This window comes from Coprococcus aceti (genome assembly GCF_025567285.1).
GTDB lineage: Bacteria > Bacillota > Clostridia > Lachnospirales > Lachnospiraceae > Coprococcus > Coprococcus aceti.
On record NZ_JAOQJT010000002.1, the window covers coordinates 288,357 to 403,699 of the forward strand.

97 protein-coding genes, 2 tRNA genes and 1 other RNA gene (2 of these 100 cut by a window edge) are annotated in these 115,343 nt (G+C 42.4%); 14 read left to right on the forward strand and 86 right to left on the reverse strand.

Translation table 11 applies throughout. The features are described from left to right. From lepB to OCV54_RS03815, 15 genes are all read right to left on the reverse strand, one after another. Positions 1–58 carry the start of a signal peptidase I gene (lepB, locus tag OCV54_RS03740; RefSeq protein WP_015534987.1) on the reverse strand. 515 nt of this gene lie to the left of the window's left edge, so the window shows 58 of its 573 coding nt (coding positions 1–58); the start codon lies at positions 56–58; its stop codon lies beyond the left edge, outside the window. A gap of 110 nt (positions 59–168) precedes the next feature. Beyond that, positions 169–516: a 50S ribosomal protein L19 gene (gene rplS, locus OCV54_RS03745; RefSeq protein ID WP_022216416.1), complete on the reverse strand. Its 348-nt coding sequence runs from the start codon at positions 514–516 to the stop codon at positions 169–171. 319 nt (positions 517–835) lie between these two features. Continuing rightward, positions 836–1,177, reverse strand: a transfer-messenger RNA (tmRNA) gene (ssrA, locus tag OCV54_RS03750). Between the two features lie 94 nt (positions 1,178–1,271). After that, positions 1,272–1,619 carry a hypothetical protein gene (locus tag OCV54_RS03755; RefSeq protein ID WP_015534988.1) on the reverse strand — a complete coding sequence of 116 codons (348 nt, stop codon included), beginning with the start codon at positions 1,617–1,619 and terminating at the stop codon, positions 1,272–1,274. A 154-nt stretch (positions 1,620–1,773) separates the two neighbouring features. Beyond that, entirely contained in the window at positions 1,774–2,247 is a 474-nt protein-coding gene (smpB, locus tag OCV54_RS03760) for an SsrA-binding protein SmpB (RefSeq protein ID WP_022216414.1), read from the reverse strand. Beyond that, the gene (rnr, locus tag OCV54_RS03765) at positions 2,210–4,393 is read right to left on the reverse strand and encodes a ribonuclease R (protein WP_055222698.1); all 2,184 of its coding nucleotides are present in this window, start codon (positions 4,391–4,393) and stop codon (positions 2,210–2,212) included. Before rnr ends, smpB begins: the two co-directional genes overlap by 38 nt. Positions 4,394–4,509: 116 nt before the next feature. Next, the gene (gene secG / locus OCV54_RS03770) at positions 4,510–4,761 is read right to left on the reverse strand and encodes a preprotein translocase subunit SecG (protein ID WP_015534991.1); all 252 of its coding nucleotides are present in this window, start codon (positions 4,759–4,761) and stop codon (positions 4,510–4,512) included. A gap of 91 nt (positions 4,762–4,852) precedes the next feature. Beyond that, positions 4,853–7,516 (reverse strand): YfhO family protein, encoded by a 2,664-nt coding sequence (locus OCV54_RS03775; RefSeq protein ID WP_082431247.1) that lies wholly within the window; start codon positions 7,514–7,516, stop codon positions 4,853–4,855. 107 nt (positions 7,517–7,623) lie between these two features. Continuing rightward, a complete protein-coding gene (gene thiD / locus OCV54_RS14685; RefSeq protein WP_082431249.1) occupies positions 7,624–9,105 on the reverse strand; it encodes a bifunctional hydroxymethylpyrimidine kinase/phosphomethylpyrimidine kinase in 1,482 nt (493 codons plus the stop codon). A 25-nt stretch (positions 9,106–9,130) separates the two neighbouring features. Continuing rightward, positions 9,131–9,775, reverse strand: a complete 645-nt coding sequence (thiE, locus tag OCV54_RS03790; protein WP_201858981.1) for a thiamine phosphate synthase — start codon at positions 9,773–9,775, stop codon at positions 9,131–9,133. Between the two features lie 71 nt (positions 9,776–9,846). Next, positions 9,847–10,668, reverse strand: a complete 822-nt coding sequence (thiM, locus tag OCV54_RS03795) for a hydroxyethylthiazole kinase (protein ID WP_055144359.1) — start codon at positions 10,666–10,668, stop codon at positions 9,847–9,849. Between the two features lie 140 nt (positions 10,669–10,808). Then, positions 10,809–11,228 carry a large conductance mechanosensitive channel protein MscL gene (mscL, locus tag OCV54_RS03800; RefSeq protein WP_015534993.1) on the reverse strand — a complete coding sequence of 140 codons (420 nt, stop codon included), beginning with the start codon at positions 11,226–11,228 and terminating at the stop codon, positions 10,809–10,811. 145 nt (positions 11,229–11,373) lie between these two features. After that, positions 11,374–12,918 carry a 2,3-bisphosphoglycerate-independent phosphoglycerate mutase gene (gene gpmI, locus OCV54_RS03805; RefSeq protein ID WP_015534994.1) on the reverse strand — a complete coding sequence of 515 codons (1,545 nt, stop codon included), beginning with the start codon at positions 12,916–12,918 and terminating at the stop codon, positions 11,374–11,376. Positions 12,919–13,027: 109 nt separating this feature from the next. After that, on the reverse strand, positions 13,028–13,786 hold the full coding sequence (locus tag OCV54_RS03810) for an exodeoxyribonuclease III (RefSeq protein WP_055144946.1): 759 nt from the start codon (positions 13,784–13,786) through the stop codon (positions 13,028–13,030). Between the two features lie 267 nt (positions 13,787–14,053). Then, complete coding sequence (locus OCV54_RS03815) at positions 14,054–17,689, reverse strand: carbohydrate binding domain-containing protein (RefSeq protein ID WP_055222702.1); 3,636 nt, start codon at positions 17,687–17,689, stop codon at positions 14,054–14,056. A gap of 224 nt (positions 17,690–17,913) precedes the next feature. Between OCV54_RS03815 and OCV54_RS03820 the strand changes: the two genes are divergently transcribed. Continuing rightward, positions 17,914–18,672, forward strand: a complete 759-nt coding sequence (locus OCV54_RS03820; RefSeq protein WP_022216405.1) for a helix-turn-helix domain-containing protein — start codon at positions 17,914–17,916, stop codon at positions 18,670–18,672. 133 nt (positions 18,673–18,805) lie between these two features. On the opposite strand, the gene tpiA is transcribed toward OCV54_RS03820, so the two are convergent. From tpiA to gap, 3 genes are all read right to left on the reverse strand, one after another. After that, positions 18,806–19,558 carry a triose-phosphate isomerase gene (gene tpiA, locus OCV54_RS03825; RefSeq protein ID WP_004852916.1) on the reverse strand — a complete coding sequence of 251 codons (753 nt, stop codon included), beginning with the start codon at positions 19,556–19,558 and terminating at the stop codon, positions 18,806–18,808. A 92-nt stretch (positions 19,559–19,650) separates the two neighbouring features. Further along, positions 19,651–20,865 (reverse strand): phosphoglycerate kinase, encoded by a 1,215-nt coding sequence (locus tag OCV54_RS03830; protein WP_022216404.1) that lies wholly within the window; start codon positions 20,863–20,865, stop codon positions 19,651–19,653. A gap of 214 nt (positions 20,866–21,079) precedes the next feature. Then, a complete protein-coding gene (gap, locus tag OCV54_RS03835) occupies positions 21,080–22,117 on the reverse strand; it encodes a type I glyceraldehyde-3-phosphate dehydrogenase (RefSeq protein ID WP_004852921.1) in 1,038 nt (345 codons plus the stop codon). A gap of 334 nt (positions 22,118–22,451) precedes the next feature. On the opposite strand from gap, the gene OCV54_RS03840 reads away from it, so the two are divergent. After that, positions 22,452–23,273, forward strand: a complete 822-nt coding sequence (locus OCV54_RS03840) for a histidinol-phosphatase HisJ family protein (protein ID WP_022216403.1) — start codon at positions 22,452–22,454, stop codon at positions 23,271–23,273. Between the two features lie 149 nt (positions 23,274–23,422). Here OCV54_RS03840 and OCV54_RS03845 read toward each other — a convergent pair whose 3' ends face one another. The 18 genes from OCV54_RS03845 to thyA form a co-directional block, all read right to left on the reverse strand. Then, on the reverse strand, positions 23,423–23,878 hold the full coding sequence (locus OCV54_RS03845; protein ID WP_147341840.1) for a hypothetical protein: 456 nt from the start codon (positions 23,876–23,878) through the stop codon (positions 23,423–23,425). Positions 23,879–24,129: 251 nt separating this feature from the next. Next, positions 24,130–25,215, reverse strand: a complete 1,086-nt coding sequence (gene mnmA / locus OCV54_RS03850; RefSeq protein ID WP_262563259.1) for a tRNA 2-thiouridine(34) synthase MnmA — start codon at positions 25,213–25,215, stop codon at positions 24,130–24,132. Positions 25,216–25,254: 39 nt separating this feature from the next. Then, positions 25,255–26,436, reverse strand: a complete 1,182-nt coding sequence (gene nifS / locus OCV54_RS03855; RefSeq protein WP_055222707.1) for a cysteine desulfurase NifS — start codon at positions 26,434–26,436, stop codon at positions 25,255–25,257. A gap of 164 nt (positions 26,437–26,600) precedes the next feature. After that, complete coding sequence (locus OCV54_RS03860) at positions 26,601–28,088, reverse strand: MATE family efflux transporter (RefSeq protein WP_055144343.1); 1,488 nt, start codon at positions 28,086–28,088, stop codon at positions 26,601–26,603. Between the two features lie 600 nt (positions 28,089–28,688). Then, positions 28,689–29,750, reverse strand: coding sequence for an electron transfer flavoprotein subunit alpha/FixB family protein (locus OCV54_RS03865; protein ID WP_015535002.1), 1,062 nt, complete (start codon positions 29,748–29,750; stop codon positions 28,689–28,691). Between the two features lie 27 nt (positions 29,751–29,777). Next, positions 29,778–30,563 carry an electron transfer flavoprotein subunit beta/FixA family protein gene (locus OCV54_RS03870; RefSeq protein WP_022058361.1) on the reverse strand — a complete coding sequence of 262 codons (786 nt, stop codon included), beginning with the start codon at positions 30,561–30,563 and terminating at the stop codon, positions 29,778–29,780. A 17-nt stretch (positions 30,564–30,580) separates the two neighbouring features. Beyond that, complete coding sequence (locus OCV54_RS03875) at positions 30,581–31,747, reverse strand: acyl-CoA dehydrogenase (RefSeq protein WP_004852934.1); 1,167 nt, start codon at positions 31,745–31,747, stop codon at positions 30,581–30,583. A 42-nt stretch (positions 31,748–31,789) separates the two neighbouring features. Beyond that, the gene (locus OCV54_RS03880; RefSeq protein WP_022216397.1) at positions 31,790–32,662 is read right to left on the reverse strand and encodes a 3-hydroxyacyl-CoA dehydrogenase family protein; all 873 of its coding nucleotides are present in this window, start codon (positions 32,660–32,662) and stop codon (positions 31,790–31,792) included. A 154-nt stretch (positions 32,663–32,816) separates the two neighbouring features. After that, a complete protein-coding gene (locus OCV54_RS03885) occupies positions 32,817–33,608 on the reverse strand; it encodes an enoyl-CoA hydratase-related protein (protein ID WP_004852940.1) in 792 nt (263 codons plus the stop codon). A gap of 25 nt (positions 33,609–33,633) precedes the next feature. After that, positions 33,634–34,818 carry an acetyl-CoA C-acetyltransferase gene (locus tag OCV54_RS03890; RefSeq protein WP_044998303.1) on the reverse strand — a complete coding sequence of 395 codons (1,185 nt, stop codon included), beginning with the start codon at positions 34,816–34,818 and terminating at the stop codon, positions 33,634–33,636. Positions 34,819–34,958: 140 nt separating this feature from the next. After that, positions 34,959–36,938 (reverse strand): YgiQ family radical SAM protein, encoded by a 1,980-nt coding sequence (locus tag OCV54_RS03895; protein WP_055144341.1) that lies wholly within the window; start codon positions 36,936–36,938, stop codon positions 34,959–34,961. Positions 36,939–36,942: 4 nt separating this feature from the next. Then, the gene (mreB, locus tag OCV54_RS03900) at positions 36,943–37,935 is read right to left on the reverse strand and encodes a rod shape-determining protein (protein WP_015535004.1); all 993 of its coding nucleotides are present in this window, start codon (positions 37,933–37,935) and stop codon (positions 36,943–36,945) included. Positions 37,936–38,047: 112 nt separating this feature from the next. Then, positions 38,048–41,557, reverse strand: coding sequence for a hypothetical protein (locus OCV54_RS03905; protein WP_242849645.1), 3,510 nt, complete (start codon positions 41,555–41,557; stop codon positions 38,048–38,050). Between the two features lie 79 nt (positions 41,558–41,636). Continuing rightward, a complete protein-coding gene (locus OCV54_RS03910; RefSeq protein ID WP_055222710.1) occupies positions 41,637–43,973 on the reverse strand; it encodes a tetratricopeptide repeat protein in 2,337 nt (778 codons plus the stop codon). Positions 43,974–44,011: 38 nt separating this feature from the next. Beyond that, positions 44,012–45,001, reverse strand: a complete 990-nt coding sequence (locus OCV54_RS03915; RefSeq protein WP_238050297.1) for a rhomboid family intramembrane serine protease — start codon at positions 44,999–45,001, stop codon at positions 44,012–44,014. 27 nt (positions 45,002–45,028) lie between these two features. Further along, on the reverse strand, positions 45,029–46,138 hold the full coding sequence (locus OCV54_RS03920; RefSeq protein WP_022216390.1) for a heavy metal-binding domain-containing protein: 1,110 nt from the start codon (positions 46,136–46,138) through the stop codon (positions 45,029–45,031). A 121-nt stretch (positions 46,139–46,259) separates the two neighbouring features. After that, positions 46,260–46,760 carry a dihydrofolate reductase gene (locus OCV54_RS03925; RefSeq protein ID WP_015535005.1) on the reverse strand — a complete coding sequence of 167 codons (501 nt, stop codon included), beginning with the start codon at positions 46,758–46,760 and terminating at the stop codon, positions 46,260–46,262. 42 nt (positions 46,761–46,802) lie between these two features. Then, positions 46,803–47,633, reverse strand: coding sequence for a thymidylate synthase (gene thyA / locus OCV54_RS03930; RefSeq protein ID WP_022216389.1), 831 nt, complete (start codon positions 47,631–47,633; stop codon positions 46,803–46,805). Between the two features lie 155 nt (positions 47,634–47,788). On the opposite strand from thyA, the gene OCV54_RS03935 reads away from it, so the two are divergent. Together OCV54_RS03935 and OCV54_RS03940 are read left to right on the forward strand one after the other, a co-directional pair. After that, the gene (locus OCV54_RS03935; protein WP_015535007.1) at positions 47,789–48,190 is read left to right on the forward strand and encodes a helix-turn-helix domain-containing protein; all 402 of its coding nucleotides are present in this window, start codon (positions 47,789–47,791) and stop codon (positions 48,188–48,190) included. A 60-nt stretch (positions 48,191–48,250) separates the two neighbouring features. After that, positions 48,251–48,694, forward strand: coding sequence for a helix-turn-helix domain-containing protein (locus OCV54_RS03940; protein WP_015535008.1), 444 nt, complete (start codon positions 48,251–48,253; stop codon positions 48,692–48,694). Positions 48,695–48,699: 5 nt separating this feature from the next. Here OCV54_RS03940 and mnmL read toward each other — a convergent pair whose 3' ends face one another. The 5 genes from mnmL to OCV54_RS03965 all read right to left on the reverse strand — a co-directional run bounded on the left by mnmL (position 48,700) and on the right by OCV54_RS03965 (position 56,554). After that, on the reverse strand, positions 48,700–49,578 hold the full coding sequence (gene mnmL / locus OCV54_RS03945) for a tRNA modification radical SAM protein MnmL/YtqA (RefSeq protein ID WP_055222712.1): 879 nt from the start codon (positions 49,576–49,578) through the stop codon (positions 48,700–48,702). 27 nt (positions 49,579–49,605) lie between these two features. After that, complete coding sequence (locus OCV54_RS03950; protein WP_055222714.1) at positions 49,606–51,252, reverse strand: putative manganese-dependent inorganic diphosphatase; 1,647 nt, start codon at positions 51,250–51,252, stop codon at positions 49,606–49,608. A gap of 170 nt (positions 51,253–51,422) precedes the next feature. Then, positions 51,423–54,629 (reverse strand): carbamoyl-phosphate synthase large subunit, encoded by a 3,207-nt coding sequence (carB, locus tag OCV54_RS03955; RefSeq protein ID WP_055144327.1) that lies wholly within the window; start codon positions 54,627–54,629, stop codon positions 51,423–51,425. Then, positions 54,629–55,702, reverse strand: coding sequence for a carbamoyl phosphate synthase small subunit (locus tag OCV54_RS03960; RefSeq protein WP_022216387.1), 1,074 nt, complete (start codon positions 55,700–55,702; stop codon positions 54,629–54,631). Before OCV54_RS03960 ends, carB (OCV54_RS03955) begins: the two co-directional genes overlap by 1 nt. A 192-nt stretch (positions 55,703–55,894) precedes the next feature. After that, a complete protein-coding gene (locus OCV54_RS03965; protein WP_082418038.1) occupies positions 55,895–56,554 on the reverse strand; it encodes an epoxyqueuosine reductase QueH in 660 nt (219 codons plus the stop codon). Positions 56,555–56,718: 164 nt separating this feature from the next. Between OCV54_RS03965 and OCV54_RS03970 the strand changes: the two genes are divergently transcribed. Continuing rightward, a complete protein-coding gene (locus OCV54_RS03970; protein WP_022216385.1) occupies positions 56,719–56,949 on the forward strand; it encodes a hypothetical protein in 231 nt (76 codons plus the stop codon). A gap of 98 nt (positions 56,950–57,047) precedes the next feature. Here OCV54_RS03970 and OCV54_RS03975 read toward each other — a convergent pair whose 3' ends face one another. From OCV54_RS03975 to OCV54_RS04005, 7 genes are all read right to left on the reverse strand, one after another. After that, positions 57,048–57,464 carry a putative ABC transporter permease gene (locus OCV54_RS03975; protein ID WP_022216384.1) on the reverse strand — a complete coding sequence of 139 codons (417 nt, stop codon included), beginning with the start codon at positions 57,462–57,464 and terminating at the stop codon, positions 57,048–57,050. Between the two features lie 55 nt (positions 57,465–57,519). Then, positions 57,520–58,041, reverse strand: a complete 522-nt coding sequence (locus OCV54_RS03980) for a DUF6106 family protein (RefSeq protein WP_022216383.1) — start codon at positions 58,039–58,041, stop codon at positions 57,520–57,522. 67 nt (positions 58,042–58,108) lie between these two features. Continuing rightward, complete coding sequence (ispF, locus tag OCV54_RS03985; protein ID WP_022216382.1) at positions 58,109–58,663, reverse strand: 2-C-methyl-D-erythritol 2,4-cyclodiphosphate synthase; 555 nt, start codon at positions 58,661–58,663, stop codon at positions 58,109–58,111. Positions 58,664–58,722: 59 nt separating this feature from the next. Then, positions 58,723–58,796: transfer RNA gene (locus OCV54_RS03990), tRNA-Met, on the reverse strand. Positions 58,797–58,808: 12 nt separating this feature from the next. Further along, a tRNA-Val gene (locus tag OCV54_RS03995) sits at positions 58,809–58,881 on the reverse strand. A 92-nt stretch (positions 58,882–58,973) separates the two neighbouring features. Next, positions 58,974–59,507: a DUF1700 domain-containing protein gene (locus OCV54_RS04000; protein ID WP_022216381.1), complete on the reverse strand. Its 534-nt coding sequence runs from the start codon at positions 59,505–59,507 to the stop codon at positions 58,974–58,976. Between the two features lie 37 nt (positions 59,508–59,544). After that, a complete protein-coding gene (locus OCV54_RS04005) occupies positions 59,545–60,612 on the reverse strand; it encodes a transglutaminase domain-containing protein (RefSeq protein WP_242859624.1) in 1,068 nt (355 codons plus the stop codon). 233 nt (positions 60,613–60,845) lie between these two features. On the opposite strand from OCV54_RS04005, the gene argH reads away from it, so the two are divergent. Next, positions 60,846–62,255: an argininosuccinate lyase gene (argH, locus tag OCV54_RS04010; protein WP_055222718.1), complete on the forward strand. Its 1,410-nt coding sequence runs from the start codon at positions 60,846–60,848 to the stop codon at positions 62,253–62,255. Positions 62,256–62,260: 5 nt separating this feature from the next. Further along, positions 62,261–62,458: a hypothetical protein gene (locus tag OCV54_RS04015; protein WP_015535016.1), complete on the forward strand. Its 198-nt coding sequence runs from the start codon at positions 62,261–62,263 to the stop codon at positions 62,456–62,458. Positions 62,459–62,544: 86 nt separating this feature from the next. Here the strand turns inward: OCV54_RS04015 and sigG are convergent, their stop codons facing one another. The 11 genes from sigG to OCV54_RS04070 form a co-directional block, all read right to left on the reverse strand. Continuing rightward, positions 62,545–63,327 carry an RNA polymerase sporulation sigma factor SigG gene (gene sigG, locus OCV54_RS04020; protein ID WP_022216377.1) on the reverse strand — a complete coding sequence of 261 codons (783 nt, stop codon included), beginning with the start codon at positions 63,325–63,327 and terminating at the stop codon, positions 62,545–62,547. Between the two features lie 168 nt (positions 63,328–63,495). After that, a complete protein-coding gene (locus OCV54_RS04025) occupies positions 63,496–65,091 on the reverse strand; it encodes a peptide chain release factor 3 (RefSeq protein ID WP_055222719.1) in 1,596 nt (531 codons plus the stop codon). A 21-nt stretch (positions 65,092–65,112) separates the two neighbouring features. After that, on the reverse strand, positions 65,113–65,613 hold the full coding sequence (locus OCV54_RS04030) for a helix-turn-helix domain-containing protein (protein WP_015535018.1): 501 nt from the start codon (positions 65,611–65,613) through the stop codon (positions 65,113–65,115). Positions 65,614–65,650: 37 nt separating this feature from the next. Next, positions 65,651–66,397, reverse strand: coding sequence for a 4'-phosphopantetheinyl transferase family protein (locus OCV54_RS04035; RefSeq protein WP_172674879.1), 747 nt, complete (start codon positions 66,395–66,397; stop codon positions 65,651–65,653). A gap of 93 nt (positions 66,398–66,490) precedes the next feature. Continuing rightward, entirely contained in the window at positions 66,491–69,061 is a 2,571-nt protein-coding gene (locus tag OCV54_RS04040) for a tubulin-like doman-containing protein (RefSeq protein WP_055222723.1), read from the reverse strand. A 171-nt stretch (positions 69,062–69,232) separates the two neighbouring features. Then, entirely contained in the window at positions 69,233–70,195 is a 963-nt protein-coding gene (locus OCV54_RS04045; protein WP_022216373.1) for an NYN domain-containing protein, read from the reverse strand. A gap of 20 nt (positions 70,196–70,215) precedes the next feature. After that, entirely contained in the window at positions 70,216–71,646 is a 1,431-nt protein-coding gene (locus OCV54_RS04050; protein WP_022216372.1) for an alanine/glycine:cation symporter family protein, read from the reverse strand. 167 nt (positions 71,647–71,813) lie between these two features. Further along, the gene (locus tag OCV54_RS04055) at positions 71,814–72,680 is read right to left on the reverse strand and encodes a hypothetical protein (protein ID WP_055144316.1); all 867 of its coding nucleotides are present in this window, start codon (positions 72,678–72,680) and stop codon (positions 71,814–71,816) included. A gap of 98 nt (positions 72,681–72,778) precedes the next feature. Then, complete coding sequence (locus tag OCV54_RS04060) at positions 72,779–73,705, reverse strand: hypothetical protein (protein ID WP_022216370.1); 927 nt, start codon at positions 73,703–73,705, stop codon at positions 72,779–72,781. Positions 73,706–73,793: 88 nt separating this feature from the next. Next, positions 73,794–75,068, reverse strand: coding sequence for an NPCBM/NEW2 domain-containing protein (locus OCV54_RS04065; protein WP_022216369.1), 1,275 nt, complete (start codon positions 75,066–75,068; stop codon positions 73,794–73,796). A gap of 10 nt (positions 75,069–75,078) precedes the next feature. Further along, positions 75,079–75,915: a hypothetical protein gene (locus OCV54_RS04070; protein ID WP_055144314.1), complete on the reverse strand. Its 837-nt coding sequence runs from the start codon at positions 75,913–75,915 to the stop codon at positions 75,079–75,081. Positions 75,916–76,058: 143 nt separating this feature from the next. Here OCV54_RS04070 and OCV54_RS04075 point away from each other — a divergent pair, with 143 nt between their 5' ends. After that, positions 76,059–76,415: a helix-turn-helix domain-containing protein gene (locus OCV54_RS04075; RefSeq protein WP_055144312.1), complete on the forward strand. Its 357-nt coding sequence runs from the start codon at positions 76,059–76,061 to the stop codon at positions 76,413–76,415. A 94-nt stretch (positions 76,416–76,509) separates the two neighbouring features. Here OCV54_RS04075 and OCV54_RS04080 read toward each other — a convergent pair whose 3' ends face one another. From OCV54_RS04080 to OCV54_RS04145, 14 genes are all read right to left on the reverse strand, one after another. Next, a complete protein-coding gene (locus OCV54_RS04080; RefSeq protein WP_055222724.1) occupies positions 76,510–79,233 on the reverse strand; it encodes an FtsX-like permease family protein in 2,724 nt (907 codons plus the stop codon). A 1-nt stretch (position 79,234) separates the two neighbouring features. Then, positions 79,235–79,936 carry an ABC transporter ATP-binding protein gene (locus tag OCV54_RS04085; protein WP_055222726.1) on the reverse strand — a complete coding sequence of 234 codons (702 nt, stop codon included), beginning with the start codon at positions 79,934–79,936 and terminating at the stop codon, positions 79,235–79,237. A gap of 245 nt (positions 79,937–80,181) precedes the next feature. Continuing rightward, positions 80,182–80,823, reverse strand: a complete 642-nt coding sequence (locus tag OCV54_RS04090; RefSeq protein WP_055144308.1) for a TetR/AcrR family transcriptional regulator — start codon at positions 80,821–80,823, stop codon at positions 80,182–80,184. Positions 80,824–80,920: 97 nt separating this feature from the next. Beyond that, on the reverse strand, positions 80,921–82,093 hold the full coding sequence (locus tag OCV54_RS04095) for an ABC transporter substrate-binding protein (protein WP_055222728.1): 1,173 nt from the start codon (positions 82,091–82,093) through the stop codon (positions 80,921–80,923). Positions 82,094–82,207: 114 nt separating this feature from the next. Further along, the gene (locus OCV54_RS04100) at positions 82,208–83,701 is read right to left on the reverse strand and encodes a GGDEF domain-containing protein (protein ID WP_055222730.1); all 1,494 of its coding nucleotides are present in this window, start codon (positions 83,699–83,701) and stop codon (positions 82,208–82,210) included. A gap of 60 nt (positions 83,702–83,761) precedes the next feature. Then, positions 83,762–86,233, reverse strand: a complete 2,472-nt coding sequence (locus OCV54_RS04105) for a 6-pyruvoyl-tetrahydropterin synthase-related protein (RefSeq protein ID WP_022216362.1) — start codon at positions 86,231–86,233, stop codon at positions 83,762–83,764. Next, positions 86,230–86,679, reverse strand: coding sequence for a 6-carboxytetrahydropterin synthase (locus tag OCV54_RS04110; RefSeq protein ID WP_022216361.1), 450 nt, complete (start codon positions 86,677–86,679; stop codon positions 86,230–86,232). Before OCV54_RS04110 ends, OCV54_RS04105 begins: the two co-directional genes overlap by 4 nt. A gap of 64 nt (positions 86,680–86,743) precedes the next feature. Next, on the reverse strand, positions 86,744–87,850 hold the full coding sequence (locus OCV54_RS04115; RefSeq protein WP_055222731.1) for a hypothetical protein: 1,107 nt from the start codon (positions 87,848–87,850) through the stop codon (positions 86,744–86,746). Next, entirely contained in the window at positions 87,850–89,256 is a 1,407-nt protein-coding gene (locus OCV54_RS04120; protein ID WP_022216359.1) for a TIGR03111 family XrtG-associated glycosyltransferase, read from the reverse strand. The genes OCV54_RS04115 and OCV54_RS04120 overlap by 1 nt, the downstream gene beginning before the upstream one ends. Beyond that, a complete protein-coding gene (gene xrtG, locus OCV54_RS04125; RefSeq protein WP_015535028.1) occupies positions 89,228–89,833 on the reverse strand; it encodes an exosortase family protein XrtG in 606 nt (201 codons plus the stop codon). Before xrtG ends, OCV54_RS04120 begins: the two co-directional genes overlap by 29 nt. 47 nt (positions 89,834–89,880) lie before the next feature. Next, positions 89,881–90,654 carry a Firmicu-CTERM sorting domain-containing protein gene (locus OCV54_RS04130; RefSeq protein WP_015535029.1) on the reverse strand — a complete coding sequence of 258 codons (774 nt, stop codon included), beginning with the start codon at positions 90,652–90,654 and terminating at the stop codon, positions 89,881–89,883. A 69-nt stretch (positions 90,655–90,723) separates the two neighbouring features. Beyond that, entirely contained in the window at positions 90,724–91,176 is a 453-nt protein-coding gene (locus OCV54_RS04135) for a 6-carboxytetrahydropterin synthase (RefSeq protein ID WP_022216358.1), read from the reverse strand. Positions 91,177–91,502: 326 nt separating this feature from the next. Further along, entirely contained in the window at positions 91,503–92,786 is a 1,284-nt protein-coding gene (locus OCV54_RS04140) for an aspartate aminotransferase type Ic (protein ID WP_055222733.1), read from the reverse strand. A gap of 311 nt (positions 92,787–93,097) precedes the next feature. Further along, positions 93,098–93,775 carry a TIGR00266 family protein gene (locus OCV54_RS04145; protein WP_022216357.1) on the reverse strand — a complete coding sequence of 226 codons (678 nt, stop codon included), beginning with the start codon at positions 93,773–93,775 and terminating at the stop codon, positions 93,098–93,100. 246 nt (positions 93,776–94,021) lie between these two features. Between OCV54_RS04145 and OCV54_RS04150 the strand changes: the two genes are divergently transcribed. The 4 genes from OCV54_RS04150 to carB (OCV54_RS04165) all read left to right on the forward strand — a co-directional run bounded on the left by OCV54_RS04150 (position 94,022) and on the right by carB (OCV54_RS04165) (position 100,094). Next, a complete protein-coding gene (locus tag OCV54_RS04150) occupies positions 94,022–94,912 on the forward strand; it encodes a transporter substrate-binding domain-containing protein (protein ID WP_004853029.1) in 891 nt (296 codons plus the stop codon). A gap of 60 nt (positions 94,913–94,972) precedes the next feature. Then, positions 94,973–95,683, forward strand: a complete 711-nt coding sequence (locus tag OCV54_RS04155; RefSeq protein WP_004853031.1) for an amino acid ABC transporter permease — start codon at positions 94,973–94,975, stop codon at positions 95,681–95,683. After that, the gene (locus OCV54_RS04160) at positions 95,667–96,491 is read left to right on the forward strand and encodes an amino acid ABC transporter ATP-binding protein (protein WP_055222736.1); all 825 of its coding nucleotides are present in this window, start codon (positions 95,667–95,669) and stop codon (positions 96,489–96,491) included. Before OCV54_RS04155 ends, OCV54_RS04160 begins: the two co-directional genes overlap by 17 nt. Positions 96,492–96,866: 375 nt before the next feature. Further along, on the forward strand, positions 96,867–100,094 hold the full coding sequence (gene carB / locus OCV54_RS04165) for a carbamoyl-phosphate synthase large subunit (RefSeq protein ID WP_055222738.1): 3,228 nt from the start codon (positions 96,867–96,869) through the stop codon (positions 100,092–100,094). 584 nt (positions 100,095–100,678) lie between these two features. On the opposite strand, the gene OCV54_RS04170 is transcribed toward carB (OCV54_RS04165), so the two are convergent. From OCV54_RS04170 to OCV54_RS04210, 9 genes are all read right to left on the reverse strand, one after another. Next, on the reverse strand, positions 100,679–101,431 hold the full coding sequence (locus OCV54_RS04170) for an alpha/beta fold hydrolase (protein WP_004853039.1): 753 nt from the start codon (positions 101,429–101,431) through the stop codon (positions 100,679–100,681). Positions 101,432–101,602: 171 nt separating this feature from the next. After that, positions 101,603–101,872: a hypothetical protein gene (locus OCV54_RS04175; RefSeq protein ID WP_055222740.1), complete on the reverse strand. Its 270-nt coding sequence runs from the start codon at positions 101,870–101,872 to the stop codon at positions 101,603–101,605. Positions 101,873–102,051: 179 nt separating this feature from the next. Beyond that, complete coding sequence (locus tag OCV54_RS04180) at positions 102,052–102,669, reverse strand: L-2-amino-thiazoline-4-carboxylic acid hydrolase (protein WP_022216354.1); 618 nt, start codon at positions 102,667–102,669, stop codon at positions 102,052–102,054. Positions 102,670–102,687: 18 nt separating this feature from the next. After that, on the reverse strand, positions 102,688–103,617 hold the full coding sequence (locus OCV54_RS04185; RefSeq protein ID WP_022216353.1) for an acyl-CoA thioester hydrolase/BAAT C-terminal domain-containing protein: 930 nt from the start codon (positions 103,615–103,617) through the stop codon (positions 102,688–102,690). After that, positions 103,614–103,763: a hypothetical protein gene (locus OCV54_RS04190; RefSeq protein WP_015535036.1), complete on the reverse strand. Its 150-nt coding sequence runs from the start codon at positions 103,761–103,763 to the stop codon at positions 103,614–103,616. The genes OCV54_RS04185 and OCV54_RS04190 overlap by 4 nt, the downstream gene beginning before the upstream one ends. Before the next feature lie 187 nt (positions 103,764–103,950). Beyond that, positions 103,951–105,366, reverse strand: coding sequence for an alanine/glycine:cation symporter family protein (locus OCV54_RS04195; RefSeq protein WP_055144286.1), 1,416 nt, complete (start codon positions 105,364–105,366; stop codon positions 103,951–103,953). Between the two features lie 165 nt (positions 105,367–105,531). After that, positions 105,532–106,860, reverse strand: coding sequence for a Na+/H+ antiporter NhaC family protein (locus tag OCV54_RS04200; protein ID WP_055222742.1), 1,329 nt, complete (start codon positions 106,858–106,860; stop codon positions 105,532–105,534). 24 nt (positions 106,861–106,884) lie between these two features. Continuing rightward, a complete protein-coding gene (locus OCV54_RS04205; RefSeq protein WP_055222744.1) occupies positions 106,885–108,474 on the reverse strand; it encodes a family 43 glycosylhydrolase in 1,590 nt (529 codons plus the stop codon). A 138-nt stretch (positions 108,475–108,612) separates the two neighbouring features. After that, positions 108,613–109,047, reverse strand: coding sequence for a hypothetical protein (locus OCV54_RS04210; RefSeq protein WP_015535037.1), 435 nt, complete (start codon positions 109,045–109,047; stop codon positions 108,613–108,615). Between the two features lie 173 nt (positions 109,048–109,220). Between OCV54_RS04210 and OCV54_RS04215 the strand changes: the two genes are divergently transcribed. Further along, positions 109,221–109,604 (forward strand): BlaI/MecI/CopY family transcriptional regulator, encoded by a 384-nt coding sequence (locus OCV54_RS04215; protein WP_022216347.1) that lies wholly within the window; start codon positions 109,221–109,223, stop codon positions 109,602–109,604. A gap of 3 nt (positions 109,605–109,607) precedes the next feature. After that, positions 109,608–111,446, forward strand: a complete 1,839-nt coding sequence (locus OCV54_RS04220) for a BlaR1 family beta-lactam sensor/signal transducer (RefSeq protein WP_055222746.1) — start codon at positions 109,608–109,610, stop codon at positions 111,444–111,446. Here OCV54_RS04220 and OCV54_RS04225 read toward each other — a convergent pair. From OCV54_RS04225 to OCV54_RS04240, 4 genes are all read right to left on the reverse strand, one after another. Further along, positions 111,434–113,623 carry a DUF6070 family protein gene (locus OCV54_RS04225; protein ID WP_156327899.1) on the reverse strand — a complete coding sequence of 730 codons (2,190 nt, stop codon included), beginning with the start codon at positions 113,621–113,623 and terminating at the stop codon, positions 111,434–111,436. The genes OCV54_RS04220 and OCV54_RS04225 overlap by 13 nt on opposite strands. A 273-nt stretch (positions 113,624–113,896) precedes the next feature. Further along, a complete protein-coding gene (locus OCV54_RS04230; protein WP_331490011.1) occupies positions 113,897–114,136 on the reverse strand; it encodes a GNAT family N-acetyltransferase in 240 nt (79 codons plus the stop codon). Next, positions 114,129–114,524: a C-GCAxxG-C-C family protein gene (locus OCV54_RS04235; RefSeq protein ID WP_004854122.1), complete on the reverse strand. Its 396-nt coding sequence runs from the start codon at positions 114,522–114,524 to the stop codon at positions 114,129–114,131. The genes OCV54_RS04230 and OCV54_RS04235 overlap by 8 nt, the downstream gene beginning before the upstream one ends. A gap of 260 nt (positions 114,525–114,784) precedes the next feature. Then, positions 114,785–115,343, reverse strand: the 3' end of a protein-coding gene (locus OCV54_RS04240) for an ABC transporter permease (protein ID WP_055222750.1). The gene runs 1,532 nt beyond the window's last position; only the last 559 of its 2,091 coding nucleotides appear in the window; the start codon falls outside the window, past its right edge; it ends in the stop codon at positions 114,785–114,787.

Sequence of the window (115,343 nt, forward strand, 5' to 3'; positions counted from 1 at the left end):
TTCTCTGACGCCTTTTTTCTCTCCTTATCCTTCGGAGTCTGTCATATCTCTCACTCATGAATTCTATCCTTCAATCATCAATATATTTGTTCAGTTCATTTCATCCATTCTAAAAATGGCTGGAGTAGAAATACTCCAGCCACTTTTACTTTCATGTTACAAGCTTTATTATTTAACAAGCTCCTTAACCTTTGCTGCCTTACCAACTCTTGAACGTAAGTAGTAAATCTTAGCTCTTCTAACTTTACCTTTTCTTACAACTTCAATCTTCTCAACGAAAGGTGAGTGTACAGGCCATGTCTTCTCAACACCGCATCCGCTAGAGATCTTTCTAACTGTGAATGTCTCTCTGTTGCTTCCGCCCTGTCTCTTTACTACAGTACCCTCGAAGATCTGGATTCTCTCCTTGTTACCCTCTTTGATTCTGTTGTGTACCTTAACAGTGTCTCCTACGTTGAACTCATCAACGCTCTCCTTCATCTGTGAAGCTTCAAGATTCTTAATGTAATCGTTCATTGTGTTCCTCCTTAATATTCTGATGTTCTTACTACCATATCCACCGGATATATGGGCACAGAGGACCATCACTCTTTTCACAACTCATTTAATATAACATACTGAAATTGTAGATGCAAGAAGAATTTTCGGATTTTATCCGTTTTTTAGCAAACAGGGCATATAGATTGATTTCTATATGCCCTGTTGCATTAAATATCTTGTTCGACTTAATTCAGTCAAGTGGAGCAGACGCATTAGAAGGCGAACTTCGTTCGCAGGCGTCTGCGTGCTTCACAAGGATTCCTCCCACCTACGGCGGGCCCCTCCTTATGAAAATTAGTGGAGCTGGCGGGAGTCGAACCCGCGTCCAAAAGCTCATTCACTACAGTTTCTTCCATCACAGTCAGTGCTTTAACATTCCCTCAGCCTATCGCCCACTAACATGCTATAGACCTTAGTAGCTTCATGGATTTTCCTACATCGCAAAGCTTAGATGCAGGAGTTTGCCGAAAATCGACGCCATTCCTAAAGGCTCGGCGTTCCTAAAGGATGACGACTGCCCTTAGGCAGCGTATGCTAAATTATCGTTAGCGTTTATTTTTTTTCCAGCTTTTAGCGTGGCTCTGGTCCACGGATGGCTTCCATAGCTTCAAAACCCCTGTCGAAACCAGTCAACCCCTGATCATAGATCAGTGATAACCAATCATTTATAATATATGCAGCAAATATCAAAATAATACCTGCGCCTATATATCTTAATTTATCAGATGCTCTTACTCAGCGTCAGCAGTTGTATCTTCCTCTGCATCTGTCGCCTCTGCTGTATCTTCTGCATTTTCAGTTGTGTCTGCTGTGTCTTCAGCATCGGAAGCTGTAGCAGAAAACAGAGTGTCATAACCGCTGTCCTTCCAAGTCTTGTCTACATATTCTGACAAGCCTGAAGCATCAACATACTTAGGTATCGCCTTATATATCTTCACACCCGCAACGCTTCCAACTATAGCAGCGATAACAACGATCGTAACTGTTATAGCAATAATCTTCTTGATCTTCTGCTTCCTAAGTATCTCCTTGCGGTGCTTTTTCTCATATTTCTTCTTATCTACTTTACTCTGACTCATAACGCCCTTCTCCAGACTATCGTTTATTTGATTCCGATACACACATTATATCTGAACCAGCTTATCTTATTCAACACCTTGCTAGTATAACACAAGCTGCATTATAATTCCAATAATAAGTTTGATTTCACAGAAATTCCACAAACGCTCACGATCAGAAGTCCTTGCTCCTGCTCTTGAGATCTCTCTCCATCTCGCGCTTCATATCCTTCTTGGCGATATCCTCACGTTTGTCGTAGAGCTTCTTACCTCTTGCCAGACCTATCTCCATCTTGACAAGTCCATCTCTGATATATACCTTGAGCGGCATAATGGTATAACCCTTCACCTTCTGCTGTCCGATAAGCTTGTTGATCTCGTACCTGTGGAGCAGCAACTTTCTCGTCCTGAGCGGATCTTTATTGAATATATTCCCCCTCTCATATGGGTTGATATTCATTCTGTACACATACACCTCGCCGTGGTCTATTCCGACAAATGCTTCCTTGATACTGCAGTGTCCCTGTCTTATGGACTTTACCTCGGTTCCCACAAGCTCTATTCCGGCCTCAAACTTCTCTTCTATAAAATACTCGTGATATGCCTTTTTGTTATTTGCGATGAGAGTGTTTCCTCTTTCCTTTGACAAATGTATCCTCTCCTTTATATACAATACTGAAATCTATCGACTTCGTCATCTTGTCTGTATTCTTCACCTTTATCTGTATAGGATCACCGATGGCATATTGTTTGCCCGTGTCCTCACCTATCATAGCATAATCTTCCTGAGAAAAATAGTAATAATCGTCGCGCATATCTGCCACGTTCACAAAGCCTTCCACCGTATTCGGCAGTTCCACGAACATTCCCCGGTTTGTAACTCCTGAGACAAATCCGTCATAGACCTCGCCAATGTGAGCTGACATATATTCCACCTTCTTGAGCTTCTCCACATCACGCTCAGCTTCCTCAGCTCTTCTCTCCTTGCGCGAATTGTCATCAGCCACCCTGTCAAGTATCATGCTGTAATGTTCTATTCTCCTCGAGTCAAGTCTGCCATGTATATTTTCCTTTATTATACGATGTATCTGCAGATCTGGATATCTCCTTATAGGAGAAGTAAAATGACAGTAATACTTACACGAAAGTCCAAAATGTCCTGTGCACTCCGTTGAATACTTCGCCTGTTTCATGGTCCTCAGCGCCATCCTGCTCACAAGATTCTCATAAGGCTCACCCTTTATCCTGTTAAGCAGCTTCTGGAATTCTTTCGGATGTATATTCTCCTTTGATGCCTTAAAGTACATTCCAAAATTACTTATAAGGAGCGCCAGCTGCTCAACCCTGTCTGCATCAGGTGTCTCATGGACTCTGTACTCAAATGGTATATCCTGCCAGAAATAATCCTCAGCAATCGTCTCATTTGCAGCAAGCATAAAATCTTCAATGATCTCATTGGATCTGCGTCTCTCATATACACCTATTGATACAACTTTGCCGTCGGAGTCTATCTTGATCTTCGATTCGTCAAAATCAAAATCTATTGAGCCTCGCTTTCTTCTGTTAGCTCTGAGAAGATCCGACACATGAAGCATCATCTCGAACATAGGCACAAGCTCCTCATATTTTCTGGTCTCCCCTGGATCGTGATCCTCGACAATTGCAGACACACTTGTATATGACATTCTACGGTCCACATTGATCACAGTCTCACATATCTTATGTCCTACTATGTGGCCCTTCTGATCTATGTCCATAAGGCAGCTCAGCGCCAATCTGTCCTGCCCTTCATTCAGCGAACAGATACCATTTGACAGCTTGTGCGGAAGCATAGGTATTACCCTGTCCACGAGATAACAGCTTGTACCTCTGTTAAGTGCCTCTTTATCCAGAGGGGAATTCTCCTTTACATAGTGGGTCACGTCAGCTATGTGCACACCAAGCTTGTACATTCCGTCCGCCTCATAGAGTGTTATGGCATCGTCCAGGTCTTTTGCATCCTCGCCATCTATCGTCACTGTCTGAAGATGTCGGAGATCCGTTCTGCCTGCCATCTCCGATGCGCTGACAAAATCAGGGATCTGTGAAAGGCTGTCCATGACCTCGTCAGAAAAATCGACTGGAATGTCCAGAGCTCTGACCACAGACAGCACGTCACTCTCCGGATCATTTATATGTCCAAGTATCTCTATAATCTTTCCCTCCGGAGACTTCACTTTGTCTCCATAACTGATGATCTCCGCCACAACCTTATGTCCAGCCATGGCGCCCATGGAATTTGCCTTGGATATAAATATGTCTCCATCTATTTTCAGATTGTCAGGTATGACAAATCCAAAGTTCTTATTCTTCTGATAGACTCCGACAACCTTCTTTAGTCCACGCTCAAGTACCTTTATAACCGATGCTTCCTGCTTCATTCCCTTCGGTCTGTCCTCCGCACGTATGAGGACTGTATCACCGTGGAACGCTCCCATGGTATTCTTCTCAGGGACAAAGAAATCCTCCTTCATGCCCTCAACGCGGACAAATCCAAAACCTCTCTGATTGCCGATAAATGTTCCCTTGTATGTCCCTTCTCCGACCTTCTGATATCGTCCTTTTGCCGATCTGATGATCAGTCCCTCCTCTGTGAGGTCATTCAGTATATCGAGAAATGTCTGTCTCTCATCTCCCGGGACCTGAAGGAATGTACACATCTCCTTGAACTTCATAGGCGGATAATCATCATCGCATATAAATTCATATACCGTCTGTTTTCTTCTGTTGTATAACTCCAAATCCTTATTATCCATAACAAACCCTTTCTATATACATTATGCCCGCATCCCTACCGCACAAATACATTGCATAATGAGCAAAAAAATGCTTACATATATCAGTTAATATATGTAAGCATCAGAAATCATTATTAGTTGAAAAGCTTTGAGTCAAGCAGTAATGCAAGTACAAAGAAGAGAACTGTGAGAACTGCTGTTATCTTCTTAAGTATCTCCTGCTTTGAGCTTCCCTTATTCTTGCTCCAGTAGGAATTGTCAAATCCGCCGCCTGCTCCTGATATGGAACTTGTAAGGCTCGCATCCTTTCCTTCCTGTGAAAGAACCACTATTGCTAATACTATACATACTATAACATAAATTACCATTAATATTGTCTTCAGCATCTTAACACCTCCGTTTCCGAAAAAATGGTGTGTGTATAATTTTAACACCAACTTGAAACATAATAACACAACAAAATAATATATTCAATAACTATTTTCTTCGTTTTCTGTAAAACTCCGCAAATACCAGCATTGCGATACCTATTATCGAACAGGCAATACCTGCGCCTGCATATTTCACATGGAATTTCATCTCAACAACATTCTCACCCTCAACAAGACTTATAGAATACAGGCTGTCTACCACCTTATCCGGCTGTACCTTCTGGCCGTTAACTTTGACTGTCCAACCATCACAGTAAGGAATAGATGTGAATAAACTCTGTCCTTCCTTGGCATTTACAACAATTTCTGCGCTGCCATTTTCTATATCCATCACATCAGGGGTATATTTCTCAAGCTCCTCTGCTATGCTTTTCAGCAAATCCAGATCAAGAACATAAAACTGCTCTGCTCCATCATCCAGATCTAGCTTCTGCTTTGAGTGAAGCACAACCTTGTAGTAATCACGATCCTCATTTACAGGAATATTGAACACTGACGGCGAAAGCCATCTGGCATATCCGGTCCTGTATATTCCATTGACATTCAGCTTTGCATTAAACAGACTGTTCCATGGGATATTGCCATAAGCGATGTAATTGCCTTCCGGGATCTCCATCTTGTATACACGCTTCTTCGCTTTACTTACAACCGTCTCGTACTTTAAAGGCTTATAGATCTCAACCTTTCTGCCGAGCAGCTCGCTGTAGAGCTCATTTTGATATTCAAACGGATTGCCGTTATATTTTGCCGCTGTATATTTGCCTGAATCATATACAAATGCCATAGGCAGGCTGTATGGGTTCTCGTATACACCGGCTCCATTTGCATTGTCTGCAATATCCTCTACTTTATCCATGCCCTCCAAAGCATAATCAGATACGATGTATCTGACTCCCAGCAGTGAATCAGTTCCAAGCACCGGCATGTTGACAACACTTAGGTTATCGCCTTCGCTCCTGTATCCCGTGTCCACAAGGAAGTTCAGCACTGTGCTGTCAGCGGTTGACACATACGATCCTATCGCCCAATACCCATAACCAAACGACTCGTCATAATTTGCTCTGACATTGTTCTTATATTTAAAATTATCATCCGTATCTTTGCCATTATTGTTTTTCTTTTTTTCGAGTGATCTTGTCGCCCTTGATCTGGTCTGGCTGATCCTGTATGTATCGGAATCATATTCTTTCAGATCATTTATAAGGCCTTCCATAGCCGTCTCATACTCAACAAAACTCTCACCGTTGTCGATATGGATATTGTCCATTTGCAACATCACGCTGTATCCTGTCTCAACAGTCAGCACTGCACACAGAATGACCGTAAATATAATCCCGAACACTCTTCCGGCTCCTACGTTTTTCGAAAGCCTGCTTATGAGTGCTATCAAAACGGCTACCCCTACAATAAGCGCATCGGTCAGCCATACAAGTTTGTTATCCTGGACTCCATGCAGATAGTTTACACCAAGCATAGCCGCACTGAATATCGCACTTGCAATGATAACCCGCCATTTTACAGCATTCAGATCCTCCGAGAGGAAAAATTCAGCGGCAAAGAATAATATGCAGAATATTCCAACATGTGAATATCTGTACCAATATGATCCAACCTCTTTGAACAGAGAAAATGCCATGCACAATGGATTCCAGTAAAACATGAGCAGCATTACCACAAGCGTGACAAATGCTAATATCTTCTGCTTTACATTGTGTTTCTTACCGATGAAGATTCCAATAAATCCTATCAACGCCAGACATCCGCAGTACAGAGACACGCTTCCCTTCTGACTCTGTGCGCCAAGCGAATATCCGTCTATCACAGATGAAACATCACCGATAAATGACATGTCGAGCAGAGAGCCTAAATCAAGACTTCCTCTTACACTGTAACGCATCGCACCTATCGTCGGAAGGAACAACACCCCACTGATCAGAACTCCCGCCAGCATTGAATATATAAACCGTCCAAGTTTTCCGGCAAAATCCTTTATGACAGTCTTCTCAGCCTTAGTATCCCCACTGTACAATCTTGAATATGCAAATTCAAACAAAAACCAGAAACAGGCAAATACACAGTTGATTCCGCCCATATACCAGTTGAACAGAACTGCCAATGCAACTGATACGGAAAGCATAACAGGCCTGCCACCGTTAACCACTCTGTACACGCCCAGCATTATGAGCGGTAACATATAGAAGCCGTCAAGCCACATTATATTACATGCCTGGGCGATTCCATACTGACTCACTGCATAGCTCACCGCCAGAAAAATGATAAGTGCCTGTTTTTTCACAGAACCATCATTCCACTCTTCAAATCTCCTGTTGAGATAAAATGCAAATGTCGCCGCCGCACAGGCAAGCTTTAACGTTATGATCACATGTACGAACAATACAAGCTGGGATTTGTCGAATAACAACAGCAATAAATTGAACGGGCTGGAAAGATAGTAACTGAATACTCCTATGCAGGCCCCTCCTATAGATTTGCTGAAAGAATAATCTATATTATTTTTGCCGTCAAATACATCCTTCAGATATGCCAGAAAATCAAGATACTGAAAATCAGCATCCTTGGATGCGAGTGAATGTACTCCGAACGGCACATACTTTTTTATATAAAACAGAAGCCACAGCAGGCAGAATGTGATAATGCCCGCTGTAAGCATCTGAATAACGAGCTGTTTTCTCTGTTCTTTCTCCATCATATTCTTCTCCAGATTATTTAGTTTTAATATAATACTACACAATCTGTGAAAATACTATATAGATTAAAAATTTTTAATGAAAGAATTTCTAACTTTTACATACTGATTTATAACATATACCTACTTCGTATATCGAAACCATGATTCAGCGGTCCACTGCCCGATCCCAGATCCAGCATGGCCGCCAGGGCACCGGATATATATTGTTTGGCCATTCTAACTGAATCACTTACATCATATTCCTTTGCGAGATTTGAAGCGATCGCACTTGAAAGCGTACATCCTGTGCCATGTGTATTCGGATTATCAATACGCTTACCCGAAAACCAGGTGATATTCTCCCCGTCAAAAAGCATATCATTTGCATCATTTATGCTGTGTCCACCCTTTACAAGGACAGCGCAGCCATACTTTCCGTATATACATCTGGCAGCATTCTCCATATCAGCTACGCTCTTCACCGATATACCAGTGAGCGCCTCAGTCTCAGGTATGTTTGGCGTTATGAGCTTTGCAAGTGGGAACAGTTTACCGGTCATGACCTCCACCGCATCATCGCTTATAAGCTTAGCACCACTGGTCGCCACCATCACAGGGTCAAGCACGACATTCTCCGCATTGTATCTGGCAAGTCTGTCAGCTATCACATCAATAAGTTCAGGAACAGATACCATTCCTATCTTGACCGCTTTCGGCCGTATATCGGTAAACACCGCATCTATCTGGGCGCCAAGTACATCAGGGATAACGTTCATGATAGCAGTCACTCCTGTGGTATTCTGAGCCGTGAGGGCTGTGATCGCACTCATACCAAATACGCCATTTGCCTGCATGGTCTTGAGATCCGCCTGCACACCTGCGCCACCTGAGGAATCGCTTCCGGCTATGGTGAGGACAGGCACAAGACGGCTTCTGTCAGAATTTATACTGCACAGCATGTCATCCATACTCTTAAAATAATGATCACAATGTGCTATAAGATCTCCCTGTCTGTCCCTGCTGGATTCGTCAAAGAGACCGACCACAACAAATCCTCCGTTCTGTGCTGTCTCCGCCGCATGATATGCGTCCTCGAATACAAATGTATCCGAAGCCGGAGTTCCCATAAACTCAGCCGCCATCTCATATATCTTAGGTGAGGCTGCCTTGCCCACGCCCACCTCAGAACATGTAAATATCCTGTCAACATACTTCATAAGTCCTGTCCGCACAAGTGCTGCCTCAACATGGCATCTGTCTGTGGATGTTGCAACAGTGACCGGGATATCATATCTCTTTAAGAACCTCAGCAGTTCAGGCACACCTGACTTCGGCTCAACTTTATTTGCATAGAAATCGCGCACAGTCTCATTGATACCGTCTATAATCTCCTTCGCGCTGAGTTCAAGTCCATAGTGTTCCTGCATATATTCTGCGCCCTTCATCATGGTCATGGTGAAAAGCACCTTCTCAAGATCAGGTTCTGCCTGTATCCCCTGTCCCGCCAGATACATCTCTCCGGCATGATCCCACATAGGCATAGAGTCAAGCAGAACCCCATCCATATCAAATATCGCACCTTTTATATCACTGATAACTATTTTTTTCATGTACACCTCTATATCATATATTTAGTCAGGCATCAAGCATATTCTCTACAGAAAACTTGAGCTCCTCTGTGGCCTTCTGTATGTCCTTCTGTCCGAATATGGCACTTATAACTGCCACACCGCATATTCCGGAGCCCGCAAGCTCGGCCACATTATCCTTTGTTATGCCGCCTATGGCAATGACCGGTATGGACACCGCCTCACAAATGGCCTTGAGAGTTTCATGGCTCACATCGTCCGCGTCATCCTTTGAACCTGTTGTAAACACTGCTCCTACACCAAGATAATCTGCGCCGTGCTTTTCCGCTATAATCGCCTGCTCGACAGTCTGTGCAGACACTCCAAGTATCTTGTCAGGGCCGAGTATCTTTCTGACGTCCATGGCCTCCATATCACTCTGTCCCACGTGTACACCGTCAGCATCTATATCTTTTGCTATGCTGACCTCGTCATTGATGACAAATGGAACTCCATATTCCTTACAAAGCTTCTGTATCTCCTTCGCCTCAGCGAGGAAGTCTTCTCTGTCGAGCTTCTTCTCCCTGAGCTGTACAAATGTTGCACCGCCGTCAAGTGCCTTCTTTACCTGATCATACAGAGTCTCTTCACCAAGCCAGTGTCTGTCAGTTACTGCGTAGAGCAAGAGCTCTTTCTCACTGCAATTTATCATACTATCCGTCCTTCCTATATGTTTCGATCCCGATCTGATGCAGATCCAGGCAATTATTAGACTTCCGTCAATTATCTGATTTCAAACTTTGCACCCTGTTCAAGTGTATCCCCGTCCATATTGTATATGGCGTCGATTATCCTGTTCCTGTATGTTGAATTCCCCTCAAATGCCTGCAGATGGGAATAACCAATCTCCCCAGCAAGTCCCATGACCATGACAGCCACTGCAGCAGCCTCAAGCTTGTTGTCCTGATTTGCCACAACATATGCTGTCATCATTCCTGAGAGCTGGCAGCCTGTTCCAGTGATCTTACCCATCTCAGGACGGCCGTTTCTGATTACATAACATTTCTCGCTGTCCGCAACAAGGTCTATTGCGCCTGTTACAGCTATGATAGATCCCGTTTCAGCAGATAGCTTCTTGACAAATGCCACTGCATTATCAAGCGTATCCTCCGTAACCGCATCTGCCACATCGGCATCAACACCCTTTGTACTGCCGGAACCATATGCCAGAGTTTTGATCTCAGAGATATTTCCCCTTATAACATCAAATCTAATCTCCTTCATAAGTCCAACAGCCGTATCAGTTCTGAGCTTACTTGCTCCTGCTCCAACAGGATCGAGAAGTACAACATGTCCAAGTTCATTTGCCTTCTTCCCTGCCAGGTACATTGATGGAATAGTGTTCTTGTTAAGTGTTCCTATGTTGATATTCAGACCACCACATATACTTGTGATATCCTCCACGTCACCCTCATCATCCGACATGATAGGACTTCCACCGCACGCCAGAATGACATTTGCCACATCATTTACAGTTACATAGTTTGTTATATTGTGTACCAGAGGTACATTCTTTCTCACATTTTCAAGGCACTCTTTTATCATGTTTTTCTGTCTCCTTTATATATACTCTGTTGTTTATCTGCTAATCTTTTTTGACGAAAAGCGGCCATACCATAAGGCACAGCCGCTTTTCTTATGCTGTATGTATCCCTACGCCGGCGCTGATCCAGGTCAGACCTGATCTACTCCTGGGCAGGAGGTACATCAGATGTACAATGCATACACTTTGTTGCTTTGATATCTATCTCACCCATACAGTATGGGCACTTTCTTGTGAGAGGAGCTGCCTCCTCTTTCTTCTTACCAAGATCCATGATCGCATTGATCCCCTTCATGATGACAAATATAACAAATGCCATGATTATGAAGTTGATAACTGCTGAAATAAACGCTCCATACTCGATATACTGTCCTGTATGGAATATCTGAAAATGTCCACCAATCTCTGCTCCACCGATACTGTTGATTATTGGTGTGATGAAACAGTCTGTAAAAGATGTAACCAATGACTGGAACGCTCCACCAATGATAACACCGATTGCAAGACTCATCACATTTCCCTTAAGGGCAAACTCCTTAAACTCTTCCAAAAACTTCTTCATATGTATCCTTCCAACTGAATACAGCACCAATCATAACAAACTTATATTATAATTCGGTGCCGTATCTTTTATTTATTGTTTCTCGCGCAATTGATATGACATATATCTACATTTGCTGTCATCGCTAATCGCACATCATCTTTTTTTACTTTCTTACAATAAGTGACTTGCCTGTCATCTCCTTAGGCTGAGGAAGTCCCATAACCTCAAGAAGTGTAGGTGCGATATCTGCAAGACATCCGCCCTCACGAAGCTCTACATCTTCACCATAGTTGTAAAGGATAAATGGTACAGGGTTAGTTGTATGAGCTGTATGTGGAGCACCGGTCTCATAGTTGATCATCTGCTCTGCGTTACCATGATCAGCACAGATAAAGAGAACACCATCAACCTTATCAATTGCCTCTACAGCAGCGCCAACGCACTTGTCAACTGTCTCTACAGCCTGGATAGCTGCTGGGATAATACCTGTATGACCAACCATATCAGGGTTTGCAAAGTTGATGATGATCACATCATACTCGCCACCAAGGATAGCTGCATTGAGCTTCTCGCTTACCTCTGGAGCACTCATCTCTGGCTGAAGGTCATATGTTGCTACAGCAGGTGACTTTACAAGGATTCTGTCCTCGTTCTTGTTAGGCTCCTCAACACCGCCGTTGAAGAAGAACGTTACATGAGCATACTTCTCTGTCTCAGCAAGTCTGAGCTGCTTGAGGCCCTTAGCTGCAAGGTACTCACCGAATGTGTTGTCAATCTCTTCCTTCTTGAATGCTACAAGCTTGTTAGGTATTGACTCGTCGTAGTCCTTGAAACATACATATGTGAGTGGCATGCGGCCATTTGCTCTCTCAAATCCATCAAAATCATCACAGCAGAATGCTCTGGTGATCTCGCGGGCTCTGTCTGGTCTGAAGTTAAAGAATATAACTGAATCATTTGGCTTAACAAGTGATACAGGCTTACCATTCTCTGTGATTACTGTAGGAAGAACGAACTCATCATATACTTCCTTGTCATATGACTCCTGCATAGCTGCAACCGGGTCCTCAGCCTGAACGCCCTCACCTGTTACAAGTGACTTGTATGCAAGCTCTACTCTGTCCCATCTGTTATCTCTGTCCATTGCGTAGTAACGGCCTGACATAGATGCAACCTTACCTACACCAATCTCCTTCATCTTTGCGATAAGCTCCTCAAGGTATCCCTTACCTGATGCAGGCGGTGTATCTCTTCCATCGAAGAATGGATGAACGTATACGTTCTCAAAGTTCTGCTTCTTGCAGAGCTCAAGGATCGCATAAAGGTGTGTATTGTGGCTGTGAACACCACCATCTGAGAGAAGTCCCCAGAGATGAAGATCTGAATTGTTCTTCTTGCAGTTTTCTATTGCAGCAAGCATCTCCTCGTTCTCAAAAAAATCTCCATCAGCGATTGCCTTTGTGATTCTTGTAAGCTCCTGATATATGATACGGCCTGCGCCGATATTCATATGACCTACCTCTGAATTGCCCATCTGACCGTCTGGAAGTCCTACAGGAAGTCCTGAAGCTGCGCCCTGCACAAATGGTGCTGTAGCCATAAGTTTGTCCATAACAGGTGTCTTTGCAAGTGCTACTGCATTACCCTCTGTCTTGTCACTGAGACCATATCCGTCGAGGACCATTAAAACTACTGGTTTCTTACTCATAATTTTTCTCCTTTTTATTTATTCCGGCTAAATGCCTCTTAATCATAATTCACTCATTTGAGATTATACTTATATAATGCCTATTTTTCAAGTTCAAATCCAACTCAAATCACAGGTCAATATCCAGTTCAACCGGGCAGTGATCAGATCCCATGATATCAGTGTGTATCTTGGCATCGACAAGCTTGTCCTTCAAACTCTCAGATGTGAGAAAATAGTCGATACGCCAACCTGCATTCTTCTCCCTTGCCTTGAATCTGTACGACCACCATGAGTAGATATTTTCCTGATCCGGATAAAAATATCTGAATGTGTCGATGAAGCCATCATCTAGAAGCACCGTCATCTTCTCTCTTTCCTCATCAGTAAATCCCGCATTCTTCCTGTTTGTCTTTGGATTTTTCAGATCTATCTCATTGTGAGCCACGTTCATATCGCCGCACACTATAACAGGCTTATTCTCCTCAAGCTTTTTCAGATATGCTCTGAAATCATCCTCCCACTTCATCCGGTAATCAAGCCTTGCAAGCTCGTTCTGTGAATTTGGTGTATATACAGTCACCATGTAGAAGTTCTCATATTCAAGTGTTATGACACGACCCTCATGGTCGTGTTCATCTATGCCTATACCTTTTGTTTCACTCAAAGGTTTCTCTTTTGTGAAAATAGCCGTACCTGAATATCCCTTCTTATCCGCATAGTTCCAATACTGATAATATCCTGGCATATCAAGTGTGAGCTGTCCCTCCTGCATCTTGGACTCCTGTATACAGAATATGTCTGCATCTATGCTGTTAAAAAAGTCCATGAAGCCTTTACCGGCGCATGCCCTTATTCCATTTACGTTCCATGAGATAAGTTTTTTCATAAATTTATATACCATTTTATCCTTTCATTATTATTTGGGGAAAATCATGTTTTATTTTAACATGTCGCCTACCGGCTCCATGCAGGCATTCGCATTATGACGGCTTGCGCAAGCGCATCCGTCGCAATGCTCATTATATCATACAAACACCCATTCTGACTGTCAAATCATTTAAAAATTCACCAAAATCCTGCTATGGCCACAATGAAAAAGGCAGCGACGATTCGCCGCTGCCTAAGGGTATATATTATTTTTTAGGGGTCAAATTTAATTTTTTACAAATGATACATTTGATATAGAAACTGTATGTGCTCCAAGTGTGTATCCTTCAACATATCCCATTGAGAAGAATAATCCGGCACCTGTATCAACAGTGATACCATCTGTGAAAACTTCTTCCTTAGGTGTAATTGCGAGTGTTACATCCTTAGCCTCACCAGCTGTAAGAACTACATCTTCACCGCCATGCCATGCATATCCGGCTGAAGGAGTCATAACAGCAACCTTCACAACTCTATCAACATCAGAAACCAATGTACATTTAAGCGTATATGACTCGCCCTGCTCAAGAGATAATCCCATCTGCTTAAGCTGGATGTTCCAGTCTGCCTCACCCACGTTTTCAACACTGTATGTGATCTTTCCATCTCCAGCCTCAAATGTGGCATCTCCAGGAGCAGTTACTGCATTTTCCCAACCGGCAAGGCTACCATCCTCACTCATCTCAAATTCTGAATTTGTGATAAGATTCTTGCCTACAGGCACATCTATCTCTGGAGCTGAAGTCTTTTCAAGGACAATATTGTCAATACAGATTCTATGCTGATCAGTAATTGCCGAACCATTTTCTCCGCCTGCGCCAAGTGCAATATTGAAAATACTCTCTTCGTCTGTGTCACAGGCCATCTGGAATGTGTTTGAAACAGTCATATATTTCTGATCAGCCTGATCGTATGCATCAAGCTTTACTGTTTCCTGAACATATGGTGTCCAGTCCTCTGCACCTGTACTATCCTTATGCGTGCTTCCATCTCTCTGTATCGCGTACTGAACAGTTCTCGACACAGAGCTCTTTATATCAAATGAAAGCTTGTACCACTGTCCTTTCTCAAGCTTGATATTATTCTGCTTGAGCTGTATCTTCCAGTTTTGGTCACCTGAATTCTTTATTGTGAAGTCAGCAGCATTGTCCTCCTTCTGGCTGTCCACAACAGACTCTGCATCCGCACTGCTGTCTATATACACATCATATCCAGCAAAATCTGCTGAAAAGTTCCCATTGAGAAGAAGTGAATCCTGCATTATCTTCACATTGTCTAACAGAACTTCTCCGCTGTTACCAAAATCAATGCTGATTGAACTGTCAGTCACTTCTTCTCCGGTCTCAAACTTGTAAACATAATTCTTAATTCCTTTATCCAGAGTTACAGCAAACTTTGAATCTCCTGTAGTGATAATTATATTCTTTCCCTCAGTTGCAGTCTCAGCATCAAATTTAAGTACATACTTTGTATTTGGGGCATACGCAAGCTCATCCTGTGATAATACGAAGTTGCCATCTATACTCTCATCCAATGACTTGTATGAAAATCTTCTTCCGTCAGACAGACCTGTCACCTTATACTCAGCACCGCAATTGTTGCTGACTGTCCAATATCCAAGTCTTCCTGTTCCTTCCTGAAATTCTCCATTGTAAACTAGGTTTCCATCAGCGAGGATCGTCTTCTTGTCAACTATCTCAGTCTGATTTGTCTTTACCAGCTTTACATTTGCAATATGTACACCAGCCACGCTTCCCTGATTGCCGAAGTTGAATTCTATTCTTCCCTTGTCATCAGATGAATCAGTCATCGTATACTCATACTCAAATGTCTGTTTCTCTGTTGTCATATCAAATTTTGTATCCTTAAGATATCTTCCCCATGATCTGGTTGGCGCTGAGACATCAATTATGCCTGTTCTCGCCTCATCCGCCCACGCATCAAATGAAAGCTTGTATGTGGCACCTTTTTCTACAGGAATATCAGGCTGTACCAACTGTATGCTGTAATCAACCGTTCCTGCATCAATTGTATTTATGTTGATTGTATTGTTCTCGATGACCGCTGTTCCTTCGCCGCCATTCTGCGCCATAAAAATCCAGTTTTCTGCATCTCCCAGATCCTCGGTCTCACTAAAATCACCATTTATTACATAATTGCCATTTTCATCCGGATCACGAATTATAACTTCACGCTCTGGCTTTGTCACATTTTCGTCATAAGACTCCTTCTGGTATACTCTCACATAATCAACATATAAGCTCTCACTGTTAATATAATCTGCATCTGCATCCGGATTTCCTGGCCAATTGCCGCCAACTGCAAGATTGAGTATTACATAGAATGGCTGATCAAACGGTGCCGGATAAGTAACTGTACCTTTTCCGGCAGTTGTAGAATACCAGTCATTTTCCTCATGCATCTTAACTCCATCTACATACCACGTAATTTTTCCAGGCTCCCAGTCACATGTAAATACATGATAGCTGTCCGCAAATGACTTTCCATTTGAAAGTGTATATTTTCCCTGTGACTCTGAATGCGGATTGCCATAGTGAATCGTTCCATAGGTTGTATATGTATTGTCTCCAAGAACCTCCATCACATCTATCTCACCACATCTAGGCCACTGTCCATACAGGCTCTCATTTGTAGGCATCATCCATGCTGCAGGAAGATAGCCCTTACCTGTAGGTACCTTTGCTCTGAACTGTACTCTGCCATACTTGAAATCCTGCTTATTCTGTGTGTTTACTCTTCCCGATGTATATGATATAGAACCATCCTCATTCACTTTTTTCTTTGAGCTTATAATAAGTGTGCCATTCTTGACTTTTATATTATCTTCAGAATCAACATATGACTGAAGCTCATTATTGACCCAGCCAGGCTCATGGAGTTCAACATTCCAAATATCACGGTTGAGCTCTGTTCCGTCAAATTCATCATGCCATAAAAGTTTATACCCCTGCGACTCGTATTTATTTTCTACAGTCACCTTCTTATTTACAATCACTTTACATGTTGCTTTCTTTCCTGAACCGTCAGCAGCTTTTGCTGTGATTGTAGCTGTACCTGGTGCTATAGCCTTCACAACGCCTTTTGCTGAAACCGTTGCAATCTTTTTATTGCTCGATGTCCAACTTAACGTCTTGTTGGTTGCCGATGCAGGAGCGACAGTAGCTGTAAGAGTTTTACTGCTTCCCTCTGTGATAGTGAGTGTTGCCGCTGAAAGCTTGATAGAAGTAACTGGCTGTTTTACTGTAATCTTACATCTTGCATATTTGCCACTTCCATCCATAGCCTTCGCAGTTATATATACTCTTCCAACCTTAACTGCTTTTACAACACCTTTCGAGGAAACTGTTGCTATTCTTTTATCTGATGATGACCACTGAATTCTCTTATATGTGGCATTCTTTGGAGCAATTGAAGCTTTTAACGTCCTGCTGGTTCCTTTAAACATGTTCACAGCCTTTGCAGACAATTTAACAGTCTTCGTAGGAACCCCAACATAAACATTAAACCTATACATTACCTTTGGGTTTGCAGCACTCTTCACTGCTACAACCGCTTTTCCTGATTTTACCGCTTTGACAACACCCTTGTTATCTACTGTAACTATCTTCTTATTTGATGATACATATGTTACTTTTTTGCTGATCTTACCTGTAACTACAACTCTAGGTTTCACCCGAAACTTTGTACCCTTTTTTAGTACAAGTTTATTTGTGACAAGATTTGTCACAGTTACAGACTTTACCGCAGCTTTTGATGTTCTAGCGCTAACGTCTGATGGACACAGAGTGATCAACATACAAACTACAAGTATCATAGCCACAAGCTGTTTTAACCTTCTCATAAAATACTCCTCTCCAAAAATAAAATAATAATATTTACGACGTCGCATCTTTATAAAGTATTTTGATAATAACATCTTATACATTTGCCATATATCGTTTTATTGCTTTTTATATAGTTTACATGATATATTATAGAGGAGTTGTAAAGTAAGACTTTTATAAACTTTTGATAACATATAAATTTTTACCCTGACACAATTTACTGGAAAGGATTTATACACATATGAAATACTCAAAGGAAATATTCTACCAGGAATTTATAAGACGCGAAGATTCAACCAATAGAGCGCCCTATAACCCTGAACTTGAATTTTACTCAATAATACAAAATGGAGATATAGAACAGGTTAAAGAATTGTGTAAAGCCTCACCACTTAAGGATAAAAAAGGACTCGGCTTACTATCTGAAAAGCCGGTCAACAACATAAGATATCATTTTGTCATAACAACAGCCCTTGTTGCAAGATACTGTATTGAAGGTGGTCTCGATGTGGCAACTGCTTACAATCTCAGTGATTTTTATATAAAAAAGTCAGATACAATGAAGTCTGTGGAGGATATATCTGAATTACATGCGTTCATGTGCATCGACTATGCAAAAAAAATGCGAAACCTTAAGAAAAATTCCATATGCTCCAAACCGGTCGCAGAGTGCATAGACTACATATACGATCATCTGCATACTAGGATCACTGTTGAACTTCTGGCAAAACGTGTCAATCTCACCCCGTCATACCTGTCAAGGCTGTTCAAAAAAGAGACCGGAGATAATATCGGACATTATATAAAAATGCTAAAACTTGATACTGCAAGGAACATGCTCATATACTCTGATTATAGCCCTGCCCAGATAGCACAGACTCTCGCATTTCCAAGTCAGAGTTATTTTACCGAACAGTTCAGATTACATACTGGTCTAACACCTGCGAACTATAGAAATATAAATTTAAGGCAAACCCCATTTCATAAAAACAATACTTAGTTCCTGAAATATACCACCTTGTTTTTCTAAGCGTAAACAAAAGGGATTACCTTGTGATAAAGCACTTGATAATCCCTTTCAATATTCTATATCAGATTTAATCTAAAACTAATATATTTTGGCCTGTTTAAAATTACTTTCCGGCATTTACAACCTGACCGAAATCAGCCTTGAGTGAAGCACCGCCGATAAGACCACCGTCGATGTCTGGCTTTGCAAGGAGCTCAGCAGCATTGCCAGCGTTCATAGAACCGCCGTACTGAATTCTTACCGCCTCAGCTGTATCTGTATCGTAGATCTCAGCGATGAGATCACGGATTCCCTTACATACTTCCTGTGCCTGATCTGATGTAGCTGTCTTACCTGTTCCGATAGCCCAGATTGGCTCGTAAGCGATAACCATTGACTTAACCTGATCTGCTGTTACGCCAGCGAGATCTGACTTGATCTGAAGACGGATCCAGTCCATAGTAACACCGAGCTCTCTCTGCTCAAGTGACTCACCACAGCAAAGAATAGGTGTGATACCAGCCTCAAATGCCTTCTTAACCTTCTTGTTGAGAAGAACATCATCCTCCTTAAAGTAATCACGACGCTCTGAATGTCCGATGATAACGTACTTAACACCAGCATCAACAAGCATTGCTGCTGAGATCTCGCCTGTGTAAGCTCCGCTCTCCTCAAAGTACATGTTCTCTGCACCTACAGCTACGTTTGTTCCCTTTGTTGCCTCAACAACTGGTACGATATCGATAGCTGGTACACAGTATACTACATCTACGTCATCATTCTTTACTAAGTCCTTTAACAGGTTAACAAGCTCAACAGCCTCGCTAGGAGTCTTGTTCATCTTCCAGTTACCTGCAATAATCTTCTTTCTTGCCATTGTAATCTACCTCTTATATTTGTATTTTTTGATGAGTACCGGCCTGAACCGGCACCCACCAGTATAATCTTTATATCTCAGCGATATACAAATTACTTGTCGTTAGCTGCTGCTACGCCCGGAAGCTCCTTACCCTCAAGGAACTCAAGTGAAGCTCCACCACCTGTTGAGATGTGGCTCATCTTTGAACCGTAACCAAGCTGGTTAACTGCTGCTGCTGAATCTCCACCACCGATGATTGTTGTAGCATCTGTATCAGCAAGTGCTGCTGCAACTGCCTTTGTACCGGCTGCAAGTACAGGGTTCTCGAATACACCCATAGGTCCATTCCAAACAACTGTCTTAGCTGTCTTAACTGCGTCTGAGTAAAGCTCGATAGTCTTAGGTCCGATATCGCAGCCTTCCTTGTCTGCAGGCATCTTGTCAGCGTCAAATACCTCTGTCTTGATGCTTGGATCGTCGATAGGGTTAGGGAAATCCTCGATCATAACTGTATCAACTGGAAGAAGAAGCTTCTTGCCAAGGCTCTCTGCCTTTGCCATCATCTCCTTGCAGTAATCGATCTTAGAATCGTCTACAAGTGACTTACCGATCTCATATCCCTTAGCCTTAAGGAATGTGTAAGCCATACCACCACCGATGATAAGTGTATCGCACTTCTCAAGAAGGTTTGAAATAACGTTCAGCTTGTCAGCAACCTTAGCACCACCGAGGATAGCTACAAATGGTCTAACTGGGTTCTCTACTGCATTGCCAAGGAAGTCGATCTCCTTCTGCATTAAGTAACCAACTACTGCTGTGTCAACAAGTCCAGCAACACCAACGTTTGAGCAGTGAGCTCTGTGAGCTGTTCCGAATGCATCATTTACAAATACATCACAGATGCTTGCAAGATCCTTAGAGAAAGCCTCTCCGTTCTTTGTCTCTTCAGCTCTGAAACGTGTATTCTCAAGAAGGATTACATCTCCGTCCTTCATAGCGTCAACTGCAGCCTTAACTGTGTCGTCAACAACCTCAAGGCTTGGTACGAACTTAACCTCCTGTCCAAGGAGCTCTGTAAGTCTCTTAGCAACTGGTGCAAGGGTCTTAGTCTGCTTGTCTTCCTCAGTCTTAACCTTTCCAAGGTGTGAGCAAAGAATAACCTTTCCACCATCAGCAATAAGCTTCTTGATTGTTGGAAGAGCTGCAACAAGTCTGTTCTCGTCTGTAATCTCTCCGTTCTTTAATGGTACATTGAAGTCGCATCTGCAAAGCACGCGCTTGCCCTTAACATTGATATCATCTACTGATTTCTTGTTTAATGACATTTCTAATTCCTCCTAAATAATGTTATAGAACAGAAAACTATAAGTTGTCCTCTGCCCAGCTACCTACCCGCTCTTATGCGGGAACATAGAAACGCATAATTGCTTCCTACGAAGAAAAAAGGGCCCGGTCCTTGGAGACCGGACCCTCTATTAGGTCTAATAAATACTTTTAAATGAGCTTACATTATAAAAGCTAATTATAGCTTGAAATAACTTATGCTAACTCTGCGAAGTACTTGATTGTTCTAACCATCTGGCTTGTGTATGAGTTCTCATTGTCATACCATGAAACAACCTGAACCTCATATAAATCATCAGCGATCTTTGATACCATTGTCTGAGTTGAATCAAATAATGAACCATATCTCATACCGATAACATCTGATGAAACGATTGGATCTGTGTTGTAACCGAATGACTCTGAAGCAGCAGCCTTCATTGCAGCGTTGATTCCATCAACTGTTACATCAGCACCCTTAACAACTGCTGTAAGGATTGTTGTTGAACCTGTTGGAACTGGAACTCTCTGAGCTGATCCGATAAGCTTGCCATTTAACTCTGGGATAACAAGACCGATAGCCTTAGCAGCACCTGTTGAGTTAGGAACGATATTAGCAGCACCTGCTCTAGCTCTTCTTAAATCGCCCTTTCTGTGTGGTCCGTCAAGTATCATCTGATCGCCTGTGTAAGCGTGGATTGTTGACATGATACCAGACTGGATTGGAGCATAGTCATTAAGAGCCTTAGCCATTGGTGCAAGACAGTTAGTTGTACATGAAGCTGCTGAGATGATCTGATCATCAGCTGTTAATGTATCCTGGTTAACTGAGAATACGATAGTCTTAAGATCATTACCAGCTGGAGCTGAGATAACAACCTTCTTAGCACCTGCGTTGATATGAGCCATTGACTTCTCCTTTGAGCAGTAGAAACCAGTACACTCAAGAACTACATCAACACCGATCTTACCCCAAGGAAGGTTGTTTGCATCTGCCTCCTTGTAGATTGTAAGAGTCTTACCATCAACTGTGATTGTGTTAGCCTCATCATCAGCTGAAACTGTGTGAAGGTTCTCACCGATCTTGCCACAGTATCCACCCTGTGCTGTATCGTACTTGAGAAGATCTGCAAGCATTGAAGGCTTTGTTAAATCGTTGATTGCAACAACTTCATAACCCTCTGCACCGAACATCTGTCTGAATGCAAGACGACCAATACGTCCAAAACCGTTAATTGCTACTTTTACTGCCATTTTTTATTCCTCCTAGGTTTTTGAAATATAATAAAAGTATTTATCAATCTGCTACGCGGGAACGTAGCAAATAAATCGTGTTAAATACACAAGCTAATCATACATTCTTTAGGTAAAAATTTCAAGCCTTAATCTCATTTTTTTAGTTATCATCTATCCAAAATAGACAAATTTGTTTTAACAAATTATACTAATGGGCTGAGGCTATAGAAAAAATGTTTCTACTACAATTTGATAATAATAAGATTACTCAACAGCTTTACTTTATATATTTTTTTCAGTGTTTTATGTTATAATATGAAACGCAATGATTATAAACGGAGGTATACAGAAAATGATCATCTGTGATTCGCATATACATTCGGAGTTCTCAAGCGACTCTTCTGCTCCACTGGACAGTATAATCCAGAAGGCAATACAACTTGGAATTCCAAAGATCTGTCTGACAGATCACCACGATATAGACTTTCCTATCAATCCGGAGGACGGTTTTGACTTCCAACTTGATTTCGATTCGTACTTTGCTGCGATAGACGAAATACGACACAGATACGGAGATCGGATTGACGTGAGAAGCGGCGTGGAACTCGGTCTCATGAATACGGTTGCCGGCAAGGCAAGGGACATTGCTGATAAATACAAAAATGAACTGGACTTTATCATAGGATCATCACACCTTGTCAGGGGCCTCGACCCATACTATCCAGCTTACTATGAGGGACGTACAGAGATAGAAGGTATACGTGATTACTTTGAGTCCATTCTTGAGAATGTGACTCTGATAGATGACTTTGACGTATATGGTCATCTTGACTACGTAGTAAGATACTGCCCATCAGGCGAGAAGATCTTTAGGATGGCAGATTATAATGATGTGCTTGAACAGATTTTCAAAATAATCATCCCAAAGGGAAAAGGTATAGAGATCAATACCGGAAGCCTGTACAAGAATATGAGTTACGCACATCCTCACATGGATATCCTGAAACTCTACAAGGATATGGGTGGCGAGATCATCACAGTGGGATCTGATGCACACAAGCCCGAATATCTGTGCTATGATTTTGAGACATATGCAAGGGATGCCCTCACATCACTCGGCTACAGATACTACTGTACATTCAAGAACAGAAAGCCAGAATTCAATCCGCTGTAAAAAAAAATTGCAAAATATCAATTTATATACTTATAAATATAAAAAGATGGAACACATACGCCAGTTCAATGGCTTATATGTTCCATCTTTTTTATACCGTAAATTCAATTCCGGCAGTCACCTGACTGCTCTATTTGTTTCATATCTCATTATGTATTGTTTCCTGTATAGTACGGACTATGTGGTATATCATGAATGTCTGTTTTTCTCATTTTTTCAAGATAATCGCCTCCGGCGCCATCCAGATCACCATATATCGCATTTGGGCAATAACTGAGGAGCATGTCAAGGACTTTCTTTTTTCTCTTTCCGGTCACAAGTCCTCTTAAATTAATATATACATTATTTTCATGATTTCCAGTATACATACAGTAATATTCCAATTTGCCTCTTCGCATACTCGTATATACATATGTTATAAGATACACATCCCATCTGTACGCAAGGTTGTATCTCATTGTCTTTGATGCGATAACCTCATGTGAAGCCATAATGTATTTATTCTCATAGATAATATCACCATACAATTTGTCTGCCATTTCAAACACACTGCCACCATGATTTTTATTCTCTCGGTTGAGCAACTTCTCCGGAGTCCGTATCATCCTAATGCCATCCCATATGCATATAACCGAAATTACAGTCAGAAAAATCAATGGCCCTGTGAAACTATTCAATTCAAACTCTCCATTATGTATCATGGAGCATATAGTGATTATCATAAAAACAAAAATCACTGAAAAGATACCAAACAATATCCATCCACGCACTTTGACGTCTTTGCGCAAAACTTCTCTGCCTGTATCACCCATACGAAATCTCCTTATGTCAGACCATCACCCTTTGTAAAACCCTGTCAACAGATGCTTCCTCCGCCAAGCACATGATCATCTTCATAGAACACTACAGCCTGTCCCTTTGTCACAGCTCTTACCGGCTCGTCAAATACTGCTTCTACCAGATCTTCATCTATCTTTCTGATGGTACACATACTTCCCTTATGATTGTATCTGATCTTCGCCTTGACATGCATTGGCTCCGTGAGATCCTCTATGGACATAAAGTTCAGTCCGTTGCATATCAGCCTTTCTGAAAATACATCTCCGTTCTCTCCTATAACAACCTGATTTGTCTCAGGTATGATGTCCACCACAAATACCGGATGCCCCATCGCAAGCCCAAGTCCTTTTCTCTGTCCTATGGTGTAGTGTATGATTCCCTTATGTCTTCCGATCGCATTGCCATGTATGTCTACAAAATCTCCCGGAACCGCCTTAAGTCCTGCTTCATTCTCAAGATAACCGGCGTAATCTCCATCTGGCACAAAGCATATATCCTGGCTATCCGGCTTGTGAGCCACCATAAGTCCGTGATCCTCTGCAATTTTTCTGATCTCAGGCTTGCTGTACTCTCCAACCGGCATGAGTGTCCTGGCGAGCTGCTCCTGGGTGAGATTGTAGAGAGCATATGTCTGATCCTTCTCTATTCCCCTGGCCTCCTGGAGAGTATATCTTCCATTTGGAAGCTGTATGATCCTTGCATAGTGTCCCGTAGCAATATAATCGCCCCCGATGGCCATGCATCTCGTAAGCAGAGACTCCCATTTTACATATCTGTTGCATGCAATACATGGATTCGGAGTTCTTCCGCATTTGTATTCGTCCACAAAATAGTCTATTACGTACTTCTTGAATTCTTCCTTGAAATTCATAACGTAATACGGAATATCGAGCTGCGATGCCACACGCCTGGCATCATCCACAGCAGAAAGTCCGCAGCATCCGGCATGGGCACTCACCACGTCCCTGTCCTCATCCTGCCATATCTGCATGGTAACTCCTATTACATTGTAGCCCTGCTCCTTGAGCAAAAGTGCGGCAACCGACGAGTCGACTCCGCCTGACATTCCAACACACACTGTCTTCTTATCTGTATCGACCAAATTTTTTCCCTCTTTATACATAGTTATATCTTGTGTAATTTACATGTTTCTCCTGGCAAAATCCTGATACGCAGGTGACATTTTTCTGAGATTTTCCACGATTCTCTTGAGATTATCTACCACCGCATCCGCCTCATCCATGGTGTTCTCATATCCCAGAGTCAGTCTGACCGCACCATGGGATATCTCCTTCGGAAGCCCTATAGCTGTCAGCACATGGGAGGGATCAACAGAACCCGATGTACATGCGGAACCGGCAGAAGCACATATGCCCGCCATATCGAGCATGATGAGGATCGTCTCGCCCTCAACGAACTGGAAGCTGACATTTACATTGTTCGGAAGTCTGTCTTTGTCATGTCCGTTCAGTCTGGAATAAGGAATCTCCGATAAAATTCTGTGTATCATATGATCTCTGATATCTGTCTCCTGCTTCATCCGATCTTCCATTGAGAGCATCGCAAGTTCCGCAGCTTTGCCCACTCCTACAATCCCCGGTACATTCTCTGTTCCGGCACGTCTTCCTCTCTCCTGCTGGCCTCCGTGGATAAAGCTTCCAAGCTTTATTCCGCTCCGTATATACAGGAACCCGATTCCCTTCGGGCCATTAAGCTTATGTCCGCTGCTGCTGAGCATATCTATGTTCATGGCATTTACATCCAGTGGTATCTGTCCATACGCCTGAACCGCATCCGTGTGGAATAGAATGCCATGTTCATGCGCAATAGCTCCTATCCTGCTTATCGGCTCTATGGTTCCTATCTCATTGTTTGCAGCCATAACCGAGATGAGGATCGTATCCGGTCTTATCGCCGACTCCAGCCTGTCAGGATCAACCATACCCTTCTCATCCACATCCAGATATGTCACGTCAAAGCCCCTCTTCTCCAGATACTGACATGTGTGAAGAATGGCATGGTGCTCTATCCTGGTCGTAATTATATGTTTTCCCTTATCCTGAAAGGCTTCCGCTACAGCCTTTAAAGCCCAGTTATCCGATTCCGAACCACCGCCCGTGAAATAGATCTCCTCAGGCTTTGCGCCAAGCGAATCAGCAATTATATCCCTCGCCACATTTATCACATCCTTATTTCTCGATGCAAATGTATATACGCCTGAAGGGTTTCCAAACTTTTCTGTAAAATAAGGCAACATGGCGTCGAGCACTTCAGGTCTCACCGCCGTCGTCGCTGCATGATCCATATATATTAACTTTCCCATTTTCGCTCTCTTTCCATTACCTTTTCTGTCACTTGTCAATGACAAATGCAACACTGCATTCATCACACGAAACTATATTACTATATAGTATTCTACCACTATACAAATGCCACGTGCTATGTATATATTATTATGCTCTCATCATATCTCATTATCTTCGTCTCTTAATCTCTTTGGACGCTTTCCATAGGCTTTACTATTTTCTTATAGACCCTGAGAAGAAAGATCGTCGATATGATCACACTGAAAACCTCTGCGATAGGGAACGCTGCCCACACACCATTCACGCTGTTCATTGCTTTCGACAGGAAATATGCCACAGGAAGTATGACAAAAAGCTGTCTCGCCATAGACACTATCATACTGTACACGCCCTTTCCTACAGCCTGAAACATTCCCGAACATGTGACAGAAAATCCTGCAAATATAAACGCTGTACTCATGATCCTGACCGCTGGTATCCCCATCAACAGCATCTCATCTGTGGCATCAAATATTTTAAGTATCTGTCCCGGAAATACCTGCATGATAGCAAGACAGAATACCATAATGGAACAACCGACCATCACACCAAGCTTCATGGTGCGTTTCATTCTGTCAGGTTTCTGCGCTCCGTAGTTGTATGAAATTATCGGTATCATTCCGTTGTTCAATCCGAATACAGGCATAAATGCCATACTCTGCACCTTGAAATACGCTCCGAACACTGCAACGGCCAATTTCGAGAATGAGTACAGTATCAGATTCAGGAAATAATTCATCACAGAACCTATTGCAACCATGATAACCGACGGCACACCTACGCTGAGAATCTTACCAATTATCTCGCCATGTGGCCTGAATCTTCTGAGTGTTATATGGAGATCCGGATTCTTCTTGATATTGAATATCATAGCAAGAGTTCCAGCTATACACTGTCCACATACAGTTGCAATGGCAGCACCCTTTACTCCCATTTGTGGACATCCGAGAAGACCAAATATCATTATAGGATCAAGTATAAGATTGATGACAGCACCGAGTATCTGGGTTATCATACTGTACATTGTACGTCCCGTGGACTGCAGCAATCTCTCAAATGTCATCTGGAAAGCTATACCGAAAGCACAACAGCAGCACACCTCGAGATACTCTGTTCCATATTGGATTACCCGTGCATCCCCCGTCTGACTTTCCATGAATGTCCTTGCAAAGAATAAACCTATTATCAGGAATATCACATATCCTATCGCCTCAAGGAATATTCCCTGTCTGGCAACTTCATTTGCCCTGTCAAATTTCTTCTCTCCAAGTGCCTTGGATATAAACGCATTAAAGCCAACTCCCAGTCCCGAGAAAACTCCTATCATCAGATTCTGTATCGGAAATGCCGTGGACACAGCCGTAAGTCCGTCCATGCTGAATCTTGACACAAACACACTGTCCACAACATTGTACATAGCCTGGAACAGCATGGAAATAATCATAGGAAGTGACATTGACATCAGAAGCTTTCCCTCAGACATCACTCCCATCTTATTTTCTCTACTCTCACCTGCGAACGCTTTTCCATTAGCAGATATTGTTTTATTATCAGATATTATTTTCTCACCAGATTTTTTCCTGTTATCAGGTGATTTTTCATTATTTTCGACGCTGTCTTTCTCTTTCATATGTACCTCTCCTCTGAATGCTCCTGCTGTGCATAATGTACTGTACCTGCCATTTGTGCTTATCCTCACACACACTTATCTTCACTTGCACTTATCCGCACATGCATACTCTCTTTATCTACTATACTCAAACTAATTAATACTACATTATTTTTGTATTATTTACAATACACTTGTATTTTGATTTTCGATCTCTATTTTCTGATTTCTAATTTTCGATTTATCGATTTCTCATCGACTCAATTCACCGACTCGTATATTGGACCCATATATTCACATTTACAATCATCAATTCATTTATAGCTCACTAATAATGCTATTCACTCATCATCGAGCAGAGTATCCCTAGTAATGAAAACGGACACTCAGCAAAGAACAGCACGTTATTTTTCGCCAGTATATCCTCAACACGACCCTCACGTAGCCGCACACAAATCGTTCCGTACCTGAATTCATCCTGCAACAGCCCTATGCAATTCAAACGATTCTACAATTCAGACCACCATACAGCTCAAAAAATCCCCCTCTTGAACATCAAATCCAAGAGGGGGACTTATAATTGATAATCTAAAATTATCTATATGACAAACAAGCTGTTAATTACTTATTAGCAAGCTCTGCCTTGATAGCCTCTGTAAGAGCTGGAACGATCTTGTTGAGATCTCCAACTACACCATAGTCAGCTACATCAAAGATAGGAGCATCCTCATCCTTGTTGATAGCAACGATGATGTCTGACTCTTCCATACCAGCTACGTGCTGGATAGCACCTGAAATACCGATTGCGAAGTATACCTGTGGACGAACTGTCTTACCAGTCTGACCAACCTGAAGCTCCTTTGGCTTCCAGCCTGAATCTACAACTGCACGTGAGCATGATACCTGTCCACCAAGTACCTCTGCAAGATCATCAAGGAGCTTGAAGTTCTCTGCTGAACCAACTCCACGACCACCTGAAACAAGGATTTTAGCATCCATGATATCCTTGATATCTGAGATAGCCTTTGAGATCTCAAGAATCTCAACATACTTGTTGTTAGGTACGAATCCTGGATTGTACTCGATAACCTCTGCCTTCTTACCAGCTACCTTGTCAAGCTTCTGCATAACACCTGGACGAACTGTAGCCATCTGTGGACGGTTGTCAGGACATGCGATTGTAGCGATTGTGTTACCACCGAATGCAGGACGTGTCATAAGAAGCTGATTGTGCTTCTGCTCCTGATTTGGAAGTGCAACAAGAGGGAAATCACCGATCTCAAGTAATGTACAGTCTGCTGTAAGACCTGTAGCAACTCTTGCTGAAACTGTTGGACCAAGATCTCTACCGATTGCTGTAGCACCAACTAAAACGATCTCTGGCTTGTACTCATTGATAACTGATGCAAGTGCGTGTGCATATGGCTCAGTTCTGTACTCCTTGAGCTCTGGATCGTCAACAACGATAACTCTATCTGCGCCGTACTCTGCAAGCTCATCTACAAGACCCTTAACGTCTGAACCGATAAGGACTGCAGTTACCTGCTCATCAAGCTTCTCTGCCAGTCTCTTTCCTTCGCCGATAAGCTCGAAAGAAATACCACTTAACTTATTATCTACCTGCTGTGCAAAGACAAATACGCCTTTGTAGTTCTTCATTTCTTCTGCGTTCATTGCGCCCATTTTATTCACCACTTTTCCTTTACTATATTAGATTACATGCTTATCCTTTAACTTGCCAACAATATAGCTAACTGCCTCATCTGGAGAATCAGGAACAACCTTCTCGCCTGCACCCTTTCTTACCTTATCTGAAGCCTTAGCGATCTTTGTAGGTGAGCCCTTAAGACCGATGTTAGAATCATCAACATCAACGAGGTCTGCTCTGCCAAGTGTTGTGATCTCTGCATTAACTGCATCGAAGATTCCACCTGGAGTCATGTATCTTGGCTCATTTAACTCAGAAAGTGCTGTTACAAGGCAAGGCATCTTAGCCTTTAACATATGATATCCGTCATCATACTGACGCTTAACGATAACTGCGTCTCCGTCAACCTTGATCTCCTGTGCATATGAAATTACAGGAATTCCAAGATGCTCAGCGATCTGTGGTCCAACCTGAGCTGTATCTCCATCGATAGCCTGACGACCTGTTATGATCAGATCATAATCAAGCTTTCTGAGAGCTCCAGCGATTGTTGTTGATGTAGCCCATGTATCAGCTCCACCAAGAACACGGTCTGTTACAAGAACACCCTTGTCAGCTCCCATAGCGATTGCTTCCTGAAGAACGTCAGCAGCCTTTGGAAGACCCATTGTAAGAACTGTTACCTCTGCACCATACTGATCCTTTAATCTAAGTGCAGCCTCAAGTCCTGCCTTATCATCAGGGTTCATGATTGTAAGCATTGCTGCTCTGTTTAATGTACCGTCTGGGTTGAACTGTACTCCACCCTTTGTATCAGGTACCTGCTTTATACAAACTATAACCTTCACGTTAAGTACCTCCTATATTACTTTAATAAGTTTGCAGAAATAACCATACGCTGAACCTCTGAAGTTCCCTCGTAGATCTCTGTAATCTTAGCATCACGCATCATACGCTCAACATCGTACTCCTTGATGTAACCGTAACCACCGTGTAACTGAACACACTTTGTAGTAACTTCCATAGCAACCTCGGCTGCGTAAAGCTTAGCCATAGCTGCCTCTACTGAGTAAGAAACCTTAGCACCGCTCTGGTACTCATCCTTCTTTCTTGCTGCCTTGTATACGAGAAGCTTAGCTGCCTCGATCTTTGTTGCAAGGTCTGCAAGAACAAACTGTGTATTCTGGAACTGAGCGATTGATCTGCCGAACTGCTTTCTCTCTTTAACATAGTTTACTGTTGTCTCGAGAGCGCCCTCTGCAATACCAAGAGCCTGAGCAGCGATACCGATACGTCCACCGTCAAGTGTGTGCATAGCGATATTGAATCCCTTACCCTTCTGTCCAAGAAGAGCGTCCTTTGGAATACGGCAGTCTGTGAAGATAAGCTCGTATGTTGAAGAACCACAGATACCCATCTTGTTCTCCTTTGTACCGAATGTAAATCCAGGTGTACCCTTCTCTACGATGAATGCTGAGATCTCCTTCATCTTTCTGCCACGCTTCTCAACGATACCAGTAACTGCGATAACGATATATACGTCAGCCTCTTTACCGTTTGTGATGAAGCACTTTGATCCGTTAAGTACCCACTCGTCTCCGTCAAGTACAGCCTTTGTCTGCTGTCCCTGAGCATCTGTACCAGCACCTGGCTCAGTAAGACCGAAAGCACCAAGCTTTCTGCCTGAAGCAAGATCAGGAACATACTTCTCCTTCTGAGCTGGTGTACCAAATGTTACGATAGGATCAACACAGAGTGATGTGTGTGCTGATACGATAACACCTGTAGTACCACAAACCTTTGAAAGTTCCTCAACGCACATAGCATATGTGAGAATATCACAGCCCTGTCCGCCTAACTCCTTAGAAACAGGGATTCCTAAGAAACCATACTTTGCCATCTTCTCTACAGTCTCTCTAGGAAATCTGTGCTGTTCGTCAATTTCCTGAGCAAGAGGCTTTACTTCATTCTGCGCGAACTCTCTGAATAAATTCTGCGCCATTTCATACTTCTTGTCTAAAGCGAAATCCATTCTAATTATTCCTCCATGAATATATTATATTACTTAGCACTATTACTGAGCATCAACTGGTGTCTTTGTACGATCAGCATTGTATACATAGAATCCTCTGCCGCTCTTAACACCAAGGTTGCCGCCACGTACCATCTTACGAAGTAATGGACATGCACGATACTTGCTGTCACCTGTCTCATTGTACAGAACGTCCATGATTGCAAGACAGATATCAAGGCCTACGAAATCACCTAACTCAAGTGGTCCCATTGGATGGTTAGCACCAAGCTTCATAGCAGCGTCAATACCAGCTATGTCTGATACACCTTCCATCTTGATGAATGCAGCTTCGTTGATCATTGGGATGAGGATTCTGTTTACTACGAATCCAGCAGCCTCGTTAACCTGTACTGGAGTCTTACCGATCTCCTCTGAGATCTTAACGATCTTCTCTACAATCTCAGCTGGTGTATTAACACCTGCGATAACCTCGATGAGCTTCATTCTGTCAGCTGGATTGAAGAAATGCATACCGATCATAGGACGTGTAAGACCATTTCCAATCTCTGTGATAGAAAGTGATGATGTGTTTGAAGCAAATACACACTCTGGCTTGCAGATCTTGTCAAGCTCAGCAAATGTTGTCTTCTTTACTTCCATGTTCTCGAAAGCAGCCTCAACTATAAGGTCGCAGTCTGCACATAAGTCTTCCTTAAGACCTGGAGTGATGCTGGCAAGAATACCATCAACCTTCTCCTGTGTCATCTTTCCTTTTTCTACGAGTCTTGCATAACCCTTAGCGATCTTGTCCTTACCGCCTTCAGCCCACTCCTGCTTGATATCACAGAGTGCAACCTCGTATCCGTCAACCTGAGCAAATGCCTTAGCAATGCCCTGACCCATGGTTCCTGCACCAATTACGCCAACCTTCATTTTTATGTCCTCCTAAATCTTTTTTTCCGGTAAACATGAGAAATTCATATACGTTTCGTTTAACATGCTACCATAATACTTATATCACACATTTAGGATGGTTTACCTTTATCAGATTCCCCACCCTAAATGTTAATATCAGAACTGTTAATTATTACTTATTCTGGAAAGGAACAACCTTAAGTTTCTTCTCCTTGTCTTTCTCAAGGAAATTGCCCATTCCTGCCTTCTGATCCTCTGTCTCGAAACAGTCACCAAAAAGCTTCTCCTCAATAACAATTGCCTGATCCATATCTACCTGTAAGCCATCGTTGATAGCCTTCTTGCAGTTTCTTACTGCAATAGGAGCGTTTGCTGCGATTCCGGCTGCCATCTTCTTAGCTGCTGGAAGGAGCTCCTCAAGTGGATAAACAGCGTTCACAAGACCGATTCTGTAAGCCTCATCTGCCTTGATGTTTCTTGCTGTGTAGATAAGCTGCTTAGCCATGCCTGCACCTACAAGACGTGCAAGTCTCTGTGTTCCGCCAAAACCAGGTGTGATTCCAAGACCAGCCTCTGGCTGACCGAATATTGCATTCTCTGAGCAGATTCTGATATCACAGCTCATTGAAATCTCGCATCCGCCGCCAAGAGCGAATCCATTCACTGCTGCGATGACTGGGATAGGGAATGTCTCAATGGCTCTGAACACATCGTTACCCTTCTTACCGAAGGCCTCTCCCTCTGCCTTTGTGAGTGTTGACATCTCACCTATATCAGCTCCGGCAACAAATGACTTCTCACCGGCACCTGTAAGAATAAGACATCTTGTTGTATCAAGATCAACTGCCTTGAATGTTGCATCAAGCTCTTCAAGAACTGCACTGTTGAGTGCGTTCAGAGCCTTTGGACGGTTGATTGTGATAATTCCTACATATCCATCCTGTTCGTATGTAACAAACTCCATGATGTATCTCCTTTATTATCTAAAATTAGTCCTCGATCTTAACGACTGTTGAGCAGCCCATTCCACCACCGATACAGAGAGTAGCAAGACCTGTCTTAGCACCCTTTGCCTGCATCTCATGAAGAAGTGTAACAAGGATACGACATCCTGAAGCTCCAACTGGATGTCCAAGAGCGATAGCACCACCGTTAGGGTTAACCTGCTTGTCAACATCAAATCCAAGTTCCTTAGCAACTGCTACTGACTGTGCAGCAAATGCCTCGTTTGCCTCGATAACATCGAAGTCCTCAATCTTGAGACCAGTCTTAGCCATAACCTTCTTGGTTGAAGCTACAGGTCCGATACCCATGATTGAAGGATCAACTCCGCCAAGTGCTCCAGCTACCCATGTAGCCATAGGCTTAACGCCAAGCTCCTTAGCCTTCTCCTCGCTCATAACAACGATAGCTGCAGCACCATCATTGATACCTGAAGCGTTACCAGCTGTAACAAATCCGTTAGGATTGATTGTTCTGAGTCTTGAAAGTGTCTCAACTGTTGTACCAGGTCTTGGTCCCTCATCCTTCTTGAACTCAACCATCTCTTTCTTCTTCTTTACCATAACTGGAACGATCTCAGCATCAAATGCACCTGACTCCTGAGCTGCAACAGCCTTCTGCTGGCTCTTTGCTGCAAACTCATCAATCTCCTCACGTGTAAGACCCCACTGCTCACAGATATTGTCAGCTGTCTTGATCATGTGATAATCATTGAATGCATCCCAGAGAGCATCGTTTACCATTGTATCTACGAGTACACCATTGTTCATTCTGTAACCGAAACGACCCTTCATCATAGCGTAAGGAGCCATAGACATATTCTCCATACCACCTGCAACTACGATATCAGCATCTCCTGCCTCGATCATCTGTGCAGCCATGTTGACACAGTTAAGACCTGAACCACAGACAACGTTAACTGTAACAGCAGTTGTCTCGATTGGAAGTCCTGCCTTGATTGAAGCCTGACGTGCAACGTTCTGTCCCTGACCAGCCTGGATAACACATCCCATGTATACGTGGTCTACCTGATCTGCAGGAACTCCTGCTCTGTTGATAGCCTCCTTGATAACGATTGAACCAAGCTCTGCTGCTGGTGTTGTGCTGAGTGATCCACCCATTGTTCCGATAGCTGTACGACATGCGCCTGCTAAAACAATCTTCTTTGCCATTTTCAAATCCTCCATTTAAAAAAATATTAGTGTGACATAAGACTACATATAAAAAAACCTTAAAGGTTCACACAATCTGCCATAATTCTAGCACAAAAGCATGTGCCACGCAACCAAAAATGAACGACTCCGCGAAGGAGCTATTTCCTTTTATTCCTGTTTTTGCCATTTTTAGCATTCTTCTGCCCGGATGATTTTGTGTTTTTCTGTGGAACAACTTTATTATTTTTGCTGTTTTTACCATTATTGATTGAATTGTTCTTACTTTTATCATTTTTGCCATACGAACGTTGTCCCTGGTGTTCACCTTTCCTGTCCATCTTTCTCGGCGCTATCAGACATTTTTTATCAAAACCGATAAGATCCTGTCTGCCGGCCTTTATGAGCGCCTCTTTGACCAGATCATAATTCTCCGGTTTTCTATACATCATAAGAGCCTTCTGCATTGCCTTTTCATGTGGATTATGAGGTACATATACCGGTTTCATGGTTCTAGGATCGACTCCGGTATAGTACATACATGTGGATATCGTGGACGGCGTAGGATAGAAATCTTGCACCTGTTCAGGCATATAGCCTATATCCCTTACATATTCGGCAAGCTCCACCGCCTCCTTCAGCGTAGATCCGGGATGTGATGACATCAGGTACGGAACAACATACTGCTGCTTTCCAGTCTTTGCATTTACCCTTTTGTATCTATCAATGAATTTCTCATATACACTGTTCTGTGGCTTGCCCATCATCCTGAGAACATTATCCGATACATGCTCCGGCGCAACTCTGAGCTGTCCGCTTATGTGCTTCTCGCAAAGCTCTTTCAGGAATTCATCATTGCTGTCCGCCATCACATAATCGAATCGTATTCCCGATCTGATAAATACTTTTTTCACACCCGGAACCGCTTCCAGCTTCCGCAGAAGCTCAACATAATCCTTGTGGTCAACCTTCAGATTCCTGCACGGTTCCGGGAACAGACACTGCTTGTTGGTGCATACACCATATTTATCCTGCTTTGCACATGATTTATGCCTGAAATTCGCAGTCGGCCCTCCGACATCATGTATATAGCCTTTGAAATCAGGATCATGCGTCATGCGCTCCGCTTCCTTTATCAGTGACTCGTGGCTTCTTGTCTGTATGATCCTGCCCTGGTGAAATGTCAGTGCGCAGAAGCTGCATCCTCCGAAGCAGCCCCGGTTGCTCGTCAGGCTGAATTTTATCTCTGATATAGCCGGGATACCGCCCGCCTCCTCATATATCGGATGGTAGTTATTCATATATGGCAGATCATACACATCGTCCATCTCCATCTGGGTGAGCGGATAAGCCGGAGGATTCTGAACAACATATCCTCTGTTTCCGTATCCCTCAACCAGCGTTTTAGCCGAGTATGGATCTGTATTTATATACTGTGTATAAAAGCTTCTTGCATATTCCAGTCTATCCTTTGAAAGACTGTCATAATCCGGCAGTATAATGGAATCCTCGGGCACACCGGATATATCCTTTGTCCTGTAGCATGTACCCCTGACAAATGTGATATCTTTCACATCTATTCCGCTGTCGAGCGCCTCCGCTATCTCTATCATGCTGTGCTCGCCCATGCCATACGAAAGTATATCGGCGGATGAATCCACCAGAATGGAATGTTTCAATTTATCAGACCAATAATCATAGTGTGCCATACGTCTGAGGCTGGCCTCTATACCTCCGATTATGATCGGAACATCCTTGTACGTTCTCCTTATCAGATTACAGTATACCGTGGTGGCATAATCAGGCCGAAGTCCCATCTGTCCACCTGGAGAGTACGCATCCTTCTGTCTTCTCTTCTTGGACACAGAATAATGGTTCACCATGGAATCCATATTGCCTCCGCACACCAAAAAGCCCAGTCTTGGTCTGCCAAAAACATCAATGCTCTTGTCATTCTTCCAATCAGGCTGGGCAATCATACACACCTTATATCCATATCTCTCAAGCAATCTGCTTATGATTGCAGGGCCAAATGAGGGATGGTCAACATAGGCATCACCTATGACAAACACAAAGTCCGCCTGTGTCCACCCTCTCTTCTTCATGTCCTCCATGCAGATCGGCAAATAATCTCTTTCCATACATTTAATCTTCTTTCTTATCGCTGAGGTTGACAGACATTCCAGCGCCGAGAGCCACTGCCTCAAGTGCTTTTTCCGATACATATGCCTCTATCCCTGTGCGCTCTTTGATTATTCTGTCCATTCCGTATATAAGACTTCCTCCTCCGGTAAGCACAATGCCCGATACCGCAATGTCAGCCACCAGCTCCGGCGGTGCAGTCTCAAGAACATTGTGTATTGCTCCAAGAATATGCTCTGTAGTCTCCTCAAATGCATCTACTGTTTCATTCGCAGTTATTGTTACAGCCTTTGGAAGTCCCTTGATAAGATCACGGCCCTTGATCACATACTCAATATCTTCATCACGCTTTACGACTGAGCCAACAGCAATCTTCGCATTCTCCGCTGTCTGATAACCTATAAGCAGGTTGTATTTTCTTCTGGCATACTTGATGAGTGCATTATTATAGTCATCTCCGGCGTATTTTATGGAGCTGCTCTCCACTGCACCACCAAGGGATACGACCGCAATATCCGTGGTTCCACCGCCTATGTCGACCACCATATTACCCTTTGCCTCATAGATATCTACATTTGCTCCTACAGCAGCAGCCAAAGGTTCCTCCATGACATACACAGTCTTGGCACCGGTCTTGTACACTGCTTCCTCAACAGCTCTTCTCTGCACCTCGGTAACACCGCTTGGAACACACACGCATATCCTTGGTCTTCCAACTCCCGAACGTTTCTCCATTGCGCTTCTGATAAATGCCTTAAGCATTATCTCCGCTATTGTATAATCAGATATAACTCCCTTATTGAGAGGTCTGACGACCTCTATATTCTCCGGAGTCTTTCCTATCATTTTCTTGGCTTTTGTTCCTATTGCTATTACTTTTTTTGTAGATACTTCATATGCGACAACAGACGGCTGGTTTACAACAATTCCCTTACCTCTTACGCTGATCAATACATTTGACGTTCCTAAATCTACTCCAATATCAGTTGAAAGCATATAAATTCTCCTTTATCACAACAAAATAATACCAGTGCTATAACACAGATATTATAAGCACTGGTATTGTTTTTTTCAACAAAATTCTACAACGGTATATCCGTCACAAAACTTATTTTATCTCTTTTTTAAGAATCTTCTTGTCGATAGGATCTCTGGTCTCAGCAGCCTTCATGGCATCATCCATAGCACCGAGAAGTCTGTCGATATTTCCTGACTCCATCGCCATCAAAGCATTCTTTATAGCTGTATCTGCTCCGCTCTCAAGCTTGAAGCCCTTCTCATCAGCGTAGCACTCTGCCACATTGATCATTCCACTCTCATTGATCTGGTCAAAGTATACTCTGTTGTTGAACGATCTTGCCTGAGTCATATTTGCTGCAAGCATATTGCTGAGAGCTGTCTTCTCTCCTGTGAGGATGATCTTAACATCATTCTTCTCAGGTGAACACATATCAACCATCTCTTTGAATCTCTCAGGTGTTATAAGTCCTGCACTCTCAATGATAAGACATCCGCCCTTGAGCTTGCCAACTGCTCCTGCAAGCTTACCGCTGTTTATAACCTTTGCCTTAACCTTTGCCTTTGCCTCAGACTTGCAGATTCCCATATCATAATAGAACTTTGCAAAATCCTCACCGACCATGGTAAGTCCAAATCCGTGCTGTCCAAGAATAACAACATTCTTAGATCTCTTAGGATCTACCTTGAGAGTCTGGAGAACGTTAACGATCTGTGCACCAGCAGGCTCGACTCCGAGATACTTGTAGAGGTACTTTGCCTCCTTAGGCAGTGATTTACGTCTCGCAGCAACAGCCTCACTTACTGAAGCAGCCATAGTTGCTTCTTCATCCTGTGTGATAACCTGTGCAGCTTCCTCAACCTTGCCTTCCTTCAGAAGCTCTTCCTGCTTCTTGTACTCTTCCTCACGCTTTATAGCCTTTTCAAGTACCTTTGCAGCAGCAGTAGCCTTGCTTCTTATATCCTCGAGCTGTTTCTTGACATCAGCCTCGGCCTTGTCTATTGCTGAGAGATCTTTCTTCTTCTTCTCCTCAGCCTCGGTCTTGGCCTGATCAGCAGCCTCTTTTCTTGCAACAACGCGCTCAGCCTGTTTTGTCTTGAGCTCAGCGATCTTGTTCTTTAACTCTTCTTCTTTCTTCTTTGCATCATCGAGAAGCTTCTTAGCATCAGCTTCAGCCTTTGTCTTCATATCTGAGGCTTCCTTCTCAGCCTTCATAGCTGCAGTCTGAACCTTCTCGAGCTCACTTGCCTCTGCCGTAGCATACTTCTCTTCCTCAGCAGCAAGGAACACCTCATGCTTGGTCTCTCTATCTTTTCCTTCTGCCGTAAGCTTATCTGTCTTTTCCTTGGCAGCAGCTTCCGCATTCTGGATCTCAACCTCTTCTGCGATCTTAGCCTCTTCGACTACCTGCTCCGCTTCCTCGGCAGCAGCCTCTGCCTTTGCCAGAAGATCCTCAGCCTCAACAAGAGACTTCTTAGCTGAGTCGAGAGCTTCCTGAGCCTCTGCCTTCGCAGCCTTGAATGAGTCATTCTCCTTCTTTGCAGCGGCAACATCCTCACTGATCTTCTTGTTGTCGTTCTCAGCAGTTGTAATCTGATCAGCAACCTTCTTTATGAACTCTTCGCTGTCTGAAATCTTCTTCTGAACCTCTTCCTTGGCTTTCTTTGCTGCCTCAAGAGCCTTTGCAGCCTCCTCCTCAACCTTCTCTGCCTTCTTCAGTTCTTCCTTCTGTATTGCAAGCTTTGTGTTTGCATCATTTCTGCTATTCTTTGCATTCTTAACAGCCTTCTCTGACTCCTCAAGCTTCTTCTGGAGCTCATCAAGAGTCTTCTGTGACTGACTCTCCATCTCAGTGGTATTCTTAAGATTAGCATCAGCCTCTTCCTCAGCCTTCTTAGACTCGCTGAATATTGCACCAGCCTTTGTCTTGTCTGCCTCGGCAGTCTTCATGATCTTGGCTGCTCTTGCTTCCTCATCTGTGCGCTTCTTCTTGGCCGTCTCTATAGACTTCTTCTTATCCGCATCTATGTCTGCCAATTTCTTCTTATCAGCATCAACAGCCTTGTTGTACTCAGCAACACCCTTATCCACATTAGTCTTCTTGGTGTCTGCAAGTGCCTTTATAGCCTTGTCGGCAGCAGCCTGAGCCTCATTGATCATATTGTTCTTATATGTATCAGGATCACTCTCCTTGAGGATTCTGTCTGACTCTTTCTTAGCAGATTCATTTGTATCTGATATCTCTTTCTTGAGCTTTGCAATATTGGCATCAAGCTCTTTCTCCTCTCGCTCAAGCAGTTCAGCATCATTCTTCTTCTTTGCCTCAGCCTCCTGTGCCATCTTTGCATCATAGTTCTGCTTCTTGGCAGCAAATTCTTCAAGCTGCTTTTCGAGATCCTTCTCTGTCTTCTCGCATTCCTCGATGGTCTTCTTCGAGGTCTCAGCATGTTTCTTTGCCTCTTCAGCATTCTTTCTGGCATCGTCGATCGCCTGCTGCTTCTTTGCCTCAGCCTCAGCCTTAGCCTTTTCAGCGGCAGCCTTCTTTCTTGCCTCTTCTGCCTCTTTGCGCTTCTTCTCCTCTTCAGCCTTACGCTTAGCCTCTTCCTCGGCCTTCTTCTTAGCTTCTTCCTCAGCCTTCTTCTTGGCTTCCTCCTCAGCTTTCTTCCTAGCCTCCTCTTCAGCCTTCTTCTTGGCTATCTCCTCAGGACTCTCCTCGTCTATATTGGACAGGTTCTTTATTCCTGCTCCAAGGAAATCGTCATCATCGTCATCATCATCATCAAAATCATACAATGACTCTCCAGCCGCAGCCTGCTTGTTTCTATCTGGGAGAATGCTGAACAGATCTCCGTTCGCATCACTGCCTCCCTTAGGTGACTTAACTTTATTCACCTTTGCATTCTTATCAGTTACCCACTCAAGTGTCTCTTCATCCTCAGCATTTTCATCATCATCAGTGAGAACAATATTGCTTCCACCTGTTGACTTAACTGTACCTTCAGTTCCGGCGCCGAACTTAAATCCGCCACCAAGACCGCCTTCTGTTTTAGGTGTTTTTCCAAGACCGCCGCCAAGGCCGCCTGATCCAAGGCCTCCCTCTGTCTTAGGTGTACTTCCGAGTCCTCCGCCAAGGCCGCCTCCGAGTCCTCCAAGACCGCCTTCACCTAATCCGCCGCCAAGGCCGCCTCCGAGACCACCGCCCGACATATCATCAGCGATGCCTCCAAGGTTAAGACTGAGCTTAGGTGCAGCTCCCTCTGGTTTTTTATCTTCTTTTTTATCTTCAGGCTTCAGTCCCTCTCCCTCTTTTGGAACATCGTCCTGCTTTTCATCCTCAGTTGAAGTTTCCGGTTCATCCTCATGAACAATTCCAAGAGCCTCTTCTCTCTTACGGCGTTTCTTAGCCTCGATTCGTTCTAACTCCTCCTTGGACAAAGTTTTGTGTTGGCTTTTAGCAGTCTCAGCATCTTTCTTCTTGCTGCCGCTCTTGAGAAGTTCTTCCTCTTCTTCCCTCTTTTTCTTGGCAGCTTCTGCAGCTCTTTCCTTTTCAAGCTGTGCCTTGATCGCCGCAATCATTGCTTCTGTCTGATCTACAGCCAATTCCCTCGCCTCCTTCCGTTTGTTCAAATAAAAAGCAATACACTATATGTATGATCATGCTACTTTATTTCTTCTTTGATCAGCCCTTCAGTCTGAACGGCTTTTTCTTCGGTTGCTCTGGTTCAGCGTCAACCGTTTCCTGTTGTGGGGATTCCTGCTCATCTGTCTTCTCCTCGTCGGGAGCTGCCACATCATCCTCTTTATCTTCATCATCAAAATTCAATATAGAATTGAATTCCGTGTTGAATTTAATTCCAAGTCTTGCAAGGAGTCTGTCTGTTTCACCGATAAGATCCTCCTCTTTCTTAAGACTTTCCGATATCTTGGCTTCATCAGCCTCTATCTCTGCATTTATATCTTTCTCTGCCGACAGATCATACAGTGCTGCATTCTCTGTGTTGTAGTCAGGGAACAGACTGCTCTTAAACACCGGGAAGCCATTATTCTTTGGCTTTTCCGGTTCTGTCTCCATCGCAATTTTCTCTTCTGACTTATCCTCTGCTTCCATTGTGAATTCCTCTTCGACCTCTGATTCAGCTTCAGCCTCAGTTTCTTCGATCTCCAGTTCAGCCTCAGCTTCAAATTCTTTCACCTCTGGTTCGACTTCCACTGGAACTTCTTCCATCTCAGATTCCTCAGATTCCGCATCGATTGTATATTCTTCTAACTCTGGCTCAGCTTCAGTCTCAAATTCATCTTCAATCTCCGCTTCGGCATCGATTGTGAATTCTTCCTCAACCTCCGGCTCTGCCTCGACTGTTAATTCTTCCTCAGTCTCTGGCTCTGCCTCGATCGTGAATTCTGCACCAACCTCAAGTTCTTCTTCGAATTCAGGCTCAGAATCTGCATCTACCTCGAATTCTTCTTCGATCTCCGGTTCGATCTCAACTGAGACTTCATCAACTTCCGGTTCATTCTGCTCTACACCCGGCTCAACAGCAGTTTCTTCCACATCATTCTGAGACTCCGCATCTTCCATCAGATTCTCGAGATTTTCATCGTCAACCTCGAACTCCTCAAGAGATTCAAAGGCTTTATCAAAATCAAACGTTTCTGATTCAACCGGTTCATCAGGCAAAGTCTCCGGCTCTGCATCCGCCTCAAATCCATCCTCAAAGTCTCCCTCGAACTCAGGATCAAAGGTCTCCACAACAGTATCGTCTTCAGAATCGCGATCTGACGCACTGTCAGATACGTCATCAGAATCGTCACCATCAACTTCAACCATGACTACTTCCTCCGGCTCTTCTTCGATAACATAATTATCTTCCTCCACCGGTTCGGAATCCTCATACTCATTGTCGTTATCTTTGTTATACACCGCTGCATCCTCAGGAGTCAGCTCCCCGCTTATCTCGGTCATATCCTGCGACTTTCCCTCAGGAGCTTTCTCACTGTCACTGCTCATCGCCTTGAGCTCAGGCTTTGCCGTATTCCCGGCATCATCAGCGGTATCGGAAATAACTTCCTCGAGCAGTTGTTCCTTGTCAAGATTCTCGTTCTTCAGAGATTCCATCTCCTGCTCGACAAGCTCTTCCTCTTTCCTTGACATCAATCCAAATAAACCTCTGGATTTCTTCTTCGGCTCAGAATTCTCTTCTTCCTGACGAGCTTCCTTTTTCTGCTCTTTTTTATCCTTCGATCTAATCCACATCTGCTTGAATTTCATGGAACTCGTCACAGGTGCGTCATCCTCGACCATGATCATGATCTTAGCATCCTTTGGATGCATTCTCAGATCGTCTTCTTCCAATATCTTATTTTCATTTGCTCTTGTATCTGCCTGCTCAGGATCATCATCCGACATCTCCGTGTCAGGATAACAATAAATCATGGATTCAAGATCCACATCGCCGCCCATGAGCTTGTCCAGCATATACAAATGTGAAGAGTTCTTGTAATGCGCTCTGAATTCAACACAGGCGCTGTCAAACTTCTCCCTGTTTCTTATGTACGCATGAAGCAGAAGCATCTCAAAATCCCACTCTTCATCCGTCTCAACATCATTCGCCGACACCAGTATGCTGTAAAGTTCATTCACGGGCTTCCTGTGTGCCTTGGCTATCATATATTCAAGTCTGTATGTACCTGCATCCTTATTGGCCTGATTAAATGTATATATCTCAAAATAATGCTCTGCAAGCTGTGTAAATCCCATGGATAAATACAGTTTTATCAAAGAATATATTATCTTGTTACCAGCCGGAGCCATGGCATGTGCCTTGACAAGCGCCGCTCTGGCCTCAGGATATCTTTTGTTCTCGTAATACACCTCGCCGCATATTCTAATAAACTGTGGACTAAGTGACTTCGACAGATCCTGATGTTCAAGTATATCGAGAGCGAGACTGTAATCGCCATTGTCTGCAAGTTCCTTTATTTTGTTTACACTTGACATACTGATTCCAGTACTCATAACCCAGCCTCCCACTTTTTTATCATCGTATTATTTTATCATAAACGGCTATTCTTTACAACCTTTTGATTGGTCAGCAAAAGGACTATCCCGGCCACTAACCCGGCCGCAAATCCCGCCACATGGGCAACATTATCAATACCTTCTGACATCTTTCCGTTAACCAGTGTCAGAATAAATAATATAAGCATATTAATAAGTGACAGATCCTTCACCCGGCCTTTATTATAAAATGCTATGACAACCAGCACTCCCAGAAGACCAAATATCGCTCCGGATGCACCAGCCGAGTAAGCATATGTATTATTATAAAAACAATCTATGTATGATGCAAATGACGCAGTAAGACCCGTGGCAATATAAACTATGATATAATTGAATCTGCCTATTATATTCTCAACCCTCGCACCGAGTGCGATCAAAATCACCATATTTCCAACCAGATGTGCTATTCCAAAATGTGTAAACATTGATGTCAGGAATCTGTAATATTGTCCTTTTTCTGATATCGCAAGCACTTCCACAGCCAGTTCCGTAGGTTGATATACAAAGATACATGCAACGTACACCAGAATATTTATCAACAGTAATATCGGTGTTACAACACCGAACATTCTTATCAGATTGTGCTGGGATCTGCGGTTATCCACCACCGTTTTTTTATCGATCACATCATAGAGTGAGTCAAAGTCAGTGGGCTGATTCTCAAATATATACAGCTTTCCGTAATCCTCCGCGAACAGCCAGACATTGTCCAGTTCTTCAACTATCTTTTTTGTCATATCATCAAACATTCCGTTTGGAGTGATGAGTATATTGAGAAGATTGACTTTTATATGCGAATCCGAAGAAACATCAAGCAATATTTTATTATTGAACTTTTTCAGAGTCTCAGAATCAAGATTATGATTACTGCCTATAACAACAATATATACGGCATCGCTGTCTGCTCTGCCGTATACATTGTTACTTTCCGGATTGAGTTGTCTGTAACCCTTCTCCTTAAGATTTTTTATTATCTGTACCATGTACTGTTGCATATCGTCTTATAATCCCTATAATCCAAGGAAGAGATTCTCAACTTTCTCGATAACAGAGTCCTTCATGGATCCTCTGCTCTTCTCGTAATTAAGACCGGACTCCATGATCTCAAGAAGCTGCATTCTCATTCCTGTATCAATGTCCTTGATGTACTTCATGAGTACATCCTTGATCTCTATTACATACTCTTTTGTCTTCATCTCTTCAAGCATAGGCTCGTAGTTGAATGTGATAGAGTTCTTCATCTCATCCTGCTTTCTTCCACAGATCACACATTCCTCTGCGCCGCCTTCGTTTACGTGTCCACAGTTACATGTCCACACAAGTCCGTCTGACTTGTAGTTTGCAACTGCATCAATTCCCTTTTTGAGCTTGAGTGCCTTAAACTTAACGTCAGACATCTCAATTCCGATAGAATCCGCATCTATCTCGTATACTCCGCTGGCCTTGACATACTTCTTGATGTATACCTTGACGGAGGATATCATCTTTATATACTTGTCCGGAAGCTTACACTCCACATAATCCGACTTGAGGAGCTTGAGGTTGGTCTTATCAAATGTAAAATCAACATCCGGCAGTGTTATATTGTCACCATAGATATTGGTGAACTGAAGCTCTGCCTTAAGTGCCTTTATATCGTCGTTATTGTAGTTGTTGAACCACACGGAAATCTTTGTTCCCTTACCCTCTGATGCAAGCACCACCTTTGATGCTCTTGGCACGAGCAGGTCGTAATAGTTTCTTACATATATCTCGTTTCTGATGAAGCTGCTCTTGTCAAATTCCGACTTGTACTGCTCCTTTATGTTTACCAGAGTTCCACTGGCAACAACAGCAGTTACGTTGTTGGTGTATTCCTCAACACCTGTTCTGAATCCAACTACAGCATTGTACTTCGTCTCACGGACCATATCTGTGAAATTATTGATTGTTTCATTGAGGATCTCATCGATCTTCTCCTGATAGATATCTCTTCTATCCGTGGCAATATCCGCAATAGATGTTCCGAAATCCTTCAAAAAGTTGGAATTAAGTATCGTCTGTGTGAACTTGTATGTTCCATAGCCAACGATATCATATCCCTCAAAGCTTGTTCCCGATGTAATTAATACTTCCTTCATTAGCGCACCTCCCAAATATAAAAAAATTGTATCACAATAATCTTCATTTAACAAATGTTTTTTGTGAATTTTTAATCAAAAAAAGGTGCTTTTTTGTGAATATTATAAAAATAATTATAATTTATTTCTTCAGGTCACTATTTTTATATGTGACAAATGTGAAATTCACCTCTGACACATCCTCACCCGGTCTCTCATCCGTCACATCCCAGTTGTCCAGTTTGTCGAGATTCGAAATGAAGGCATCGGCCTCAAATTCCCTGTCTATTTTGGTGATTACTGCCTCATCACAATATGGTATGAGCTCATCGTAGATAGTCTGTCCGCCTATGACAAAAATGTCATCCGTGTCATATTTTGCCAGTTCTGTAAACAGTTCGTTCATTGAGTGGACAACCACCGCATCCTCAACTGCATATTCAGGATTCCTGCTGAGAATTATATTTGCCCTTCCCTTGAGCGGTCTTCCGCCCGGAAACTCCTCCAGAGTCTTCCTTCCGAGAACAACGACATGCCCCATCGTGGTCTGTCTGAAATTTCTCTGATCCTCCGATATCCTTATCAGTAATCTGCCTTTATTTCCAATGGCCCAATTCTTATCTACCGCTGCAATAAACTTCATATGTCCTCCATCTGTATAATTCCCGTCCCATGCTTCATAGTCTTATATCGCAATAGGAATATTCTTAATCTGTGGTCCTGTCTCATAGTCTTCTATCCTGAAATCATCCAGAGTAAAGTCATAGAAATCTTTGACATCCGGATTCATATAGAACTTTGGAGCAGGATGTGTAGGTCTTGTTATCAGCTCCTTGACTATCGGTATATGTCTGTCATATATGTGTGCATCCGCGATCACATGTACCAGTTCTCCCGGCTTAAAGCCCGTGACCTGGGCAAGCATATGTACCAGTACCGCATACTGGACAACATTCCAGTTGTTGGCCGCAAGCACATCCTGGGATCTCTGATTCAGTATAGCGTTGAGCCTGTCCCCTGTTACATTGAATGTCATGCTGTACGCGCACGGATACAGATTCATCTCACTCAAGTCCTGATGAACATATATGTTAGTGAGCATTCTTCTGCTGTATGGGTTATTCTTAAGGTCATATATCAGTCTGTCCACCTGATCCATCATGCCCTCTTTATATTTATGCTTTACACCAAGCTGATATCCATATGCTTTTCCTATGGAACCGTTCTCATCTGCCCAACTGTCCCATATATGGCTCTTGAGGTCATGAACATTATTTGACTTTTTCTGCCAGATCCAGAGCAGCTCATCAATAGCCGACTTCACATACGTCTTTCTAAGTGTTATCGCAGGGAATTCCTTTGACAGATCATACCTGTTGACAACACCAAAACGCTTTATGGTGTAGGCATATGTTCCATCTTCCCACTTTGGTCTGACCTTCTCCCCCTCCGTACTATATCCATTATCGATTATATCTTTACACATGTTTATAAAGAGATCATCTGCAAGACTCATTTTGGTAACCTCCGATTGTTTTTTCAGATAATTATATCATACTCTCCATCCCACATGTGATTAATTATTACATCAAACAACACTTTTATTACATTTTGATTTACAACGGACTATTTTTGTGTACAATGCAGAAAAACATTCAAAGGAGGTGAAACATGAAACCACATTCATCCAATCCACTACCTGCCCTTCTCAGATATTTCAGACAGAAGGCAGGACTCACACAGCAGGATGTCGCAGCAGCGCTATCTATTTCCAGATCCGGATATGCCAACTACGAGGAAGGGAGAAACATCCCTAATATAGAACAGGCCATAAAGCTGTCAGAGCTTCTCAACCACGATTTTCTATATGCATACACCCTGTCATCAAGATACATGCAGGGGCATCCAAAGCCACTACAGATCGTCATGGAGGACAATTCATACATGACCGCCATAGAATCTAACCAGAGCACAGCAGACATGCTGGGCAATTACAGATCTCTCAGCGACAGCGACCGTCAACTTATAGACACATTTGTGGCAAATCTAGCATCTAAAAATTCCAGACTGTAAATCCAGTATTATACCCACCAATTACAGTAAATATTATTTTTAAGGAGAAAACAGGAAAATATGAAAAAAAGAAAAGAACGCAACATTGATCCGTCGGTGTATGAAGACGATTCATCCGATCAGGATTTTAACTGTGCAGTGATAGGCGGCGCACTGAAGTCTCTAAGGCGCAGCCACGGAAAAAGGCAGCAGGAAATAGCCGCCATCTTGAAGGTGTCCGTCTCCGCCTACTCGCACTATGAATGTGGAGAGCGAATCCCGGATCTCATAAATCTTATCAGGATATCCAATTTATACAGTATTAATATGAGTCATCTGGTGCTGCTCACCTGCATCGATATAGCAAAGAAAAATAAGATGGACATCAGCGAAGTGTTCCTCGCCTACAGCCACGGCAGGACTCTTCCACCGGAAGCGACAGGAATAATGTCCGACTGTGATCAGCTTGACGACAACGGTAGGGAAAATCTCAGGCTGTTTTTAAAGTCTGCACTGAGCTGCTAGCAGACTCACAATTTCGAAATAATACGGTTCAGATCGTTTATAACTCTCTTCTTATCAGCACTCCACGGAGGCGCAACAAGAATATTCTTAGGCCCATCCCCGGTGAACCTGTGAACAACCATATCAGGAGGAAGCTCTTTAAGACAATCACACAAAATATCTGCGTATTCATCAAATGTCAGTGCACGGAACACTCCTTCCTCATACATTTTTTCAAGAACAGTTCCCCTGAGGACATGAAGCAGTTGGAGCTTTATACCATTTGCGCCGCTTCGCACTATGTACCTTACCGTATCAATCATATCCTCCTTCGTCTCACCGGGCAGGCCTATTATCATATGAACTATAATGTGAACTCCCAGTTCTCTGAGTCTGTTCATCGTCTCATCATACACACTTATGTCATAACACCTGTTGATGAGCTGTGCTGTCCTGTCATTTGCTGTCTGGAGGCCAAGTTCTATCCACACAGGTTTAACAGCTATTATATCTTTTATCATATCTATGACCTCTGGGCCAAAGCAGTCCGGTCTGGAGGCTATCGATACAGCCGCAATGTCATCCCTTCTTGCAGCCGCCAGAAACTTTTCGCGCAAAGCATCGACATCACCGTATGTATTTGTATATGACTGGAAATACGCTATATATCTGTCGCATTTGCATTTGCCTGATATCCTCTTTTTTGCCAGTTCTATCTGTTCACCTATGCTCAGGTCTGCATCCTCAGAGAAATCTCCGGAGCCACTGGCACTGCAAAAAATACATCCACCTGTCCCGGCTTTACCATCACGGTTGGGACAGGTGGTTCCTGCATTCAATGATATCTTATATAATTTCTCTCCAAATGTATCTCTTATATACGCATTTGTTGTATATATATCCATACTGTTACCTTCTATATACGATCCTGTCTATATCTGATGTGTCGCCTTTACAAGAGCAGGAACTATCTGTTTCTTTCTTGATACAACACCGGGAAGATATGCATAGCTATCCTCAAGCTGCACATCAAATGCTTTGCTGCACAGTTCCTGTGCATTCTCTCCCACGCATATGATACCTGAGCCCTCCTGAAGAATATTGGTCATTGCAAACAGGACCACATCACAGCCAGGCTCCATATATCCACCGAGGAATTCACGCATACCGTTTCTTATTCTGTCAATCTCTTTCTCATTGACGGAATTGATCTGTCCAACAGCAACAACCATATCTCCAATGTCGAATTTCTTGAAATCCTGATGAAGTATCTCATCCATGGTCTTGTCCTTGAGGTTGCTTCCCGCGTCGAACATCTCCATGGCAAATTCATATATGTCTATCTCTGCAAGCCTTGCAAGCTCCTTTGCAGCAGCCTCGTCTATGAATGTGCACGTCGGAGACTTGAATGCCAGTGTATCAGAAAGTATCGCTGCGCAGAGAAGTCCGGCTATCGGCTTATCTATCTTGACATTCTGCTCTTTGTACATCTGATAGATGATCGTAGCAGTACATCCAAGTGGCTGATTTCTGAAATACACAGGATTCATGGTCTCTATATTCGCGATCCTGTGGTGGTCGATTATCTCGAGTATCTCGGCATTCTCCACGCCGTCAACAGACTGGGTTCTCTCATTGTGATCAACAAGTATGAGCTGTTTCTTTCTCGCATTGATGTAATTACGCCTTGATACAAGTCCCTTGTAGTTGCCATAGCCGTCTGTAACCGGGAAGTATCTCACTCTGGTCTTTGCCATGGTCGTCTTAAGCGTATCTATATCGTCATCCTCATAGAATGTCATGATGCGGTCTCTTATCATAAAGAATCCGATAGGCATGCTCTGTCCGATAAGTCTGGCAACAGCATAGGTGTCCGTCGGTGTAACAACAACCGCACAGCCCTTGTTCTTCGCAAATTCAAGAACCACGTCAGATATACTGTTCACAAGACATACTATAAGCATGCTCGCACCGCAGTTTATGGCCGCAAGCTGGGCTTCGACTCTGTCACTCACTATGACTATGTCATTTTCCTTGACATGTCTCTCAAGGATGTCAACCTGGGCAGCTCCCACGATCACTCTTCCATCCTTAACATATTCGTCGGCGTCACCGTACACAAGCTCGCCATTTATAGTATCTATTATGTGTGAGAACCTTGTGGCGGCTATGAACAGGGAATTATCATCCTTCTCAAGCATATATGCCTCAGCAATATCTCCGACAGTTATGATTCCTTTTATTTTGCCATTATTGACAACCGGAAGTGTCGTGGCGTCGTTATCCTGCATTATCTCAAATGCTCTCTTCATGGTGATGTCTCCCGACACACCATCAACTATTCTGTATGCTATATCCTTCACCTGTACATTTACATTGCTCACAAGTGCCGGCGCCTGCACACCAAAATAATCAAGGACAAACTGTGTCTCTTTATTTATATTTCCAGCTCTCTTTGGAATGTATTTGTTCTCATGCTGATTTTTCAGATGGGCGTACGCAATCGCTGAACATATAGAATCCGTATCCGGATTCTTATGTCCTATGACAAACACCTCATCTGTAGGAACATTATGCATATTTCACCTCTTATTTCTATCAATTATAATGTATTCATTTCTATGCCACGCAGGGAAGATGCCTTGTGACATCCCACATGCTAACAAGCATAAATTGAATGAGGCAAAATGACAACCCCTTTTAACGTTGTTTATCATTTTGCCCCATTTTTTATCTGTTTAATCAGAACTTATATCTCGCTTATATCCACGAGTGAAAGCTTTGTGGTATCAGCGGTCTCAAGGCTTGTGAGCAGCGCATCGGCTGTATCAAGGCTTGTAAGACATGTAACACCTGTCTCAACTGCGTGACGTCTGATAATAAATCCATCCTTGCTTCTATCAACACCCTGTGATGGAGTGTCGATTATCAGATCGATCTCATGGCTCAGTATCAGGTCAAGCAGATTTGGTGATGGCTCCTCAACCTTGTTGATGAGCTTTGCAGGAACACCATTCTCATTGAGAACTCTGCATGTGCTTCTTGTTGAATATATCTCATATCCAAGAGCAGCAAATCTCTTACCGATATTTATAGCATCCATCTTATCTGAGTCCTTGACTGTGAGGATCATCTTCTTGGTTTTTGGAAGATTGATTCCGGCTCCAAGGAATGCCTTGTACAGAGCCTCATTGTAGTTCTTGGATATACCAAGGCACTCTCCTGTTGACTTCATCTCAGGTCCAAGGCTTATCTCAGCGCCTCTGATCTTCTCAAATGAGAATACAGGCTTCTTGATTGCGAAATACTCTGACTCCGGCTGAAGACCAGGTGTGTAACCCATATCCTTGATCTTCTCACCTGTGATAACACGTGTTGCAAGATCTACGATAGGTATTCCTGTTACCTTGCTTATATATGGAACTGTACGGCTTGAACGAGGATTTACCTCTATTACATATACCTCATCATTGTATGCAATAAACTGTATATTTATAAGTCCGATTACGTGCAGGCTGTTTGCAAGCTTCTTGGTGTAATCAGCGATGACTCTCTTTGTCTTTGGTGAGAGTGTCTGTGCAGGATATACCGAGATACTGTCTCCTGAATGTATTCCGGCTCTCTCAACATGCTCCATGATACCAGGGATAAGTATGTCATCTCCATCACATACAGCATCGACTTCGACCTCTTTACCCATGATGTACTTATCTACAAGTATTGGGTGCTCCTGGGTATGTCTGTTGATGATATCCATGAACTCTATGATATCCTTATCAGAGATTGCGATCTGCATTCCCTGTCCACCGAGAACGTATGAAGGTCTTACAAGTACCGGATAACCCAGCTCATTTGCAGCCTCAAGCGCCTGCTCTCTTGTAAATACCGTCTTACCAGCAGGTCTTGGTATACAGCACTTCTCAAGGATCTCATCGAAGAGCTCTCTGTCCTCTGCTGCATCTACATTCTCTGCACTTGTTCCAAGGATTGGTACCCCCATCTCCATGAGTGCCTCTGTGAGCTTGATAGCGGTCTGTCCACCGAACTGTACAACAGCTCCATCCGGATGCTCCAGATTTACTATAGCCTCAACATCCTCCGCTGTAAGAGGCTCAAAGTAAAGCTTGTTTGCTATATCAAAGTCTGTACTGACTGTCTCAGGGTTGTTGTTGACGATGATTGTCTCGTAACCCTTTCTCTCAAATGCCCATGTGCTGTGAACTGAACAGTAATCGAACTCGATACCCTGTCCGATTCTGATCGGGCCTGAACCAAGTACCATTACTTTCTTCTTTGAGTTATCCTCAGCGACCTCGTTCTCCAGAGAATCAAAGCATGAATAGTAATATGGAGTCATGGCATCAAACTCTGCTGCACATGTATCAACCATCTTGAAGTGTGCTGTTACACCGTAGTCGTAACGCATCTGTCTGATCTCTTTCTCTGTCTTGCCTGTGAGTCTCGCGATAACCTTGTCAGGGAACTCAACTCTCTTGATCTCCTTCATTAGCTCCTTGGAGATATCTCCCTTGGACTCGATTATCTTTCTCTCAGCCTTAACAAGGTTGTGGATCTTGTCTATGAACCATCTGTCGATCTTGGTGATGTCATAGATCTGATCGTATGATATTCCACGTCTGATAGCCTCAGCTATGACATAGATACGTCTGTCATCAACATGTCCGAGAAGCTTTATAACCTCTTCGTCTGTCATATCCTTGTATCTGCTTGACCAGAGACTGTCTACATGCTGCTCCAGTGAACGGAGAGCCTTCATAAGTGCACCCTCAAAGTTTGTACAGATACTCATAACCTCACCGGTTGCCTTCATCTGTGTTGTCAGATCATGGTCAGCGGCGATGAATTTATCAAATGGAAGTCTAGGGATCTTGACAACCACGTAATCAAGTGCCGGCTCAAAGCTGGCATATGTCTTCTTTGTAATAGCGTTCTTGATCTCATCCAAGTTGTATCCAAGGGCTATCTTGGCAGATACCTTTGCAATAGGATATCCGGTTGCCTTTGATGCAAGTGCTGATGATCTTGAAACTCTTGGGTTTACCTCGATAACACAATACTCAAATGAATTAGGATTCAGAGCAAACTGAACGTTACATCCACCCTTGATGTTGAGCTCTGAGATAATGTTCAGTGCTGAGCTTCTGAGCATCTGGTACTCCTTGTCACCAAGTGTCTGTGATGGAGCCACGACTATAGAGTCTCCAGTGTGTACTCCGACAGGATCAAGGTTCTCCATGTTACATACGGTTATACATGTACCATTTGCATCACGCATAACCTCGTACTCGATCTCCTTCCATCCTGCGATACATCTCTCGACAAGAACCTGTCCTACACGTGAAAGTCTCAGACCGTTCATGAGGATCTCCTTGAACTCTTCCTCATTCTCAGCGATACCACCACCTGAACCTCCAAGTGTATATGCAGGACGGAGAACTACAGGGTATCCAATCTTCTTGACAAAGTTAAGACCGCCCTGAACTGTTGTAACGACCTCTGAAGGTGCTACAGGCTCATGGATCTTCTCCATAGTCTTCTTGAACTCAAGTCTGTCCTCGGCCTTCTTGATGGTCGTTGATGATGTTCCTATGAGAAGCACGTCATGCTCTCTGAGGAAACCTGACTCATCAAGCTCCATGGCGATGTTGAGGGCTGCCTGACCGCCGAGTGTCGGCAGAAGGCTGTCCGGCTTCTCCTTCTCAATGATAGCCTTTACAACATCAACCGTAAGAGGCTCAATATATACCTTATCTGCTATATCCTTGTCCGTCATGATGGTTGCAGGGTTTGAGTTGATGAGGACAACGCACAGTCCCTCTTCCTTAAGAGAACGGCACGCCTGTGTTCCGGCGTAATCAAACTCAGCAGCCTGACCGATGACTATAGGACCTGATCCGATAACTACAACCTTTTTTATATTAGGATTCTTTGGCATTACTTTGACACCTCCATCATATTCATAAATGTATCAAACAGTGAATCTGTATCCAGCGGACCTGCACATGCCTCCGGATGGAACTGAACTGTCTGTGCATTCTTTCCAAGATAGTGAACTCCCTCTACTGTTCCGTCATTTACATTGACGAAGCTGACCTCTGCGATCTTTCTGTCGAGGCTGTCTTCCTTGACCATATATCCGTGATTCTGTGTTGAAATATATACCTTGCCGGTCTTCATATCTCTTACAGGATGGTTTGCACCTCTGTGTCCGTACTTCATCTTCTCTGTATCACCGCCGTTGGCAAGCGCCATGAGCTGATGTCCAAGACATATAGCAAAAATTGGAATATCTGTATCGAAAAGCTTCTTTACCTGAGCTATTGTGACCTTACACTCCTTTGGATCTCCAGGACCATTTGTAAGCATGATTCCGTCCGGAGCGTCTGCGATGATCTCCTCAGCAGGTGTCTCTGCAGGATATACAGTAACCTGACAACCTCTTGCAAGGAGGGACTTGACGATGTTCTTTTTAACACCGAGATCGATGACTGCAACCTTGAATCCGTCACCAGGATAGAATATTTTCTCCTTACATGTAACATCGAGAACAACATGTCCCATCTTCCATGCCTTAATACGCTTCATGCACTCATCAAAATCATAATTCTCATCAGTTGTGATCATACCTCTCATGGTACCATCTTTCCTGAGGATCTTGGTAAGTGTTCTGGTATCTATTCCTTCTATACCAGTTATATTATTCTCAACAAGAAATTCGTTTATGGTCATCTCGCTTCTGAAATTACTAGGAGTCTTGCAGAGCTCTCTAACAATGAATCCTGACTGCCAAGGTCTGCCAGCCTCCATATCCTCTCTGCATACACCGTAGTTGCCTATAAGCGGATATGTCATACATACTGACTGCCCTGCATATGATGGATCTGTAAGAATTTCCAGATAGCCGGTCATCGAAGTATTGAATACTATCTCACTGATTATCTCATCAGTAGAGCCAATACTTTTACCTTCAAACACGTGTCCGTCTTCAAGTATCAAAAAAGCTTTCATAATCGTATTCCTTTCGTTTTTTCTATTTTTGCTCAAAAAAAAAGAGTGAAAACGGGGGAAACGCTTGAGATAACCCACATTTATTGGCCTCTTTTTTCTTAATTTAATAAATACTACCACATTTGACAAGGCGGTACAATATTTTTTTCGATATATTTTTTATTTTTGTGTTCACGGCAAAAATCTTGTTTTTTATTCAATATTTTTATTAATTTTTTCATCTCTGAGCTCAGCAGCCCGTCTGCTAAATTCACATCCACAGAAATTCTGTCTGTATAATCCATATTCCTTTGACAGCTCTATCGAGTGCTTATATCCATTTTTCTTCTTGAAATCACTGAACAGATAATCTATGTCGTATTTCCTGCTCATCTCTGCACCTATCTCGTTCAGCCAGTCCGCATTCTTGTGGGGGCTTATCGACAATGTGGTCGTAAATACGTCATATTCATTTTTCTTCGCATGGATCGCGCTCTTCTCAAGTCTCAGCTTATAGCAGTCATAGCACCTGAGTCCTCTCTCAGGAAGATCCTCCCTGCCCTTAGCCATATCCAGAAACACCTGCGGCTCATGCTCCGCCAGTTCGACATCCACTCCTTCCACATATACTTCATGTACAAATCTGTCAAGCTCACGGAATCTTTTTATGTACTCATCGTAATCCGTTATATTTGGATTGTAAAAATAAGCTGTTATGTCAAAATGCTCCGCAAGGACCGACAGACAATGGCTGGAACATGGCGCACAACAGCAGTGCAGCAACAGTTTTTTTCTGCCGCATTGTGTATTTTCACTATCAAATTCAGCTATCTGTCTCTCCATCATTTGATAATAATTTGCATTTTGCATCATTGTTTTCTCCTTTTTTTGTCGATATTTCACACCACATTTTACAACATTCGATTATCTTTTGCACATTTGTGCATGTTTACTAGTTGACTTTGTTATATCTTTACAATATACTGTAGATAGTTACTAAAGCACGTTATGATCATTTATCAATGGAGGTGTAGATTATGACAGTTCAGCAGGCAATTAAAAAGTACAAGTTAGAGCCGCTCAGCGTCAGCGTTGCCAAGGTCAAAGCCAAGGAGCTCAACGTTGATGAAGTTCTTTACATGAATGTGCAGAAGAACAAATATGCGTATATCGTACGCGATTCACGTGGTATAATGTTGTACTCTGATGAGCGCAATCTTTATACTAAGCTTTATAAGGGTTTAAAGATTACTCCCCTTGAATCATAATATTTTCACACGGAATTTATTAAATATGCACACACATGGAATATGGGAAAAAGCTGTTACTCCACTCCCCTATGGAATCAAGAGCTTTTTCCCATATTTTATATTAATCTGTACTCAGGCCTTTCTTCATTATACATATGACACCGTATCTCATCATCCACATATATTATGATCAGCGACAGGAACATCCACAGGATAGAATAAGGCACACATATCTGCCCCGCAAGATTTAACGGCATATCAGAGTAATCCCACACGTTAAGTCCTAGTCTTATATTCACAACATACCCGGTCAGGAACTCCAGCTCAGATATTATCACAGAGGAAACCAGCATCTGCGCAAGTATCCCCATCTTCGGAAACATCTGGTTCAGTCCGCCGCACAAAAGCGTAGCAAGACCTCCACAAATTATCATGGAATAATGGGAATAATGCCTGGCTGATATCTCCAGGAAATAATATATCATCCCACCCGTCATAAATATAGTAAAGCACTTACACACAAAGACCCTCACAGCGACACCTCCTGTATATATACAGTTTAGTATCAACCGTGAGGGTCAATATTATTTATTCTTTATACTTTCCTCTGAAAAAGTTATTTACATGATCAATAGTTCTGTCTGAGAGCTCAAGCTTCACGAATTCAGCCTTGCCGTTCTTGTTGAGGACGAACACATACACACCATCCTGATTCTGCTTATTGCCGGATGTGAAATCCCTGGTCTTTATTGAGCTGTCCTGCTGAAGCTCATTGTCGAGGTAAATGCATCCCTCTTTCGCAATGAACTTTACATCGGCGTTGCTGAAGCTCATGATCTTTTTTCTGCTCTTCTTTGCAATGATCCTTGCGATGTCTATATCCTCATTCACCATTATATATTCATACTCCGTCTCTCTTCTGGAAACAAAAATACCAAATACAACAGCACCTGCAATCGCAACTAAGAATCCAATACTGCCAAAGCCCTGAACGAACATCGCTGCGCCAAGTCCGGCGATCATCAGCACGATTCCGGCAGCCATACCGCAGGTAACACTCGCAGGTGTCTTCGCCTTAACTATATGTTCTGCATAACCATCATTTAACATACCTTTTTTCTCCTTAAGTTCTTTAAAATTCTAAGCCCTTATATTCTAGCATACATGGGCTGTTTTGTCATCTTATTCCCGCTGGACATCCACCGCATCCGCCACAGCCTGCCGTTCTGACAGCTCCGGCATCATCTCCGGCGTAATTAAATGCCGACTCTATGAGGCACACCGCCTGGGAGCTTATTCCAAGTCCCCCTCCGGTAAACCCAAGCTTCTCCTCCGTTGTCGCCTTGATATTGACCTGATCCTTGTCTATACACAGGCAATTACAGATATTCTCCCTCATCTGATCAATGTACGGCGCCATCTTAGGGCTCTGGGCAATTACGGTCGCATCTATGTTCTCGATGATGTAGAGCTTCTCCTCGAGAAGTCTCTTCACTTCTGACAGGAGCTTCATGCTGTCCGCTCCCTTATACCTCTCATCAGTATCAGGGAAATGCTTTCCAATATCCCCCAACGCCGCAGCACCGAGAAGCGCATCCATTATCGCATGAAGAAGTACATCCGCATCGCTGTGTCCAAGGAGTCCTTTCTCATATGGAATCTCAACTCCTCCGATTATAAGTTTTCGTCCCTCAACTAGTCTGTGGACATCGTATCCCATTCCAACTCTCATGTGATATCCTCCTTATATGAATAAAAAAAAGACGGAATGTCTTCCGTCTCATCAAATAGTAGCGAGAGGGGGATTCGAACCCTCGACACTGCGGGTATGAACCGCATGCTCTAGCCAACTGAGCTATCTCGCCATGTCTTGTAAATGGGACCTATAGGGCTCGAACCTATGACCCTCTGCTTGTAAGGCAGATGCTCTCCCAGCTGAGCTAAGATCCCATATTACTTCGTGTCATCGCTGACACCTTTGTTAGTATACTCAAGTGACCATGTTTTGTCAACAACTTTTTTCACTTTTTTTATTTTATTTTTTATCGGCCTCCACCAAACAGGTAAATAATGAGATTCACTATGAACAGAATGATGACAACAGGTATCACGATATACCACACTATCTTAAATCCCAGCCAGATAACTCCAAGCACTATACCTATAACAAGTGCAGCCACAAGAATGAGTATTATCGCTGTCAGCACCTTGCCTATCGGTGAACTGAAATCAAGCTTGCCATAAGCAAAGCTTGTATTGCCCTCGTCGTCCACATTTACATGCCAGCCCTTCTGACTGCTTCCGCTGGCTTTGCGGGTGTTGTAGCTGCCATCATACGAAGAGGATTCTGTATCATAATATCTTCCGCTTGCGCCCTGTCCCTCTGTGTCAATGATCGTCTTGGCGATCAGTCTTGCAGATCCCAGAGATGAACATATCTCCTCCTCTGACTTGCCTGCTTCTTTCTGCTTCTTAAAATAATCCTCATAATAATTTATCGTGTCATAATATGTCTGCGTTGAGACATTTCCATCAAGAGCTTTCTTCAGCTCATCCATAAACTCTCTTTTTCGCATATCGCACCTCCGCGCCATTATGTCAATTCTATTTTTATCACTTCATATTAAGATATACGACGACAACTTTGTAGCCGCCCATATCTTCCACCACATAATTTATAGACCTTATATTGCCATAATTGTACAGAAATGACAAGTCAAATGTTTCGTCATCTGTATATATAGCAGCTTCCAGCACATTACTGCCGCCCATCTGTATCCTTATGCCTTTTTTATACTCATCGAACGAGTCATAGGTATAAAACCTCTTTTTATAGAAATTATACGCTGTGTCGGCACACTCTCTGTAGAATTGCTTTTCCCATGAGTGAGTCAGTTCCAGTGTGCTGTCATCGACATTCACATAGGTGTGCTTCAGATAGCTGCCCATATCCGGCAGCGAGTCATCCCATGTCAGATCCACATTATACCATTCTCCGCCGAGCTCTATCTGATTCCATGCATGAAGTCCTTCCTCCGTGCTTCCGACTACTATGTCACATTTGACGCCCAGACAGGACATGATTATGAAGAACGCCTCAGCGTAGCCGTCGCACACGCTCTGGTGAAGCACCAGCGCTCCATATGCCGTATATGCATCATCATTATTGTCGGGATATCCATAGACACAGTTTTCCACTATATAATCGTGCACGGCGATCTCCTTGTCAAGGTCGCTCATGCCATCTGAAATGTTGTCATTTATAAAGCTGTCGATCACCTCATATATCTGCTTCGCCCTTATGTTGTCCTCCGGGATATCCGTTCCTTCTATATATTTCCTGACAGCATAATAATTATCCGACAGTTCATAGTTGAGCTGTATTGCCAGATATCTTCCCGTCTCGATTATTATCCTGTACGTATCCACTGAGCCGTATGCCGAATCTATATATTTGTTGATGTTGTGCACATCACTTTTCGCCACATTACTTACATAATACATGCCCGACTCGTCTCCGTCCTCCATATCCTGGACAACGGCCGCCCGGAACTCCACCAGGCCATCAAGCATCTGGCTGCTCTTGATCACATTGAAGAACAACCACCGCACTCCCACCATCATCAGCGAGAGAACAACTACAATACTTATAACTCCAAGAATCTTCTTTTTTGTACCCAAACTTCCTGTCAATCCTCCATCCCTGCTTTGCTGCGGTGATCCGCCTGTATATTTTATCATCTGTACTTTTGCGCCGCAAGCACCAACCACGCATTTCCTGTGGTTATAAATAAACCTTATTTGTGTTGATATGCGAACTTTTATGTTGTAAAATGTACGTTGTTTGAAAACTACCTTATAATTTACTCAGTTTTCAACCTAAAACAAAAAAATAACAGAAAAGAGGATTTAATATGGCTCAGCTCTGGGGCGGACGCTTCACAAAAGAAACAGACAAATTAGTATATAACTTTAACGCATCTATTTCATTTGATCAGAAATTCTACAGACAGGATATCCGCGGAAGTATCGCGCATGTAACCATGCTCGCTTCATCCGGTATTCTCACTGACGAGGAAAGAGATCAGATCATAGCGGGACTTAAGGGCATACTGAACGATGTGGAGAACGGTTCTCTGCAGATCACTTCAGAATACGAAGATATACACAGCTTTGTCGAGGCAAATCTCATAGACAGGATCGGCGATGTGGGCAAAAAGCTTCACACCGGACGAAGCAGGAACGACCAGGTTGCATTGGACATGAAGCTCTATGTAAGAGACGAGATCATCGAGCTCAAGGAGCTTATTTACAAGCTTCTGACTACTCTTCACAGACTTATGAATGAGCACATCGACACATACATGCCTGGATTTACTCACCTCCAGAAGGCACAGCCAATAACTCTGGCACATCACTTTGGAGCATACATGGAGATGTTCAAGCGTGACTACGACAGAATGAACGATATATATGACAGAATGAACTACTGTCCTCTCGGATCAGGTGCCCTCGCAGGAACCACATATCCGCTCGACAGAGAGCTCACCGCTTCTCTGCTGGACTTCTACGGTCCGACTCTCAACAGCATGGATTCAGTTGCCGACAGGGATTACTGCATAGAGCTTTTATCCGCCATGTCTACCATCATGATGCATCTCTCACGTTTCTCCGAGGAGATCATCATCTGGAACTCAAATGAATATCAGTTTGTTGAGCTCGATGATTCATACAGCACAGGAAGCTCTATCATGCCACAGAAGAAGAACCCGGATATAGCCGAGCTCGTAAGAGGTAAGACAGGCAGGGTTTACGGTGCTCTCACCTCCCTTCTCACAACCATGAAGGGAATCCCTCTCGCATACAACAAGGACATGCAGGAGGATAAGGAGCTCACATTTGACGCGATAGACACTGTAAAGGGATGTCTCGCACTGTTCACAGGCATGATAGCCACCATGACAGTCAACAAGCCTAGAATGGAAGCATCAGCCAAGAACGGATTCACCAACGCAACAGATGCCGCAGATTACCTTGTAAATCACGGTGTACCTTTCCGTGATGCACACGGCATCGTCGGCCAGCTCGTTCTGAAGTGCATAGAGGAGAACATCTCCCTCGACCAGCTTAGTCTCGACGAGTACAAGGCCATCTGTCCTGTATTTGAAGATGACATATATACAGCCATCAGCATGGAAGAATGTGTTCAGAAGCGTAACACAATCGGTGCTCCGGGACACGCTGCAATGCAGAAGGTGATCGATGCAAACGACAAGTTCTTAGCATGGGCTGAGCAGGATTTAACCAAGCACACCAAGGAGTGATTTTTATGAACAATACAACAAAAGCCAAATACGATATGGCAGAAAAGATGCTCAAGGTCGATATCTCTCTTGAGGAGGTTGCTCTCATGACTGAGCTTCCAATGGAAACCCTGAAAAAAATACAGCATGACATCCAGAAAGACGGACTCGTCACAAGACACGACGTGAAGGATGTCGATCTCGATTCAGGCTACCTTATCTAAGCTTAATCCACATACCGTATAATAAATATCCCCGCTGTTCTCACTATGGCCCAGCGGGGATATTTATATGTGTACAACATTCCGGTTTATTTGTCCTCAAGATACCTTCTAAGACTTTTTATCGCATTCTTCTCGAGGCGGCTGACCTGCGCCTGGGATATGCATATCTCCTCTGCCACCTCCGTCTGGGTCTTTCCCTCAAAAAATCTCAGCCTCACTATATTCTTCTCCCTGTCGCACAGCCTGTCCATAGCCTCTCTGAGATCAAGGTTTTCAACCCACATCTCCTCCTTATTCTTTCTGTCTCTTATCTGATCCATGATGTACAAGGTGTCTCCACCCTCCTGATACACCGGCTCATACAGGGACAGCGGTGCCGATATGGCATCAAGCGACATGACTATATCTTCCTTCGGTATACTTATCTCCTCCGCTATCTCCTCTATCGTCGGCTCCTTATCCTTTGTCTTCTGGAGATTTTCCTTGGCATATATCGCCTTGTAGGCTATATCACGCAATGACCTTGATACTCTTATAGCATTGTTATCTCTGAGATACCTTCTACACTCACCTATGATCATAGGCACAGCGTACGTACTGAATTTGACATTGAGACTTCTGTCAAAATTATCCAACGCCTTGATAAGCCCTATACAGCCAACCTGGAACAGATCATCCGGATTCTCATTTGAACTGCCAAATCTCTGGATCACGCTGAGCACAAGGCGGAGATTCCCCTCTATAAACTCCTCCCGGGCAGAGCTGTCTCCCTGCTCCATCCTGTCAAACAGCATGTTCTTCTCATCCTCTGTAAGATATGGTAATTTCGATGTATTTACACCACATATAACCACTCTGTTCAGCGCCATATCATGTCCCTCCACGTGTTATCTGTCTAACACTAGGATTGTCAGATACATGCCAATTTATTCATATTTGCACCACTTTTACTGATATATATGCACGCAAAAAGACCATGAAAACCAATTTGTGCCCTAAGTCACTCATCATCTTCATGGTCTCTTATCTTCGTATATCTAGTTCTTTCTGAACTCCTCAAGTTCAAGTCCCTCATTGTGCTGGAGAACCTGATCGATGACCCACTCATTTGCAAACAGGAGAAGCGGATTACCCTTCATGTCCTTAACCTTCTTGACATCGCTCACACGCTTGAGCTTTGTCACGTCTATGGTAGGATCCTTCACCCATCTGATATAGTTATATGGTATCGGCTCAAGTCTTATCTCACAGCCGTACTCATTCTCAAGTCTGTACTTAAGTACATCAAACTGAAGTACGCCGACAACTCCGACTATGATCTCTGAAAGACCCGCAGTGTACTCCTGGAATATCTGTATAGCACCCTCCTGGGCAATCTGGGTAACACCCTTGACAAACTGCTTACGCTTCATGCTGTTGAGCTGAACAACCCTGCAGAAGTGCTCCGGTGCAAATGTAGGGATACCCTCATACTCAAACTTCTTTCCGCCTGTTGTGAGCGTATCTCCAATCGAGAACAGATCAGGATCAAATACACCTATAACGTCACCGGCATACGCCTCGTCGACGATCTTCCTGTCCTGAGCCATAAGCTGCTGTGGCTGGGAAAGCTTGATCTTTCTCTTGCTGGCAGCATGATATACCTCCATGCCTGCCTCAAACTTACCAGAGCAGATTCTCATAAATGCGATTCTGTCTCTGTGAGCCTTGTTCATATTTGCCTGAATCTTGAACACAAAAGCTGAGAACGGCTCTGTTACAGGATCTATGATTCCCTCTGATGAATTACGTCCGATAGGAGGTGTCGTCATCTTAAGGAAATAGTTCAGGAACTGCTCGATACCAAATGTATTCAGCGCAGAACCGAAAAATACAGGGGAGAGCTCTCCGGCTCTGACCTTCTCTATATCCATCTCCTCTGTGGCACCATCTATAAGCTCTATCTCCTCATTGAACTGGTCAAAGAGGTATGGGCCGACAAGCTCCTTGAGAGCCTCATCGTCTATATGATAATCTGTTTCCTCCGCCTTCTTGGCTCCACCTGTCGATATAGCCTGGAACGTGGACACTATCTTGGTCTTTCTGTCATATACACCCTTGAACTCTTTTCCTGAACCTATAGGCCAGTTGACAGGGCATGTCTTGATACCGAGAACAGTCTCTATATCATCGAGAAGCTCAAATGTATCCCTTGCATCTCTGTCCATCTTATTTATAAATGTGAATATAGGTATATGTCTCATGACACATACCTTGAAGAGCTTTATGGTCTGAGCCTCAACACCCTTGGATGCATCGATCACCATGACCGCAGAATCCGCAGCCATAAGTGTACGGTAGGTATCCTCCGAGAAATCCTGATGTCCAGGTGTGTCAAGTATGTTTATGCAATATCCGTCATAATTGAACTGCAGAACAGACGAGGTTACCGAGATACCTCTCTCCTTCTCTATATCCATCCAGTCCGACACTGCATATTTGGAATTTGCCTTTCCCTTTACAGATCCCGCTGTGTTTATTGCGCCGCCAAAGAGCAGAAACTTCTCTGTGAGTGTAGTCTTACCTGCATCAGGATGTGAAATTATAGCAAATGTCCTTCTTCTGTTGATCTCTTCTCTTAACTTGTCATCCATTATCTTTTCCTCATATACAATTTATTGATTCTTATTCTTCAAAATGTCCCTGTTCTTCTGAGCCCAGAGCATAAGCGACTGTATATTCACAGACATCTTCTCCAGCTCCTCAAGGACAGCATCAAAAGCTGCAACCTCGGTCTCGTCGACTATTCCATCAGCGGTGATCTCTATAAGCTGCTCAGATATATCTTCCATCTTCTTGGAGGATCCGAGGAACTGAAGTATGAGCCTGTCAAGGCTGTCCGCATTTATCGGCTTCACCGTCTCTTTTCCTATAGGGCAGTCGCCTGAACAATAGCTGTTACAGAGCTCGGGTATGTCATACGCCTTTGACATGGAAAGTACCTCCTCAGGGTACGGAACTACTGTGCCAAGCTCTATTCTTGAAAGCCTTGTCCTGTCTATATTGAGCACCTCTGCACTCTTCTCCCTGCTTGTAAGGTTATCGTTCACCTTAGACGCATTATATCTTGCGACATAATATTTATTGTTAAGCGCCTTTGTAGCTTTTTTACTCATTTTTTTCTCCTTATGTAGTTCTTCCTAATACACCTAATTAAACATAATAACACACAATATCAGCCGAATCAATCATCTTAATATCCGGTGAAAAAGTTCCATCAGAAGCTGCGCAAAATGCAGCTATAAAGTCTATATTCATATCTCCCTCTGCATGCGCAGGATCCGCTATTTCATCCATATGCATACGGCCGTCACACTCAGCCCTGCATACGGCATAATTGCCCAGCCAGATATTCTTCTTCTCCATATGTGCATTGTCCATGACCATTTTCTGTTCCTCATCCTTCATAAGTATGCCTGTTCCGGTCATCTTGCTGTACGCCTCGCGCCTTGTCCACACACATGTGCTGTATATTTCCGGGTGTGCACACGACATCACACATTTTTTGTCCTCATCCGAATACAGGCGGTTAACTATGCTGTCCGATATCCTTCTGACTCTCTCAACGTCTATACCACAAGGCTCACCGCCTATCGCAGCCGCCACACAACCCTCGGTATGGCTTATCGAAAACTGAATGTCCTTTATAAACGGCTTTCCCGCCTTATTCTTCTCATACGTGACCAGCCGTTCATCAATTCCGGCACATTCCCTGAGAGCATGTGCAAGCAGGATTCCCGCTGCAAGACTGGCATTCCTGTCATCCCGCCTCCTGAGACGTTCCACCTTACACCTTCTGTATTCCGATACTGCATCCAGACATCTGCCATATATCCCATCGTCAGCAAATGCCCCCGTATCCATTATATATGCTCTGTATCCGTTAAAAGATTTATTCAAATCCAATTCCATCTCTTTCTACCAAATACGCCATGGTCATAACAACAATACAGCCCCTTAATACTCGCATATTAAAGGGCTGTATAAACTAACCTATATTGTGACAAAATCAGGGAAGCTCTTCATATCCTTGTTCACCTCATCAATATGAAGTCCCTTGTAATCATATACTGCATTGTAAGCCATCTGCATCTCCATCGCACACTGCATCATGGATACCGGAACACCGACAAATATATCATCGATCGAGATCTCTATCTCACCCGGATTGAGCGTTATTGAATCCTCCTTCTCATTGTAAGGTGGAGCCATCAGTATCGCTTTGACTGCCTTGCTGAAATACGGCATCACATTTGGAACCGATATATATTTCTTTGCAAGAAGCTTCTCCTTATATCCGTCAGCAAGAACACACAGAGGCTGTTCCTCTGATATATCATCCACAAACGCCCTGGCAGCCTCCTCCATGATGGATGTTCTCCTGTCGTTGATCGGAGATCCGTACATAACGTTGAGATCCTGCTCCGTGAGCTTCTTATCAGCAAATGCCACTGTGAACATCTTCTCAGGACCATATGCTCCGACACCGGAAAACAGCTCTCTGTATATCTTCTCCATCTCATCCTTGACAGGAACAACTCTTCCACTGTCTATATTGGACTCGTTGTCCAGCATGAGCTTGATGATCCCTGTCTCCATCTCTTTTATCCTTCTGGATGTGACATAATCAGTCGGAAGGAATTCATGTCTCTTGGCTTTCTTGAGTATATTGCCAACAGCCTTATCACCGTTATTCGCAAGATCCTCGATGGAATTCTTCAGATCCTCTCCAAACTGTGAATATATCTCGTCAAGTCTCTCTGCCCTCTGCTGAAGCCATCTAAGTGTATCTCCAAACAGATCCTGTGCATCGAGTTCATCTATAAGCTTTGTTCTCTCCGCAGCAAGTGCTTCCTTGATGCATGCATCGAAATAACCATTCTCAGTCTCCCTCTTCGCTGAAGGGAAAGTGAAGAATCTCTTCGCAACAATGGTCTTGATGGAATCAATGATTCTGGTATATTCACCCGACGGTGTATAATCCTTCATCATCTTCTCAAGCTTTCTGACTTCAGCCATCATACCCTTTGTAGAATCTGTTACACCGGCACTCGGTGCACCTATGACATCTATTGCGCCATATGGGCCAAACTCATTCATATATTTGGATATCACATCATCAAGTGAACTCCAAAGCTTGTTCTTCATCGACTTTATGATAACCGGAAGTTCCTTCTCAAAGTTCTCCATCTTCTTGGCAAAGCCCTCTCGAAGACCGTCCGTATTCTTCTTTATCATCTTATATGTAGGCTTGGTGATCTGACCGTACTGTATGAGACCGTTCACGGCAAGTTTGATATTCTCACCCTGCTCTTCCTGCAAGAATACAGTGAGCTCTGTGAGTACATTCTTGATATCCTCCCCGGCATTGCCCTCCTTGAACGGAGATCTGAACAATCCCTTATATGCCTGGGAAAACAGATCATTCTCACACATATTCTCTATCTCTTTGATAGGAATATGGTAGTCAGCCTCGCTTACTACCTTGTAATAGCAGTTTGACTTCTTGATATTCTCGTCACTGTGCTCCATCTTCCAGTTCGTGATGGAATATCCCTCATTCTCAAAAAATACATCCCTGAGAAGCTTCCTGTCGTTCTCCACGTCATTGTTGCCAATGAACTTGTTGCTGGCTAGCCTGTAGAGGAAGCTTGCTGTATCCCTTGTGATGTATCCCTCAGGTATGTAGCCCTGTTCGTCCTTTCTACCTGATACAAGCATGCAGGCATCAAAGAGATTCTCCCTGATGACCATCTTGTTTGACTTACTGATAAATGTATAGTTGTCATCCTTCTCGGAGAGCTTCATATAATAATCAACTTCCTTGAGGGTCGCACATCCATTTGCATTGAGTCTCGCCACAAGCTCTGTATCTTCATATACAGCCTTATGACCGAACAGTACATCCGGTGTGAGCAGGCAACCGCCAATCCTCAGATTGTTCCACTTCTTCGCCTTGCCATACGCACGTATGTTATATGCGACATCTGAGAGGATTCCACTTCCGGTTCCTCCGGCGATTCCGGATACGATCAGGACATCGACTGTTCCCTCCGTCGTCTTGTCGTATACATCCTGAAGCTTGTCAAAAAGGAGCATTCTGACATCCGTATATGCATTCGAGAACATCAGACGTCCAATCTGTCTGTTCCCCTTTGCTCCGTCTCTTCCTATCGTGATAGCCGGGAATTCAGGATCCATCCAGTTTGCAAGATTCTCATGGATCGGATTCTTCTGGATTCCATTCTCCAGAACATTCTCAATGTCCGGTCTGTATATACTGATAACCTCAAGGGCATTGAAACCGACACCCTCCTTGCTATCATCTATGGTAGCCTCCATCTCTGCTATATCTGAATCTATCATGAGGAAATTAATGTTATCCTCGGGTGTGATGTTATCCATCAGCATACCCTTAAGCGCGCAAACGGTCCTGCCTCCAAGTCCCCCAAGACCTATTACGAGCAGATTCTTGTTGAATCTGTTCTCATGACTTATACGTCCAAAAACACGTATGTCTTTTAATTTGCTAAACTCCTCTTTTTGAGTATCAATAAGTATCATAGATTATGCCTCTCCTTAATATGCACGTACACTTCTTCCCCCATAGTGAATTTTCTGTACCTGAAAACCCACATTTTCAATTTATCACTATTCTTATTGATTTTCAACAAAAAGCGTTAATTTATTTGGCATTTTTTCTGAATTTTGACATATTTAAGCATTAAACACTTTCTACTTATCTGTCAATTTTACCCTGTCTCCCACGATCTCAAAACAACCGAAGCTTTTGAGAAAGCTTGAAAACTTACTGTATCCATATTTCTTTATGCTGAAGCCGGGTATAATATTCTTAAGTTCTGTATTCAGCAGTCCCATATTGTACATAGTGTCAGAATTCTCCGTGAGAAGTCTCACTATGCGCAGCTTGACAGCACTCTTAGGATCGATATGGTTCTTGATGGACACAAACTTCTGCCTGCCGCTGTCTATATCCAGATCGTCAAACTCCTCACTGAGGAATGTTGACAGCTTGGAATATCCATAATTTCTCACGTCAAAGTCAGGATATTTGTTCACAAGGCGGCTTCCGATCTCACCCATGTGAGTCTTCTTATCCTTGTCGTCATTCTCATCTATTATATTGTAAACAGTCTTCTTTATATCCCTTATGCTCGTGATATATGACTCGTCCACGGCCGCAGCCTCAAGCATGGCATTCTTCGACGCAGGCTTATTGAGATCCTCCGTCACCAGTGAATCAAGGATCTTGAAGCTTGTACATGCACTCACGAACGCTTTTGGAGTCTTCCGCTCTCCCATTCCGATGACCTGCTTGCCAGCCTCCCTGAGTCTCGATGCAAGCCTAGTGAAATCGCTGTCGCTTGTCACCAGACAGAATCCATCTATATTGCTCGTATAGAGAAGATCCATCGCATCTATTATCATGGCCGAATCCGTTGAATTCTTTCCTGCTGTGTATGAGAACTGCTGTACAGGCTGTATAGAATATGACAGCAGGCAATCCTTGTCCCAGCCATTGTTATTCTTTGACCAGTCCCCATATATCTTTCGCACTGTTATTGAACCGAGCCTTGACAGCTCATCGAATATGCTCTCAATATATTTTGCCGATACATTCTCTGAATCGATAAGTATCGCATATTTGTTAGAAATCTCACTTGATATTTCTTCCATATAAAAGTTCCTTTCATTTATCAGTTCTCTTTTCCGGTCTCAACCCCAAACCTGCCCGGTCCGTCCTGGAAATACTCGCGGGTAAGCTTCACTACCGTACCGGACAGCATGAATACTGCAATCAGGTTAGGTATGATCATAAGTCCGTTAAAGGTGTCCGCTATATCCCAGAGGAGTCCGAGATCCATAGTCGCACCGATGATCGCAACAAATGCATACACAACCATGAACGGCTTGATAAGCTTATTTCCAAACAGGAATCCAACACATCTCGAACCGTAAAGGCCCCATCCGAGTATAGTTGAAAATGCAAAGCAACACAAAGCCACTGCTGTGAATATCGATATCCAGCTTCCGTAGGTTGCAACAAAGCCGTTGATCGTGAGGTCTGCTCCCGCTGCTTGTCCATAGGCTACCTCAGTTCCACTGCACAGTATTACAAGTGCTGTAAGTGTACATATAACTATAGTATCAATGAATACCTCGAATATTCCCCAGAGTCCCTGCTGTACAGGATGTTTTACATCAGAGCACGCATGTGCGATCGATCCTGTTCCAAGGCCGGCCTCATTTGAAAAGATTCCTCTCGAAACACCCTTTCTCATGCTGAGAAAAAGGCTTCCAACCACTCCTCCGGTCACTGACTTCGGATTGAATGCCCCCTCAAATATAGATGCAAATACGCCTGGAACGCTCTTGATATTTATAAACACAAGGACCACCGCCATGATGATGTACATAGCCGCCATGAAAGGGACCAGCTTCTCTGTCACGCTTCCAATTCTTTTGATTCCCCCTATCAGAATAAGTGCAACCAATATGGCTATAATAATACCTATCACAAGATTGATGGTAAATGTATTGCTCCTGTCAGCCAGATTATAATTAAAAAGTGCTGAATCTATAGCCGTAGTTATGGTATTTACCTGTGTCGCATTTCCAGTTCCAAAAACAGTGAGTATTCCGAGAACAGAATATGCTATGGCAAGGAAATATGCATTCTTGCCAAGACCATTCTTGATATAGTACATTGGTCCGCCGACCCAGTCTCCATTTGAATCTTTCTCTCTGTAAAAAACAGCCAGTACAACCTCAGCAAACTTTGTTCCCATTCCAAGGAGTGCTGATATCCACATCCAGAACACGGCGCCAGGGCCTCCTATAGCAATCGCTCCCGCAACCCCCGCTATATTACCGGTTCCAACTGTTCCCGCCAGCGCAGTACACACAGCCTGAAACGGACTTATAGCACCGTCCGATGTCTCTTTCTTGTTGAATATCTTTCCGAATGTGTGCTTGAACGCATAACCGAACTTTGTAAACTGAACACCTCGGTTTCGTATAAGGAGCCACAGTCCTACACCCACGATACATATCATGGATGGCACTCCCCATATAAAATTGTTCACCGATGAATTAACATCAGTAATGATCTTAAGTAATTTATCCATATCTGCTCTTTCTCTTTTCGTTTTTCTTATTTTTTACATACCAAGTATGATTTTACAATACATTGTGCTTGTTGTGCAAGAAAAACCGCATCCACTTTAGTCATGGATGCGGTTTTTAATTTATATAATATTGTTATATACTTTTAACTCAAATTATGTATTTGGAGCTATTCAATCTCTGCCCAGCTAAGTGATGAATCACTTTCTACAATTACATAATCATTTGTATAGTCATTATTGTATGTATCATCATTTTCTGAAGCATATTCTGCAAGGCCACTATCCAAAGAAGTTATTTTCTTCTCGCCATCGCATAGCTCCCACTGTTTTAATTCGCTATTATACACTGCTCTAACCCATTCTTTTTGACGAACCTTTGTGTTTTTGTCTCTCCACAATGCATAATATTCCAAAGCATCATAATTGTCCGTTATAGATGCAACACATACTGTTGCAACCTCATACGGGCCTTTCACACCAATATAATCTAACACGTCACCAACAGTATACGCCGGTGCATTCGTGTACTCAAATTTAACATAATGTTGATCACCAAACGCCTCGTCATTATTATCCAAAACATCTTCTGCATCTGCATTCTCCTGCCGTTCCTTGATTACTGTCTCATAATAATATACTTTTTCATCAAGATTGTAATCCCACTTGACAATCGTATCTGAGCCAAACATATTTTTCTCAACAGTAACAGGAACACCTCTTAAATATCCCTGAGGAACTTTTACATCCACAGATACATCATATACAATATAGTATTCATCTGTTTTTATCACATTGTCAACAGACAGAACATCTATCTGACTTTCATCACTAATATCAACATCAACAATATGCCCATTATCATCACACACTCTACCTGATGTATTCATTAGATTCTTTTTTATTTTGTCCGCTCCTTTATTAGCCAGCATTACGAATTCAGGAATAATTCCCCAAACAATTGTGACAATACCTACACACACCATCAAAATTATCTCACATACTCCGAGCGCCGAATGTTTGTCCACATTTTTCATAAATAAATGAACACACAATATGAACAAGCAAATGCATCCTATTATCAATATTGGTAATTGCATAATTTAATTTTCTCCCGTAAAAAAATAGTGCGTGTCTATTCGATAATGTCAATTATGAACGAATATCCAGATGTTCGAACACAATATAACCCTGCAGGTGTACCTTCTGGAATCTTATAGTATCCATATCCCTCTGGAGCAGTCTGCGCTTCTGCATAATATTTTTGTCCTAATACATAATACTTCACAGATACCGTAGCTGATCCTTCCTTGCTTTCATAATCTGAATAATATTTATAGAATATGCCTGTCGGTTCTGTATACGATAAATAGTAATCACCATTTACTTCGACGTAATCCTGTATACTACTTGCTGTTTCTCCATTTATCTCATAGATTTTATTTAAAGGCATATTGTTTTCTTCCATTTTTTCGCTCAAATTCTTTCTGCGAAACTCTATACAGCCATTATCTGCATCTACAGTAAATTCCTGTGGCATTGTATATCCCTCCGATTCAATAGGGTATATATCATAATTCCAGCCTCCGCCAAATTCCACCAACAAATCACCTGGATACATCTTTACGCAGGAGAAATCTGAATCGGTAAATTTAATATAACTATTATCATTCTCATCAAGGACATGTGAAGAATCCATTGAATACAATCTGTCCTCATGCTGTATCCAATATTTTTTAAAATATCGTTCACCTTCATTCTCATATGCATTTACAGCCTCTTTGTACGACATAGGTGAGCCATTATCTGTAATTATATTTGACGCTTCTGTTGTGGTTACCTCAGTGGTTGTTACTTCTGTTGTGGTTTCTTCTGTTGTCACTTCTGTTGTTGCCTCTGTTGTAGTTGCTTCTGTTGTTGTCGCCTCTGTCGTTGTCTCCTCAGTTATTACCTCTGTAGATAACACTCCAGAACCTGATTTACCATTATTTCCACAGGAGCACAATAATGCAATTCCTAATACTGCACAGGATCCTATTATTGTTTTTCTTAATTTCATCATCTCTTCGCCTCTTTCTCAGCAGATTGCCGTATATTATTCAAATTATAAATAAGTTTCTAGTATGCCTCCCCTCTTTTTGATTCTTTTATTATTTTTTACTCATGTAGCTCTTCTGAACTATAGGAGTTACAACGCCTATCTCTATTTGACCCATGTCAAAACCATACGGCGTTAACATCCATATAAATTCGATTTTTAATCTATTAACACCAGTTATATTCAAATCAAAATTCTGAGGCAGAACACCACTCTTAACAACATCCGATGAATATAGCAGCTCACCGTCGCCATATATTTTTACTTTACCAGCCGCAGAGGATTCAGCATTATCCTTACAGTCATAATGTAATACAACCTTACCTGACAACTTGTCATACTTACCGCCGAGTAAATATTCTATTTCGCTGCTTTCCGAGTCTGAAAACATATATCCTCCAGATTCACTAAGTAATATACCGGAAGAATAAGAAGTTCCAGTGTTATCCTTATCTATTCCAGCCCACTTATGTATGTCGCTATCCTTGTAAAATTCATCCAAATCAGAGAGCGACACAGGCTCAAAACTAGAAATTCTTTCAAGCTCATCTAATAACTCTACATCTTTACCAACTATATTTATTGCATCGTTAATTACTTTTTTTGCTGTATCATATTCATTATTTTTTGTATGAGTTTCTGCCTTATCTATTGCAGCGTTAATACATTCATTTTTAGTTTCTGCTTTCTTTACCTTATATGAGTCATCCTTAAAATAATTTTCCAACTCATCATATATACCTATTGCATCAGACCAGTCCTTTTCTTTCTCATATGATGCAGCTTCACTCTCCATATAATCCCTATATGTTTTTTCCACATCTTCTATTTTTCCGCTAAGTGACCCATCATCATACACTTTCATAGCGCTCTTATATACATCTATTGCCTTAAGATATTTTTTATCTTTAACGTATATTTCTGCCTCAGCTACAGTCATCTCTATAAATTTTGTCTCAGATTCCTTTATCTTATTTTGAGAATCATCGTAATTAGTATCATTTACAGATACTTTTTCATAGTAGGGAATTGCCGCACCATATTTTTCTGAATTATATAATTCCTCTGCTTTATCATAATTGAGCTTTGACTTTCTTAGATCCGCTAAATCTGCTTTTTTCTGAGTTATATATTGTTCAACTTCCTGATTATCCGTCTCAATTCCAGACAATCCATCTACTGCAGCCTCATAATCTATACTCCCGGAATTGTATGATTCAACATAATTTTCTGTTTCTTCTTTTGCCTGTTTTACAGTTGTACATCCATACAACAGAGGCAAAGTAATCACACACAGCACAGATAAAATTATTACTTTACTTTTCATTCCCATCCCCCTATTCATTAAGATTTCTCAGAATTTGATTGTTTACATCACAAACAGTATCCATCTGAGAATCATCAAGATATCCATCTGCCCTCATATATTTTGTCATACCAAGCATCAAAAAATCAGAATGAATTTTTTTGGTAGAAGTCTGTGATGCTACAACATCCCAATCTTCTGAATTCTCATTCCAGTCAACTGTTACATAAATATAATCTGTTGTAAGATCATTATGCCAAAATTGAACATAATACTCCAAAGCATCAAGTTCATCTACACAATAATAAAAATCGTAATCAGGATTGTACATATCTATTTGTTCACCAGCACTTACAAGCATGACCGTTTCAACATTTGCATAATCCGTTCCCTGTTGACGATTGATATAATTCAGAAGTTGTCTTGGTGTCAGATATGGAGACTTATTATATTCAAATTTAGATGATGTATATTCTGCATTAGCCCATACCAAATAATATGTTGTGTTAAATAATCCCTTAACTTTATAATTAAATCTAATATTATCTACATACAGTTTTCCCAGACTGCTTTCATATGAAAATTCACAATTTACTTTTATTTGATTTTCACTTGTGGTTATCTCATAGTCTGTTATATGCCCCTCCCCAAATCCATCTACATCTTTATAGTTGCCCATCAATGAGCCACTTACTTCGAAGTCTTTTATATCTCTTTCTATTTTTTCAGGAGTAATCCTCATATATAGTTCAGAAATGTCATATCTTTTTTTATAGAAGTATCCAACTACAATCAACCCTATAACTATAATAACTACAACATTTATTGTTAGCACTGTCACAACTGTTTTATTTTTTTCCCTATTCATATACTCTCCTCACTTCATCGTTAAAATTTAACTTATAAGCATTATAACGAATATACGTCATATTTTCAACCTTTATAACGTATTTATATATCTAACTTTCATTTCATGAAACTGTAAAATAATTATCATGCGAGGTAGAATATATGAATAACAACGAAATTCTAAAAAAAATAGAAACATATATGAAATTAAGGAACTGGTCTATCTACAAATTGGCAAAAGAAGCTGATATTCCTTACTCTTCTTTAAACTCAATGTTCTTGAAGAACACACAGCCCACAATTCCTACATTAGAAAAGATTTGTTCCGGATTAAATATCTCCATGTCTGATTTTTTCTCCGACAAACATGCTGAAAACATTCCTTATATGAGCCTAACAGAAGATGAGCAAGAGTTATTATCTCTATACAACAAATTATCAAAATCTGACAAAAAACTTTTTATGTACTACGCTCGAGGATTTGCTAAATCAGATTTATCTACCAACGATTCTGAATAAATTATTTGTTTCATATTATGTTATAGATAAGAAAAAGCGCAGGTGAAAACAATTCACCTACGCTTTTACATTTTTGCCATAATCTATTTTTTTCTTACTCTCTGTTCTTCAGCACCTCAGCCGGCACGATCTTGTTCAATCTGCCGACCAGAACTCTGTTGATTATAAAATACAGGACAAGTATTCCGCCGTAAAGCGCAGCCCAGAGCCACGGGGCAAATGTCAGCTTGACGCCGCAGTTTACATTTGACACCAGAGAAGGATACACTGCACTCATTATAAGCTTTGCAAGTGGCAGGCATATGGCTGCTCCGATTGCGATTATGAAGAAATTGCCATCCAGATATAGCTTTCTGATCTCCTTCGTCCTGAAACCAAACACCTTTATCAATGAAATCGAGAATGCTGATCTGTCAATCATAACCTTCATCATCAAATACATTACCACTACGAATATAAGTGTCGAGATAATAACTATCATAATAACCATACTTCTCATCTGATCTGCAAATATTCCAGCAGCCGACTCTATATCGGCCTTTGTTGTGGTTGCGTAAAGTCTTGCAGGATCAACCTCCAGATCCTTGTCTGAAAATACTACATTGTACTCATCACTTCCAGCTCCGAACAGCTCCCTTGCATCATCTATAGTCATGAAAACATAAAATGCCGGAGTATACTGTGTCACGCTGTCCACTGTAAAACCATAATCTATATCATTCTCCTCGTCGTGGAGCACGATTTCGTCACCCACACCATAACCATATTTCTCAGCAAATGATGATGATATGGCAACTCTGTTCTTGCCATTCTTAAGGTCAACATCAAAATACTTAGTATTCTTTGAAAGTCCAAGAACTGTCACATCCCAGTTGTAACCATATACCTCTTTCTTCAAAGTCTTAGCATACGCTGCCTCACCGCCCTCAGGGGGATTCTCTGTAGGATATTTGTATGTATACATATATTCATAATGGGTATCCTCCACATTCTGCTTCTTGACCTTTGAACAGAAAGTTGCAGTGTTAAGGCTTAACATCAGGCATATGAGGGCTATAAACATTCCAATCACAACGGTCAACCCTGTTCTCATCTCTCTGAGCATCTGTCTGACTCTGAATCTTCCGACAAATCCCATGTCTCCGAGATCGACATTGCTGCCCTTCGGCTGCTTGATCTCATTCTTTATAAGTGAAAGAGCTGTCTGTGAGAGCTTCTTTCTGATAACGAAGTAGTTCACAACTATCGCTGCCAGTGGCGGCATCACGATACCGTACACTATAAGAATCGGCGGGATCTTCACATCCATAGCAGGAATTGAATAATACGCATATGCATCTGCCATCTGAACAGGGATTCCAACATTGCTTATCCCGATCAGGAAACCGATTATGCCTGCAGCTGTTGTGACTATGACCGGAAGTGTCAGATAATGCATCATGAGATCTCTTCTCTTGACCCCCAGGGCATAAAGTGCACCTATGACGCTGCTCTCCTTCTCTATTCCATGTACAACGAATACCGATATGACATATGTGAACAGAAGCATGAGCAGCACACCGAAGAAATATCCCGCCTGTACATTGATCTGCTGGTCATCAGCGGCTCCGCCTGTTCTCGGATTATCATCACTTGTCACAAATGATGTAATATTTGCAAGATCTGTGTCGTAATCCTTGAGGAATGAATCCGTCTCCTTCTTGAGTTCTGCCACTCCATCCGCAAGCTCATCCGAGCCATCCTTTGCCTCTGCAGCTCCGTCGGTATACTCCTTAATACCGTCCTTGAATGCCTTGATGCTGTCAATGTCACTCAGGGCACTTTCAATGCTCATCGCCAAAACTCCGCCCTGACTGTCGGCGATCTTCTTCATCTCGTCATTGTAATTATCCTCTGTGAGCTCTGTATCCAAACCATACGCTGAGAGAGATGATGACGCCTGTTCAAGGTATGCGTCAAACAGCTCCTGTGCCGCATTGTTGAGCTTCCTGTTGTTATCAGTGAGTTCTCCAAGTCCATCTGCAAGTTCATTTGCGCCTGACTTAAGATCCTTTATGCCATCCTTGAAATCGTTTATGGCTGCGCCAGTTCTATCCCAGTATTCCTGGAAATACTCATCATCTATTCTGTCTGTGTCAACCTTAATGTCCTCAAGAGCGTCCTTCACATCATCACATGTGGTCTTACCCTTAAGTCTGAACGCATAAAGATATGTCTCTGTCTTAACACTCTCGCCTGTTGCATGAAGTTTATCATATGCACCCTCTGTAACGAATACTGTTCCAAACACCTTACTGTCAACTACAGTATCTGACATCTCCTTGAAAAGAGCATTATAATCAGGTGATGTCCCTATTCCTGTCACCTTGAATTCATTTCCTGCTATCTGTATTATATCTCCGACAGAAATATCATTTACCTGACTGAATCTCTTCTCAACAACTATCTCATCATCAGCCTCCGCAAGATTTCCCTCATCACATTCCACAAGATCTATGTTCTCCCTGTTGGCAAATACCCTCAATGTCTTGCCATCCATGACCTCGTAGTCCTCGTAGAACATCCCCTCAACCTCTGCGCCAGCATCCTCAAGCTGGGAGATCTCATCATCGCTCAGTGGAACGAATACGGAAAACTGACCATCCTCTATCTTATTTGCCTCGTCATGTGTCTCGCCATTGTCAATGATCGTATATCCGGCTCCTATCAGCGAGACAATGACATACATACCCATGATGATAAGAAATGCAAGTGCTATGTATCTGAACAGATTATTCTTCAGATCCCTCAGAACCCTTTTTCTCAAAACCTTCTGCATATTACAAATCCTCCAATTCTGACGCTGGAACTCTCACTTCGTTCTCATACTCCTTGCTTATAAGGCCATCCTTTATGAAGATAACCTTGTGAACCATATTCTTGATGGAATTGTTATGTGTTACTATCAGCATGGTCGTTCCATACTTCGCATTTATCTCCTCGAGAAGAACAAGAATATCTCTGGATGTCTTGGAGTCAAGAGCTCCTGTCGGTTCATCACAGAGGAGAAGTTTTGGATTTTTCACCAGAGCTCTCGCTATAGCACATCTCTGCTGCTGTCCACCTGAGAGCTGTGAAGGGAACTTGTTCTGATGCTCCGTAAGTCCCAGTGTCTTGATAAGATCATCCACAGGAAGCGGATCATCAGTCAGATACTCACACACCTGTATGTTCTCTCTCACTGTGAGGTTTGGAACTAGATTGTAGAACTGAAATATGAATCCCAGATTATCTCGTCTGTAATCTGAAAGCTGGTCGCTGGTCATGCCAAATATCTCTGTGCCGTCAACCTTTATCGAACCTGAATCCATGGTGTCAAGACCACCTATACAGTTCAGAAGTGTTGACTTACCTGAACCTGACGTTCCCTGTATAACACACATCTGTCCTTTTTCAACACCTGTGTTTATACCTTTAAGCACCTGCACATAGCTTCCACCCTCTCCATAGCTCTTCTTTACTCCTGACACTTCCAAATACATAATTTTTCCTCCTTTATGATATCCTCGTTGTTCTAATTTTCATTTACTTTATTTTTTATAGCAACTCATTACACTTTAGTAGCTATTCAAATGTTCATTTGCATACATAACGCTGTTATGGTTTAAGCCTTTTTTTAGGTCTTCCCAGCAATTCGGAAGACCTGTAATAAGACATAATGGGAATTTGATTCCCCTGTACCACATTTTTCATTTTACTGTTTTCAATTTTCTATTCCGGTCAAATCTTATTCTGGATCCTGCCACGGCTTAACCAGGCCATACCAGCCTGAGATCAGATATTTCATACCTGTCTCAACGAACTTCAAGGCATCCTTCTCATTGTCAATATGTGTCACCATGAATATAAACATATCAATCTGTGAATGAGACATCCAATGTACCACATTCCTGTCAACCATCGGTGTTCCATAAGCCCTGCACATCGCCTCACATATAAATGCATTGTGTGCATCCATCTGATCCACTATATTGTCTGGCATGCTCTCCATGCTGGATCCCTGTGACTTCGTAAGAACAAGAAGCACTTCTTCTCTATGCATATAAATCTCATGCACTATGTTCCTGGCCGACTCAAAATCACTGTCCTCATTGTGGTCTGATGCCATGCCATTGTTCATCTCGTCCACCTCAACGGAAAAATGCTCGGTCAACACAGCGTTGAGTCTGTCCATCATATGTCCCACAACATTGCAGAACAGATCGTCCTTATCCTTAAAAAAGAAATATAAAGCTCCGGTTGTCACTCCTGCCTTCTGACATATATTTCTAAGTGACGCACCCATAAATCCCTTATCCATGAACTCTTCCTTGGCACACTTTAGAAGTTCTTTCCTCGTCTCGCTGTCATGTTGTATTTTCTTTGCCATAATCCTCACCCATTTAATTATAATATAAAATAACATAACAGTGTTACGCTTGATAACACCGTTATGTTAAAACATATCGATCATTTTGTCAACTATTTTATTCCTTATACATATCGCTATAAATTCTGTCTATAGTCTCATCACGGCTCAACTTATCGTACAGATAATAGTCAGAATCTGATTTAAATGATCCATACACATCCTCAGATTCCAATATCGGTGCCATAATCGACAATTTGTCGCTGTTTTCTTTTCTCATAGCATCTGCCTGTACCTCAAATCCAGTCAGCATATCATGCTCATCAAGAACAGCAAGTGCCGAACTGCTGATCGGAACACCCTTTTCTGTTCCCTGTCTTAAAGTCATTTCCTCACCGTTCAACAGATAATTCAACAGCTTTGCGGCCGCTTCTGGGTGTTCAGTATTATTACTTATCGCATACATTGTTGCAGGTTTAACAAACCAGCCTAAAGATTTTGCCCCCGGCTCACATATGTATTCTCCTATTTTTACATCATATCCATTTTCCTTCAAAGGATCACAATATCCTCCTGCATCACTTACCCACGCAAGAGTGCCGCCAACCTCACCGCTGGCAAAAGCATTCCTGTTAAATGAATCTACAGACATTAAGACTTTTTTATCAAGTAGTTCCTTATAAAAATCCAACATGTCACCTATCTGTTCCTTATTCAGATTCAATGTGCCATCAGATTTGACCGGATCATTTCCGGTTGTCTGTATATAATGTGAAAGCAGCATAAAAAATAATGATTTTTTTGTCATGCCCAGAGGATATACCCCATCTTTGCTCATGATTCTGGCTGCATCAAACAAGTCATCCCATGTTCTGGGAATACTAAGTCCATATGAGTTCCAAAGAGTCTCATTATAATAAAAAGTCTCCGTATTGAACGCGATAGGAACAGCATTTAATCTTCCATTTTTTGTTCCAAAGGCAAGCTCTTCTTCAGTATAGTTTTCAAAATCAATATAATCCGAAAGCGTATTAAGATCATAAAAGCCAGATCCGTCAGAAGAATATGTATCAAGCCAGCCATAATTTATGAGCATAACATCCGGAGTCTCCTGTGATTTCATATATATATGCTGTCTTTTCTCGTATCCATTCCACACACCATATTTGCATTTGACGTTTATTTCTGGATTTTCTTTTTCAAATATATCAACAGCATCCAGTGTGTACTGGTTTCTACTATCATCGCCCCACCAGGAATATTCTATAGTTATCGTATCCCCGACAGCCATATCTGTTTTTTGCTCTCCGCAACCACTAATTACAAAAAGCAAAAAAAGCATCATCAAAACCGATAATCCTCTTTTGTGATTTTTAATTATATGTTTCATCTGTTTCACCTCTGATCAATCCTGATTTTCAACGAACCAGCTATACTGACTTTTTCCGTTTCTCTTTGATTTATACAAAGCGGTATCAGCCTTCTTCATCATGCTTTCATAATCAGATGAGTTCTCTCCATCTACTATGTAAACACCTGCTGATAACGAAAGATTACATTCAGTATATTGTTTCGAAATCGTTCTGGTAAAATCTTCAGCCAACAGTCTCAGCTCAAATTCCATTTTCTTTCTAACACTTTCCAAAGTCCATCCAGTAAACTTCCTGTACACTGCAAACTCATCACCACCTACCCGTCCGATCACGGAATCTGCTCCAAGCATTTTTGTGAAGAGTTCAGCAGTTTTAGACAGAACCACATCCCCTTCTCCATGACCCAAAGTATCATTTACCTTTTTAAAATTGTCCATATCTATCATTATAAACACATGTGTGACTGTTTCTGACTTTTCCTCAAGACAGGATCCAACAACTTCTCCAAACGAAGCTTTATTCATAAGTCCTGTAAGCTGGTCATATTCAGCCTTTTGCTTTAATTCCTCAATAGCTCCGGAAACAGGTGTATATATTCTTTTCAATACAATGCTTCCTGTCACAACAACCAATAAAGCCAGCACAAGAGTTGCTACAAATGAATACAATTTCAATCTCCCTACTTCTTTGAATATCTCAGATTCACCTATGTAAGACACTACTCTCCAGCCATTTGAACATTGTGCTACGGATATAACATATCCATCCGAATTTGTCTGATATTCGAAGTCGTCATTTTCCTTTGGAAGGTTCACTTCAATTTTTTCTCCAACGCATTTTGCATTATTTGAATACGCAACTTCCTCGAAATCATTTACAAGACACACCCTCATATCCTTGAGTTCATGACTTAAATTCACCACTGAACTTAGTTCCCTGCTATAGAAAGAAGTTACGATCACAGCATTTTCATTAAGTTTCTTGACGTAGAAAAGCCTGTCTGGACTGTTTAAATAATCAAAAAACCAACCGGACATTGTCTTCTCGTCATTTATATGTCCAGTAAAATATGTATATATTCCTCCATCCGGAAAAGCCTGAAGTGTTGTGTTGGAAATCCATCCCACGCTCTTGTCATTGGAATATACGACACCAAAATCTGTAAAGTTGTCAAACACACCAAGGTCACTTATCCTATTCTGAATCGCCGCTTCCTGCTGTATTCTGGTAAATTCATCCAGACTATCATCTGTGGCATCATACTCACACAGCTGATCATCGGAGAAAAAAAGAGCCACTGTATCTTCTATACCGACAAGATAATTGTCGACGTTGTATCCAAGCTGTTGGTTGTTAGACGATATAAGATTCACTATCTTGCTTCTCATATTATCAACTGCCTGTTTTGTTATGATAAAAGATATCATACCTGCTGTGGCAACAACAGCAGCCAGGAAGATGATAGCGAATCTCCTCCTGGCTTTGCTTATCTCATATTCAGTTCTGTTCCTGCTGTTTGCTGACATATCTTTCTTCCCCCGTGTTATATACATAGCTATTATATAACAACTATTATTTGTAAATTGTCAATCTTTTTTCTTTCCGTAATCTTTACACGCTAGTATCCATATTGCACTCATTCCACAAAATCCTACTATACTCACCAACACTCCTGGCCAAAATAATGGATATTTAAACTTTATGTTTGTCACTCCTGTTCCAACACACAGCATATTATTTTCATCCATTATCTCCGAATCAGATACGAAAATATCCTGATATGCAAGAGTAGTATTTATCACGGCTCCATCAGCAATATCTGCCGGAGCATCATTTACTGTTATCACCATTCCACCGTCCGTTATCTCACTACTTATAGGAATCAGCGTTCTCTCAGGAAGATCCTCCGGGCTCACGCCAAGAATATCCTCAACTATCTTCTCTGCACCGCTGTCCCCTGTCACACTATAATAGTACAAAAGATTCAGTCCCACATATTTGATATTCTGACTGTTCTCGTCCGTGGCTGCAAATGCAAGCTGTTCCATCTCATAAGCGAATGTACCTGTCACGTTCATGGCTCCGGTTATATATCCGGTATTCCACTCTGACATATCATCAGGAAATCCTGTAGTAGATATCTGCTCACCGTCATAGCTAAAAATCGGATAGCTGGACTTTAATGATACAGACATATCCGTAACTCCAAGAAATACATGCTGCCTCGTTGCGCTGTCCGCTGGGACATGTGTCATGTCTATGACAACATTTACACCAGAATCCGCAAGAGATCTCACCATCTCCTCAGCCTTCTGTCTGGTGTCATATGAGAATCCGGTCAAAATTACAGTATGGTAGCTTTTCAGTTCGTCCGTAGAATAATCCTCTATATTTGAGGACATTCCTGCCTTAAAAGAAGGAAATGCAAGGGTTATCCCATCCGCATAGTCACCTATGACAATGCCATCATACTGCGTGACAACACCGAACTCCTCCGGACCATCAAGCTTAAACAGGCACACCTTATCCGACTCATATGTCAACGTGTAGCCACTCTTCTTTGCGCTTGCAGTGACATCATCGAGAGTCTTTCCCTTTGCACCTATATACTTTCTGTCAATTGCAACTGTATCGTCTCCAAGCTCGACCGATCTGTCAAACAGATAATCATACTGTTCATTCTCAAGTGCCTGGTTGAGCAGCATTATGTTGTCAGCGGTCGCAGCCCCCTGCCATGCCCATCCAAATGTATATGACGCCCCCCCATCTGTACACACTCCGTACGATGGATAGGAACCGAGACTTGAAAGATCCATGAGCGATGCCCTCTGACTTGTGTTATCCCTCAAAAGGCCCGCCACAGCCACACCGTCATCATTTGCCGGAACGCTGTACCTCTCAAATGTGAATGACGGTATCGCATCCACCACAAGTATGATCACCGAGGCAATCACAAATGGCTTTCTGAGCCGCTCCCACTCTATGAGCGACAGGAAGAAAAATCCATATGCTATAACTGTAAATCGCGTCATCCAGAGTGCCTGACTCATCGGCATCTTTCGAAGTATCGGCAGAACATCCGGTGTCGTGAGCACAAGGATTACAAGAGCCAGGATAAATCCTGATTTTTTCTTGTTATCTGCAAGCAAAATTCCCGCTATGGAGAGCAGGACAACGGATATTCCAAAATAAAATGCGCCGATATCTCCATTTATACGGTTTAACGGATTGAGCGATGAAGAAAGATCAGACATCCACATCGTCATTACATCTGATGCTGCCTCGGAATCCATGGATGATATTCCGCCCGAAAGTGATGGCACAAGCCACACTCCCATGATGAGTATGCCACATATCATCGTGAGCAGGATGATCACCTGACGTCTTATACCCATTTTCCTGTGATGATCGAACAACAAAAACAAGAAAGTTCCTATTCCGATCATAGCTATCATCATGATATGGGTAACGGTTATGAGCATTGTAAATATGAGAATCCCGGCAAGTGCCCATCTCTTCTCTTCCCTGAGATACACCCAGATAAAATATATGAGATATGGGAGAAGGAAGGACACGACCATTCTCGGCATATTGCCCTCATCAATGTACATTCTCGCATTTTCAGGCATGAAGAACCACAGCACAGCAAGTGCTGTTCCAAATACAGGCCTTCCGATTCTTCTGCCGATGAGCAGAAATGCCAGTCCGCCGAAGAATATATACACGCCGAACAAGAGGTAATATGCATTTATCACATTTCCCCCCGTGAAACACATGAGAAGTGCTGTTATATAATATGAAAGAGGCGGCCAGTACCTGTATAACTGGATTCCGTTATACCATGTCTCGTCATACAGAGGATATATCTGTCCACGTTTCAGTGCCTTATAGAGATACTCCGACTTGTACATATGCCCCCATACATCATTTCCCGATGGTTCAGTCACTACGTTCTTAAAGTGTATGACTCCAACCGCTGCCAGTGCGGCAAGGACAACCACACCAAGAGCGAAATAAATATTAAGTTTTCTCCTGCTGAGTTTATCCTTTTCTGTCATTTGGTCTCGTCATTTTCCTTTATATCTTTGAGTATCCTGTCAGTTATGGAGTTTATCGTCTGCATCTCCTCCGTGTAACTATCGTCGATAAGACTTACCACATACGACATCGATGGGGACTCGCTGATCTCCATCATGAGAAATATCCAACCGTTTCTGTTCAATATCTTCGTTAGTTCTTCCTTGAAATACTCACATATATTCTCAAGTGTCGGATTGATCATATCAAACGGCGGAACATCGTTTAACGTCTTGTCCTGGTATGCACTTAAAAACTCCTCAACCCTGTGTTCAAGATGGTGAAACTTGACAGTCTCATCACGTCCCTTGACAACATTTATCACAATCTCCCATGTGTGGGGATGTATTTCTCCCATGAGTCCATTTTTGTATATGCCATGTCTGGCATTCAGATAGAATTTGAATTTATACTGTCTGAACCTCATATAATTCACCTCTCAAAACATTTGAACTCAACATCATTTGAATTTGTTCTCATCTGCAGCCGCCTTACCAGTTCGCAAGGTCCAGCAATCTGTCCTTCTCATGGTAAAATGTATTTCTTGGATTTTCCGTGGATACAACTTCTCTGAGTACAGTCTCCAGCTCCGCTCCTTTAGAAAACGCCTCCCATTTGGACAGCATTTCCTCTCTCGTCTTTTCAGCTGCTGCAAGATCCGTCTTGTACATGATCACCACGAAATATCCCTTTGAAAGTTCCGCTGTAACATGATTTTTTCCCATGGAACCCTTTATAAAGTCCATGATCCTGAAAATGGCATCCCGTGAGAAATACCTGTCTCCCATCCTGACGCGAATGAACATAAAAGTGATCGGAAAAAGTTCAGTATCCGAAGATTTCGACAACAGCGTGTCAACTATCTCCAAATCATAGTAACCTTCCCTCTTTATCTCCGTCTTATCGAAATCCCTGTTTCTGAGTTCTTCCTCGTACTGGTCTGTCAGTCTTTCATACTCATCAAACTTTTCATTCCGCTCTGTAAGATCGGACTGCAGCGCAATAACTTTTCTTCCCTCATGTCCAATCCTCCCTGCAAATTCAATTAATATACATCCAAACACCAGTATCGTAGCTATAACGGCTGTCACAATGTAGAATTCCATATTTGAGGTTCCATACTCCTCAAGAACATAATCTTTGTCTGTAAATACACCACACACATACTCTGTTCCAGACACAGACGCCTCACTGACTATTCCGCCCAAATCTTCCATATAGAGTTCAAATTCCGCCTTAGATGATATATTCTCCAGATTCTTTGTTGTATCATCATCCTTCATATACAGCACTCTGCCATCTTTGAGAATGAATCCCCACGTAGTTCCGGATACCGGCACAGAATGTCTTATGAAATGTATCATCGCATCCTCCGATTTCCCAGCCAGCCCATCTGCAATAATCTGCGCTGTGCTGTCCTGTTCATTCTTAAACGAATGTACAACATTGTCCCTGTTGTCCATGATATGGTATCCATAATATATGATCTCAAGCAAAGTGGTGACCAAAACAACTACAAATGCTGCCACCAGTCTTCCCCTGTACGTTTTTTTATTTTCTTTTCTCTTCTCTGTATTTTTATCTGTAGATCTGTCCATCATCTGGTCTCCTCATGTGCACCTGCCAGCTCATCCTCAGGATAGTTGACAAATCTGCGTACCTTATCTAGTCCGTGTGTAAACCGCAGAAAATCGCTCCTTACTACGCCCACTGCCGTATCCCTTTCATCTGAAAAAGTCTGCATCTTCCAGCTGCCCTTTGACTTCATGGAATTTATTATTCCGGCAAACCTGAACCAGAATACAACAAAATTGTAAAGTGGCAGCAGAAATATCAGATAAATTTTTCGCACATAGTATCTTCTAAGCTTTTTAAAGGGCTTTAAAAACAGGCTTATACATATATAAAGAAGTGCTGTGGTAAAAACATACAGCATGTACATAATGATGACCGACTGTATGATAAGACTAAATGGGTAATTCACAAATCCCAGACATATTAGTGCGAAGTACCATATCATTCGCGGAAATGCAAATGTATGATCAAACATGACAAGTCTAACTATGAAATCCGAGAAAAATCCCCTGACCACATTCATTCTGTTCTTCATGAACATATGGACAACCTCTATCTCCCCACGCTGCCATCTCTGCCTCTGGATATACAATCTGTTCACGTCTTCTATCGGATCAACGTAAAATATCGCCTCACTGCAGAGAACCACACTTTCACCAAGCACATCTCTTATCTGAAATGTTACGTGTGTGTCCTCGCACACTGTATCCGTATTGTACATATTGGTTCTCATGATGGTGGAACGTCTGAACGCTGAAAAAGCACCGGAAAGTGTAAATATGTTGTTGAATTCTGACTGAAAGTTTCTTCCGGCAAGAAAAGCCTGGGCATACTCAAAAAACTCAAGTTTTCTGAGCAGGCGAAGTCCGAATCCCTTTGTCTCGTCTATCATCTCAGGATTTGTCATGATTGTACCCGTCATACAGTCAATATCAGCGTTTCTCTCAAACTTTACGACCATATTTCTTATGGCATCCCTCTGCAGAACACCGTCACTGTCTATATGGATCACATATTTGCCAAAGCTGTTGAAAAGCCCAAGGTTCAGTGCCTTAGACTTGCCCTGCTTTGAATTTACCCAGTTCATGGTAAGTTCCGGAAACTCCTCCTGACACTCGCAGAACACTTCAAAGCTTCTGTCTGTACTCATGTTGTTGACGACAAGTATATATATCTTATCATTTGGGTAACTTGAATCATTAATTGACTTGATACACCGTCTAAGACTGTGCTCTTGATTGTACACCGGTATTATCATGGTTATCTCAGGTGAAAAGTTTACTGCCTTCTCCTTATGTGACACTATCTTTTTCTTTATCAGTATCACAAAGTTGCCTATGGTCGGAATGATCTCCATAACTATAGGTATGATGACCCAGGCTGCCCAGAATATAATAGAACTATGAAATATCTGCATTATGTGCGTCAAACTTAAAACCTCCAACCTTCTGTCTTATTATCTGCGACTTTGTAAATACAAAGAAATATAGTGCAACCGTGCATGCATAGAACACAAGACGCCCTATTATCGTATGGGCAATGAAGTATGAACTTTCTCCAAACATATATATTATGAGGCAGATCACAAATATCCTGAGTACATTTGACACAAATATCGCAAATCCTCCCACTACGCTGAGCACGCTTTTCTCATATGTGTGATACAAAGGAAAAAACCACAGGAGCGCCAAAAATGCCAGTATCTCTATGATGCCTGAGCACTCATAGTCTATATACATTGAAAGGTTTGTATCCCCTGTGGATATAAATATTACATTTTTGTTGAAATAAGACTCGTATATTCCAGTCATATCCCCAAACATCCCTGCCACTGCGGATACTGCTTTTTGCAGTGGGGCAAGAATGACCGGCTCAACCAGTATAAGCATGTATATAAAGAGACCCACACTGCCTGCAATGAAATACCAGAATTCGAGTTTGCCACGTTTTAGAACCGTAAGCACATATATCCATATAATAAACGTTACGATCAACAGTATGTTCATCCTGTGTTCTGTCTCCTTTTCACATAGTAATTTTATTATACGAGGGTTTACCTCTTCTTTCTTCTGCACACAAACACTCCGCCTGTTGCAAGTGCCATCGCCATAGCTGCCCCTGCCCACGGACCTGTCGGAGTTCCGGTTATAGTTACGCCCTGCGCGCCGATATTAGGGTTGGACACTGTGATAGTCGCCCCCTGATCAATGTTTATACCCAGATAATCAGCCAGTTTCTTCATTGATATTGAAAACTCTATCTCATCACCCTTTCCCGTCTCAGTGTGTGCTGCATCATAAACCGTAAATGCCACATCGCCATCTATATCTGTATAGTAACCTGCGAACACACCAAAATTCCTGTATATTCCCTCACCTAGATTATACATCTGTCCCGACCAGTTGATCGAACCATCTGAATTCACAGGTAATACATTGAGCACACACTGTTTACCATCTACTGTAATGTTCCAGAACTGGAACTGCATCTGTGATGTGTACAGGTCATTCATGGAAAAATGCACATACAGCCTGTCGCCATCTATCGCAATCTGTCCCTTGTGAACCGAATAGCCATTGTTGCTGTTATATGTTATATCAGCAGATGGATACTGACTCCATTCACCGTAATATCCATCTATGGCAAGCCCTGTTGTGACAGGTCCACTTGAATTGCTCTTTGCCGCATCTGTCTGGGTTGCAACTGCATCATCCGCAAATGCCTGTATTCTGCCGCCCATAATAGAAAAAACTATAAAAATAACAGCGAAAGAAACAGCCATAACGCCTCTGTTCAAATGTTTCTTATACGATTCTCTTTTCTTCATACTCATCACGCCTCATCTCTGTAGTATATTTTCATTGCTCAATTTATATATGTATATATTTCATCTATATCAGCTAAGTCCTGTCATACTCTCAAGTTTCAATATATCATCAAATATCTTCTGATAATTTCTGTTGCTTGTATCCATGTTCATGGTCGGCAGCAGCATCCTGTCAGATACCTGATACACACATAGCGGATTCTCAGATATATCAAGCTGGTATAACTCCATACCACTTTTCATAAGCTGTTTTCGCAATTTCTCGTAGAAGTAGTCGCCTATTGTCTCAAGGGTATTACCACATCCCTCAAACTCAGGAAGTTCATTAAGATACCGTCCCCTATACTGATCTATAAATGACGAGATGATTGCTTCCAACTTAAAAAAGGGAATATCCTCTTTACTATCCTTCATACCTATATAAGTGACAACTGTAAATGAGTGTCCATGTATCTTCGTTATGTCGCCATTAAAACTATGTTTTGCATTAAAGTAGGTTCTGTATATATAGTAGTTAAACAACCATACCCCTCCCGACCATAAACTTCTATTTCAACTTAATAAGACTCATTCTTATCATCTCTAAATTATAAGTACATCATTGTGATATATCAATGATGAAAAATTGCCAAAATAATGTCTGTTTTATGAACATTTTGTAACTTTATGTATAGTCAGAACGTTTCAACCGATTGCGCTGTTCACATTTTATTATCTGTTTGAGTGTTATTGATTGAATAGTCACAGAATCAGTCAAACAGTCATGATGTGAAGAGTCAAAAAAAGATCCCATCCATATGAATGAGATCTTTTTATCTATATCTGCATTATTGCCCCGACATTGCCATTTATGACTCAAGCAGTTTCTGAACACTTACAAGCTTTACGCAGAGAACAAATATCTCTGTTGCCTGATGCATCTCCTCTGGTGTTGGGAATGAAGGTGCGATCCTGATGTTGCTGTCCTTTGGATCGTTGTGGTATGGGAATGTTGCTCCTGCGCCTGTGAGGATAACTCCTGCCTCCTTGCACTTGGCAACTATAGCCTTTGCACAGCCTTCCATAGCGTCAAATGATATGAAATATCCGCCGAGAGGCTTGATCCATGAACCAATTCCAAGTCCATCAAGCTCCTCCTCAAGAACTTTGAGAGTTGTTTCAAACTTTGGTCTCATGAAATCAGCATGCTTCTTCATATGCTCCTTGAGTCCATCAAGGTTCTTGAAGTATCTTGCATGTCTGAGCTGATTTACCTTATCGTTTCCTATGGTCTGTATTGTGTAATGCTTCTTGGCATCCTCAAGATTTGCATGTGATGTAGCCATAGCTGAAACTCCTGAACCAGGGAAGCTTACCTTTGATGTTGAAGCAAACTCAAATACCATATCCGGATTGCCGGCCTTTTCACACTCTCCGATGATATCAAGTATCTCTACCTGATTGTCCTCATACAGATGATGGATGACATATGCATTGTCCCAGAAGATTCTGAAGTCCTTAGCTGCTGGTCTTAGATTTGCAAATCTTCTTACTGTCTCATCGCTGTAACAGATTCCCTGTGGGTTTGAGTACTTTGGCACGCACCATATGCCCTTTACTGTTGGATCTGAATTTACAAGTTCTTCAACCATATCCATGTCTGGACCTGTCTCTGACATAGGTATGTTGATCATCTCTATTCCAAAATGCTCTGTGATGGCAAAATGTCTATCATATCCTGGAACAGGGCAGAGGAACTTCACCTTGTCAAGCTTGCACCAAGGTGTCTCTCCCATTATTCCATGTGTATATGCCCTTGATACAGTGTCAAACATAAGAGTAAGACTTGCGTTACCACCGATGAAGATATGATCCTCAGTGGTTCCCATCATCTCAGCCATAAGTCTCTTGACCTCTGGAATTCCATCAAGGCACCCATAGTTTCTGCAGTCTATGCCACACTCTGACTTCATATCAGAATCACTGTTGATAACATCCATAAGACCAACAGATACTCCAAGCTGGGTTGGTGATGGCTTACCTCTTGACATATCAAGGTTCAGGCCAAGAGCCTTCTTCTCTTCATATGCCGCAAGCAGCTGCTCTCTAAGTTCCATTAACTCTTCTCTTGATAATTCACTGTACGCTTTCATAAAAGTCTCCCTTGCTACCTAACAATGTTATAGTTATATGTCCAGGTTGCACGTCAAAATATTCTACATCAAATAGACTATCCTAACGTTCAACCCTTGTATCATATAATTTATTTCTCCGGTTGTCTAGACCTTAATCGCATAAGTTTGCAGTATTTTGCAAATTTTGGTTGAAAAATCTAAGTTTAATCACTGTATTCGACTATATTTTCGTCAAAATTTCATATTTAACTTTTTATTTTCAAGTTAGCCGACATTGAAAGATGCTGCAGTGTTCTTTTGGGGTCGGCTTAAATATATGGCTCTATTGGTTATTTAGATGGTATCATGGATGCTATCTCAGCGGCAAGCTGCGACTTCGGCATGGTCTGAAGTGTTATCTTGCCAGGACCAGTTACCACTGTATTGAAGAATCCCTCTCCTCCAAAGAACATATTCATGGCACCACCCTTTACTGTCTCTGCGTTTAAGGAACATGTTGCATCCATCATTGCAAGATAACCTGTGTCAATGACCATCTGCTGTCCCGGTGCAAGCATGTAATCCACAACAGAACCATCGATTTCAAGGAACACTATTCCCTGACCTGTAATCCTCTGCATAATAAATCCCTCACCTCCGAAGAACCCACCGGCTATCTTCTTTTGAAAAGCTATCTCCAGATTGATTCCCGGTGTCGATGCAAGGTATGCTGACTTCTGACAAATGATCTCCTTGCCAGGTCCTATCTCAACCGCCATAATATTTCCCACAAAGCTTGAACCGAATGCTATCAGTCCAGGTCCCCCCTGAGCCGTATATGTATTTCGGAACATCGATTCACCGGATATGGCTCTGGTGAACATCTTGCCTACTCCGCCACCTGATGTCTGCATCTGCATATTCGGAGACATCCATACCATTGCACCTTTTTCGCAGTTTATAGATTCCCCTGCCTCCAGAATGATTTCTACCACAGGCATCATGCCGCCTTTGATCTCGTATCTCATATAATCTGACCTCCCTGTATTCTTCATATTTAATATGAGTTTCATTTTTTTAATTGGTACAAATGTATTATATAGTAAATACTATTCATATAACAATGTTTATTTATAAATCATGAATAAAAGCCTGTTTTTATTAGGCATCTCACTTTTTCCCACTTTTGGAACGAGTTTTTTCATATATTAATTGCTTTTTTTGAAACACAATGGTATATTTATTCAGATAAAATATGAAAGGAAGATGTAAAAATGAAACTCAAAAACTTATTAGCAATTTCAATGTCAGCAGTTCTGGCTATGACAGCTCTTACTGCTTGTGGAAGCAAGGATGACTCTTCGGAGGCAGCTTCAGAGAGTGCTTCATCATCAAAGAAGACTGCAAAGGTCATAGAGATTGACCTTACAGACGAGCAGTATGCTTTCGGTGTTGATAAGGATCAGCCTGAGCTCTTAACACAGGTCAATGATTTCATCAAGTCAATGAACGAGGATGGATCATTTGAGGAGATCTGCAATCACTATTTTGGTGACGGCGAGCCAGTTGCCGTTGAGTCGGCAACACTCGATGCAAACAAGGATCAGCTTGTAGTTGCAACAAATGCTGCATTCGAGCCATTTGAGTATACAAAGGGTGAGAACTACTATGGTGTCGATATGGAGATAGCTAAGGCTCTCGCAGACAAGCTTGGCAAGGAGCTCGTTATCCAGAACATGGATTTCGATGCTGTATGTCTCTCAGTTGGTCAGCACAAGTGTGATATCGCTATGGCAGGTCTTACTATAAAGCCAGACCGTGAGGAGTATGTAAGCTTCTCAGATTCATACTACAAGGCTTCTCAGAAGCTTATCGTTACATCAGACAATACAGAGTTTGATGATTGCAAGACAGCTGATGATGTCAACAAGATTCTTCAGGCTAAAGGCTCAGACATGAAGATTGGTTTCCAGACAGGTACTACCGGACAGTTCTACTGCGAGGGTGACGCAGACTGGGGATTCACAAAACTTGCTATGACTTCAACAGGCTACAAGAACGGTTCACTTGCAGTTCAGGATCTTTTAAATGGTAACCTCAACTATGTTATCATCGATGCCGCTCCAGCAGCCAGCATCACTGCTGCTCTTAACGCAATGCAGTAAATTTCAATTCGGATTTAGTAGTTTTAGTATTAACGCCAATTATGTTTGAAAGGATATTTCATGGGAGACATTTCTACAAAAATACAAAAGTTCATAGAAATATTCATCGACAACAACGGGTATGTTAAGGTAGTCGAGGGTCTGAAGAATACTGTGATAATAGCCATTGCCGGTCTTATCATCGGTATAATAATCGGTACCCTCATTGCTACCGTCAGGGTAATTCCAAAGTACAAGCGTCTGCCTAGAGTTCTGGATGCGATCTGCAGTGTATATGTAGGTTTCTTCCGTGGAACACCTATGGTTGTACAGCTCCTTCTCTTCTACTATGTTCTTCTTCCTATAGTGGGAGGACACATGACAGGAGTTCAGGTGGCCATGCTTGTATTCGGACTCAACAGCGGTGCCTACATCTCAGAGATCATGCGTGGTGGTATACTCTCCGTTGATCCAGGTCAGATGGAAGGTGGACGTGCCATGGGACTCAGTTTTTCGACTACCATGCTCAAAATCGTTATACCTCAGGCAGTCAAGAATATTCTGCCAACCCTTGGAAATGAATTTATTTCTTTAATAAAGGAGACTTCAGTTGTAAGTTTTGTCGGAGCAACTGATCTCTACGTTGCATTCAACTACATCGGAAGTAACAGCTACGAATTCATGGTCCCTTATCTGGTCATGGCACTTATCTACATCGTGATGGTGCTTCTCATCAGCCTGGGAATCAAATTAATGGAAAGGAGCCTGAGAAAGAGTGATAGACGTCATTAATCTTGAAAAAAGCTTCGGTGATAACAAAGTCTTAAACGGCATCAATATCACCATAGACAAAGGCGATATAATGGTTGTTATCGGTCCCTCAGGTTCTGGTAAAAGTACATTTCTTCGCTGTTTGAACTGTATGGAAGACCCTACCGGCGGCCAGATTATATTCAATGGTGTTGATATAGCAGACCCTAAGGTTGATATCAACATACACCGCCGTCATATGGGTATGGTTTTCCAGCATTTCAATCTGTATAACAACAAGACTGTTATACAGAATATCATGCTTGCTCCTGTCTATGTCAGATGTCAGGATCTGAAAAAGGCAAAGCGGCATAATCTTCTGCTTCCTGTCACCAATCTCTTCCGCAAGGAAAAGCAGACAAAGCAGGAAATAACAACAACAAAATCAGAGATCATTGCCGAGGCACATGCAAAAGCGGAGGAACTCCTGAAGAGGATCGGTCTGGAGGACAAGGCGGATGTATATCCATCTACTCTCTCTGGCGGTCAGAAACAGCGTGTTGCCATCGTCCGTGCGCTTGCCATGAATCCTGATGTCATTCTGTTTGATGAGCCAACCTCCGCTCTTGACCCCGAGATGGTCGGCGAGGTTCTTGATCTTATGAAGGCTCTTGCAGACGAAGGCATGACAATGATCATTGTTACCCATGAGATGGGATTCGCCAGGGAGGTTGCCAATAAGGTCATATTTATTGACGACGGACAGATTCTTGAATCTGGTACACCGGAGGAATTCTTCGGCAACCCTAAGAATCCTAGACTTAAGGATTTCCTTTCAAAAGTGTTATAAGACATTTTATCTGTGTTTTTTAAGACAGATTGTAATATCGCAGTTTATCCGGCATGTATGGCATTTCATACTTGCCGGTTTTTTTAGACCGTTATCCGCTGTTTCCTGTTTCTTTTTAATATAATTCTCTTTAATTTAATTCTTGATCCATTTCATATTTCAGTTCATTTTTTCAATTTATTTCCTTATTAGCTATGTACTTTTGGGCTCTTATACTTTATAATGACAATAATTTGGGCATTTTTATAAAAGAAAATAAACGATGTCCGGCAATGTTTAAAATCACATTAAAATACTTCTTTATTTTGTGTGATTTCATGTAGTTTTCAGTGCTCTCGCTCTGAACAAGAATCATTTTACAATAAGGAGAAAAATATGCCAAAAAGAGAAGACATTAACAAAGTTCTGATAATAGGATCTGGTCCAATCATCATCGGTCAGGCATGTGAGTTCGACTACTCAGGAACTCAGGCGTGCAAGGCCCTTAAGAAGCTTGGTTACGAGATCGTATTGGTCAATTCCAACCCTGCTACCATCATGACAGATCCTGAGACAGCTGATGTCACATACATTGAGCCGCTCAATGTCAAGAGACTTGAGCAGATAATTGCAAAAGAGAGACCTGACGCTCTTCTTCCAAATCTTGGAGGACAGTCAGGACTTAACCTTTGTGCTGAACTTGCAAAAGAAGGCATCTTAGACAAATACAATGTCAAGGTCATCGGTGTTCAGGTAGATGCCATTGAGCGCGGTGAGGACAGAATCGAATTCAAGAAATCCATGAACGCAATCGGAATAGAAATGGCAAGAAGCGAGGTTGCCTACTCTGTAGATGAGGCTCTCGCCATCGCAGATCAGCTCGGATACCCTGTTGTTCTTCGTCCTGCATACACCATGGGCGGTGCCGGCGGCGGACTCGTATACAACAAGGAGGAGCTCAAAACTGTCTGTGCAAGAGGTCTCCAGGCCAGCCTTGTAGGTCAGGTCCTCGTTGAGGAGTCAATCCTCGGATGGGAGGAGCTTGAGCTTGAAGTTGTACGTGACTGCGAAGGCAATATGATCACTGTATGTTTCATCGAGAACATCGATCCTCTCGGCGTACACACAGGTGATTCATTCTGCTCCGCTCCTATGCTCACAATCTCTGAGGACGTTCAGAAGAGACTTCAGGAGCAGGCATACAAGATCGTTGACTCTGTTGAGGTCATCGGTGGAACAAATGTACAGTTCGCACATGACCCTGTATCTGACAGAATCATCGTAATCGAGATCAACCCTAGAACATCCCGTTCTTCTGCTCTGGCATCAAAGGCTACAGGATTCCCTATTGCCCTTGTGTCAGCCATGCTGGCAACAGGACTTACCCTCAAGGATATCGAGTGCGGTAAGTATGGCACACTAGACAAATACGTTCCGGACGGTGACTATGTGGTTATCAAGTTCGCACGTTGGGCATTCGAGAAGTTCAAGGGTGTTGAGGACAAGCTCGGAACCCAGATGCGTGCCGTAGGTGAGGTCATGAGTATCGGTAAGACCTACAAGGAGGCATTCCAGAAGGCTATCCGAAGCCTTGAGACAGGAAGATACGGTCTCGGCTACGCCAAGGACTACAATACAAAGAGCAAGGATGAACTATTGCGCATGCTTGCACATCCATCAAGCGACAGACATTTCATCATGTACGAGGCGCTCAGAAAGGGTGCTACAGTAGATGAGATTTTCGATATAACAAAGGTTAAGCACTACTTTGTTGAGCAGATGAAGGAACTCGTTGAGGAAGAGGAAGCACTCGCAGCACACAAGGGCTCTCTCCCATCTGACGAGGCACTCACCACTGCAAAGAAAGACGGTTTCTCAGACAGATACCTCAGCCAGATCCTTGAGATTCCTGAGGAGGACATCAGAAATAAGAGAATCGAGCTCGGAGTTACTGAGGCATGGGAAGGCGTACACGTAAGTGGAACAAAGGACAGTGCTTACTACTACTCCACATACAATGCACCTGACAGCAATCCGATAAATGAGAACAAGCCAAAGGTTATGATCCTCGGCGGAGGTCCTAACAGAATCGGTCAGGGTATCGAGTTTGACTACTGTTGCGTACATGCATCACTGGCACTTAAGAAGCTCGGATTTGAGACTATCATAGTAAACTGTAATCCAGAGACTGTTTCAACTGACTATGATACATCAGATAAGCTCTACTTTGAGCCACTTACACTTGAGGATGTTCTCAGCATTTACAACAAGGAAAAGCCAGTGGGCGTCATCGCACAGTTCGGCGGTCAGACACCTCTTAACCTTGCTTCTGACCTTGAGAAGAACGGCGTAAAGATCCTCGGTACATCTCCTGCTGTCATCGATCTTGCAGAGGACAGAGATCTCTTCCGTGAGATGATGGATAAACTTGAGATACCTATGCCAGAATCTGGTATGGCTACTACTGTTGACGAGGCACTTGAGATCGCTCACAAGATTGGCTATCCAGTCATGGTCCGTCCATCATATGTTCTCGGTGGACGTGGTATGGAGGTCGTATACGATGACGAGAGCCTTGACGGATATATGAGAGCTGCCGTTGGTGTCACACCTGACAGACCTATACTTATAGACAGATTCCTGAATCACGCCCTTGAGTGTGAGGCAGATGCCATAAGCGACGGAACTCACGCATTTGTTCCTGCCGTTATGGAGCACATCGAGCTTGCCGGAGTTCACTCAGGTGATTCAGCCTGCATCATTCCTTCAGTACACATCACTGCTGAGAATGTTGCTACTATCAAAGAATATACAAAGAAGATCGCTGAGGAGATGCATGTCGTAGGTCTTATGAACATGCAGTACGCTATTGAGAAAGGCAAGGTATATGTTCTTGAGGCAAATCCTAGAGCATCCCGTACAGTGCCTCTCGTATCAAAGGTATGTAACGTGCGCATGGTTCCTATCGCTACTGATATCATCACATCAGAGCTCACAGGAAGACCATCTCCTGTTCCAGCTCTCAAGGAGCAGCACATACCATATTACGGAGTTAAGGAGGCTGTATTCCCATTCAACATGTTCCCAGAGGTTGACCCGATCTTAGGACCTGAGATGAGATCTACAGGTGAGGTTCTCGGACTTTCAACCTACTACGGAGAGGCATTCTACAAGGCTCAGGAGGCTACACAGACTCTCCTTCCTACAAGCGGAACTGTCCTGATCTCTGTAAACAGAAAGGACAAGGATGAGGTTATCGAGATCGCTCAGCTCTTCGAGCAAGCTGGTTTCAAGATCCTTGCTACAAGCGGAACATATGCCATAATTACAGCTGCCGGAGTTAAAGCTGAGAAAGTCAAAAAACTCCAGGAGGGCAGACCAAACATCAATGATCTTATAACAAATGGCTCTATAGACCTGATAATCAATTCTCCGAGCGGTAAGGAAAGTGCCCACGACGATAGTTACCTCAGAAAGGCTGCCATCAAGGCAAAGATTCCTTATGTGACTACAATTGCAGGCGCAAGAGCAACCGCAAAGGGTATCCTGTACGTTCAGGCGCATGGTGACAGCGATGTGAAGTCACTGCAGGAGCTTCACAGTGAGATAAAGGACGCTGAGTAATATCGGGCGCGGGCGGCTTTGCCGCTCAGGTAGCCCGGATTGCCAGTTAAAGGACTAGAGGCTTGCTCTAGTTTACAATTTGTTGGCCAGCAAGACCTCTCAGCATTCAAAAGTGCATAAAATTTTATCTAAAATGACAAAAACCAGGAAAAGGATACAATTTCTAATGTCTTTGTATCCTTTTCCCGGTTTTATTTTAATTTGCGAAAATATTATGCGCTTTTTATTGATTACACTTCTCTCCAAGCTACCCTTCTCGCCAAACTACCTACACTGAGAGTCGAACATTTGTTTGATGTGATATATGCGGTGCTACCCTATTCGGTAGGCGGTTAGCCTTTATCACAGGAGTTTATAGCCATAATCAGCTTTATGCATCACTTGCTTTGCTCTTGATTATGCCGTTGGCTCTAAGAGCAATGATAAGACACAAAAATAACCGCCCAGTCCTAACAAACTTTAGCGGTTACTTTTGTATCCAATAATATCAGGGCTAACCGTCTATCGGTTGCACCTTTTGATATTATATTAGCATTCTCCACCCCCTTCATGTCAAACGTATATTAACTCATATTTTCCATATCTCACTGAAACTTGCTCATCATTTCCTCAAACAACTCAGGCCTGAGTAAGACAAGTCCGCCGTGTCCGAGTTCCGGTAATACTTCAAACTCCGTCTGAGGTAGCCTGCGCCTGATATACGCTATATCATTTTTCCGCTCTTTTTCTTCATTCTTTGCGTACCAATAATGGATGTGCGTATCAATCTTCGGAACAGGATCCGGCACCTTATAGTTATTGCACGATTCAAATGTTCGCCACAGTGTTTTGCTGCTGCAATGTCTCAGAACATCCGCAACATACTGCAGATCTTCCTTGGAATAGTCATCTGTAGCAAATGCCTTTTCCAGCAAAGCCACACCGCCTGCTCTGCCTATCATCATCATTAGATAATCCTTGAGCGCAATAAAGCGTGTCACGATCCATGGCAACTGATACGGTGTGATTCCGCCGTCTATTACACAATGCTGTATTCTAACCTTCTGTCCCAGCGCAACCATAAGCGCAACGGAACCGCCCATAGAACAGCCATATACAGCATATATCTCCGTGAATCCCTTCGCCTTGATCCAGTTATTTAAGTCTGATGCAATCTGCTCCACGCTTGTAAAGTCATTGTCATTGTCAAAATCATAACCCGGAAGTGCCGGAACCAGCAGATGATAATTCTTTTCTAACAGAGGAATTACATTCTCAAAGTAATCCCACTTCACAACAGATGGATGTATCAATATTATCGTTTCTTTATTCTCTTTTCCGAACTCATGGATAGTCATTGTATTTTTCCTTCCTCATACCATATTCTTTCTTTAGATCATGATGAAAATATTAAACTCTTGCCATCATGATCCAATTCAACGCTCAACAATTACGCATCATGCTGATACACTTGTCCCCATCATGCCGCCTGCCGGCTCAATGAGGGCATTCGCATAAAGAGTGCATATTCAACAATTGTCTCTGATATTTTTCACCGCCATTACAATCTTTGCCACACTATATATCAAAGCAATTATCAGCATGCATCGTGAAATCAAGATTCCACCAGTGAATTGTATCGGAATACAAATCAGAGGTATAAGTATTATTGAAAATATAATTGAAAATATGGGATGCTTCATCTTGATATTGAAATATAAAGCAAGTATTGCCATTGCAATACCAATCAGAAACATAATCCCAAATACTATAAGTAAAAATGCTATTGTATTTACCATTTCAAGCTCCCCTCATACAAATATTTGCCGCATTTATCAAATGCCGCAATCAGATCAAGGAAACGCTGGTCAAATGACTCCTCGTAGAATCCATATTCCTCGAATCTGCCTGGAATTGCAAGTGCATCGTAAATCCACAGGCTAACATTGTGAACATTGGACTCTAGTCCATTTTAACGTCATTTTATCAGTGTGACATGGAAATCACAGCATTCATCACCCTGACCAAGGGTCTTGGTACGCTGAAGCTGGCCTCCTTCATTTCTGTAATTTCTCTCATCCATATTGCACAGGCACGGAACGAATTCAAAGCAGTTTTCCCTCTTGCCCAGTTTGCATATTCCACATTCCGTATAAGTGTTATAGAATTCGTCTACACCTTTCTCGTAGTGGAATTTCCAGTCAAGCTCATACTTTGATGTCTGGCTTGCTATGCTCTCCTGCACCTTTTTGTCCTGAACATTGTCAGTGAAGAGCGTACACTTCTTGTTCTCATGCGCCTTCACCATGAAAGGCGAATCGAACACCGCAGTGACCATCTCATCCACAACTTCAGGTGTGATCCTATCCGGCTCTGCCTTGTGCAGTGAAAATACAAATGCTGCGATATACAGGTTCATCTCCAGTGAGCTTCCACCTATATCGGGAGTTCTGAGAAGCATCTCCTTGTACTCTCTCTTCACGGATCTTTTATATCTCTTCATGTCCATATCAGGATATATCTGCGCAAGCCTTGCAAGTGCCTGCTTAAAACACAGCAGTTCCACAGCTTTTGCATACATTCCATATTTCAACATTTTAATCGCCTGCCCTTTTTATTCCTGTATCCATTCCTTAAGTGCGGCTGAGAGTCTTCTGTCTATATCCTTTCTCGTCGCCTCGCACTCATTTGGATAATCCTTTGCAGCCTTGAATATAAACTTCATGACGAATTTCAGTCCAACCGGAAGTGCCATACGAAGCATCGATTCCGGCAGAACAAAATGAGTTCCATGCTCATACACAAGCGGCACATACTCACATGTATGTGGACGCTCCTTCAGTCGCTGATCCATTCTGCGGATGTATTTGCCCGCCTCCCAGAACGAGTCGTCGTCTGCACCAATCAAAAACAGCTTTCCCCTTATGTTCTCGACCTTGATCATTTCCTCTTCTGTGTGTTCTCTGGCCTTCTCCGAATCGATAAACAGACAGGTACTGCGCTCAATGTCGCCGGAGCCCTTTGTCTCCTCCTCGATTTTCTGCCAGTACACAGGATGCTCATACACAAATGGCATATAAGCAAGAGGCTCGCCTCTCCACGAAAGAGTCGATGCACCCGGTATCGGCCATTCCTTACATCCGTCTTTTTTGCCCTGTTCAAATCCCTGCCATACAAAGTCACTTGCCGTAAGTCCAAATGTCAATGTGATATCAGGAAAATACGATGCCGCAACAATGGAATCCATTCCAGCCGTACTCATTCCCATGATGCCTATTTTCCGGTTTCCATGACTTTTCAGCCATGCAATAGCCGACTCTATTCTCTCAAGCGGATTATTTACATGGCTGTAATTCTTCTTTCCAGGAGATATGCAGAGTGCGTTCACACCATTTTTGTGCAGCCACTTTGCTCCGCACTTCGCCATAAAATCATTCGGATCGTCTCCAAACAGTCCTATGAATGCACAGTCAGCCCCATTTGGATTCTCGTAGTATGTTCCGTAGAACCCATCCTTCTCGATCTCAAAAAACTGTTTTTTCACAACTTTTTCCTCCATTTTCCTGTATACTCCAGACCGCCCTCGCTGCCTGATAACACAATGACAACTTTATCTCTTCTGTCACCAACCGGATATAAGACACAATCCGCCTTGTGCAGTGTTTCTTTTATAGTCTCAGAACCTTTCATTTGTTACATCCCCCTGATCCAATTCTCTTAACAACCACAATGTTAGTCGCTGCTAACTTTATTGTCAACTGTTATTGCTTTATAAATCAAAAAAACTCTCGCAAATAAAAAAGCAGCCAGACAAAATTTTGCCTGACTGCTGGTAGATGCTCACCCAATTATTATAAATATTTACTTCAATCGAACCCTACAGTTCCTTGTGGCGTGCAAAGTAATCCTTTGTCTCTGCCACAACCACACTGCTGAGTGCAAGCAGTGCTATGATATTCGGAATCGCCATAAGTCCGTTAAATATATCAGCGATAGTCCATACAGCCTTAACTGTCATGTATGGTCCGATAAATACGCAAAGTATGTATAACCAACGATAGATCTGAACTGAAACCTTGCTGCCATTTGTGAGGTACTCAAGACACCTCTCACCATAGTAATCCCAACCAAGGATAGTTGTAAATGCGAAGAATACAAGGCAGATCATCAGGATGAATGCTGCAACCTGACCTGGCATAAAGAAAAGTCCCTTTTGGAATGCATCAGTTGTGACTGCGATTCCCTCAAGGCTGCCATCCTGCCAGCTTCCCATCATAACGATTGAAAGACCTGTCATTGTACATACGATGATAGTATCAATAAATGTACCTGTCATTGTTACAAGTCCCTGACGAACAGGCTCCTTTGTCTGAGCTGCTGCTGCTGCGATAGGTGCAGAACCAAGACCAGCCTCATTCGAGAAGATACCACGTGCAACACCTTTCTGCATGGCTATTGCAAGACTTGCTGTAACACCACCTGCAAATGACATAGGCTTAAATGCGCACTTGACTATTGTTTCAAATGCAGCTGGAACTTTATTTATATTAACTATGATAAGAACCAGACACACCACGATGTAGAGAACTGCCATGAATGGTACTATAATCTGAGAAACCTTTGATATTCTCTGGATTCCACCGATTACGACAAGTCCTACAAGGATTGCAAGAATAAATGCTGAGATGACGATGGCTATTGAGTAGTCATTTCCAAAGATTGATACTGTATTTGCCTTGTCAGGATCAAAGAAAGCCTGAACTGCAGAAGCAATACCATTTACCTGTGTAAATGTACCGATACCCATGAGACCTACGCATGCTCCGAAGAATGCAAATATCTTTGCAAGCCATTTCCACTTGTGACCCATACCATTCTCAATGTAGTAGAAAGGTCCTCCGAGAACGTGTCCATCCTCGTCAATCTTTCTGTACTTTACAGCAAGCAGTCCCTCTGAATACTTTGTTGCCATTCCGAAAAGCGCTGCTACCCACATCCAGAAAAGTGCTCCAGGACCACCGGCAAGGATACCTATAGCTGTTGCTACTCCTACGATGTTACCTGTACCGATAGTTGCTGAAAGTGCTGTACATAACGCGCCAAAGCTCGTCACCTCTCCTGTACCGTCTTCCTCATTCTTGATCATGAATCTCAGTGCCTTTGGCAGATGAACTATCTGAAGGAACTTAAGTCTGATCGTCAGATAGATTCCGCAGACGATGATGAGTATTATGAGTGGCAAGCCCCAGACAATATCATCAACTTTGCCTAAAAAGTTTGTGAATGCGTCCATGTTACTCCTCCTATTTTTTATTTATAATTCACAAGTGTAAATTATAGCATAAAAATTCTTAAATAAAAACGAAAAAACACGCATTTTCAAGATTTTTCTTGGTTTTTTGCATGTTTTTTCGAATATTTATTTATTATATTACGAAATCTCGTCCATCTATATTCTTTACCGTCTCTTTGCCATATGTGGTTTGTCATTACTTCTTATAAGCATCCACACAAGCGAACTGACAAGAAGGAGTATTGGATAAAACAAATTTGGGATTATCTGGAATGCTGATATCTCATGTCCCAGCTCCGACACCGCTGATATTGCAACCAGCATCTGGGCACCGTAAGGAATGATTCCCTGGAATATGCATGAAAATGTATCAAGCAGCGACGCTGATCTCTTCGGGGATATACCATAATCCTCTGCCATCTCCTTTGCTATCGGATTTGCCATGACTATCGCGACCGTATTGTTGGCTGTGGCTATGTCCATGGCTCCAACCAGAAGTCCGATTCCGAGCTGACCTCCCTTGTCACCCTTGAACACCTTCTTTATAGCCGAAAGCAGCGCCTCAAATCCGCCATACTCTCTGATGAGTGAACACATGGCAGCCACAAGTACAGCTACCATACTCGTCTCGAACATTCCCGCTGCACCGCTTCCCATATTCGTCAGGAGATCCACTGCTGCCGTCTGCCCTGTGGCAAGCATGATGATGGAGCCTGACACGATTCCAACTATCAGGACTACAAACACATTAAATCCCACTATTCCTCCTATGAGTACCAGAACATAAGGAATGATCTGTATCATATTGTAATCATGGTGCACTACTCCGCCTATCTCAGTATTGAATGACTTAACCAAGATTACTATGAGCGTCACAATCGCCGCAGGAAATGCTATCCAGAAGTTTGCCCTGAACTTATCTTTCATGGCACACCCCTGACCATTACATGCTGCTATGGTAGTATCCGATATGAACGACAGATTATCTCCAAACATTGCACCGCCCATTATGGACGCCACACAGAGCGGCAGATTAAATCCTGACGCATCGGCAACCGCAACTCCTATAGGCGTCAGAAGTGTTATTGTTCCAACAGACGTTCCCATAGCTGTTGATACAAAGCATGCTACAACGAACAGAACCGCCACGGAGAATCTCGCCGGAATGATACTCAGCATAAAGTATGCCACACTCTCGGCACTGCTCCGCCCCACGACTCCCACAAATATTCCCGCCGTCAGGAATATGAGCAGCATGGTTATAATATTTTTGTCTGTAAGTCCATTTGCCATGATCTGAAGCTTCTCATCAAAGCTTACCTTTCTGTTCTGCAGACATGCCACAAATATCGCCACCATAAAGGCGACCACTATTGGAATATTGTAAAATCCCATCGGGATCTTCAGCACGTACTCAAACAGTATTCCAAGTCCCAGATACAGGACAAGAAAGACGTATATAGGTATCAGTGCCGCACCATTTGACTTCTTCATAATTCTCCCTCTTCTTTCAATATTTTACCTAAATCGGATATCTTTTAATTGAACCTTTCTTCTGCCACGGTATACAAGATACAACGCGTGGACTCCCTCCGGGAAATCCACTCTGTTCTCGCACCATCTCCACTCTGTCTCTGAGATATCTTCAGATACAGGTATATCTATTCTTCCAATACTCTCACCGTCTTCTGTCACGCATATGTCAAAGTATCCTTCTACATTCTCTGCCAGGTCGTTTGCATCCTTGATCTGCTCCTGATTCTCGCATCTCTCGTCTACCCTGACAGGTCCCTCGTACACCACCTTATTCGCATCCGTCTCATATCTGACATTCACGCCAAATGTACTGCTGTCCTCAAGCGCAAAATACTTATACCCTATGAGTGTTCCATCCTCTATCTCCGCAATAAATCTATCCTCACCCTTGTTCGTCACATTAGGGAATTCTGTCGTGTATATACTGTTGGAGCCGTGTGGCATATGTCCATTTGTCAGGTTGCATGCTATCACCGCCGGATACGTGCCATTTGCCACAAGCGGGCCATCGTTCAGACCGCAGCTCGTAACCTCCACCTGGTCTATGTGTCCATCCGCAGCTATATATATCTTCTCGGCACAGGCCTGTCTGCTGTAGTCCGACTTATGTGTGAGCCTGTGATAGAACACGTACCACTGACCATCTATGCACTCTATGCTTCCGTGCGTGGTTCCGGTCATATTCAGCTTGTTCTCGAAACTTCTTCCCTTATATCCCACATCGCCATTTGACACTATTGTTCCGCCAAATGTAAATCCGTGATCCGGATAATCGCTCACCGCATAGCACAGCTCATGGTTCTGCCATGTCGAATAAACAAAGTAGTATTTGTCTCCCACCTTTCTCATGGATGAACCCTCAAAAAATGGATGCTCCTCAAATGATGTGCCTTTCACAGCGTAAGGAATGATGTGCCTCGATTCTTCCTTGACCGTCAGCATATCGTCCTCAAGCACCACCATGATCGGTCCCATGATGCTGTCCTTGTAGCCAAGTATCTCCTCCTTTGTTCTTCCAAACATAGATACCTCATCATCCAGCCTGCCATTTGTCAGAAAATCAGGCTCCTCCTCGTATCCGTACTGGGTTCCGTAGAATATCCTGATGGTTCCGTCATCATTCATGGCTGCCGGATCAAAGCAAATGTACTTCTTCATCACAGTTCCGTCCTTGTAATGCACATGGCCAAGATATTCGTATTTGCCCGCCGGCGTATCGCACACAGCCACACTGATCGGACCTGTGTATCCGCCGTAACCGTAGTCACCGCCCATACAGTAATACAGATAATATCTGCCATCATTCCCCCTCACAACATCTGGCGCGTACATATACTTCAGCTCCGGGTATGCCGGATCCTGGCTCGCCCTGTATGTAATGCCCTCGCATCGCCAGCTTGTCAGATCTTTTACCGGCGCGGAGTACACCACATAATCCTGCATACAGAACGTGTAACCGCCCTCCTTATCGTGAGATCCATAATGATAAACCCTGTCGCCCCATACATGCGGCTCGCCGTCCGGTATGTACTCATTCAGCGGCAAAAAGGGATTGTAAACCTGCCTGTTCATATATCTTCTCCTTCTTGTATCAATTTTTTCTGTTCCCCTAAAACAACAAATCCCCAACATGATCCGCGTCATCTACAGACATGTTGGGTTCTCATATTTACAAGTATATTTAATAAAACTTTTTTAGTCAACAAGCACTTATAAAAAAGGATGCATCTGCTCGCAGAGTTTCTTCTCAAGCTCTATGAGTCTCTTCGTCTTATCCTTCGCCCTGTCATCCGCCGCCTTATATTCGTTTAGATATTTATTCAGCGACTTCACACCCATATTGCAGCCATCCGTCATAAGCTCCGCTATGGTATTGTCAGACTCATCCACTATGAGTTTCACATTTGTCTTGATCCATGACATGCCCTTTGCTATTGGATTTGGATCCTTGCCATCGTCATGGTACTCATCCAGTAGTTTCTGTATCTCCTGTTTTATTGCGTTGTGCTCCTCCTTACATTCTATAAGTATCTTCTTCATTTTCGCCGCATGCACATACCCAAGCACCTCATCAATAGACGAAACACCCATCTTGATCCCGGCATCACATTCCCTGAGCAGCTTTATTGTGTCTGGTGATATCATCTCATATACCTCCTTAGCCTGTATATGAGTATGTTACCCGGTGTTTGAAAATTATATACTCTGCTAAACAATCCTTTTTGGAGAGTTTCCTCATATGTATAGACAAAGGTTGACACCCCACCCGATAATCTTTATACTGTTATTACAAATGTAGTATTAAAGGAGTATAATCTATGAAACACATTCCCCAGATTTCCGAAGCTGAATATGAAGTTATGAAGGTTATATGGAAATATGCCCCTATAAGCACAAATGACATTACTGACAAACTGTTGCAGACCACTTCATGGAATCCTAGGACTATCCAGACTCTCATCAAAAGACTTTCTGATAAGTCCGCCATCTCCTATGAGAAAAAGGGCCGCATGTTCGTCTACTCCCCTGTCATCAGTCAGGAGGAATATCGAAAACATGAAAGCTCATCTTTTCTAAAGAAGTTTTTCAATGGACACATATCCGACATGGTTTCTGCGTTTGTGGATAGTGATGAGCTTAGTGCTGATGATATAAAGGAACTTCAAGACATATTAAATGTAAAAGGCACCGGGAGGAAATAAGGCTTGACTGAATTTTTCACACATTTTTTTATCAGCAATATATCCATAAGTTTCGCTCTGCTGCTACTGATATTTGTTCGATTTATGTTCAGAAAACAGCTAACATGTAACGGCAGATACAACACCATATATATTGTGCTGTTTCTTCTCGTAATTCCATTTATCCCTGTAAATAATTCATTTATATTCCAGGCCATAGGTTTCATACGATCATTATTTAACAGAAGTACTTCTGCCGCAAATACAGTTACTCCTGTGCCTATCAATACCAGCCCTTCATCAAATGGGAACTGGATGAACGACTTTGCTATATCTGTAAACAGTACATCTACAATATATCCAAAGCTCCTTTTTATTATCTGGCTTGCCGGAGTTTACATATTTTCCATCCGTTTAATAGTGTCAGGCATATCACTATACAAGCTGAAAAAATCTGCTGTTCCAGTAACCGACGATACTGTCATATTGAATATATATTCGGAATGCCTTGAGCTCTGCAATGTGCGCAGATACAAACCGAAATTATATTCCTCCTCTGCTTTATCTGGAGCGGTCATTGTAGGTGTATTCCGCCCTGTTATATATATTCCACGGCAAATCAACGACTGCATATCCGATTACACAATAACCGACCTGAGACATATTTTGTTACATGAACTACAACATTTTAAACGCAGAGACAATGCCGTGAATATGTTTATCTGTATATTCTGCATACTGTATTGGTTCAATCCTGTTGTTATATACACATTACATACAGCAAGACATGACAGAGAAAAAGCATGTGACAATGATGTATTGCAGAGCCTCGGTCAAAACTATGCCGCGAAGTATGGGCAGACCATCCTCCGTGCGGCTGCAAGCAGATTCAGTAGTTCATCATCGCTATCATTCAAGAGCAAAAGCAGGAAAAAATTTCTTAAAACAAGACTTCAGCTTATTGTTGATTTCAAACCTGTCACCAAGAGAGAAAAACGAAAATGTATATATGCATTTTTCATTATCATATTGCTGATGACTGTATGTGCGCCATTATCTGTATATGCTCTGGATGATACACAATACAAGGATTTTGCCCCGGTGAATCTGGAATCCTTGGATCTATCCAGCTACTATTCTGACTACAACGGCTGTTTTGCTCTGTACGACAAGGGAAATGATAAATGGTATATCTATAACCAGGACAAAGCCCTATGCCGCACTTCACCGGATTCTACATATAAAATATATGACGCAGTGATGGCTCTTGAACATGGCATCATAACTTCCGACAACTCATTTATGCGCTGGGATGGGAGCTCTTACCCTTTTAATGCCTGGAACACAGACCAGACACTTCGATCTGCCATGACCGGATCTGTAAACTGGTATTTTGACAATCTGGATGCAGCTATGGACCACACAGATGCGAAAAATTTTCTCGGTCTTATTGAATATGGAAATCAGAATATCAATTCAGCTCAGAACTGTTACTGGCTGGAATCCTCTCTGACTATATCCCCAGTAGAGCAGGTAGAACTGCTATGTCACCTGAAAAATAATGATTGGAAGCTGTCTAAGACAAATGTGGATACAGTCATAGAGTCCATGTTTATTGCAAACTCAGATGGAAAAAGTCTGTATGGCAAGACAGGTACCGGCAGAGTTGATGATATAAATATAAACGGCTGGTTCGTCGGATTCATTACATCTAATGATAATGATTACTTTTTCGCCACGAATATATCCCTTTCTGAAAATGACAATCAGTTTTCATCAGCGGACGGACTTTCCGCATCGAAGATCTCTCTGTCAATACTGCGTGATCTTGGAATATATGCCTATGGATATCAGTCAGAATAAACTGGTATGTCACATTCCATCTTCTCTATATGATTTGACATATATTTGAAAGTACCATCATCTTCCGGTTTTACTGTAAGTGTATTTCTAAATGCAATGTCCGATCCCTTGTCAGCCCACACCGCATCAACAATAAGCGAAACAGTTCCATCATCGTTGTAGGTATAGTCCACAACCTCTCCGAATGGTGGATACTGTTTTCCAAGGATGACATGGTATCTGTACGAATCTTTTTCTGGATTGTAATCACATTTATCCCTCAGCTCCGTCACAGTGACAGGGAACATTGACAACATAACAGACTCATATTTGTCTGCATCTATCCATCCACCATCAGGTTTCAGATTTTCACCAGTGTACAGTCTGTATATATCATCAAACATACACGGCACAAGTATATCTGATGCATTTGACTCATCCCAATCGATAACAAGCATATTGTAATTCACATAACTAAGCCCATACACATATTTTCTTGTCAATTTCCTGCATTCATCCGTCAACGGACTGACTCTGAAATACTCCTTCAGCCCACCATGGGCTATTATATTTGAGTATGTATATATAAAGTAGCCTTTTTCTGTGAGTTTCATATCTTTTAAATCCCGTATGCCAGTCGCTATAAACTTCCAGTCATGATTCTCGAATTTTGCTGTGTTGAAAATCATCTGTATCCGGCTGTCATCATACACAAATGTCATCTCCGTCACGCTTGCATCCCTGTTTACCCTATATACGCAAATGTAATCTCGCTCTCCACCATCTGTATAATTTCTATAAAAAGACTGAAATAGCTGATAATTATACATATTGGTATCATCAGCAAAACATATCAGTCCACTGCTTCCTAAGATATCTACTACATCATATATTAAATCACTATTATTCGAAATATCTTCATCCTCATACAACTTTCTTATGGCATCTGACTGCAATATTCCTATTATATTTACTTTAACATTCTCCATTTCGTCATCGGATAACAGACTATCATCAATAACATTTCCATTCTGATTTATTGTGATGGTCTTATCTCCGTAGTGCTCCTGCCACTCTTTATCAGAAAGCCTGTCTCTGTACCAATATATCCCCTCTTTGCCCATCGTCAGAACATCATTTGACACATACTCAAATCCATCATTTTCTTTCTCCTTTATTGTAACTTTATGTGTAAATAATCTTCCACTCTCATCCTTCTCCGAAACAGCATTTACTATGAGGGTTATTGTTCCGTCAGCATTATACTCAGCATCCACTACCTCTGGAAATGGAACCAATGGTGTTACACTGTGATCAAACATCCCCCTCGTTCTGTACTGATACATTTGTCTGGACACATCATATACATTGACATGCTGAAGTACATCTGTAGACACAGGCAAATACTCCTGAAACACCTTCTCGTATAACTTCCCTTCTATCATATATGTAACCCCCTCGTCCGAATAGGGACTAGACATACCATATTTCATTTTGTAAAGTGCTTCATAGATATCGTAATAATTTATTTTGTTCATATCTGATTCATCCCAATTTGTGGTAAATAAATTATTCGAATCATATCCAATCGTCTTGATATACTTTCTGTTAAGTACCCTTAACTTCTCATCCAGAGGCTCAACTCGTAATGCCGTATACGCAGAATCTCCGTCATATCCTCCCATTCTGTACCTCTCAAAAAATAGATATCCGTCTGTGTATTTCCATGTATAGGCCTTATAGTTTTCTTCATTTTTCTCAACAAAACAGTTATTCTCCCACACATAGAATCGCCTGGTTATCATAACATTGTTACCGCCTGATTTAAAATCAAACCTTACAAAGGACTTATCATACATGACCTGCAGTATTGTACATCCCGCATCTCTGTTTTCAGCCACCTCTGATAAAAACATCTCCGCATTCTCTGCATTTGCCATATTGATCTGATTCTCCACATCCACAGCTATGTACCCCTTACTTCCCATCGATTCTATTACGATCCTAGTCTGATTCAGTTTTTCTTCCTCGGTCTTGCATTTCTTATCCTGACAGGATGAATATATATCGTCCAAATCTGCAATAAACTGATTTTCATCAGATATACTAAAATCAATAACTGTCCGCTCTGCGTCTGTCACTGCATTTTTATTGGAACAACTGCATAACAATATGGCTATGCCAACCAAAAGTAGCATACAATATAACTTCTTGTATATATTACACACGTAGTATTTCAAGATAAAAAAATATAAGTTCATCATATCAAAACTCCTTTATAATAAATATTACATTTGTAGTATTTATTATAAAGGAGTTTATTGCTGTGTCAATACTAATTACTTATAACTTCGCCCTAAAATAAGTAACTCTCGGCAGCACTGAAACATTCGTTCCGATCCAGACGTTATCTCCCACTGTGATAGGCAGGGCAATCTCTAAATGTAACTTTTGCTCCATCATCATATATACTACAGCTTATACTGCATGAAATTACCATTATGAACAAATCCGAAATCCGTATACAATTTAACACCCATGTCAGATGCCGTGATCTGTATCGTTCCACATCCATAATCCCTTGCATCATTTACAACACGGGATAACAGTTCCTTTGCAATGCCCTTTCTTCCATTACTTGCATCCTCCATTCCAGAATTCCTTTTTCCTCCAGGATAGTTAAACACGTTGTTCTTGTTATATTTATTCACTCTTCACCAGTTCATCTATCAGCTCTATAGCCTCCCTGATCATGCCGTCACAGTGCACTTTCTTGATTCCACCCTTTTGGGCATTTGCCTTTAACAGATCAGCACAATCGGTCATGCCATTGTGGTTATCTGCTATCCTGCGCCTGAACTGATTTATCACGTATGGATTCTCAACGCCCAGAGCGCCAAGTACCATAAGTCCTCCTGTGATCGCACCGCAGGTTGAACCACACTTCATGCCACCACCGAAATTAGCACTGAGCTTTGCCGCCATATCTCCTGTTATTCCGAGCTCGTCCGCGTAAGCCCGCAGAATGGTCTGCGCACAGTTATTGACCATCGGTGTCTCGTTTCTTATCTCCATAGCTTTTTCTACATGTTTGTTCATTATGACTTCCTCCAATCCATATACAAATAATCATTTGTTAACCATCAAAATTCCTTTTTATGTATCCCTTTGAGGAATTTCCCCATTACAACTCTATATAAAAAATGGCGGGGAGTCTCCCCGCCTAATTAGGTTGGACCTGGGTCTTACGACCAGCCCAGACAATGTGACATGTCACATTTATATCGTATGTTGATGATAACATAATTATGTTATTCATTCAATAAAAAGTGCAATTATTTTCAATAATAGTTATATCCTCACTCACTGATAATCTTCCTGCTGCACAGATACGTTATAAGGAAATATCCGCCATATATGATTACCACAATGGCAGCCGTGATTCCGATAGCACCTGCTATATCATACGCTCCCATAGTGTCAAGAATCTTCGTGCTGACCATCATTCCAAATACCGAATGGACTATGGCAAGAGCAAGTGGGAATATGAAGAATAGTCCCATCTGCGAGAAAAGAGCCTTGTTGATCATGTGCTGATCCACCCCAAGCTTCCTGAGCATCTTGTATCTCTCTATGTTATCTGTGCTCTCTGAGAGCTCTTTGAGTGCAAGGATGGCTGCTCCAGATATAAGGAATATGAGTCCGATATACATACCTATAAATGATGCGATGGCTCCGACTCCCACGCTGGCTGCTTTCACGTTGTCCTTGGTATTTACTGTGATAAGTCCGCCAAGTTCATCCTTCTTTGATACATTCCTTATGATCGTATCACTATCTTGTATGGCATCTCTGTCCTGATCGGCATACTTTCCGATGAAATACTCTTTCGCGAACTGTGCACCTTCAATGGCTGAA

Coding starts and splice junctions, on each gene's coding strand:
- rplS (WP_022216416.1), bottom strand. CDS start 516: ATGAACGATTACATTAAGAATCTTGAAGCTTCACAGATGAAGGAGAGC.
- OCV54_RS03755 (WP_015534988.1), bottom strand. CDS start 1,619: ATGAGTCAGAGTAAAGTAGATAAGAAGAAATATGAGAAAAAGCACCGC.
- rnr (WP_055222698.1), bottom strand. CDS start 4,393: ATGGATAATAAGGATTTGGAGTTATACAACAGAAGAAAACAGACGGTA.
- secG (WP_015534991.1), bottom strand. CDS start 4,761: ATGCTGAAGACAATATTAATGGTAATTTATGTTATAGTATGTATAGTA.
- OCV54_RS03775 (WP_082431247.1), bottom strand. CDS start 7,516: ATGATGGAGAAAGAACAGAGAAAACAGCTCGTTATTCAGATGCTTACA.
- thiD (WP_082431249.1), bottom strand. CDS start 9,105: ATGAAAAAAATAGTTATCAGTGATATAAAAGGTGCGATATTTGATATG.
- thiE (WP_201858981.1), bottom strand. CDS start 9,775: ATGATAAATTGCAGTGAGAAAGAGCTCTTGCTCTACGCAGTAACTGAC.
- thiM (WP_055144359.1), bottom strand. CDS start 10,668: ATGATAAAAGAGTGCCTTGAAAATGTGAGAAAGAATGTACCTCTGGTA.
- mscL (WP_015534993.1), bottom strand. CDS start 11,228: ATGAAGAAGTTTTTGGAAGAGTTTAAGGAGTTTGCCCTTAAGGGAAAT.
- gpmI (WP_015534994.1), bottom strand. CDS start 12,918: ATGAGTAAGAAACCAGTAGTTTTAATGGTCCTCGACGGATATGGTCTC.
- OCV54_RS03810 (WP_055144946.1), bottom strand. CDS start 13,786: ATGAAAAAACTTATCTCATGGAACGTAAATGGAATAAGGGCATGCGCC.
- OCV54_RS03815 (WP_055222702.1), bottom strand. CDS start 17,689: ATGAGAAGGTTAAAACAGCTTGTGGCTATGATACTTGTAGTTTGTATG.
- OCV54_RS03820 (WP_022216405.1), top strand. CDS start 17,914: ATGAAATACTCAAAGGAAATATTCTACCAGGAATTTATAAGACGCGAA.
- tpiA (WP_004852916.1), bottom strand. CDS start 19,558: ATGGCAAGAAAGAAGATTATTGCAGGTAACTGGAAGATGAACAAGACT.
- OCV54_RS03830 (WP_022216404.1), bottom strand. CDS start 20,865: ATGTCATTAAACAAGAAATCAGTAGATGATATCAATGTTAAGGGCAAG.
- gap (WP_004852921.1), bottom strand. CDS start 22,117: ATGGCAGTAAAAGTAGCAATTAACGGTTTTGGACGTATTGGTCGTCTT.
- OCV54_RS03840 (WP_022216403.1), top strand. CDS start 22,452: ATGATCATCTGTGATTCGCATATACATTCGGAGTTCTCAAGCGACTCT.
- OCV54_RS03845 (WP_147341840.1), bottom strand. CDS start 23,878: ATGATACGGACTCCGGAGAAGTTGCTCAACCGAGAGAATAAAAATCAT.
- nifS (WP_055222707.1), bottom strand. CDS start 26,436: ATGGGAAAGTTAATATATATGGATCATGCAGCGACGACGGCGGTGAGA.
- OCV54_RS03860 (WP_055144343.1), bottom strand. CDS start 28,088: ATGAAAGAGAAAGACAGCGTCGAAAATAATGAAAAATCACCTGATAAC.
- OCV54_RS03865 (WP_015535002.1), bottom strand. CDS start 29,750: ATGGGCGCAATGAACGCAGAAGAAATGAAGAACTACAAAGGCGTATTT.
- OCV54_RS03875 (WP_004852934.1), bottom strand. CDS start 31,747: ATGGATTTCGCTTTAGACAAGAAGTATGAAATGGCGCAGAATTTATTC.
- OCV54_RS03880 (WP_022216397.1), bottom strand. CDS start 32,662: ATGAAGGTTGGCGTAATTGGTGCAGGAACCATGGGTCAGGGCATTGCT.
- OCV54_RS03885 (WP_004852940.1), bottom strand. CDS start 33,608: ATGGAGTTTGTTACATACGAACAGGATGGATATGTAGGAATTATCACA.
- OCV54_RS03890 (WP_044998303.1), bottom strand. CDS start 34,818: ATGGCAAAGAAGATTGTTTTAGCAGGCGCATGTCGTACAGCTATCGGA.
- OCV54_RS03895 (WP_055144341.1), bottom strand. CDS start 36,938: ATGGAAAGAGATTATTTGCCGATCTGCATGGAGGACATGAAGAAGAGA.
- mreB (WP_015535004.1), bottom strand. CDS start 37,935: ATGCTTTCAACTGATATTGGAGTAGATTTAGGAACGTCAAATGTATTG.
- OCV54_RS03910 (WP_055222710.1), bottom strand. CDS start 43,973: ATGAGTACTGGAATCAGTATGTCAAGTGTAAACAAAATAAAGGAACTT.
- OCV54_RS03915 (WP_238050297.1), bottom strand. CDS start 45,001: ATGGTACAGATAATAAAAAATCTTAAGGAGAAGGGTTACAGACAACTC.
- OCV54_RS03920 (WP_022216390.1), bottom strand. CDS start 46,138: ATGAAGGAAGTATTAATTACATCGGGAACAAGCTTTGAGGGATATGAT.
- OCV54_RS03925 (WP_015535005.1), bottom strand. CDS start 46,760: ATGAAGTTTATTGCAGCGGTAGATAAGAATTGGGCCATTGGAAATAAA.
- thyA (WP_022216389.1), bottom strand. CDS start 47,633: ATGAGTCTTGCAGATGATCTCTTTATAAACATGTGTAAAGATATAATC.
- OCV54_RS03935 (WP_015535007.1), top strand. CDS start 47,789: ATGAAACCACATTCATCCAATCCACTACCTGCCCTTCTCAGATATTTC.
- OCV54_RS03940 (WP_015535008.1), top strand. CDS start 48,251: ATGAAAAAAAGAAAAGAACGCAACATTGATCCGTCGGTGTATGAAGAC.
- mnmL (WP_055222712.1), bottom strand. CDS start 49,578: ATGGATATATATACAACAAATGCGTATATAAGAGATACATTTGGAGAG.
- OCV54_RS03950 (WP_055222714.1), bottom strand. CDS start 51,252: ATGCATAATGTTCCTACAGATGAGGTGTTTGTCATAGGACATAAGAAT.
- carB (WP_055144327.1), bottom strand. CDS start 54,629: ATGCCAAAGAATCCTAATATAAAAAAGGTTGTAGTTATCGGATCAGGT.
- OCV54_RS03960 (WP_022216387.1), bottom strand. CDS start 55,702: ATGAAAGCTTTTTTGATACTTGAAGACGGACACGTGTTTGAAGGTAAA.
- OCV54_RS03965 (WP_082418038.1), bottom strand. CDS start 56,554: ATGATGCAAAATGCAAATTATTATCAAATGATGGAGAGACAGATAGCT.
- OCV54_RS03970 (WP_022216385.1), top strand. CDS start 56,719: ATGACAGTTCAGCAGGCAATTAAAAAGTACAAGTTAGAGCCGCTCAGC.
- OCV54_RS03980 (WP_022216383.1), bottom strand. CDS start 58,041: ATGTTAAATGATGGTTATGCAGAACATATAGTTAAGGCGAAGACACCT.
- ispF (WP_022216382.1), bottom strand. CDS start 58,663: ATGAGAGTTGGAATGGGATACGATGTCCACAGACTAGTTGAGGGACGA.
- OCV54_RS04000 (WP_022216381.1), bottom strand. CDS start 59,507: ATGCGAAAAAGAGAGTTTATGGATGAGCTGAAGAAAGCTCTTGATGGA.
- argH (WP_055222718.1), top strand. CDS start 60,846: ATGGCTCAGCTCTGGGGCGGACGCTTCACAAAAGAAACAGACAAATTA.
- OCV54_RS04015 (WP_015535016.1), top strand. CDS start 62,261: ATGAACAATACAACAAAAGCCAAATACGATATGGCAGAAAAGATGCTC.
- sigG (WP_022216377.1), bottom strand. CDS start 63,327: ATGGCGCTGAACAGAGTGGTTATATGTGGTGTAAATACATCGAAATTA.
- OCV54_RS04025 (WP_055222719.1), bottom strand. CDS start 65,091: ATGGATGACAAGTTAAGAGAAGAGATCAACAGAAGAAGGACATTTGCT.
- OCV54_RS04030 (WP_015535018.1), bottom strand. CDS start 65,613: ATGAGTAAAAAAGCTACAAAGGCGCTTAACAATAAATATTATGTCGCA.
- OCV54_RS04040 (WP_055222723.1), bottom strand. CDS start 69,061: ATGATACTTATTGATACTCAAAAAGAGGAGTTTAGCAAATTAAAAGAC.
- OCV54_RS04045 (WP_022216373.1), bottom strand. CDS start 70,195: ATGGAAGAAATATCAAGTGAGATTTCTAACAAATATGCGATACTTATC.
- OCV54_RS04050 (WP_022216372.1), bottom strand. CDS start 71,646: ATGGATAAATTACTTAAGATCATTACTGATGTTAATTCATCGGTGAAC.
- OCV54_RS04055 (WP_055144316.1), bottom strand. CDS start 72,680: ATGAAAAATGTGGACAAACATTCGGCGCTCGGAGTATGTGAGATAATT.
- OCV54_RS04060 (WP_022216370.1), bottom strand. CDS start 73,705: ATGATGAAATTAAGAAAAACAATAATAGGATCCTGTGCAGTATTAGGA.
- OCV54_RS04065 (WP_022216369.1), bottom strand. CDS start 75,068: ATGAAAAGTAAAGTAATAATTTTATCTGTGCTGTGTGTGATTACTTTG.
- OCV54_RS04070 (WP_055144314.1), bottom strand. CDS start 75,915: ATGAATAGGGAAAAAAATAAAACAGTTGTGACAGTGCTAACAATAAAT.
- OCV54_RS04075 (WP_055144312.1), top strand. CDS start 76,059: ATGAATAACAACGAAATTCTAAAAAAAATAGAAACATATATGAAATTA.
- OCV54_RS04080 (WP_055222724.1), bottom strand. CDS start 79,233: ATGCAGAAGGTTTTGAGAAAAAGGGTTCTGAGGGATCTGAAGAATAAT.
- OCV54_RS04085 (WP_055222726.1), bottom strand. CDS start 79,936: ATGTATTTGGAAGTGTCAGGAGTAAAGAAGAGCTATGGAGAGGGTGGA.
- OCV54_RS04090 (WP_055144308.1), bottom strand. CDS start 80,823: ATGGCAAAGAAAATACAACATGACAGCGAGACGAGGAAAGAACTTCTA.
- OCV54_RS04095 (WP_055222728.1), bottom strand. CDS start 82,093: ATGGCTGTCGGGGATACGATAACTATAGAATATTCCTGGTGGGGCGAT.
- OCV54_RS04100 (WP_055222730.1), bottom strand. CDS start 83,701: ATGTCAGCAAACAGCAGGAACAGAACTGAATATGAGATAAGCAAAGCC.
- OCV54_RS04105 (WP_022216362.1), bottom strand. CDS start 86,233: ATGACAGAAAAGGATAAACTCAGCAGGAGAAAACTTAATATTTATTTC.
- OCV54_RS04110 (WP_022216361.1), bottom strand. CDS start 86,679: ATGAGGTTCAGACAGTATAAATTCAAATTCTATCTGAATGCCAGACAT.
- OCV54_RS04115 (WP_055222731.1), bottom strand. CDS start 87,850: ATGGACAGATCTACAGATAAAAATACAGAGAAGAGAAAAGAAAATAAA.
- xrtG (WP_015535028.1), bottom strand. CDS start 89,833: ATGAACATACTGTTGATCGTAACGTTTATTATATGGATATATGTGCTT.
- OCV54_RS04130 (WP_015535029.1), bottom strand. CDS start 90,654: ATGAAGAAAAGAGAATCGTATAAGAAACATTTGAACAGAGGCGTTATG.
- OCV54_RS04140 (WP_055222733.1), bottom strand. CDS start 92,786: ATGAAAGCGTACAGTGAATTATCAAGAGAAGAGTTAATGGAACTTAGA.
- OCV54_RS04145 (WP_022216357.1), bottom strand. CDS start 93,775: ATGAGATACGAGATCAAAGGCGGCATGATGCCTGTGGTAGAAATCATT.
- OCV54_RS04150 (WP_004853029.1), top strand. CDS start 94,022: ATGAAACTCAAAAACTTATTAGCAATTTCAATGTCAGCAGTTCTGGCT.
- OCV54_RS04155 (WP_004853031.1), top strand. CDS start 94,973: ATGGGAGACATTTCTACAAAAATACAAAAGTTCATAGAAATATTCATC.
- carB (WP_055222738.1), top strand. CDS start 96,867: ATGCCAAAAAGAGAAGACATTAACAAAGTTCTGATAATAGGATCTGGT.
- OCV54_RS04170 (WP_004853039.1), bottom strand. CDS start 101,431: ATGACTATCCATGAGTTCGGAAAAGAGAATAAAGAAACGATAATATTG.
- OCV54_RS04175 (WP_055222740.1), bottom strand. CDS start 101,872: ATGGTAAATACAATAGCATTTTTACTTATAGTATTTGGGATTATGTTT.
- OCV54_RS04180 (WP_022216354.1), bottom strand. CDS start 102,669: ATGTTGAAATATGGAATGTATGCAAAAGCTGTGGAACTGCTGTGTTTT.
- OCV54_RS04190 (WP_015535036.1), bottom strand. CDS start 103,763: ATGAAAGGTTCTGAGACTATAAAAGAAACACTGCACAAGGCGGATTGT.
- OCV54_RS04195 (WP_055144286.1), bottom strand. CDS start 105,366: ATGGACGCATTCACAAACTTTTTAGGCAAAGTTGATGATATTGTCTGG.
- OCV54_RS04200 (WP_055222742.1), bottom strand. CDS start 106,860: ATGAAGAAGTCAAATGGTGCGGCACTGATACCTATATACGTCTTTCTT.
- OCV54_RS04205 (WP_055222744.1), bottom strand. CDS start 108,474: ATGAACAGGCAGGTTTACAATCCCTTTTTGCCGCTGAATGAGTACATA.
- OCV54_RS04210 (WP_015535037.1), bottom strand. CDS start 109,047: ATGATATCACCAGACACAATAAAGCTGCTCAGGGAATGTGATGCCGGG.
- OCV54_RS04215 (WP_022216347.1), top strand. CDS start 109,221: ATGAAACACATTCCCCAGATTTCCGAAGCTGAATATGAAGTTATGAAG.
- OCV54_RS04225 (WP_156327899.1), bottom strand. CDS start 113,623: ATGCTACTTTTGGTTGGCATAGCCATATTGTTATGCAGTTGTTCCAAT.
- OCV54_RS04235 (WP_004854122.1), bottom strand. CDS start 114,524: ATGAACAAACATGTAGAAAAAGCTATGGAGATAAGAAACGAGACACCG.